Source organism: Herbaspirillum autotrophicum, assembly GCF_001189915.1.
Classification (GTDB): Bacteria; Pseudomonadota; Gammaproteobacteria; order Burkholderiales; family Burkholderiaceae_D; genus Herbaspirillum; species Herbaspirillum autotrophicum.
Map to the genome: position 1 here is coordinate 57,300 of NZ_LFLS01000009.1, position 100,797 is coordinate 158,096.

96 protein-coding genes (1 of these 96 cut by a window edge) are annotated in these 100,797 nt (G+C 58.1%); 58 read left to right on the forward strand and 38 right to left on the reverse strand.

Annotated elements, in window-relative coordinates:
• From AKL27_RS09210 to AKL27_RS09220, 3 genes are all read right to left on the reverse strand, one after another.
• On the reverse strand, nt 1–330 hold the start of the coding sequence (locus AKL27_RS09210) for a DUF3658 domain-containing protein (RefSeq protein WP_050462513.1). 423 nt of this gene lie to the left of the window's left edge; 330 of the gene's 753 nt are visible here — the first part of the coding sequence; it begins with the start codon at nt 328–330; its stop codon lies beyond the left edge, outside the window.
• Between the two features lie 180 nt (nt 331–510).
• Nucleotides 511–906, reverse strand: coding sequence for a Cu(I)-responsive transcriptional regulator (gene cueR / locus AKL27_RS09215; RefSeq protein ID WP_050462514.1), 396 nt, complete (start codon nt 904–906; stop codon nt 511–513).
• Nucleotides 903–3,326: a heavy metal translocating P-type ATPase gene (locus AKL27_RS09220; RefSeq protein WP_050462515.1), complete on the reverse strand. Its 2,424-nt coding sequence runs from the start codon at nt 3,324–3,326 to the stop codon at nt 903–905. The genes cueR and AKL27_RS09220 overlap by 4 nt, the downstream gene beginning before the upstream one ends.
• A 158-nt stretch (nt 3,327–3,484) precedes the next feature.
• Here AKL27_RS09220 and AKL27_RS09225 point away from each other — a divergent pair, with 158 nt between their 5' ends.
• A complete protein-coding gene (locus AKL27_RS09225; RefSeq protein WP_050462516.1) occupies nt 3,485–3,682 on the forward strand; it encodes a heavy-metal-associated domain-containing protein in 198 nt (65 codons plus the stop codon).
• 46 nt (nt 3,683–3,728) lie between these two features.
• Here AKL27_RS09225 and AKL27_RS09230 read toward each other — a convergent pair whose 3' ends face one another.
• From AKL27_RS09230 to AKL27_RS09240, 3 genes are read right to left on the reverse strand one after another with little or no spacing between them, the layout of a single operon-like run.
• A complete protein-coding gene (locus AKL27_RS09230; protein ID WP_050462517.1) occupies nt 3,729–4,898 on the reverse strand; it encodes a vWA domain-containing protein in 1,170 nt (389 codons plus the stop codon).
• 21 nt (nt 4,899–4,919) lie between these two features.
• Complete coding sequence (locus AKL27_RS09235) at nt 4,920–5,507, reverse strand: GNAT family N-acetyltransferase (protein WP_050462518.1); 588 nt, start codon at nt 5,505–5,507, stop codon at nt 4,920–4,922.
• 53 nt (nt 5,508–5,560) lie between these two features.
• Nucleotides 5,561–6,415, reverse strand: a complete 855-nt coding sequence (locus AKL27_RS09240; RefSeq protein WP_050462519.1) for an AAA family ATPase — start codon at nt 6,413–6,415, stop codon at nt 5,561–5,563.
• Nucleotides 6,416–6,684: 269 nt separating this feature from the next.
• On the opposite strand from AKL27_RS09240, the gene AKL27_RS09245 reads away from it, so the two are divergent.
• The 3 genes from AKL27_RS09245 to AKL27_RS09255 all read left to right on the forward strand — a co-directional run bounded on the left by AKL27_RS09245 (nt 6,685) and on the right by AKL27_RS09255 (nt 9,694).
• Nucleotides 6,685–8,796 (forward strand): site-specific recombinase, encoded by a 2,112-nt coding sequence (locus tag AKL27_RS09245; protein ID WP_050462520.1) that lies wholly within the window; start codon nt 6,685–6,687, stop codon nt 8,794–8,796.
• A gap of 211 nt (nt 8,797–9,007) precedes the next feature.
• Nucleotides 9,008–9,328 (forward strand): c-type cytochrome, encoded by a 321-nt coding sequence (locus AKL27_RS09250; protein WP_050462521.1) that lies wholly within the window; start codon nt 9,008–9,010, stop codon nt 9,326–9,328.
• Between the two features lie 12 nt (nt 9,329–9,340).
• Nucleotides 9,341–9,694, forward strand: coding sequence for a c-type cytochrome (locus AKL27_RS09255; RefSeq protein ID WP_050462522.1), 354 nt, complete (start codon nt 9,341–9,343; stop codon nt 9,692–9,694).
• An 85-nt stretch (nt 9,695–9,779) separates the two neighbouring features.
• Here the strand turns inward: AKL27_RS09255 and AKL27_RS09260 are convergent, their stop codons facing one another.
• The 4 genes from AKL27_RS09260 to AKL27_RS09275 all read right to left on the reverse strand — a co-directional run bounded on the left by AKL27_RS09260 (nt 9,780) and on the right by AKL27_RS09275 (nt 13,319).
• A complete protein-coding gene (locus AKL27_RS09260; protein WP_050462523.1) occupies nt 9,780–10,199 on the reverse strand; it encodes a DUF1841 family protein in 420 nt (139 codons plus the stop codon).
• Between the two features lie 109 nt (nt 10,200–10,308).
• Nucleotides 10,309–10,848 carry an NADPH-dependent FMN reductase gene (locus AKL27_RS09265; RefSeq protein WP_050462524.1) on the reverse strand — a complete coding sequence of 180 codons (540 nt, stop codon included), beginning with the start codon at nt 10,846–10,848 and terminating at the stop codon, nt 10,309–10,311.
• A 63-nt stretch (nt 10,849–10,911) separates the two neighbouring features.
• Entirely contained in the window at nt 10,912–12,123 is a 1,212-nt protein-coding gene (locus AKL27_RS09270) for an MFS transporter (protein WP_050462525.1), read from the reverse strand.
• Entirely contained in the window at nt 12,120–13,319 is a 1,200-nt protein-coding gene (locus tag AKL27_RS09275; protein ID WP_050462605.1) for a serine hydrolase domain-containing protein, read from the reverse strand. The genes AKL27_RS09270 and AKL27_RS09275 overlap by 4 nt, the downstream gene beginning before the upstream one ends.
• 150 nt (nt 13,320–13,469) lie before the next feature.
• On the opposite strand from AKL27_RS09275, the gene AKL27_RS09280 reads away from it, so the two are divergent.
• Both AKL27_RS09280 and AKL27_RS09285 read left to right on the forward strand, forming a co-directional pair.
• Complete coding sequence (locus AKL27_RS09280) at nt 13,470–14,372, forward strand: LysR family transcriptional regulator (RefSeq protein ID WP_050462606.1); 903 nt, start codon at nt 13,470–13,472, stop codon at nt 14,370–14,372.
• Between the two features lie 196 nt (nt 14,373–14,568).
• The gene (locus tag AKL27_RS09285) at nt 14,569–15,696 is read left to right on the forward strand and encodes a branched-chain amino acid ABC transporter substrate-binding protein (RefSeq protein ID WP_198155930.1); all 1,128 of its coding nucleotides are present in this window, start codon (nt 14,569–14,571) and stop codon (nt 15,694–15,696) included.
• Nucleotides 15,697–15,728: 32 nt separating this feature from the next.
• Here AKL27_RS09285 and nth read toward each other — a convergent pair whose 3' ends face one another.
• The 5 genes from nth to fdxA form a co-directional block, all read right to left on the reverse strand.
• Nucleotides 15,729–16,379 (reverse strand): endonuclease III, encoded by a 651-nt coding sequence (gene nth, locus AKL27_RS09290; protein WP_050462526.1) that lies wholly within the window; start codon nt 16,377–16,379, stop codon nt 15,729–15,731.
• Nucleotides 16,376–17,059, reverse strand: coding sequence for an electron transport complex subunit RsxB (gene rsxB / locus AKL27_RS09295; RefSeq protein ID WP_083438963.1), 684 nt, complete (start codon nt 17,057–17,059; stop codon nt 16,376–16,378). Before rsxB ends, nth begins: the two co-directional genes overlap by 4 nt.
• A gap of 146 nt (nt 17,060–17,205) precedes the next feature.
• Nucleotides 17,206–18,441 (reverse strand): polyhydroxyalkanoate depolymerase, encoded by a 1,236-nt coding sequence (locus AKL27_RS09300; protein WP_050462528.1) that lies wholly within the window; start codon nt 18,439–18,441, stop codon nt 17,206–17,208.
• Nucleotides 18,442–18,775: 334 nt separating this feature from the next.
• Nucleotides 18,776–19,852: an NAD(P)/FAD-dependent oxidoreductase gene (locus tag AKL27_RS09305; RefSeq protein WP_050462529.1), complete on the reverse strand. Its 1,077-nt coding sequence runs from the start codon at nt 19,850–19,852 to the stop codon at nt 18,776–18,778.
• Between the two features lie 189 nt (nt 19,853–20,041).
• Nucleotides 20,042–20,365: a ferredoxin FdxA gene (gene fdxA, locus AKL27_RS09310; protein ID WP_050462530.1), complete on the reverse strand. Its 324-nt coding sequence runs from the start codon at nt 20,363–20,365 to the stop codon at nt 20,042–20,044.
• Nucleotides 20,366–20,676: 311 nt separating this feature from the next.
• Here fdxA and AKL27_RS09315 point away from each other — a divergent pair, with 311 nt between their 5' ends.
• The 4 genes from AKL27_RS09315 to AKL27_RS09330 all read left to right on the forward strand — a co-directional run bounded on the left by AKL27_RS09315 (nt 20,677) and on the right by AKL27_RS09330 (nt 25,746).
• Nucleotides 20,677–21,894 (forward strand): ABC transporter substrate-binding protein, encoded by a 1,218-nt coding sequence (locus AKL27_RS09315; protein ID WP_332308338.1) that lies wholly within the window; start codon nt 20,677–20,679, stop codon nt 21,892–21,894.
• A 106-nt stretch (nt 21,895–22,000) separates the two neighbouring features.
• Complete coding sequence (pncB, locus tag AKL27_RS09320; protein WP_050462531.1) at nt 22,001–23,179, forward strand: nicotinate phosphoribosyltransferase; 1,179 nt, start codon at nt 22,001–22,003, stop codon at nt 23,177–23,179.
• Between the two features lie 119 nt (nt 23,180–23,298).
• Entirely contained in the window at nt 23,299–24,723 is a 1,425-nt protein-coding gene (locus AKL27_RS09325) for a sodium:proton antiporter (RefSeq protein ID WP_198155926.1), read from the forward strand.
• Nucleotides 24,724–24,762: 39 nt separating this feature from the next.
• Nucleotides 24,763–25,746 (forward strand): 2-hydroxyacid dehydrogenase, encoded by a 984-nt coding sequence (locus AKL27_RS09330; RefSeq protein WP_050462532.1) that lies wholly within the window; start codon nt 24,763–24,765, stop codon nt 25,744–25,746.
• A gap of 60 nt (nt 25,747–25,806) precedes the next feature.
• Here AKL27_RS09330 and ppsR read toward each other — a convergent pair whose 3' ends face one another.
• A complete protein-coding gene (ppsR, locus tag AKL27_RS09335) occupies nt 25,807–26,661 on the reverse strand; it encodes a posphoenolpyruvate synthetase regulatory kinase/phosphorylase PpsR (RefSeq protein ID WP_050462533.1) in 855 nt (284 codons plus the stop codon).
• A 302-nt stretch (nt 26,662–26,963) separates the two neighbouring features.
• Between ppsR and ppsA the strand changes: the two genes are divergently transcribed.
• The 3 genes from ppsA to AKL27_RS09350 all read left to right on the forward strand — a co-directional run bounded on the left by ppsA (nt 26,964) and on the right by AKL27_RS09350 (nt 30,892).
• A complete protein-coding gene (ppsA, locus tag AKL27_RS09340; RefSeq protein WP_083438955.1) occupies nt 26,964–29,372 on the forward strand; it encodes a phosphoenolpyruvate synthase in 2,409 nt (802 codons plus the stop codon).
• Nucleotides 29,373–29,531: 159 nt separating this feature from the next.
• A complete protein-coding gene (locus tag AKL27_RS09345; protein ID WP_050462535.1) occupies nt 29,532–29,966 on the forward strand; it encodes an NfeD family protein in 435 nt (144 codons plus the stop codon).
• Between the two features lie 11 nt (nt 29,967–29,977).
• Nucleotides 29,978–30,892: an SPFH domain-containing protein gene (locus AKL27_RS09350; RefSeq protein WP_050462536.1), complete on the forward strand. Its 915-nt coding sequence runs from the start codon at nt 29,978–29,980 to the stop codon at nt 30,890–30,892.
• A 21-nt stretch (nt 30,893–30,913) separates the two neighbouring features.
• Here AKL27_RS09350 and AKL27_RS09355 read toward each other — a convergent pair whose 3' ends face one another.
• The gene (locus AKL27_RS09355) at nt 30,914–31,222 is read right to left on the reverse strand and encodes an ATP-binding protein (RefSeq protein WP_083438956.1); all 309 of its coding nucleotides are present in this window, start codon (nt 31,220–31,222) and stop codon (nt 30,914–30,916) included.
• Between the two features lie 234 nt (nt 31,223–31,456).
• Here AKL27_RS09355 and AKL27_RS09360 point away from each other — a divergent pair, with 234 nt between their 5' ends.
• The 5 genes from AKL27_RS09360 (at nt 31,457) to AKL27_RS09375 (ending at nt 36,337) form a co-directional block, all read left to right on the forward strand.
• The gene (locus tag AKL27_RS09360) at nt 31,457–32,872 is read left to right on the forward strand and encodes an HlyD family secretion protein (RefSeq protein WP_157056863.1); all 1,416 of its coding nucleotides are present in this window, start codon (nt 31,457–31,459) and stop codon (nt 32,870–32,872) included.
• A gap of 495 nt (nt 32,873–33,367) precedes the next feature.
• The gene (locus tag AKL27_RS27670) at nt 33,368–33,673 is read left to right on the forward strand and encodes a hypothetical protein (RefSeq protein ID WP_157056864.1); all 306 of its coding nucleotides are present in this window, start codon (nt 33,368–33,370) and stop codon (nt 33,671–33,673) included.
• Nucleotides 33,674–33,712: 39 nt separating this feature from the next.
• Complete coding sequence (locus AKL27_RS27675) at nt 33,713–34,060, forward strand: hypothetical protein (protein WP_157056865.1); 348 nt, start codon at nt 33,713–33,715, stop codon at nt 34,058–34,060.
• Nucleotides 34,061–34,071: 11 nt separating this feature from the next.
• Entirely contained in the window at nt 34,072–34,956 is an 885-nt protein-coding gene (locus tag AKL27_RS09370; protein WP_157056866.1) for a JmjC domain-containing protein, read from the forward strand.
• On the forward strand, nt 34,859–36,337 hold the full coding sequence (locus AKL27_RS09375) for a peptidase domain-containing ABC transporter (protein WP_083438957.1): 1,479 nt from the start codon (nt 34,859–34,861) through the stop codon (nt 36,335–36,337). The genes AKL27_RS09370 and AKL27_RS09375 overlap by 98 nt, the downstream gene beginning before the upstream one ends.
• Before the next feature lie 58 nt (nt 36,338–36,395).
• Here AKL27_RS09375 and AKL27_RS09380 read toward each other — a convergent pair whose 3' ends face one another.
• Together AKL27_RS09380 and AKL27_RS09385 are read right to left on the reverse strand one after the other, a co-directional pair.
• Nucleotides 36,396–37,787: an ATP-binding protein gene (locus AKL27_RS09380; protein WP_050462542.1), complete on the reverse strand. Its 1,392-nt coding sequence runs from the start codon at nt 37,785–37,787 to the stop codon at nt 36,396–36,398.
• Nucleotides 37,788–37,789: 2 nt separating this feature from the next.
• Nucleotides 37,790–38,479, reverse strand: coding sequence for a response regulator transcription factor (locus AKL27_RS09385; protein WP_050462543.1), 690 nt, complete (start codon nt 38,477–38,479; stop codon nt 37,790–37,792).
• 588 nt (nt 38,480–39,067) lie between these two features.
• Between AKL27_RS09385 and AKL27_RS09390 the strand changes: the two genes are divergently transcribed.
• The gene (locus AKL27_RS09390; RefSeq protein WP_232310951.1) at nt 39,068–40,711 is read left to right on the forward strand and encodes a tetratricopeptide repeat protein; all 1,644 of its coding nucleotides are present in this window, start codon (nt 39,068–39,070) and stop codon (nt 40,709–40,711) included.
• On the opposite strand, the gene smpB is transcribed toward AKL27_RS09390, so the two are convergent.
• Nucleotides 40,699–41,148 (reverse strand): SsrA-binding protein SmpB, encoded by a 450-nt coding sequence (gene smpB / locus AKL27_RS09395; RefSeq protein ID WP_050462544.1) that lies wholly within the window; start codon nt 41,146–41,148, stop codon nt 40,699–40,701. The genes AKL27_RS09390 and smpB overlap by 13 nt on opposite strands.
• 68 nt (nt 41,149–41,216) lie before the next feature.
• Between smpB and AKL27_RS09400 the strand changes: the two genes are divergently transcribed.
• From AKL27_RS09400 to AKL27_RS09435, 8 genes are all read left to right on the forward strand, one after another.
• Nucleotides 41,217–41,648 (forward strand): type II toxin-antitoxin system RatA family toxin, encoded by a 432-nt coding sequence (locus AKL27_RS09400; protein WP_050462545.1) that lies wholly within the window; start codon nt 41,217–41,219, stop codon nt 41,646–41,648.
• Complete coding sequence (locus AKL27_RS09405) at nt 41,641–41,940, forward strand: RnfH family protein (protein ID WP_050462546.1); 300 nt, start codon at nt 41,641–41,643, stop codon at nt 41,938–41,940. The genes AKL27_RS09400 and AKL27_RS09405 overlap by 8 nt, the downstream gene beginning before the upstream one ends.
• A gap of 183 nt (nt 41,941–42,123) precedes the next feature.
• Nucleotides 42,124–43,584: an IMP dehydrogenase gene (gene guaB, locus AKL27_RS09410; RefSeq protein ID WP_050462547.1), complete on the forward strand. Its 1,461-nt coding sequence runs from the start codon at nt 42,124–42,126 to the stop codon at nt 43,582–43,584.
• Between the two features lie 167 nt (nt 43,585–43,751).
• Nucleotides 43,752–45,332 (forward strand): glutamine-hydrolyzing GMP synthase, encoded by a 1,581-nt coding sequence (gene guaA, locus AKL27_RS09415; protein ID WP_050462548.1) that lies wholly within the window; start codon nt 43,752–43,754, stop codon nt 45,330–45,332.
• Between the two features lie 192 nt (nt 45,333–45,524).
• Nucleotides 45,525–47,729, forward strand: a complete 2,205-nt coding sequence (locus tag AKL27_RS09420; protein WP_050462549.1) for an OsmC domain/YcaO domain-containing protein — start codon at nt 45,525–45,527, stop codon at nt 47,727–47,729.
• 286 nt (nt 47,730–48,015) lie between these two features.
• Nucleotides 48,016–48,654 carry a DUF2239 family protein gene (locus tag AKL27_RS09425; protein ID WP_050462550.1) on the forward strand — a complete coding sequence of 213 codons (639 nt, stop codon included), beginning with the start codon at nt 48,016–48,018 and terminating at the stop codon, nt 48,652–48,654.
• A 274-nt stretch (nt 48,655–48,928) separates the two neighbouring features.
• Nucleotides 48,929–50,311, forward strand: a complete 1,383-nt coding sequence (locus AKL27_RS09430; protein ID WP_050462551.1) for an MATE family efflux transporter — start codon at nt 48,929–48,931, stop codon at nt 50,309–50,311.
• Nucleotides 50,312–50,479: 168 nt separating this feature from the next.
• Nucleotides 50,480–51,370 carry an NAD(P)-dependent oxidoreductase gene (locus tag AKL27_RS09435; protein ID WP_050462552.1) on the forward strand — a complete coding sequence of 297 codons (891 nt, stop codon included), beginning with the start codon at nt 50,480–50,482 and terminating at the stop codon, nt 51,368–51,370.
• 39 nt (nt 51,371–51,409) lie between these two features.
• On the opposite strand, the gene AKL27_RS09440 is transcribed toward AKL27_RS09435, so the two are convergent.
• Both AKL27_RS09440 and AKL27_RS09445 read right to left on the reverse strand, forming a co-directional pair.
• Nucleotides 51,410–52,909: a cache domain-containing sensor histidine kinase gene (locus tag AKL27_RS09440; RefSeq protein ID WP_050462611.1), complete on the reverse strand. Its 1,500-nt coding sequence runs from the start codon at nt 52,907–52,909 to the stop codon at nt 51,410–51,412.
• Nucleotides 52,910–52,923: 14 nt separating this feature from the next.
• The gene (locus AKL27_RS09445) at nt 52,924–53,646 is read right to left on the reverse strand and encodes a response regulator transcription factor (RefSeq protein ID WP_050462553.1); all 723 of its coding nucleotides are present in this window, start codon (nt 53,644–53,646) and stop codon (nt 52,924–52,926) included.
• Nucleotides 53,647–53,796: 150 nt separating this feature from the next.
• Between AKL27_RS09445 and msrB the strand changes: the two genes are divergently transcribed.
• The 3 genes from msrB (at nt 53,797) to msrA (ending at nt 57,034) form a co-directional block, all read left to right on the forward strand.
• Nucleotides 53,797–54,306 (forward strand): peptide-methionine (R)-S-oxide reductase MsrB, encoded by a 510-nt coding sequence (gene msrB / locus AKL27_RS09450; RefSeq protein ID WP_050462554.1) that lies wholly within the window; start codon nt 53,797–53,799, stop codon nt 54,304–54,306.
• Between the two features lie 78 nt (nt 54,307–54,384).
• Nucleotides 54,385–56,232 carry a cytochrome c biogenesis protein DipZ gene (locus AKL27_RS09455; RefSeq protein WP_050462555.1) on the forward strand — a complete coding sequence of 616 codons (1,848 nt, stop codon included), beginning with the start codon at nt 54,385–54,387 and terminating at the stop codon, nt 56,230–56,232.
• A gap of 67 nt (nt 56,233–56,299) precedes the next feature.
• Nucleotides 56,300–57,034 carry a peptide-methionine (S)-S-oxide reductase MsrA gene (gene msrA / locus AKL27_RS09460; RefSeq protein ID WP_050462556.1) on the forward strand — a complete coding sequence of 245 codons (735 nt, stop codon included), beginning with the start codon at nt 56,300–56,302 and terminating at the stop codon, nt 57,032–57,034.
• 99 nt (nt 57,035–57,133) lie between these two features.
• Here msrA and ilvD read toward each other — a convergent pair whose 3' ends face one another.
• Both ilvD and AKL27_RS09470 read right to left on the reverse strand, forming a co-directional pair.
• Nucleotides 57,134–59,011: a dihydroxy-acid dehydratase gene (gene ilvD, locus AKL27_RS09465; protein WP_050462557.1), complete on the reverse strand. Its 1,878-nt coding sequence runs from the start codon at nt 59,009–59,011 to the stop codon at nt 57,134–57,136.
• 158 nt (nt 59,012–59,169) lie between these two features.
• Nucleotides 59,170–60,033 carry an alpha/beta fold hydrolase gene (locus AKL27_RS09470; RefSeq protein ID WP_157056867.1) on the reverse strand — a complete coding sequence of 288 codons (864 nt, stop codon included), beginning with the start codon at nt 60,031–60,033 and terminating at the stop codon, nt 59,170–59,172.
• 258 nt (nt 60,034–60,291) lie between these two features.
• On the opposite strand from AKL27_RS09470, the gene queE reads away from it, so the two are divergent.
• The 4 genes from queE to ldcA all read left to right on the forward strand — a co-directional run bounded on the left by queE (nt 60,292) and on the right by ldcA (nt 62,985).
• Nucleotides 60,292–60,927, forward strand: a complete 636-nt coding sequence (queE, locus tag AKL27_RS09475; RefSeq protein WP_050462612.1) for a 7-carboxy-7-deazaguanine synthase — start codon at nt 60,292–60,294, stop codon at nt 60,925–60,927.
• 97 nt (nt 60,928–61,024) lie between these two features.
• Nucleotides 61,025–61,471 (forward strand): 6-carboxytetrahydropterin synthase QueD, encoded by a 447-nt coding sequence (gene queD / locus AKL27_RS09480; protein ID WP_050462559.1) that lies wholly within the window; start codon nt 61,025–61,027, stop codon nt 61,469–61,471.
• 19 nt (nt 61,472–61,490) lie between these two features.
• Complete coding sequence (gene tadA / locus AKL27_RS09485) at nt 61,491–62,051, forward strand: tRNA adenosine(34) deaminase TadA (RefSeq protein ID WP_050462560.1); 561 nt, start codon at nt 61,491–61,493, stop codon at nt 62,049–62,051.
• Nucleotides 62,044–62,985, forward strand: coding sequence for a muramoyltetrapeptide carboxypeptidase (ldcA, locus tag AKL27_RS09490; protein WP_050462561.1), 942 nt, complete (start codon nt 62,044–62,046; stop codon nt 62,983–62,985). Before tadA ends, ldcA begins: the two co-directional genes overlap by 8 nt.
• A 20-nt stretch (nt 62,986–63,005) precedes the next feature.
• Here ldcA and AKL27_RS09495 read toward each other — a convergent pair whose 3' ends face one another.
• Complete coding sequence (locus AKL27_RS09495; protein ID WP_050462562.1) at nt 63,006–63,596, reverse strand: DUF1439 domain-containing protein; 591 nt, start codon at nt 63,594–63,596, stop codon at nt 63,006–63,008.
• A gap of 359 nt (nt 63,597–63,955) precedes the next feature.
• Here AKL27_RS09495 and AKL27_RS09500 point away from each other — a divergent pair, with 359 nt between their 5' ends.
• The 6 genes from AKL27_RS09500 to AKL27_RS09525 all read left to right on the forward strand — a co-directional run bounded on the left by AKL27_RS09500 (nt 63,956) and on the right by AKL27_RS09525 (nt 70,788).
• Nucleotides 63,956–64,357 (forward strand): RcnB family protein, encoded by a 402-nt coding sequence (locus tag AKL27_RS09500; RefSeq protein WP_050462563.1) that lies wholly within the window; start codon nt 63,956–63,958, stop codon nt 64,355–64,357.
• Nucleotides 64,358–64,889: 532 nt separating this feature from the next.
• The gene (locus AKL27_RS09505; protein ID WP_050462564.1) at nt 64,890–66,488 is read left to right on the forward strand and encodes an ABC-F family ATPase; all 1,599 of its coding nucleotides are present in this window, start codon (nt 64,890–64,892) and stop codon (nt 66,486–66,488) included.
• A 72-nt stretch (nt 66,489–66,560) separates the two neighbouring features.
• Complete coding sequence (gene nadA, locus AKL27_RS09510; protein ID WP_198155927.1) at nt 66,561–67,700, forward strand: quinolinate synthase NadA; 1,140 nt, start codon at nt 66,561–66,563, stop codon at nt 67,698–67,700.
• The gene (gene nadC / locus AKL27_RS09515) at nt 67,697–68,584 is read left to right on the forward strand and encodes a carboxylating nicotinate-nucleotide diphosphorylase (protein ID WP_050462565.1); all 888 of its coding nucleotides are present in this window, start codon (nt 67,697–67,699) and stop codon (nt 68,582–68,584) included. Before nadA ends, nadC begins: the two co-directional genes overlap by 4 nt.
• 87 nt (nt 68,585–68,671) lie before the next feature.
• Nucleotides 68,672–69,958 (forward strand): MASE1 domain-containing protein, encoded by a 1,287-nt coding sequence (locus AKL27_RS09520; RefSeq protein ID WP_050462566.1) that lies wholly within the window; start codon nt 68,672–68,674, stop codon nt 69,956–69,958.
• The gene (locus AKL27_RS09525; protein ID WP_050462567.1) at nt 69,955–70,788 is read left to right on the forward strand and encodes an alpha/beta hydrolase; all 834 of its coding nucleotides are present in this window, start codon (nt 69,955–69,957) and stop codon (nt 70,786–70,788) included. The genes AKL27_RS09520 and AKL27_RS09525 overlap by 4 nt, the downstream gene beginning before the upstream one ends.
• Nucleotides 70,789–70,811: 23 nt before the next feature.
• Here AKL27_RS09525 and AKL27_RS09530 read toward each other — a convergent pair whose 3' ends face one another.
• From AKL27_RS09530 to AKL27_RS09545, 4 genes are all read right to left on the reverse strand, one after another.
• Nucleotides 70,812–73,079: a patatin-like phospholipase family protein gene (locus AKL27_RS09530; protein WP_408609762.1), complete on the reverse strand. Its 2,268-nt coding sequence runs from the start codon at nt 73,077–73,079 to the stop codon at nt 70,812–70,814.
• A gap of 162 nt (nt 73,080–73,241) precedes the next feature.
• On the reverse strand, nt 73,242–74,837 hold the full coding sequence (gene nadB / locus AKL27_RS09535; RefSeq protein WP_050462568.1) for an L-aspartate oxidase: 1,596 nt from the start codon (nt 74,835–74,837) through the stop codon (nt 73,242–73,244).
• 163 nt (nt 74,838–75,000) lie between these two features.
• Entirely contained in the window at nt 75,001–76,212 is a 1,212-nt protein-coding gene (gene purT / locus AKL27_RS09540) for a formate-dependent phosphoribosylglycinamide formyltransferase (RefSeq protein WP_050462569.1), read from the reverse strand.
• Between the two features lie 141 nt (nt 76,213–76,353).
• Nucleotides 76,354–76,671: an AtuA-related protein gene (locus tag AKL27_RS09545; RefSeq protein WP_050462570.1), complete on the reverse strand. Its 318-nt coding sequence runs from the start codon at nt 76,669–76,671 to the stop codon at nt 76,354–76,356.
• A gap of 29 nt (nt 76,672–76,700) precedes the next feature.
• On the opposite strand from AKL27_RS09545, the gene AKL27_RS09550 reads away from it, so the two are divergent.
• A complete protein-coding gene (locus AKL27_RS09550; RefSeq protein ID WP_050462571.1) occupies nt 76,701–76,904 on the forward strand; it encodes a type 2 periplasmic-binding domain-containing protein in 204 nt (67 codons plus the stop codon).
• Nucleotides 76,905–76,992: 88 nt separating this feature from the next.
• Here AKL27_RS09550 and AKL27_RS09555 read toward each other — a convergent pair whose 3' ends face one another.
• Both AKL27_RS09555 and AKL27_RS09560 read right to left on the reverse strand, forming a co-directional pair.
• Entirely contained in the window at nt 76,993–78,660 is a 1,668-nt protein-coding gene (locus tag AKL27_RS09555; protein WP_050462572.1) for an MFS transporter, read from the reverse strand.
• 168 nt (nt 78,661–78,828) lie between these two features.
• Nucleotides 78,829–79,443 (reverse strand): 3'-5' exonuclease, encoded by a 615-nt coding sequence (locus tag AKL27_RS09560; protein ID WP_050462573.1) that lies wholly within the window; start codon nt 79,441–79,443, stop codon nt 78,829–78,831.
• A 135-nt stretch (nt 79,444–79,578) separates the two neighbouring features.
• Between AKL27_RS09560 and AKL27_RS09565 the strand changes: the two genes are divergently transcribed.
• Both AKL27_RS09565 and AKL27_RS09570 read left to right on the forward strand, forming a co-directional pair.
• Entirely contained in the window at nt 79,579–79,881 is a 303-nt protein-coding gene (locus AKL27_RS09565; RefSeq protein ID WP_050462574.1) for a Dabb family protein, read from the forward strand.
• 81 nt (nt 79,882–79,962) lie between these two features.
• Nucleotides 79,963–80,427 carry a PaaI family thioesterase gene (locus tag AKL27_RS09570; RefSeq protein WP_050462575.1) on the forward strand — a complete coding sequence of 155 codons (465 nt, stop codon included), beginning with the start codon at nt 79,963–79,965 and terminating at the stop codon, nt 80,425–80,427.
• A 39-nt stretch (nt 80,428–80,466) separates the two neighbouring features.
• Here the strand turns inward: AKL27_RS09570 and AKL27_RS09575 are convergent, their stop codons facing one another.
• Nucleotides 80,467–80,997: a cytochrome b gene (locus tag AKL27_RS09575; protein ID WP_050462576.1), complete on the reverse strand. Its 531-nt coding sequence runs from the start codon at nt 80,995–80,997 to the stop codon at nt 80,467–80,469.
• Nucleotides 80,998–81,162: 165 nt separating this feature from the next.
• Here AKL27_RS09575 and AKL27_RS09580 point away from each other — a divergent pair, with 165 nt between their 5' ends.
• Together AKL27_RS09580 and AKL27_RS09585 are read left to right on the forward strand one after the other, a co-directional pair.
• On the forward strand, nt 81,163–81,588 hold the full coding sequence (locus AKL27_RS09580) for a GNAT family N-acetyltransferase (RefSeq protein WP_050462577.1): 426 nt from the start codon (nt 81,163–81,165) through the stop codon (nt 81,586–81,588).
• Between the two features lie 353 nt (nt 81,589–81,941).
• Nucleotides 81,942–83,261: a dicarboxylate/amino acid:cation symporter gene (locus AKL27_RS09585; RefSeq protein ID WP_050462578.1), complete on the forward strand. Its 1,320-nt coding sequence runs from the start codon at nt 81,942–81,944 to the stop codon at nt 83,259–83,261.
• Between the two features lie 602 nt (nt 83,262–83,863).
• On the opposite strand, the gene AKL27_RS09590 is transcribed toward AKL27_RS09585, so the two are convergent.
• The 3 genes from AKL27_RS09590 to ygfZ are packed head-to-tail and all read right to left on the reverse strand — an operon-like array spanning nt 83,864 to nt 86,026.
• Entirely contained in the window at nt 83,864–84,670 is an 807-nt protein-coding gene (locus tag AKL27_RS09590) for an NRDE family protein (protein WP_050462579.1), read from the reverse strand.
• A complete protein-coding gene (locus tag AKL27_RS09595; RefSeq protein ID WP_050462580.1) occupies nt 84,661–84,948 on the reverse strand; it encodes a DUF4936 family protein in 288 nt (95 codons plus the stop codon). The genes AKL27_RS09590 and AKL27_RS09595 overlap by 10 nt, the downstream gene beginning before the upstream one ends.
• Before the next feature lie 7 nt (nt 84,949–84,955).
• Nucleotides 84,956–86,026: a CAF17-like 4Fe-4S cluster assembly/insertion protein YgfZ gene (ygfZ, locus tag AKL27_RS09600; protein ID WP_050462581.1), complete on the reverse strand. Its 1,071-nt coding sequence runs from the start codon at nt 86,024–86,026 to the stop codon at nt 84,956–84,958.
• Between the two features lie 97 nt (nt 86,027–86,123).
• Here ygfZ and mltG point away from each other — a divergent pair, with 97 nt between their 5' ends.
• The 11 genes from mltG to AKL27_RS09655 all read left to right on the forward strand — a co-directional run bounded on the left by mltG (nt 86,124) and on the right by AKL27_RS09655 (nt 97,259).
• Nucleotides 86,124–87,104, forward strand: coding sequence for an endolytic transglycosylase MltG (gene mltG, locus AKL27_RS09605; RefSeq protein ID WP_050462582.1), 981 nt, complete (start codon nt 86,124–86,126; stop codon nt 87,102–87,104).
• Between the two features lie 143 nt (nt 87,105–87,247).
• Nucleotides 87,248–87,856 carry a dTMP kinase gene (gene tmk / locus AKL27_RS09610; protein WP_050462583.1) on the forward strand — a complete coding sequence of 203 codons (609 nt, stop codon included), beginning with the start codon at nt 87,248–87,250 and terminating at the stop codon, nt 87,854–87,856.
• 46 nt (nt 87,857–87,902) lie between these two features.
• Nucleotides 87,903–88,931 carry a DNA polymerase III subunit delta' gene (locus tag AKL27_RS09615; RefSeq protein WP_050462584.1) on the forward strand — a complete coding sequence of 343 codons (1,029 nt, stop codon included), beginning with the start codon at nt 87,903–87,905 and terminating at the stop codon, nt 88,929–88,931.
• 44 nt (nt 88,932–88,975) lie between these two features.
• Nucleotides 88,976–89,383 carry a PilZ domain-containing protein gene (locus AKL27_RS09620; protein WP_050462585.1) on the forward strand — a complete coding sequence of 136 codons (408 nt, stop codon included), beginning with the start codon at nt 88,976–88,978 and terminating at the stop codon, nt 89,381–89,383.
• A 39-nt stretch (nt 89,384–89,422) separates the two neighbouring features.
• Nucleotides 89,423–89,926, forward strand: coding sequence for a GNAT family N-acetyltransferase (locus AKL27_RS09625; RefSeq protein WP_050462586.1), 504 nt, complete (start codon nt 89,423–89,425; stop codon nt 89,924–89,926).
• Nucleotides 89,927–90,062: 136 nt separating this feature from the next.
• Nucleotides 90,063–90,572 carry a sigma-70 family RNA polymerase sigma factor gene (locus AKL27_RS09630; protein WP_050462587.1) on the forward strand — a complete coding sequence of 170 codons (510 nt, stop codon included), beginning with the start codon at nt 90,063–90,065 and terminating at the stop codon, nt 90,570–90,572.
• Nucleotides 90,569–91,579, forward strand: a complete 1,011-nt coding sequence (locus tag AKL27_RS09635; protein ID WP_157056868.1) for a FecR family protein — start codon at nt 90,569–90,571, stop codon at nt 91,577–91,579. The genes AKL27_RS09630 and AKL27_RS09635 overlap by 4 nt, the downstream gene beginning before the upstream one ends.
• A 103-nt stretch (nt 91,580–91,682) precedes the next feature.
• On the forward strand, nt 91,683–94,112 hold the full coding sequence (locus AKL27_RS09640) for a TonB-dependent siderophore receptor (protein ID WP_083438958.1): 2,430 nt from the start codon (nt 91,683–91,685) through the stop codon (nt 94,110–94,112).
• A 38-nt stretch (nt 94,113–94,150) separates the two neighbouring features.
• Nucleotides 94,151–95,287: a PepSY-associated TM helix domain-containing protein gene (locus tag AKL27_RS09645; protein WP_050462589.1), complete on the forward strand. Its 1,137-nt coding sequence runs from the start codon at nt 94,151–94,153 to the stop codon at nt 95,285–95,287.
• Nucleotides 95,288–95,430: 143 nt separating this feature from the next.
• Entirely contained in the window at nt 95,431–96,699 is a 1,269-nt protein-coding gene (locus AKL27_RS09650; protein WP_050462590.1) for an ATP-binding protein, read from the forward strand.
• Nucleotides 96,696–97,259 (forward strand): response regulator transcription factor, encoded by a 564-nt coding sequence (locus AKL27_RS09655; RefSeq protein ID WP_050462591.1) that lies wholly within the window; start codon nt 96,696–96,698, stop codon nt 97,257–97,259. Before AKL27_RS09650 ends, AKL27_RS09655 begins: the two co-directional genes overlap by 4 nt.
• Nucleotides 97,260–97,303: 44 nt before the next feature.
• Here AKL27_RS09655 and AKL27_RS09660 read toward each other — a convergent pair whose 3' ends face one another.
• Nucleotides 97,304–97,639 carry a hypothetical protein gene (locus AKL27_RS09660; RefSeq protein WP_050462592.1) on the reverse strand — a complete coding sequence of 112 codons (336 nt, stop codon included), beginning with the start codon at nt 97,637–97,639 and terminating at the stop codon, nt 97,304–97,306.
• Nucleotides 97,640–97,844: 205 nt separating this feature from the next.
• Here AKL27_RS09660 and AKL27_RS09665 point away from each other — a divergent pair, with 205 nt between their 5' ends.
• Together AKL27_RS09665 and AKL27_RS09670 are read left to right on the forward strand one after the other, a co-directional pair.
• Nucleotides 97,845–98,624 carry a TatD family hydrolase gene (locus tag AKL27_RS09665; protein WP_050462593.1) on the forward strand — a complete coding sequence of 260 codons (780 nt, stop codon included), beginning with the start codon at nt 97,845–97,847 and terminating at the stop codon, nt 98,622–98,624.
• A 5-nt stretch (nt 98,625–98,629) separates the two neighbouring features.
• Nucleotides 98,630–99,301 (forward strand): ankyrin repeat domain-containing protein, encoded by a 672-nt coding sequence (locus AKL27_RS09670; protein WP_050462594.1) that lies wholly within the window; start codon nt 98,630–98,632, stop codon nt 99,299–99,301.
• A 117-nt stretch (nt 99,302–99,418) separates the two neighbouring features.
• On the opposite strand, the gene AKL27_RS09675 is transcribed toward AKL27_RS09670, so the two are convergent.
• Nucleotides 99,419–100,558: an alpha-hydroxy acid oxidase gene (locus tag AKL27_RS09675; protein WP_050462595.1), complete on the reverse strand. Its 1,140-nt coding sequence runs from the start codon at nt 100,556–100,558 to the stop codon at nt 99,419–99,421.
• A gap of 138 nt (nt 100,559–100,696) precedes the next feature.
• Nucleotides 100,697–100,797: FAD-dependent oxidoreductase (locus AKL27_RS27680; RefSeq protein WP_157056869.1), on the reverse strand; the 101-nt coding region annotated here is incomplete at its 5' end.

Consider the following 100,797-nt stretch of genomic DNA (forward strand, 5'->3'; position numbering starts at 1 on the left):
ATGGACAGTGTTGGCGAGCCAATGGCAGGCGACCCGCAGGAACATGTATTCGGCGCCGCTGCCGCTATGCCAGATAAACAGCTTGCAGGATTCCAGTGTAGATAACTCCGTCTGCAAGTCACGCCAGCATTGAAACGGATCCGTCGCCGGTCGTTCCTCTGGTTCAGCATAACCATGATCGATCCCGCGCCAGAATTCAGCTCTTTTATTGCCGTCGCGCAATGGTCCGAGACTGTAATCGTCATGCGCACAAAATACGCGTGCATGCGGAAACGCTACCCGCAGCGACCCGGCAGTACTGGCATTGTCGGTCAAATGAAATTCGTGCATAAGGCTCTCGTGTATTGATGCCCGGTGCCGGTATCAGGCGCGGGCAGCGCAGGGTACCGGACCGGATCCGACGGGCAAGACACTTGGAGAGCACTTGATAAATGGAGTTCTTAGAAAAAATTCTAAATTTGTGATGGTTTTTACGGGGTGCACATTCCTTGTACCGCACCGGCATGATCTTCAATGGCAACGATTACCGAGTGCATCCAGAATCGGGCAATCCGGCCGCGCATCGCCATGGCAATGCTGCGCCAGTTGTTCCAGCGTCGATTTCATGGTTTGCAGTTCGCGGATTTTTTCGTCGAGTTCGCGAATGTGCTCGGTCGCCAGTTGCTTGACCTTGCGGCTGGGGCGCGACTGATCCAGCCACAGGCCCATCAGGTCGCCGATCTGCTTCATCGAAAATCCCAGCACGCGCGCCTGTCGCACGAAGCGCAACAAATGGATGTCACGCTCCGAATACACGCGGTAACCGGCATCGGTGCGCGCCACCTTGGGGGTCAGACCGATTTCTTCGTAGTGACGGATCATCTTGGCCGATACGCCCGAGGCCTGTGCGGCTTCACCGATATTCATGATTTCTCTCCGTGGTTGTCGCGGGCTTTCCAGCGCCGCAGTAATAGCGCGTTGCTGACTACACTGACGCTGGAAAACGCCATCGCCGCACCGGCAATCATCGGATTGAGCAAGCCGGCGGCCGCCAGCGGTATGCCGACAATGTTGTAGACGAAAGCCCAGAACAGGTTTTGCCGGATCTTGCCGTAAGTGCGCCGGGAAATGTCAATGGCATCGGCCACCAGTGCCGGATCGCCACGCATCAGCGTAATCCCGGCGGCCTGCATGGCGACATCGGTGCCGGTCGACATGGCGATGCCGACATCGGCCGCGGCCAGCGCCGGCGCATCGTTGATGCCATCGCCGACCATGGCCACCACCGCGCCATCCTTGCGCATTTCGCTGACAGCGGCAGCTTTGTCGGCGGGCAGCACATTGGCGCGGAAGCCGGTCAAACCGAGACCTTGGGCAATCGCGGCGGCGCTGCCCTGATTGTCGCCGGTCAGCATGAAGCTGCCGATGTTGAGCTCACGCAGACGCGCCACCGCTTGTTGTGCACTCGGTTTGGCGCGGTCGCCGAACGCCAGCAGGGCGTGCGCGGCCACCTGTTCATCAGCCTGCCGCGAGGCCAGCCAGGAAATCGTTTTGCCTTCCGCTTCAAGTGCCGCAGCGCGGCTTTGCAACGCGTCGGTGGCGGCGCCGAGTTCTTGCATCCAGCGCGCGCTGCCGAGATACCAGCGCTGACCATCGACCAGGGCTTCGATGCCGCGTCCCGGCACTGCTTTGGCATCACCCGATTGCGGCACGCTCAATTGCGCTTGCGTGGCAGCATGCGTGACGGCGCGTGCCAGCGGATGTTCGCTGTTGCGTTGCAGTGCTGCCGCGACGGCCAGCATGGCGTTGTCGTCGCCATCGGTGGCGTGCAAGGCTGCCAGTGTCGGCTTGCCTTCAGTCAGCGTGCCGGTCTTGTCGAATGCCACCTTGCTGATGCGATGCGCGATCTCCAGCGCTTCGGCATCCTTGATCAGAATGCCGTAACGCGCCGCGACCCCGGTGCCGGCCATGATCGCAGTCGGCGTTGCCAGTCCCAGTGCACACGGGCAGGCAATCACCAGCACCGCCACGGCGTTGAGCAGAGCCTGCTCCCAATCACCGCCGATCAGGCCCCAGCCGAGCAGGGTCGCCAGCGCGATCACCAGCACTACCGGAACAAATACCGCACTGACCTGATCGACCAGACGCTGGATCGGCGCTTTCGCAGCCTGCGCATGTTCGACCATGCGGATGATGCGCGCCAAGGTGGTTTCCGCGCCGATGGCGGTCGTCGTCACCAGCATCAAGCCATCGCCATTGATGGCGCCGGCGGTGACATGGTCGCCGGCTTGTTTTTCAATCGGCAGGCTTTCACCGGTCAGCAAGGATTCATCGACATGGCTGATGCCTTCGGTGACGGTGCCGTCAACCGCTACCCGTTCCCCCGGATGGACCACGATCAGATCGCCGATGACAATCGATGCCAGCGGTATCGTGCGGTCAGCGCCGTCGCGGCGCAAGGTGGCCTGATCCGGACGCAGTGCATTGAGGGCGCGGATGGCATCGGCGGTCTGGCGCTTGGCACGGGTTTCCAGCCACTTGCCGAGCAATACCAGGGTAATCACGGCGGCGGATGCTTCAAAGTACAGATGCGGCATGCCATGGCCGTGCTCACCGGCGCGCAGCATCTGATACAGCGACAGGCCAAAGGCGGCGCTGGTGCCGAGCGCGACCAGCAAATCCATATTGCCGGTACGTGCTTTCAAGGCACGCCAGCCGGCGCGATAGAAGCGGGCACCGAGCCAGAACTGCACCGGGCTCGCCAGTGCCAGTTGCCACCAGGCCGGTAGTTCCAACGTCACGCCGAATGGCATCAGCAACATCGGCAACATCAGCGGTGCGGTCAGGATTGCCGCCACCGCCACCGGCCACCAGGTTGGTGCTGCGTTGACGGTGCTGGCGCTGGCAGTGGCGACCGGCAGCGATGCTTCATAGCCGGCTTGCTTGACGGCCGCGATCAGGCTGGCCGGTGGAATGTCGGCCAGCGTGGTGATGGTGGCTTTTTCGGTCGCCAGATTGACCGAGACCTGACTTACGCCCGGCACTTTGAACAAGGCTTTTTCGACCCGCCCGACACACGAGGCGCAGGTCATGCCGGCCACATCCAGCGTGATTTCCTGTTCCTTGGTGTCGTAGCCGGCTTTGCGTACGGCGGTGGCCAGGGCTTGCGGATCCATGGCGGCATCGCCCTGCACGGTAGCGATTTCGGTGGCAAGATTGACGCTCACGTCGCGCGTTCCGGGTACGGCGCGCAAGGCTTTTTCGACGCGGCTGACGCACGAAGCGCACGTCATGCCGCTGATCGGGAGTGCCAGTTCGCGAGTAAGGACGGCTGTTTGGTCTGACATGACAATTCCACGTAGGGTTGATAGTGATTGCATGATGGACCTTCCTGGCATGGTAAGGTCAAGGCCTATATTAATACGTTTGTGTACTTTATTTGGCTTGACCTTGTCATGGAGGGAAGGTTTAAGCTGCAACTTCGATGAATCAAAGGAGCCTGAAAATGACAACATTTACTGTCAACGACATGACCTGCGGCCACTGCGCCAGCACCATCAACAAAGCAGTACATGACGTCGATGCTGCCGCCAAGGTGGAAATCAAACTGGATCAGAAGCAGGTCGTGATCGACAGCGCGGTGGATGCGGAAGAATTCGCCGCCGCCATCAAGGACGCAGGGTATACCCCGGTCGCAGTCTGATCGCGGGGCGGGGCGGCATGGCAGATTGCCATCCGGCCCCGCAGTTTTATTTGCTGAGCAGGCGCATCGCCTGTTCCAGACCGTCGATGGTCAGGCCATACATGCGATTGCCCATCAGTTGCCGGATCAGCGCGATCGATTGCCGGTATTGCCACAAGCCTTCGGGTTCCGGATTGAGCCAGACGTGATTGGCGAAGGTCGAGGTCAGCCGTTGCAGCCAGACGGCGCCGGCTTCTTCATTGTTGTATTCAACCGAACCGCCGGGTTGCACGATTTCATAAGGACTCATGGTGGCATCGCCGACCAGAATCAGTTTGGTATCGGGCGTATATTTGCGCAACACATCCCAGGTCGGAAAACGCTCGGCGTGACGGCGACGGTTGTTCTTCCACAGAAAATCATAGACGCAATTGTGGAAGTAAAAGAATTCCATATTCTTGAATTCGGTGCGGGATGCGGAAAACAGTTCTTCCGTGCGGGCGATGTGATCGTCCATCGAGCCGCCGACATCAAACAGCATCAAGACCTTGATATTGTTCTTGCGCTCGGCGCGCATGCGGATGTCGAGGTAGCCGGCATTGTTGGCAGTGGCGCGGATGGTGTCATCCAGCGCCAATTCATCTTCCAGGCCATGACGCGCAAACTTGCGCAGTCGTCGCAACGCAATCTTGATATTGCGGGTACCGAGTTCGCGCTCGCCGTCGTAATCTTTATAAGTGCGTTCGTCCCACACCTTGACCGCGCTGCGGTTGCGGCTCTCGCCGCCGATGCGGATGCCTTCCGGATTGAAGCCGCCGTTGCCGAACGGCGAGGTGCCGCCGGTGCCAATCCATTTGCTGCCGCCTTCGTGTCGTTCCTTTTGCTCCTTGAGCAATTCGCGCATGCGGTCCATCAGCTTTTCATAGCCGAATTTTTCCAGTGCCGCCTTTTGTTCCGGCGTCAGTTCCCGCTGCATGCGCTTGAGCAGCCAGTCGAGCGGAATTTCCGGATTCTTTTCAAAGACCGTTTCGATGCCTTTGAAATAGCTGCCGAAGGCCTTGTCGAATTTGTCGAAGTTGGCTTCATCCTTGACCAGCGTCATGCGCGACAAGTAATAGAAATCGTCGAGCGACGGCGAGATGACGTTTTTTTGCATGGCTTCGAGCAAGACCAGAAACTCCTTGATCGAGACCGGAATGCGGGCATCTTTAAGCGTGAAAAAGAAATCGATTAGCATGACATGGCGCAACAGCGTTGCTTAGCGTCCCAGTTTGTATTGCAGGTGGTGTTTGATGGTGGGCCATTCGGATTCGATGATCGAAAACACGACCGTGTCACGCAGCGAACCATCGGGGCTGCGCTGATGATTGCGCAGGATGCCGTCCTGCTTGGCGCCGAGGCGGGCGATGGCGGTGCGTGACTGCTGGTTGATCCAGTGGGTGCGGAATTCGACGGCGATGCAATGCAGCGACTCGAAGGCATGCGTCAGCATCATCAGTTTGCATTCGGTATTGATGCCGGTGCGCTGGGCGCTGGCGGCAGTCCAGGTGCTGCCGATTTCCAGCCGGCGGTTGATGGCGTCGGCATTCATGTAGGTCGTCATGCCGCACAGGGCGCCGGTATCATGGCGTCGCATCACGAACGGCAACATGCTGCCCTGAGCCTGCAAGGCCAGCCGCCGTTCGATTTCGGCCGCCATGTTTTCCGGCTTGGGCACCGAGGTGTACCAGAGCTTCCACAGCTTGCCATCGGATACTGCCGCGATCAGTGCATCGTGATGATCCGGCGACAAAGGTTCCAGCGTGGCGTACTGGCCCTTGAGCGTGATCGGGTGCAAGAATTGCATGACAGCCTCCCTGATGTGCGATTACTGCTGTGAACGCATGGATGCGACTTGACTCAGCGATGGGATCTGGACATCTGCGCCAGACGTTCGAACAGATGCACATCCTGTTCATTTTTCAGCAGCGCGCCATGCAGCGGCGGCACGCCGGTCTTGCCGGTGGCGCCGAGCAGGGCATGCTGGGAAATGTCTTCGGCCAGCAACAGCTTGATCCAGTCAATCAGTTCCGAGGTCGATGGCTTCTTCTTGAGGCCGGGCACATCGCGCACTTCATAAAAAGTTTGCAGCGCCTGCGCCAGCAAATCCCGTTTCAGGTGCGGGAAGTGCACTTCGACAATCTGTTCCATGGTGTCTTTGTCGGGGAACCTGATGTAATGAAAGAAGCAGCGGCGCAGGAAGGCGTCCGGCAATTCCTTTTCATTATTGGAGGTAATGATGACCAGCGGCCGATGTATCGCGCGCACCATTTCGCGCGTTTCATAGACATAAAATTCCATGCGGTCGAGTTCGCGCAGCAAGTCGTTGGGGAACTCGATATCGGCCTTGTCGATTTCATCGATCAGCAGGACTTGCGGCTCGTCGGCAGTAAATGCCTGCCACAAGACACCCTTGACGATGTAGTTGTGGATATCCTTGACCCGTTCATCGCCCAGTTGCGAATCACGCAAACGCGATACGGCGTCGTATTCGTACAATCCCTGTTGCGCCTTGGTTGTGGATTTGACATGCCATTGCAACAGTGGCCGCTGCAAAGCCGCCGCCACTTCTTCGGCCAGCATGGTTTTGCCGGTGCCCGGTTCACCCTTGATGAGCAACGGGCGCTGCAACGTCAGGGCAGCATTGACCGCAAGTTTGAGATCGTCGGTCGTAACATAACTGGCGGAACCTTCAAATCGTGTTTCTTGTCGCATGGCGGATTGGTATCAGGATAGAAGTGATGGATATCGGCCAGTATAAGGGGAAACCAGCGGAAAATAATTGTTACATTTTTTTCCCGTGGTTTGGCCGGTGCACAGGCCGTTGAAATTGTGAATTTCATCCCCATATCCGCAGTCACGTGTGTCGATCAGTGTCGACAGTCTCGACGTCCCGGAAGCGTCTGTTTATTACCCCAGTTTCCCGGCGGCAGATGTCGGTATCCGATATCTGTCGCTGAAATGAGTTTGAATAAGAGTCACCAATGAAATTTCTTTTGCTCAAAACGCTCGTCATCTGGCGTCGTTTCCGGCGTGGTTTGCGTGTCCGTTATGCGCATCACGCCGACGATACGCCGCAGCTCGAAGCCTTGATGCGACGTGCCAATCCTGATGCCGCGTGGCATGAACGCGCCAATTGGATGATTGATATCACCGAATGGATCCGCCATCAGTCCAAAGTGTCGCTGCTGGATCAGCAAGCCTGGCGCAACGTGAAGCACAAGCGGGTGGCGATGCTGCTGGACTGGCTCGACAATCACCGCGACGTACGCCGGCTGGTGCAAAACAGTTTGCAAAAGACCTTGCGTGAAGCCAGCGGCCCGGAATTGTTTTCAGCCACCGGTTTGCCGCATGAAGCGGCATTCTTCAGCGAGTTGTCCGAGCGCGTATCGAAAATGGTGTTGCCGCGGCATCTGTCACCCACCGATATGTCGGCGTTGTTCACTGCCATGTTCCCCGATCCCGATGATGCCGAATGGTTGCTGGAGCTGGATCAGGAAATGCTGGCGCGCTTGTGGAAGCTGATGGCCGATGATGGCATTTCGCATACCTACTGGCAGCAGATCGATGAAGCCATGACGTATCTGACCACGGTGGTGATTGCCGACGGCATCAGCCCGGCCTTCCGCCAGCGGCTGGAACCCAAGATGCCATTGCAGGCGACGCCGTTCATGGCATTGCGGCGCGAGATGGAGCATTACCTGCTCGGCAGTCCGATGGATGAAGGTGCGGTACGCAGCGTGCGCATGCTGATTGCGGTATGTCAGGCACAGACCGACCGTATCTATAACCATCTCGATGAATATGGGGTCTCGGTCAGTCTGGTCTACCGGCTGGAACGGATGCGGGCCCAGCTCAATCGCATGGCGCGCCTGATCGATTTGCGCTCGGCCCTGCGCGGCGGACCGGGCGCGGGGCGGGTGCAGTTGCTGCTGGCGGACCTGATTTCGGCCCATCACAACCGTTCTTCGGTACGCGGACTGGTGCGGCGCAGTTTCGCTTTGCTGGCGCGCAAGATGGTCGAGCGCAATGCCGATCATGGCGAACACTATATTGCCCGCGACAATGCCGGTTATCGCGCCATGCTCAAGGCGGCAGCGCTGGGCGGGGTGGTGACGGCGTTTACCGTGCTGGCCAAAACCGGTTTGTCGCAACTGGGTTTGCCACATTTCTTTGAGGGCTTGTTTGCCGCCATCAATTACAGCCTGAGCTTTTTGCTGATCGCCGCAGTGGGCGGTGTGCTGGCCACCAAGCAACCGGCGGTGACGGCGCCCACGCTGGCATCCAAAATGGGCGAACTCAATACGGTCGACGGCTTGCGCGAGTTGCTGGCGGAAGTGGCCATGCTGTTACGGTCACAAGCGGCGGCGGTGTTTGGCAATCTGATCGCCGTGATACCGACCATGCTGCTGGTGGCGGCCGCGGTCTGGACCTTCTCGGATCGCTTGATCATGGACCACGCGCACGCCACCAAAATATTGCTTGATTTGCAAGTAATCGGGCCGACCCCGCTGTATGCAGCATTGACCGGTATTTTGCTGTGGTTGTCCAGCCTGGTGGCCGGTGTTGCCGACAACTGGTTTGCTCTGCGCCGTCTGCGCGAAACGCTGGCGCATCAGCGGCGCATCGTGCATGCCCTTGGCGCGGTCCGGGCCGAGCGCTGGGCGGCATGGCTGGAACGTCATGTGGCGGTGATCGCCGGGAATGTCTCGCTGGGGATTCTGCTGGGAATGACACCGGTGCTGGCGCAGTTTTTCGGTTTGCCGCTGGATGTGCGGCACGTGACGCTGGCCACCGGTACGCTGACGGCCGCCGCCGCCAGTCTGGGCTGGGATGTGTTGGCGCAGCCGGGCTTCTGGCTGGCGGTGGTGGGCGTGGCGGTGATCGGCATCCTGAACGTGGGCGTGGCATTTTCCTGCGCGCTGGGTCTGGCGCTGCGCGCCCGGGACGTGCCGGCGCGTATCCGGCGCGTGGTGTTTCGCGCCGTGTTGCGGCGCTTCAGCAGTTCACCGTATTCGTTTTTGTTCCCGGCCAAGCCGGGGGCAGGGGCCAGCAAGACGATCCCGGTACAATCCGACGGCGAAGACGTACATTGATGTTGTTATTTCGGCTGGCCTGACGCATGGACGATCGACACTACTTGGGGTAGAATCAACCGTTTTTTGGCGCCGCGGGGTGGGAGACTGGGTTGCTTAAGCCGAAGTGGTTGAGCCGAAGATAGACAGCCAAACCTGCAGGACCAGCTTTAAATGACAGCATCAACAGTTTCGAGTTTCGCCTAAGATAGATAATAACTACCCTGCTACTATGAAAAAACTATTCGTACTTCTCGCGCTTGCGGGTATTGCCAGCGCCGCATCCGCGGCGGATATCGTCGGTAATGCCAAGGCGGCTGAAAACAAGGTGTCGATGTGTATCGGTTGCCATGGCATTCCAGGCTACAAGACAACATTCCCTGAGGTGTACCAGGTGCCTATGCTGGGTGGCCAGTCCGAAAAATATCTCGAAAATGCGCTGAAGGCCTATCAAAAGGGCGACCGCAAGCATCTGACCATGCGTGGCATTGCCGCCAGCCTGTCCGATCAGGATATCGCTGATCTGGCCACTTACTACGCACAGCAAAAATAAGGGAAGTACGAGATGAAAAAAATCCTGACCTGCGCGGTTGTCGCCGTCGCTTCGACCATTTCGCTGAGCGCGGTTGCCGGTGGCAACGTTGATGCCGGCAAGGCCCTGGCTGAAAAATACAATTGCGCATCTTGCCACGGCAAAGACTACAATTCGCCGATCGATCCATCCTATCCGAAGCTGGCCGGCCAGCACGTCGATTATCTGCAGCATGCACTGATCGCCTATCGTCGCGGCGGTGACGCCATGAATGGCCGTACCAACGCCATCATGGGTGCCCAGGCCAAGGCGCTGACCGATCAGGATATCCAGAATATCGCGGCCTATCTGCACAGCCTGCCGGGCACACTGGTGTTGCGCAAGTAAGCAGCAGACAGTTCGCACAGCAAAAAGCCACGGCATGCCGTGGCTTTTTTCATGTCTGCTGCAAACGGCAAAGCAAACGCCGGCTTTAACGGCGGCGGATATTTTCGATATACGCCGCGCCATCGGGCGGCAAGCCGCTGCGCTGGGAATTCCAGATCATTTCACCAAGACATTCCATGATTTCGTGATGCGCCTCGTGCTCGCCGCGTCGTTGCGCCAGGGCCTGATAGGCAGAGCGGATGCCGGGCGGCTGATCGATGGAAATCTGCTCGCTGATCGACAGGTGCATCGACAGATGCAAGAACGGATTGGTCTGGCCTTGCTCGACCGAATAGTCGGCGGCCAGTGCCTGCTCGACGTCGGTCAGGTCATTGTCGTATTCCGGATGTTGCATGATCCAGTCACGGGCGATGGCTTCAAGCGGGGTCAGGATTTCATGTTCGCGATGTTTGCGAAAGGCTTCGCAAAAAAAACGGCGGACATCGTGCTGCGAGGGATTGAACATAGCGGTAAGTCGGTGGTCCTTGGCGGGTGCCGTGGCTGGCGCAGAATAGCTTGCGGATGAATGCGCTCATTTTACAGAACTTTGAACACCCGCGCCGGCGCGGGCCGGATCAGGGCACGACGCGACGGTTGCGAATGTGTTGCGCAAATGCCGCCAGCGCGGCGTGGATCAACGGCGCCAGTGCCGGGTCTGCCGCAATGGTACGGGCATCCAGCCCGCGTGCCAGCAATTGTGCTGAAATCGATGCGGCGTCGACAATATCGGCCGACATGGTGCTGAGCACCAGTCGCAGTGCTGCCTGTGCATCCGATGCCCGCGGTGACGCATTGAACAGGGCGACCGGCTTGCCGGGGAAGTCCAGACTGCCGACCAGCCAGTCCAGCGCATTTTTGAATGCACCGGGAATGCCGCGCGCATATTCCGGACAAGAAATCAGCAGACCATCGGCTTGCGCAATCCGCGATTGCAAATCGAGGACGCTGGCGGGCAGCGGATGTTCAATATCGGGATTGAAGTGCGGCAATTGGTCCAGACCTTGATACAGCGAGATACTGACCTGCGCCGGCGCCAGCAGCGCCGTGGCCTGCAGCAGCGAGGTATTGGAGGAGACAGCGCGGAGACTGCCGGAAAGGGCGAGCAGGTGCAGCATGCAATAGCGCCGAAAAATAGAGGAGCCGGCAGTATCGCATGCACTTGCAATTCAGGTTTGCCGTTACCGTGACCGCGTCACGGGAAAGCCGTGGCCTGAAGCGCGCCACGCGATCAGCCATGCCGGCAGCAGCAGAATCAGCAGCGCCCAGGGCAGCATGCGGGCACCGCCGATATCGAGCACGGCGCCACCCACCGCACCGCCACCGGCGATGGCCAGATTCCATACAGTGACGATCATCGATTGTCCGACATCGGCAGCGTCACCTGCAGCATTGGCAATTGCGGTCTGAAACAAGGTCGCGGCGCCGCCGAATGCCAGCCCCCAGACAGCGGTGGCAATATAAATCACGGCCGGCACGGTGCCGCCAATTGCCAGTGCCAGTGCGGCCAGCATGAACAGCGCGGTGCTCAACAACACCAGCCGGCGCAGCCAGCGATCAATGCCGGCGCCGGTGATCCAGATGCCGACAAAGGCCATGGCGCCGAAGATGAACAGGATCAGGTCGATGCGTCCCGGCATCGCAGCCAGATTCAGAAATGGTGCGATGTAGGTGTAGAGCATATTGTGCGCGAGCACGAAACCGAAGGTGACGCCCAGCACTGCGGCGACGCCGGGAATGCCGAGTACCCTGATCACGGGAATCTGGCGGGTGGCTGCCTGGCCGGCAAAATCGGGCAGCCGCCACTGTACCCATGCGATCAGCATCAGCGTCAGAATGCTCACACTGCCAAAGGTGTAGCGCCATCCGATCCAGCTTCCCAACAAAGTGCCGAACGGAATGCCAAGCGACAGCGCCAGCGGGATACCGACCATGGTCACCGCAATCGCACGGCCGCGCAGCGCGTCGGCCACCATGCGACTGGCGAAGCCGGCCAGCAAGGCCCATAGCAAACCGGCACAGACACCGGCGATGAAACGGGCTGCCAGCGTCAGCACATAATTGTCGGAAAATGCGGTGATGGTATTGACGATCACAAAGCCGCACAGCGCCGTTTGCAACAGTGGCCGGCGGCGCCAGCTGCGGGTGGCGGCCGCCAGCGGAATGGCGGCCAGCAATGAACCGAGAGCATAGATGGTGACCATTTGCCCGGCCAGTGCTTCGGAGATGGCCATGTCGCTGCTGATCTGGGCCAGCAAACCGGCCGGCAAGGCTTCCATCAGAATGGTGATGAAGCCGGCCGTGGCCAGCGCCAGCAAGCCGGCCAATGGCAAGCGCGGCGCGGCAAGCGCTGCCGGCGACGAGAATGATGCGGGAGTGCAGATCTGTTTCATGCTGCCTGCTCCGTGAGTTGTGCCGTTGTCAGTTGCTGGTAGACGGCGTCGCGCAAGTCGTTCACGAAACGGCCGGACATGCCCTCATACAAGGTATTGGTGAAGGCCACCACACTCAAGCCACGCGCCCGATCCACAAACCACGAATGTCCGTAAGCGCCACCCCAGCGCCAGGTGCCGGGGGATTCGGGCGAAGCGGCGGCGTGCGGGTCATGCAATACCGAAAAGCCGAGTCCGAAACCGACTCCGGGCGTGTCGGGCAGGATGTCGGCACCGCGCTGGACGCTGCCCATGGCATCGGTCAGTGCTGCCTGCAACAAGGTGCCACCGCCGCTGCGCAATATTTCCAGCAACCGCATGAAATCACCGGCGCTGCCAATCATGCCGGCACCGCCCGACGGGAAGGCTTGCGGATCGAAGGCGCGGGCCGGGTGATAGCGGATGCCGACGGTGTCTTCGAATGCCGGCACCACTTCTGTTTCCTGCATGCGGCGTGGCTGTGGCGTGTCATTCACATAGGGGGTGGCCAGCCGGGCACGTTCGGTGACATGAAAGCCGGTGTCGTGCATGCCGAGCGGGGAGGTTACCAGCAGCGCCGTGGCTTGCGCCAGCGGCAGTTGGCACACGCGTTCGATGAGCGCGCCGAGGACATCGGTGGCCAGCGAATAGCCCCACGCGCTGCCGGGTGCATAGCGTAACGGCACGCTGGCGATGCGGCGCAGGTTTTCAGTCAGCGTCAGGCCGCTGTGGTCCATGCCGTCAGAGACGCCGGCCAATGCATATGGGCCATGCTCATCGGCTTCAAAGAAACGGTAGCCCAGACCGGCCGTATGCGACAGCAACTGACGCACGCTGATGCTGGCGGCGGCGCCATCGGCCAGAAGCGGCTGGAATTCCGGCAGCCAGCGCGCGATGTCGTCGTCGAGTGCCAACTTGCCTTGCCCGACCAGCACCATGGCAGCAGTGGAAATGATGGGTTTGCTTACCGAAGCCAGACGAAACAGCGTGTCATGTTGCATGGCTTGTCCGGTTTCCCGGTCAGCAAAACCGGCCGCGCGCTGATAAACCGGTTGCCCATGGCGGGCCACCATCACCACAGCGCCGACCAGGCGGCGCTCGCTGAAGGCAGAGTCAATGACGGAGTCGATGGCGGAATCTGGGGCCGGATTGGCAGCGGTATTGCTGGCCGTTTTCATTTGCGTATGCATGCGGATGCTTTCTGGTAAAGGGTTGGCAAATGATAGGAGGCCATCCATTAAAGATAAACTAGGCTATAGTTCCCGTGTGAGTGGACATTAATGTCCGCAGTGGTGATCGGTGATCGCGGCAATCAATCGGGGAGGCAAATGGAAAGCCTGAGTGGCATGGCGGTATTCATACAAGTAGCGGAAACCCGCAGCTTTGTCGCGGCCGGACGGTTGCTGGGAGTATCGGCGTCGGCGGTGGGCAAGCGCGTGGCGCGACTCGAAGAACGGCTGGGCGTCAGATTGTTTCATCGCAGTACCCGCAGCATTACGCTGACATCGGAAGGCGCCCTGTTTTTGCAACGCAGCCGCCGGGTGCTGGCGGAAATCGATGCCGCCGAGCGCGAGCTGACGCTGACCGCCGGTATCCCGCATGGCCGGTTGCGTGTCAGTTTACCGTTGGTCAGCTCGCTGGTGCTGCCGATACTGGCCGATTTCATGCAGCAATATCCGGCGGTTGAACTGGACCTCGATTTTGCTGATCGCAAGGTTGATGTCGTGGAAGAGGGCTTCGACGCTGTTGTCCGTACCGGAGAGTTGTCCGACTCGCGCTTGTCGGCGCGCTTGCTGGGGACATTCCGGATTGCGCTGGCCGGTGCGCCGGATTATTTTGCGCGACATGGCATGCCGACAAAGCCGGCGGATCTGGCGCAGCATACGTGCCTGCATTATCGTTATCCGAATACCGGCAAGCTGGAAGTCTGGCCGTTGCGGCGTGATCCGGATGAGCCGGAAGTCAGACTGCCGACTTCGATGATTTGCAACAACATCGAAACCCGCCTGTGCTTTGCGCTGCGCGGCCGCGGCATTACCTGCCTGCCGGATTTCGCGATTCGCGATGCCGTGCGCGACGGGCGTCTGGTGACAATACTGGATGAGTATGTCGAACGTACGGTAGCGTTCCGGGTGCTGTGGCCGGCAAGCCGGCACATGACACCGAAGCTGCGGGTCTTCATTGATTTCCTGGTACAACGTTTTGCCGCCAGCGAGGTTGCCGGCAAATAAATGGCCGGGCTGTCTTCACGCATGCTATCGCAATGAACGGCGAGACTTGCGGGAAGATTTTCATCGCGCCGGTTCTGGCCCGGCAGCTTGCAGGGGAGCGGATACTCACCAAACTGATTTCCATGCGGTAATATGTGCCGATCGGCACGATGATGCCGGGAGGAGAATCCGATTGTTGATCACCAGTCTGTTACGAATGGCACTGGTTTTTTTGTGTGCCATTCTGCCGGTTCGCGCCGTCCTGGCCACCGACGCTACTGAAATTCTGATCGGTTATGCAGGACCGCTGAGCGGCGCTTCGGCTGCCGTCGGCAAAAGCATGTTGCATGCGGTCCATCTGGCAGTCGACGAAAGCAACAAGCGCGGCACCCACATTGGCGGCAAGCCGGTGGTATTCAAAGTCATCAGTCAGGATGATCGCGCTGACCCGCGTACCGCTGAGCTGGTGGCGCGGTATCTGGTCAAGATTGGTGTTACGGCCGTGATCGGTCACTGGAACAGCGCCGCCAGCCTGGCGGCGGCACCGGTTTATGAGAGCGCAGGCGTTATTCAGATCTCGCCCGCGACCATGAGCCGGCGCTACACCGCCGAAGGGCGGCGCACCTCGTTCCGCACCATCGGCAACAATGACGGTGCCGGCAAATTCACCGCTGATTACGCCGTCAAAACACTGGGTGCCACCCGCGTTGCCCTGATCAATGACGGTACGCCATTTGGACAAGGCATTGCCGAACAGTTCGGCAAGACCGTCAAGGAGCATGGTGCAGCGGTGCTCGGCAGTTATGCCGTCAGCGATAAAACGTCGGATTTCAATCGCATTCTGGCGGAGCTCAAGGTGCTGAAACCGGATGCCGTTTTTTTCGGCGGACTGGATGTGCAGGCGGCGGCGCTGGCGCGTGGTGTGGTGCGGATGCAGCTCGGGGCACGCTTCATTGCTGCCAGCGGTACTGTCGGTCTGCCGTTTCTGAAAGCGGCCGGCGCCGATGGCAATCATACCGTGGTGCTGGAGCCGGGTTTACCGCTGGAGCGGATGCCGGGCTGGAAGTCGTTCGAAAAAAATTACATGCAAAAATTCGATTCCAGCATCGATCTGTATGCGCCGTTTGCGTATGACGCGGCACAAGTATTGATCGCCGCAATCCGGCAGGCTGATTCGCTTGATCAGCGAAAAATCGGCAGCGTGTTGCGCGAGATCCGATTCAATGGCTTGACCGGACCGGTGTCATTCAATGCCGAAGGCGATCTCAAGCAACCGGTATTTACGATTTACGAAGTGCAAAACCAAAGCTGGGTGGTACGCAAGACCATCACCAACAATCGCTGAAGTGCCCGTACGGGTTCATGCCTTGCGCGGCGTCACACGCCCTTTTCCGGCAGCGGTGTTTTTTTCTTGAATTCACATAAGTCGGCGATGATGCAATTCCAGCATTGCGGTTTGCGCGCAATGCAGGTGTAGCGGCCGTGCAGGATCAGCCAGTGATGTGCATCGAGCTGGAATTCCGGCGCCACGAACTTCATCAGTTTGCGTTCGACTTCATCCACGTCTTTGCCCGGTGCGATGCCAGTGCGATTGGAAACGCGAAAGATATGCGTATCGACCGCAATGGTTGGTTGACCGAAGGCGGTATTGAGCACCACATTGGCGGTTTTGCGACCGACGCCCGGCAGCGCTTCCAGTGCTTCGCGGGTTTGCGGCACTTCACCGCCATGCTGCTCCAGCAGCAACTGGCAAGTGGCAATCACATTCTTGGCTTTGGTGCGGAACAGGCCGATGGTCTGGATATACGGAATCAGGCCATCGACGCCGAGCGCCAGCATGCCGGCCGGCGTATTGGCGACCGGGTACAAGCGGCGCGTGGCTTTGTTGACCGAGACATCGGTGGCTTGCGCCGACAGCAGTACCGCGATCAGCAACTCGAACGGTGTCTTGTATTCCAGTTCGGTCTTGGGATGTGGATTGGCTTGCCGCAGCCGGGTGAAAATTTCGCGGCGTTTTTCGCTGTTCATGGTTTGTTTGCGGCCTGTTTGAGGCGAGCGCGTTCGATTGCCGCCTGAATAATCGCTTTCTTGCGTTCCTGTTCGGCTTTCTGCTCGGGTGTCAGTGCGGATTCGGCACTCACTTCTTTGAGTTTGGCGGCGGCCTTGGCTGCCAGCCGGGCATCGTTTTCCTGCTTCTCGCGACGCAGACGCCAACTGCGGAAATCATGTTGCCGGCGTGCGGCATCGGCTTGCTCTTGCGACCATGCCTGCCAGCCTGTGCGTCCCGGCGTGACGTCGATCATGGCGATGCAATCGACCGGGCAGGGCGCCACACACAGGTCGCAGCCGGTGCAGGCATCGCTCAGTACGGTATGCAATTGCTTGGCGGCACCGACGATGGCGTCTACCGGACAGGCCTGTATGCACAAGGTGCAACCGATGCAGACATCTTCGTCGATGACGGCGCGGGTACGCGGCCGTTCCACGCCGTTGACCGGATTGAGGGCAATTACCGGGCGACCCAGCAACTGCGCCAGACGCGCAATACCCTCGGCGCCGCCGGGCGGGCATTGATTGTAGCTGGCGCTGCCATCGGCAATCGCTTCGGCATAGGGGCGGCAGGCAGGGTAGCCGCACTTGGTGCATTGCGTTTGCGGCAGCAGGTTTTCAATCTGGTCGACGAGCGGGATGGCTACGGAAGAAGGCACGGTTGGCTGGCTCAACGAAAAACGACATTATCCGGGGAAAACGGCGCAGGACCAAATTAAAAAACTGCGGACAAGTCCTGTCGCGGAAAGTAAAAAGCCTTTGTCACACACGGTGACAAAGGCTTTGAACGGATATCAGGCAGTGATCAGGAATTGGCTTTGATGAATTCGGTGATCTTGGGACAGATCACTTCACGCCAGCGACGGCCTGCGAAAATCCCGTAATGGCCGCACTTCGGTGCCGTGAAGTGCTGCTTTTTGGTTTTCGGAATCGACGCGCACAACTCTTGCGCCGCTTCGGTCTGGCCGGAGCCGGAAATATCGTCGAGTTCGCCTTCGATGGTGAACAGCGCCACCGTCTTGATATCTTGCGGACGTACCAGCTTGCCGCCGATTTCCCAGGTGCCGAGCGGCAGATTGAAATCCTGGAACACGATCTTGATGGTTTCCAGATAGAACTCGGATGGCATGTCCAGCACGGCATTGTATTCGTCATAGAACTTGCGATGTTCTTCGGCCGACTCGTCGTCGCCGTCACGCAAGTGCATGTAGAAATCCCAATGACTTTGCGCATGACGACGCGGGTTCATGGCGACAAAACCGGCATGCTGCAGGAAGCCCGGATACACCTTGCGGCCGAAGCCGGGATAGTTGGGCGGGACACTGTAGATGACGGTGTTTTCGAACCACGAGAACGGCTTTTCGGTAGCCAGATCGTTGACCGAAGTCGGTGACTTGCGGGCATCGATGGGGCCACCCATCATGGTCATGCTTTTCGGCAGTTTCGGATCGTTGGCGCTGGCCATCAGGGCAATCGCCGCCAGCACCGGCACGGTTGGCTGACAGACCGAAATCACGTGGACATCAGGGCCGAGCAGGCGAATGAAGTCTTGCACGTAATAGACATAATCATGCAGATGGAACGGGCCATCGCTGACCGGCACCATGCGGGCGTCGGTCCAGTCGGTGATGTAGACGTCATGTTGCGTCAGCAACTGGCGCACGGTATCGCGCAGCAGTGTTGAATGGTGACCCGACAGCGGCGCCACCAGCAACACGGTTGGTTGCTTGAGTGCGGCAATCTGCTTCTGGTCCAGATCTTTCTTGAAGTGGATCAGGCGGCAGAACGGTTTGGTTTCGGTGATCTCTTCGACGATGCCGATGGTCTTGCCATTGACGACAGTCGAATCAATCTGGAATTCGGGTTTTTCGTAGTCTTTGCCGAGCCGGTAAAGCAGTTCGTAACCGGCGGCGATGCGTTGCGCGAAAGGGGTGTGAGCAAAAGGAGAAACCGGGTCGGAAAACAATTTGGCGGAAGTTTCTGCCCACTGCATCATCGGATTCAAAAAGGCACGATTCAATTCATGGATTTGATAAAGCATAGCTGACCTTTACGCATGATGCTGGCTGACAAGTTGAAGGCAAAAAGCTGAAATAGCGCAGACATCAATCTTGATTATGTTGCAACGCAATATTTTAGCACGCTTTGTTTGGTCTTACCATTTACAAGGCAATGCTAGAACAGCAATATAACAGTAAATTTTCTGCCGTTGGATTTTTAAGCCCGGGCTTTTCCCTTGGGAAATTTAAGCGTTGTTTATCGTCATAAGGCCGAAGTTGGTTGCAGTATGGAAATTTTTATTTGCATTTTTATTTTGGCACGGGCAACAAAAAGCCCCTGTCGAAGCAGGGGCTGATTGCGGTGCAGTGTTGCATTTAATCGAAAACCGGTGTTTCCACACCGAGAATCTTGTGCAACTTCGGCGATGTCGTCGTGTACTGCATATGAATCTTCTTTTCCGGGAAGATGTAAGGCGCGGCGCCAAACGCCGCCAGTGCGGCTTCGTGGAAGCCGGACAGAATCAGCTTTTTCTTGCCGGGGTAAGTGTTGATATCGCCCACCGCGAAAATGCCGGGAACGTTGGTTTCGAACTTTTCGGTATCAACCACTTTCAGTTGCTTGCGCTCAATGTCCAGGCCCCATTCTGCAATCGGCCCCAGTTTTGGCGACAGGCCGAAGAACACCAGCAGCATATCCAGCGGCATGCGGCGGGTAACGCCGTCGGCGCCGGTAACCTTGATTTCGGACAGTTTGTCGTCCTTGGTTTCAAAGCCGGTGGCCTGACCAACCAGGAATTGCATTTCGTACTGTTCGCACAGTTCCTTCATCTTGGCCACCGATGCCGGTGCCGCACGGAATTCGTCGCGACGATGCAGCAGCACCACCGATTCCGCCTTGCCGACGAAATTCAGCGCCCAGTCGAGCGCCGAGTCGCCACCGCCGCAGATGACGATATTCTTGCCGGCAAACTGATCCGGATTCTTGACGCGGTAAAACAGTTGCGAGCCTTCAAACTGTTCGATGCCGTCGACCTTCAGCGTGCGCGGCTGGAACGAACCGACGCCGGCAGCGATGAAGATGGTCTTGGTAATGAATTTGGTGCCGGCCGATGTTTCCAGGTCGAAGCGTCCGTCTTCGCGCTTTTGCACCACGGTGACTTCCTGACCCAGATGGAAGGTCGGATCGAACGGCTCGATCTGCTTGAGCAGATTGTCGGTCAGTTCCTGGCCAGTGCAGACCGGAACCGCAGGGATGTCATAGATTGGCTTGTCCGGGTAGAGTTCGACGCACTGGCCGCCGACGGTCGCCAGCGAGTCGATCACGTGCGCCTTGATTTCCAGCAGGCCGAGTTCGAATACTTGAAAAAGTCCGACCGGACCGGCGCCGACGATGACGGCATCGGTTTCGATTGTGGTCGTGCCGGCATCGGCACTCTTGACGGTGGTATTCATAAAATTGTCAAATTCCTGTTTCAGTTGAGAGGTATTTCCACACTCAATTGGCTGTCGGCCCGGATGTTTGCGCGTAGCGATGGCTGCGGGGCTATCCTGGCTGGTTGGCTAGAAGTGAATCGGAGGCCCGGCGGCTGCTCTGCACCGATGCAGGCAGCGTCCGGCATTGCGCCAGCGGCGCAAGGTCAATCAGCGCTGCAGAAACTCCAGCTTTTTCACGACATCTTTCCATTCTTCTGCTTCGGCCAGCGGCGCCTTGGTCTTGGTAATGGATGGCCAGTTGCGTGCCAGTTGTTCATTGAGCTTGATGAATTCCTGCTGATCTGCAGGCACGTCCTCTTCCGCATAAATCGCATTGACCGGGCATTCGGCCACGCACACGGCGCAGTCGATGCATTCGTCCGGATCAATGGCGAGAAAATTCGGGCCTTCGCGGAAGCAATCAACCGGGCATACATCAACGCAGTCCGTATAACGGCAGCGGATGCAGGATTCGGTCACAACGTGGGTCATAACAGTCCTATCTGTAAATTTTCTTAAATGCAGCGATGAATTCAGCTTGAATCAATGGCAATATGACGCGGGCAAATCTGCTGTAAATTTTGCCCGTTATCGGTTTTGGTGGCACCCTGACCCGCGTCCGGCTTCGTTATTTGCCGGGCAAATACGAGGCTTGCGCAACAATTCCTGTACAAACGGCTGGAAAGCCTTGTATTTTAAGGCAATTCAACTTTTCTCACAAATGAGGCTTATACACATTACGTATAAGTAAATATGAAATATCCATGGGCTCAAGGCAGAGGCAAGGCGTGAATGAGGTACAAGTGAAGCACAGGGCGGGCTGGCATTGGCTGGCGACATTCCTGACGGCCTCGGCGATGTTGTTGGCGAGCGTGCCGGCGCTGGCAGCAAAGGAGATCCGGATCGGCCTGATCAACAGTCATGGCGCGCGCTCCTCCGGCGCATTGGCCTATCGCAACGGCGCCACGCTGGCGGCGGCCGAGATCAATGCCGAAGGCGGCGTGCTGGGACGTCAGATCGTGCTGGTGTCGCGCGACGACGATGGCAGCGCCGACGACGCCGTCCGAAATGCGCGGTCGCTGATCAATGCCGACAAGGTTGAAGTGCTGACCGGTTCCATGCTTTCCAACGTGGCATTGGCAGTCGCCAGAACCGCCGCTGCCACCAAGACCGTATTCGTGGTGGGCGATGCGCTGACCGATGCCATCACGCTCGACAAGGGCAACCGCTATACCTTCCGCTTGCGGCCATCGACCTACATGCAGGCGGCGATGCTGGCCGAGCAGGCGGCCAGGTTGCCGTTGCGGCGCTGGGCCATCATTGCCCCGAATTACGAGTACGGTCAGAGCGCGGTTGCCAATTTCAAGTTGCTGCTCAAAGAACGTCGTCCCGATGTCAGCTTTGTCGCCGAGCAATGGCCGGCGCTCGGCAAGATGAATGCTGCGGTGGCGGTCAAGGCCATCAAGCAAGCCAATCCCGATGCCATTTTGAATGTCACGTTCGGTGCCGACATGGAAGCGTTTGCGGCCGAAGGCCGGCGCGAAGACTTGTTCAGTTCGGCACGGGTGTTCTCGATGTCCTCCAGTGAGTCGCGCGATGAAGCGATCAGCAGCGCACTCAATGGCTGGACCGTGATCGGCTATCCGTCGGAGCAGCTCGCCACGCCTGAGCATCAGCGTTTTGTCGAGGCCTATGTCAAACGTTTCGGCGAGCAGCCGCATCTGGCCAGCGTATTCGGCTACAGCGCCATGCTGGCGATTACTGCAGGCATCAGGAAAGCCGGTACCGACAACAGTGAGAAACTGGTGCTGGCGATGCGTGGCCTGAGTCTGCCGACGCCGCTGGGACCGGTCATGTTCCGCGCGCTGGATCAGCAATCCAGCATGGGCGCCTTCATCGGTACGCTGACGCAGAAGGATGGCCATACCGTACTCGGCAGTTGGCGATATCTGGATGGCACCGGCTATATGCCGGCCGATACCTATGTGCGCGGACGCCGTCCGGCAGCAGCCATGCGCTAGCGTTGGGCAGGCGCAGGCCGATGGCAATCCGGGTTAAGATGGCGGCCCGGTGGCTGTTGCGCTTTTTTCATTTCGTCACTTTGGTATTTACCCTGCGACCCGAAACATGATTATTTCTTCGTTGCTTGACACGGATCTGTACAAATTCACGATGATGCAAGTAGTACTGCATCATTTTCCCGGCGCGCAGGTCGAGTATCGTTTCAAATGCCGCAATGCGGATGTCGATCTGACCCCTTACATCGATGAAATCAAGGCCGAAATAGCGGCCTTGTGCCGGTTGCGTTTTCAAGAGCAAGAGCTGGCCTACTTGCGCAGCTTCCGTTTCATCAAGAGCGATTTTGTCGATTTCCTCGGCCTGTTTCACCTGAGCGAAAAATACATCAGTGTCACGCCTTCGGCTGCGGCCAACGGCGAGATCGAAATTCAGGTCAAGGGCCCGTGGCTGCATACGATTCTGTTCGAAGTGCCGGTGCTGGCGATTGTCAACGAAGTGTATTTCCGCGCCACGCAACGCACGCCCGATTACGAACAAGGCCGGGTGCGCCTGCGCGACAAGATCGCCATGATTACCGGCAATCCGGTGCTGGCCGGTTGCAATATCGCGGAATACGGCACGCGCCGGCGCTTCTCGCGCAGCTGGCATGCGGAAGTGATGCAAACCATGAAGCAGACCATGGGCGGACACTTTGCCGGCACCTCCAATGTGCTGTTCGCGATGCAGCATGATCTGACGCCGCTGGGCACGATGGCGCATGAATACCTGCAAGCCTGTCAGGCACTGGGCCCGCGTCTGCGCGACTCGCAAATCTACGGGTTTGAAATGTGGGCGCGCGAATATCGCGGCGACCTCGGCATTGCGTTGTCCGATGTCTATGGCATGGACGCGTTCCTGCGCGATTTCGACATGTATTTCTGCAAGCTGTTTGACGGCGCCCGCCACGATTCCGGCGACCCGTTCGACTGGGGCGAGCGACTGATTCAGCACTATCGCGAGATGCGCGTCGATCCGGCCAGCAAGGTGCTGATCTTTTCGGACGGACTTGATTTCGACAAGGTGGTGGCCTTGTACCTGCGCTTCAAGGATCGCGCGCGCGTGGCCTTTGGCGTCGGCACCAATCTGACCAATGATCTCGGCTATACGCCATTGCAGGTGGTCATGAAAATGGTCCGTTGCAACGGTCAGCCGGTGGCCAAACTGTCGGATACGCCATCGAAGAATATGTGTGACGATGCGGCCTATGTCAATTACCTGCGCCAGGTGTTCGATATCAAAACCCCTTGAGGTTGCCGGGGAGGGCGGCCAGGCACGATCATGACCGGGAAGGGTTGCATTGAGGCATCACGCTGTTGTATTGTGCGACACCATTGCTGCTTGTTTCTTTGATATCGTCAGGACTGAAATTGCCTACCAAATTCTTCGTTTCTGCCAGCGCGCTGCTGGCTTGCCTGTTGTTCCCTCTGGCAGCCAGCGCTGCCGATCTTGACGGCAGTACCCTGTCGGCGCTGTGGGGGATCCCGTTCATCGGTTTGCTGTTGTCGATTGCCGTGGGTCCGTTGCTGTTTTCCCATTTCTGGCATCACCACTTCGGCAAGATTGCACTGGCATGGTCGGTGGCGTTTCTGCTGCCGTTTGCCATGGTTTTCGGCTCCCATTCGGCGGTGGCCGGGGCGGTGCATGCCATGCTGGCCGAGTACATTCCCTTCATTGCTTTATTGATGGCGCTGTTCGTGGTGGCCGGTGGCATTTGCGTGCGCGGCAACCTGCACGGCACTCCGGCGCTCAATACCGGCTTGTTGGCATTGGGCACACTGCTGGCCAGTTTCATGGGCACCACCGGCGCCTCGATGTTACTGATCCGGCCGCTGATCCGCGCCAATGACAACCGCAAGCATGCAGTGCATATCGTGGTGTTTTTCATTTTCCTGGTGGCCAATGCCGGCGGTTCGCTGACGCCGCTTGGTGATCCGCCATTGTTCCTCGGTTTCCTGAAAGGCGTCGATTTTTTCTGGACCATGCAGCACATCTTTCCGGAAACGCTGTTCGTCTGTATTTCGCTGTTGGCGATCTTTTATCTGATTGATCGTCACTACTATCACAACAAGGAAGAAGAGTTTGCGCCGGCGCTGGACCCGACCCCGGACTCCGGCATCCGCTTCGAAGGCAAACTCAATTTTGTCTTGCTGCTGATAGTGATCGGCCTGGTATTGATGAGCGGTTTGTGGAAGTCGGGCATCAGCTTCTCCGTCATGGGGACGCCGGTCGAATTGCAGAATCTGTTGCGCGATGTGGCGCTGATCGGGGTAACGCTGGTTTCCTTGTGGGTGACGCCGAAATCGGCGCGCACCGGCAATGATTTTTCGTGGGGACCGATTCAGGAAGTCGCCAAGTTGTTTGCCGGCATTTTCGTCACCATCATCCCGGTCATCGCCATGTTGCGCGCCGGTGAGTCTGGTGCTTTCGGCGCCGTGGTGCGCGCTGTTACCGGGCCGGATGGTCAGCCCAACGATGCCATGTATTTCTGGGTCACCGGTTTGCTGTCCTCATTCCTGGACAATGCACCGACCTATCTGGTGTTTTTCAATACCGCTTCGGGTGATGCGCAGACGTTGATGACGACGATGGCGACCACGCTGGCGGCCATTTCTGCCGGTGCGGTGTTCATGGGCGCCAACTCCTATATCGGTAATGCGCCCAACATGATGGTCAAGGCGATTGCCGAAGAGCGCGGCATCAAGATGCCATCGTTTTTTGGCTACATGGCATGGTCGTTCGGGATACTGATACCATTGTTCGCGATCATGACTTTCATTTTCTTTCTGAAGTGACGGCCTGAACTCCATACATTCTTATAACCAGAGACTTGCATGAAACCCAAGATATTTGTGGCCCGCGCCGTTTTTCCCGAAGTGCTGGAACGTCTGTCGCAGCACTTCGATGTCGAATCCAATCAGGATGACCGCATCTTCACTGCCGATGAACTGCTGGTGAAAGCCAAGGGCAAGGATGGCTTGTTCGCCACCCCGAGCGAGCCGGTGACGGCGGCCTTGTTTGCCGCCAATCCGCAACTGAAGGCGGTCTGCAACATGGCGGTCGGCTACAACAATATCGATCTGGCAGCGGCCACCAAGGCTGGCGTGATGGCCACCAATACGCCGGATGTCCTGAATGAAACCACGGCCGATTTTGGCTGGGCCTTGTTGATGGCGACCGCACGCCGGGTCACCGAATCGGAACACTGGCTGCGTGCCGGTCACTGGAAAAAATGGAGCTATGACAGCTTCGTCGGCCCGGATGTCCATGGTTCGACGCTGGGTATCATCGGCATGGGACGGATCGGGCAGGCGATTGCGCGGCGCTCGATGGGTTTCGACATGAACGTGTTGTACTACAACCGTTCGCGCCTGTCGCCGGAGCTGGAAGTGCGTGCCAACAATGCCAGGCATGTCGGCAAGGAAGAATTGTTGCGTACTGCCGATCACGTGATTCTGGTGCTGCCGTATTCGGCGGCGTCGCATCACACCATCGGTGCCGCAGAACTGGCATTGATGAAGCCACAGGCGACGCTGATCAATCTGGCGCGCGGCGGCATCGTCGATGACGCCGCCTTGATTGCGACATTGCGCGCTGGCGGCATCGCTGCAGCCGGGCTGGACGTGTTTGAAAATGAACCGGCTTTCAATCCGGATTTCCTCGGCCTGTCGAATGTGGTGTTGACGCCGCATATCGCCAGCGCTTCAACGCCAACGCGACTGGCGATGGCCAATTGCGCTGCCGATAATCTGATTGCAGCCTTGTCCGGCAATACGCCGCCGAACTTGCTGAATCCGGACGTCAAGGCCGCCGCCTGAACTTGCGAGGATGAAGGGCAGGGATGACATGCATGTTCATCCCTGTCAGTTGTTGCCGGTTCAGCGTATTTCCGGTTTGATTTCCTGCAGGATGGTGGCAGCGATTTCTTCAATCGATTTGGCCGTGGATGACATCCAGCGGATGCCTTCGCGGCGCATCATCTTCTCTGCTTCATTAATTTCATAGCGGCAATTTTCCAGCGCGGCATATTTGCTGCCCGGCCGCCGTTCGTTGCGTACTTCCGACAGCCGTTGCGGCGCAATCGTCAGACCAAAGATCTTTTTCTTGAACTCGACCAGTCCCGAGGGCAGCTTGTCGCGCTCGAAATCTTCCGGAATCAACGGGTAATTGGCGGCCTTGATGCCATATTGCATGGCCAGATAGAGGCTGGTCGGGGTTTTGCCCGAACGTGACACGCCCACCAGGATGACATCGGCTGCCGCCAGATTCTTGTTGGATTGACCATCATCATGCGCTAGCGAAAAATTGATCGCTTCAATGCGATTTTTGTACTCTTCCGAGTCGGCGGTGTTGTGGCTGCGGCCGATGGTATGGGTCGATTTGACACCCAGTTCCTGTTCCAGCGGCTCGACAAAGGTCTGGAACAAATCCATATGCATCGCCTTGGCGTGGCGCAGCACGGCGGACAGATCAGGCTTGACCAGCGTCGAGAACACGATCGGCAGCTTGCCTTCGAGGGCGCCCACTTCATTGATGCGGCGGGTGGCGTCGTGCGCCTTGTCCAGCGTATCGACGAATGGCAGCCGGACTTGCTTGAATCGCAACTCGAACTGGCTGAGTACCGAATGGCCCAGTGTTTCTGCGGTGATGCCGGTACCGTCGGAGACAAAGAAGACGGTGCGGTTGATCGGTCCGGGTTGGGTCGGGCTGGCAGGGGAAGCTTGATCTGGCATGGTGTTGTTCAAAATAAACGATAAAAAAAGAAGGCCGGGGTGAAAAAATCGCCGGCTAGCCTGTAAAATGCCATGCATCAAAGTAAGAAGCTAGCTCAAAATGAGTCTGAAACAGCTGCGCGGATTGACCGAACTGATATGGATGTTTGCCTTTGCAAACGTCCTCGGATCCTGCGCGCGTTTTTTGAGCCTGCCAATTATGTCGCCATCGTCGCATAAAAACAAACAACTAAAGACGAATGCCGCGCGCGTGAAGATTTCTTATCATCAAACTAGAGGTTGTTATGTCCAACGCAGTAAATATGGGTACTACCCAGGGGGCTGCTTACGTAGTCTCCTTTGAACATTTGCGCATGACGGATGTGGAGTCCGTCGGCGGCAAGAACGCATCACTCGGTGAAATGATCAGCCAGTTGGCTGGTGCCGGCGTGCGTGTGCCGGGTGGCTTTGCCACCACGGCGCAGGCGTTCCGCGATTTCCTCGAGCACAGCGTCAATGGCGGCACCACACTGGCCAAGCGCATTGCTGACCGCCTGGAGTCGCTCGATATCGAAGACGTGCGGGCGCTGGCGCAAGCCGGTGCCGAAATCCGTCAATGGATCGTCGAGACACCATTCCAGCCGCGTCTGGAACAGGAAATCAAGGCTTATTACGACCGTCTGGTCAGTGATTCGACCAGCGAAATGTCGTTCGCCGTGCGTTCGTCGGCAACCGCCGAAGATTTGCCGGACGCTTCGTTTGCCGGCCAGCAGGAAACCTTCCTCAATGTGGTCGGTATCGAGAACGTGCTGGAAGCCATGAAGCATGTGTTCGCGTCGCTGTATAACGACCGCGCCATTTCCTATCGCGTCCACAAAGGCTTTACCCACGCCGAAGTCGCGCTGTCGGCCGGTGTGCAGCGCATGGTGCGTTCCGACGTCGGCGCCGCCGGCGTGATGTTCACGATTGATACCGAATCCGGCTTCAAGGATGTGGTGTTCATCACTTCCAGCTACGGTCTCGGTGAAACCGTGGTGCAGGGTGCGGTCAATCCTGACGAATTCTATGTCCACAAGCCAATGCTGGAGCAAGGCAAGTTGCCGATCATCCGTCGCAACATCGGCTCCAAGCTGATCAAGATGGAATTCACCGGTGAAGCCAAGGCCGGCCGGTCGGTCAAAACGGTCGATGTGCCGGTCGAACTGCGCAACCGCTATTCGCTCAACGACGCCGAAATCGTCGAACTGGCGAAGTACGCTACCATCATCGAGAAGCACTATCAGCGTCCGATGGATATCGAGTGGGGCAAGGATGGCCGTGACGGCAAGCTGTACATTTTGCAGGCGCGTCCGGAAACCGTGAAGTCGCAACAAAAAGCGACTGATGCGCAGCAACGCTTCAAGCTCAAGGGTTCGAGCAATGTGCTGGCCATCGGCCGCGCTATCGGTCAAAAAATCGGTGCCGGTCCGGTGCGCGTGATTCGCGATGCGTCCGAAATGGAACGGGTACAACCGGGTGATGTGCTGGTCGCCGACATGACCGACCCGAACTGGGAACCAGTCATGAAGCGCGCCGCAGCGATTGTCACCAATCGCGGTGGCCGTACCTGCCACGCGGCGATCATCGCGCGTGAACTGGGTGTGCCGGCCGTGGTTGGTTGCGGCGATGCCACCGATATCCTGAAAGACGGCAATCTGGTCACCGTTTCCTGCGCCGAAGGCGATGAAGGCAAGATTTACGACGGCCTGCTGGAAACCGAAATCACCGAAGTCGCCCGTGGCGAACTGCCACCGATCCCGCTGAAGATCATGATGAACGTCGGCAATCCGCAACTGGCATTCGACTTCCAGTCGATTCCCAACAGCGGCGTTGGTCTGGCGCGTCTGGAATTCATCATCAACAACAATATCGGCGTTCACCCGCGCGCGATTCTGGAATACCCGAACATCGACGCCGACCTCAAGAAGGCAGTTGAATCGGTGGCGCGTGGTCATGCATCGCCGAAGGCATTCTATGTCGACAAGCTGGCTGAAGGGATTGCCACCATTGCCGCAGCATTCTGGCCGAAGCCGGTGATCGTGCGTTTGTCGGACTTCAAGTCCAACGAATACAAGAAGCTGATCGGCGGTTCGCGTTACGAACCGGACGAAGAAAATCCGATGCTGGGTTTCCGTGGCGCGGCGCGTTACCTGTCTGCCGACTTCGCCGAAGCATTCGAAATGGAATGTCTGGCAATGAAGCGCGTGCGCAACGACATGGGTTTGACCAACGTTGAAATCATGGTGCCATTCGTGCGTACCCTGGGTCAGGCTGAGAAGGTCATCGACCTGCTCGGCAAGAACGGTCTCAAGCGCGGTGAAAACGGTTTGCGCGTGATCATGATGTGCGAAGTGCCTTCCAATGCGATTCTGGCGGAGCAGTTCCTGGAATTCTTTGATGGCTTCTCGATCGGCTCCAACGACTTGACGCAGCTGACGCTGGGTCTGGATCGTGACTCCGGCATGGAATTGCTGGCAGCCGATTTCGATGAGCGCGATCCGGCCTTGCAAGCCTTGCTGAGCAAGGTCATTGCGACGTGCCTGGCGAAGGGCAAGTATGTCGGTATCTGCGGTCAGGGTCCTTCGGATCACCCGGACTTTGCCGAGTGGCTGATGAAGCAGGGCATTGAATCGATTTCGCTGAATCCTGATTCGGTGATCGATACATGGCAAAAACTGGCAACGGTAAAGTAAGGTCGTTCGGTCTGCGCGACCGGCGATTTTCTGATACCTGACCACAACGGGAACGCGGGCTTACAGCCCGCGTTTTTGTTTTTGTAGGGTACACTGTGCGCGCATTCCGGGTGTTCGCCGTTGCGGCACCATGCTGATGCCAGAAGAGAGGTAAATAACATGATGGATTGGGCAATCTGGTTTGTGCTGGCAGGTCTGGTGATTGTGGCCGAACTGTTCAGTGGCACATTTTATTTACTGATGATCGCCATCGGTCTGGTCGCCGGCGGCGCCGTCGCGCTGTTGGGCGGATCGCTGGAGTGGCAGTTGCTGGCGGCCGCTGCAGTCGGTTTCATCGCCACCGGCTTGCTGCGTCGCAGCCGTTTCGGCAAACACAAAAAAAATAGTGCTTCGCGCGACCCCAATGTATTGCTGGATATTGGTCAGAGCATCCGGGTCGATCACTGGCAGACGGAAGACGGCGTCAGCGTGGCGCGGGTACCGTATCGCGGCGCAGACTGGGACGTCGAACTGGAACCCGGCAGCACGCCGGCAGCAGGGCATTTTGTCATTCGTGAAATACGCGGCAGTCGTCTGATTGTCGCTGGTCAATAAGGAGAACGTCTATGTTCGGCAGCGTCACACTGGTTATCTTTTTCATCGCTATCGTATTCGTGGTGAAAACCATCAAAGTGGTCCCGCAGCAGCACGCCTGGGTGGTGGAACGTCTCGGTAAATATCACGCCACACTGGGCCCCGGCCTCAATATCGTGGTGCCATTCATTGATCGCGTCGCCTACAAGCACATTCTCAAGGAAATTCCGCTCGACGTGCCGCCACAGGTTTGCATCACGCGTGACAATACGCAATTGCAAGTGGATGGCATCCTGTATTTTCAGATTACCGACCCGATGCGCGCTTCCTATGGCTCATCCAACTACATTTCGGCAATCACGCAACTGGCGCAAACCACACTGCGTTCCGTGATCGGCAAGATGGAGCTGGACAAGACATTCGAAGAGCGTGACCACATCAACACCACCATCGTCAACGCCATCGATGAGTCAGCCGCCAACTGGGGTGTCAAAGTCTTGCGGTATGAAATCAAGGACTTGACGCCGCCCAAGGAAATTCTGCACGCGATGCAGGCGCAGATTACAGCTGAACGTGAAAAGCGCGCGCTGATCGCGGCCTCGGAAGGGCGCAAGCAAGAACAGATCAATATCGCGACCGGTGAACGCGAAGCCTCGATTGCCAAGTCGGAAGGTGAGAAGCAGGCCTCGATTAACCGCGCCGAAGGTCAGGCCGCCGCCATCGTGGCGATTGCCCAGGCCAGCGCCGAAGCGATTCGTCAGACCGCTGCCGCGATCCAGCAACCGGGCGGGTCCGATGCCGTCAACCTGAAAGTGGCAGAGCAATACGTCGCCGCCTTCTCGCAACTGGCCAAGACCAACAACTCCATCATCGTGCCAGCCAACCTTGGCGAGATGAGTACGCTGATTGCGAGCGCCATGCAAGTGGTGAAAGCACAGCCGAAGTAAGCGACTGGCCGGCGTTCCGCTTCAGCCACGGGAGCGGGCGCCGCCAGCCAATAATTCACAAGGCAAGGTGATATCGACGCACAAGCCGCCGTCGATGCGATTGCCGGCGCGGATATGACCGTTGTGCGCTTCGATGATACGACGGGCGATGGTCAGTCCCAGACCGTAACCATTGCTGTTTTTTCTGGTTCTGCTGCTGCGAAAAAGCGGTTCGAAAATCAAATCCAGTTCTTCTTCCGGTACGCCCGGGCCACGGTCCAGCACGGCGATGTGCAACAGGCACGATAGCCGATCTACTCTGGTGTTGATATGCACTGGGCTCTCCAGCATAGTTTACTTTCCGTGGCGCTGGTGATCCCGGTCGCCATGCATAACAGTGTCAGTAACTCGCTGACTGATTCGTTCGTCTGGCATTCGAATAATTTCAAATTTTTAATAGAAATAAATAAATTCAAAACGGTTTTCTGTTTTTGATTTGAGTAATCGCTTTTTTGAAAATTGTCGATGTGTCAATATTCGTCAAAATGTAGTCGATAGCAATCTGATTGGCGCATTGATCTGCAGGTGCGTAATCAAGTTCGTCCTCGTCTTGTCGTTGCTCCAACTTCCGCTTTTGTTCAATACCTCAACAGGATTGATAAATTGACTCTTCCAGGCCAGGTCACGGCTACATTGCCATTGTTTCGTCATGAGGCTTTGTCTGCTGGCAACAAGCATGCGCTCGGCGCGATACGTTTGGCCCAGCCGCTATCGGCCTGGCTGGTGGCCAGTTGCTCGCTCTTGTTGGCGACAGCATTGGTTGCCTTCATCGCATTTGGCGCCGTGACCCGAAAATCCCGCATCGCAGGTATCACCGTTGCACAAGCCGGCAGCATTCGCATTGCTGCACCAAATGCCGGCGTCCTCACGCATGGCCATGTTGAAGAGGGGCAGAGCGTCGTTGCGGGGCAAGTGCTGTTCGAACTGTCGACTGCTCGATATGGCGCAGACGGCGAACTCACGGCATTGGTGGCGCAACAATTAGCAATGCGTCAGCAGACGCTGGAATCTGAACAGCGCCTGCGCATCACCCAATATCGCGACCGGAAGCGGGTGGTTAAGCAACGTCTGCAGAATCTGCGGCTGGAAACAGAACATCTGGCGCATGAAATTGCACTCGCCCTTCGTCGACACCAGTTGGCTTTACACAGCCTTGCCAAATTCGACATGCTGCAACAGAGCGGCTATGTATCCGCTGCACAGACGCAGCAAAAACAGGAAGAGAGCATTGATATGGCGGCCAGGCTGGGTAGTCTCAAACGTAACCACGTTCAGCTTGAAACCACTCGGCTGGGATTGATCTCCGAACTGGCCGCAATCGACACGGAACTGGCGACCGAGTTGGCGCAACTGGAGCGTGCCAGCGCCATCCTGCAGCAGGAAGTCACGGAAAATCTGAATAGAAAATCTACCCTGATTACCGCGCCGCATGCCGGTGCAATTACCGCAATCGCTTACGAGCCGGGACAGACAGTGGCTGCCGGGCAGATGCTGGCGACGTTGATTCCGCGCCGCATAAATAGTGATGCCGCCAATCATCCCACAATGGAAGTGCATCTTTATGCACCCAGTCGTACCGCTGGCTTTGTAGCCACGGGCCAGCAGGTAGCGTTGCGGTATCAGGCTTATCCGTATCAGAAATTTGGTTTGCAATTGGGGGTTGTCATCGATGTCAGCAAAACGCCATTCGCCCCATCGGAGTTGCCGCAACATCTGGCCAGTACCATTCTCAGCAATGCGGAGCAAAACATTTCTGGTTTCAATAGTAGCGAAGCTCTGTATCGCATCAAGGTACGTCCGCAGCGCCAATCCGTCGACGCCTATGGTCGGATGCAAATGCTGAAACCCGGCATGACGCTGGAGGCAGACGTCATCCAGGATAAACGCAGGATTTGGGAATGGGTAACGGAGCCGCTGCTGGCAGCGATAGAGCGGCAATGAAAGTATGCAAGCCGTATTTTGGGGGGGGGCAGAAACGTTTTTGGTGCAATGTCGGGTGCTCGCGGGTAATTTGTGTCGCATCCAAGATGGCACCAAATAGGCGCTTGCGTTTTGAGTAGTCAAGATTATCGATATTACGATCCAAGGCGAAGCAAAATTTATTCTATTTTTTAATGATTATTTATTTTGATAAATTTACATTCTCAATTTTTTCTCGATAAGAAATTTATAAAAATGCAATATTTATACGATTATTATTTCCTAATAGCAACTGCATATTATCCACATGAAAAGAAGAAGATTTTTTTGCAGGGATATGTACAGCGATTTATTTCCTTGTTGCCGCCTTCGGGTATCAACATAGTCAGATTAACAAGAACATTCATTTTCGATACAGTCAATGTCAATATGAGTTACATAAAAAATATCGTATGCATATTGTTCCTTTTTTTGAGTTCGGCATCGGACTCGATATTGCTTGCTCACGAAAAAAAAATGACCCCGGTTGAGGTTTTCAATCAGAGATATGGTTTTCTGAAAAATCTGATTGATTTCTCAGATATACCATTCATGGAAGTATCAAAAGAAGAAGCGAATCGAATATTAAAACAACATATAGATTCTGCATTTTTGTTTGATATTCAATTGCCTTTATATCAAAACAGTAATCACTATCAGTTGTATGTGGCAAATTGCTCAGCTCAAAATACCTCCTCATTGTTATGTGACTATCTGGTAGTGCAAGGAGGATTCGGAAGTTCCGTCACGCGTGTGTACGGTCCTATTAACCTAGGCAAGTAACAGCGTAAAAAGATACCAATTTCCAACCGAGGAGTTTACATGCGCAATCTTACCGAGTCAGAATTGGATTTTGTTAGTGGTGCAATTACCATCCCAGATTTTAGACATGATGGACATGATTACACCAATGTAAATGTAAACGAAAACAATGGCAGCATGAGTATTGATGGTATTCCCTACTCCGTGGAAGGATCTATCAACAGTCATGGCGATACCGCCATCACCATCTCCATTAACAATCAATCTTTTTCTGGAAATGTAATGCAAGCAGGAGGAGGAATGCTGGATTTTCGTCTGGGTACCGATGGTGCAGGAATGTGCGCGCCACTTCCTGGTAATTGGACCAATTGGGGAAATAACGACGTTTCTGGCTCCTACTGTCGATGAGAGAACTACCGATGAAATTTCCTGCCTCATTTTTTGAAAACCACTATCGAATTTCGCCTGCTCTACTCAAAAAAGTACATGCCTATTCAAATAGTCAAGAGGCAATCGATCAGTATTTGTTCGATTGCCCCTTCACGCATCCAAGCCTTTCCATTTATATGAATGGAGAGCGCAAAGACGAGAGCGCATATTTCGAATCTTATTTCGAATCAAAAACACAGTCGAAACGTATCAATGTCGCACGCTTGAAAAATTTATTGGAAGAAGGTGCTTCACTGATATTCAATCGGATGAATGCTCATTCTCTTCCAATGGCTAAAATTTGCCATGATCTGCAATTGGACATTCAAGAAAAATTGCACGCACATGGTTATTTCTCTCAGAAAGATCAGGAGTCACTGGGTTTTCATTGGGATACGAATGATGTTTTTGCTGTTCAGCTTATTGGCAGGAAGCGTTGGATAATTAAAAAGCCCACAATAGAAATCCCATTGCCTAGCCAGATAAATGGAGCTGAAGATAAGTCCCCCGAAGATATCTATTTAGACGTTGTTACAGAACCTGGAGACGTTCTTTATCTGCCCGGTGGCTGGTGGCATACGGCACTGCCTTTACATCAGCCTACATTTCATCTCGCTATCGGTGTTCAGACAAAAAAAACCATGCATTTTCTAGATTGGATAATGAAAGCCAAGATGCCTGATTTATTGGAATGCCGCACAGACGCGGACATATTCAAAAACAACAAAGAAAAGTACACAGATCAAATTCTGCAGACCCTCCGCAGTCATTTGTTAGATGAACGACTATTTGTACAATTCAATCAATCTTTTGACTCCCCTGCACAACACTCGGGTGTTCTCGCATTTATGTCGTTTGCCCTCTGTGTATTTTGAAAAACGTCATCTGGGTGACATCGTATCTCGCTTCGGCAGCATCGGCGCGATTCAAGCTACGCTGACCAGTTTGTTCGTCGAAAGTGCGCTGGATGGTTTGATGGCATTACTGGCGCTGTGCATGATGTTGCTATATAGCCCAAAGCTTAGTCTGGTCGTAATTGTCGCCGTTGCTACTTATGTATTGTTCCGCTGGTTTTTCTATTACCCGTTCCGTGAGGCATCGCAGGAACGGCTGGTATTGGCTGCAAAGGAAAGCAGTCATTTCTTCGAAAGCATGCGTGCAGTCACCCCAGTCAAACTGTTCGGACAAGAGGCGCAACGTTGTGTCCACTGGCAAAATCTCAAGCAGGATGTTATCAATCGTGATGTGGAAACACAGAAGCTGAGCATTGTCTTCAGGATCGGCAACACCGCCATTTTCGGTGCGCAAGGATTGGCAGTGTTTTATCTTGGCGCCGGTCTGGTGATGCAAAATACGCTGACGGTCGGTATGCTGATGGCGTTCAGCAGCTACGCCGCCACCTTTTCTGGCCGTTTGTTCAGCCTGGTTGATCTGCTCGTCAATCTCAACATGTTGAGCATGCATAGCGCTCGGCTGGCCGACATTGTGCTGGAGCCGATAGAAGAAGAAAGTGAGCTGGAAACCGACATCAGTCGTCTTGATCCATGCATCAGCTTGCGCAATGTCCGATTCCGTTATGCAGACGGCGAACCGTGGCTGCTGAACGATATCAATCTGAGCATTCCTGCCGGACAGAGTATTGCTATCGTCGGTGCCAGTGGCTGCGGAAAAACAACTCTATGCAAAATCATTTTAGGTTTGCTGCAGCCGACGGCAGGTGAGGTATTGATTGATGGCATACCGCTTACCCGGCTGGGACTGAGCGCATACCGAAAATTGATCGGTACTGTCATGCAAGACGACACCTTGTTATCCGGTTCTATACTGGACAACATTAGCTTTTTCGATCCGCAAGTAGATCTTGAACACTTGTACCAATGCGCCAGACTTGCCGCCATTCATGATGAAATATCTACCATGCCGATGGGATATCAGACACTGATCGGCGACATGGGCAGCAGTTTGTCAGGAGGACAGAAGCAACGTATCTTGCTAGCACGAGCCTTATGTAAGCAACCGAAGATACTGGCACTAGACGAGGCTACCAGTCATTTGGACATCGTTAACGAACTCAAGGTAAATCAGGCGCTCGCTCATCTTGGCCTGACCAGAATTGTCGTTGCACATCGACCGGAAACGATTAAGGCATCGGAGCGCATTATCGAGCTTGAAAATGGGCTGATCGTGGAATTGAAGTCTGACATTGTCGCCGCTGAGACTGCTGATCAGTCAAACTATACTGATCGGCTAATTTGATAGACAGGTTTGGAGGTCCATCTCACCATCGGATGGTAGCCTAACGCGAAGTCTAGCTTCAGTGACCGACCGGGACGTCGCCAACGCGTGGTTCACAGGGCAGGGTGATATCGACGCACAGACCACCGTCGATGCGATTGCTAGCCCGAATCTGGCCGTTGTGCGCTTCGATGATGCGGCGCGCGATGGTCAGTCCCAGACCGTAGCCATTGCTATTTTTTCTGGTGCGGCTGCTTCGGAAAAATGGTTCAAAGATCAGTTTCAATTCTTCTTCCGGCACGCCCGGACCCCGATCCAGCACGGCGATGTGCAACAGGCCGGATATCCGGTCGACTCTGGTATTGAGCACGACCGTACTCTCCGCCGCGGTTTGCTTGACCGCATTGCGCACCACATTTTCGATGGCCCGGTACAGTAATTCGGCACCGCCGAAGATGACTGCCTGGCACGCGACTTTACCTTCCACGTGACGGCTGTTGGCTTCGGCTTCGAAACGGGCATCATCGATAATGTCGGCCAGCAATTCATCCATGCGGATTTCATCTTCCATGGCACCGGTGACACCGGCTTCCAGCCGCGACAGCGTCAGCAGTTCACCGACCAGCTTATCCATGCGAATGCTTTCGCGCTCGATACGTTCAATCGTGATGGCGGTTTTTTCAGGCTGCAGACGGGCCAGTCCGATCGAGGCTTGCAGGCGCGCAATCGGCGAACGCAGTTCATGCGAAACATCATGCAGCAGACGGCGCTGGCTTTCCATCAAGGCGCGCAATTTGTCGGTCATGGCATCAAAGTCGCGGCCGAGATCGGTCAATTCATCGCGTCGCTTACCCATTAACGGTGCCAGCCGGTCATTCAGATTGCCGGATGCCGCTTGCGCAAATGCGGCCTTGAGCTGGCGAATCGGTAATGAAAAATACCAGGCCAGCAGCATGGCAAAAATCAGGCTGGCGACGATGGCGACCAACATCGGCATCATCGGAAACAGCATCGGCGGCGGTGGTGATTGGTGATGTTCGGCATCTTGTGGCGGACGTCCGCCATAGCCACTGCCCGACGATGGCATGAATAGCAGGTAGTGGTGGCCATCGGCGCCCGCGATTTGTTCTACTGTGCGGCGGCGGCCGTTGTTCTCCAACAGTAAGCGCGCTTCCGCGATCAGGTGTGGGCTGACATCACGACCGAGCAACTCGTGGTCATGTTCATCAACGGCGTATAACTGATGCGGTTGCAGCTGCTTGATCATGCCGCGCAAGGCTGCCACGCCGCCGTAGCGCAGGGTCATGCCGGCGGCATTGATCATGGTGGTTGCGGATGGGCTGTGATCGATTTCGGCGATGCGCTGGTTGCGTTCGTGATTTTCCAGTGAAATCATGACGCCGACGCCAATGGTCGCCGTCAGTTGCGCCACCATGATGAAAAAGAAAAATTTCCAGAAGAGACGACCCACCGTCACTCCTTGATGAATTGGTAACCCAGGCGATAAACGGTCTGAATGCAAGTCTTGTCACTGCCGAGCACCGAGATTTTTTGCCGGATGCTGCTCAGGTGGACATCGATGTTGCGGTCGAAGCGCGCCAGCGGGCGGCCTAATCCTTGTTCCGACAAGTGTTGTTTGCTGACCGGTTTGCCGGCATTGCGTGCCAGCACTTCCAGCAGGTTGAATTCGCTGCTGGTCAGTTCCAGGACCTGGCCGGACCAGGTGGCGCGCCGTTGTTCCGGCCACATCGACAGCGCGCCGACCGACAGCGGCGAGTAACTGCCGGATTCCGGCTGTTCACTTTCAGTGCGACGCAGAATGGCGCGCACGCGTGCGGTCAGTTCGCGCGGCGTACATGGTTTCGGTACGTAATCGTCGGCGCCCAGTTCGAGGCCGATGATGCGGTCGGTATCGTCGCCCTTGGCGGTCAGCATCAAGATCGGCAAATTGCTTTTGGCGCGAATCCGGCGCAAGGTTTCCAGGCCATTCAGGCGCGGCATCATGACGTCGAGCACGGCAATGGCGTAGCTGCCGGACAATGCTTCGACAATGCCGGTTTCGCCGTCATGGGCGACCCGCACTTCAAATTTTTCCTGCTCCAGATATTCGCGGAGCATGTCAACGAGTTCAATATCGTCGTCTATCAGCAATACTTTTGACATCGGTACTGAGTTCACTTTCTTGGGTATGGGATGGTAACCACAGTTGCTTGCTCTGTGCATGCTGCCTGGATACAGTTATCCTGCGGCAACTCCTTTGGCAGTGCGCTGTTCAGGCACTGGACGGGAATCGCTTTACACGAACATATTATCTGTCAGCAGGCGCTAATATGCCGCAAAACCATGGCTTCCGATATGTCAATATAACGCCTTATCCCGGCTCTTTACAATTTGCATGATGGCCTGCAGGGGCGGGCTGCAGCAGGAAAACTGTGATCAGACAAAGTCGCGCAGCGTTACTGCCCAAGGGCAGCTTTACCGTAATTTACGTTTATTTACCTGGCATGGCTGAACTTTCCGGGTGGGGGTGATTGATACTTTCGCTATTCATCAATTGATATTCGCTTGGAATATCAAAAAACAATCAAGGCGCCGTGCGTCATTACATTCATCGGGCCGTGGGGGCGAAAATCATATGAACATTGGTATATCGGGCGAGGTGCCATTCCCGGATTCATGGGCGGTCAGCAGCGCGGTGTCAGAGCTGAGGGCGCAGGTGCAGGACCCTGATCGCAAGGTCACCGTCGCTTCATGCGGCAATGTCATTTGCGCGCCGGCATGATGGATATGCTGGCAGCATCCGCGCTCAATGATCTGGTCACGCTGATGGTGCAAAGCGTGGCAGCCAATACCGAGGGCCGGCATCAGGATAGTCTGCAGTATCTGGATCAGGCGCTGGCGCTGGAACCCGATTTCTTTCCTGCCCACAGCAGCCGCGGCGATCTGTTGCACGCCATGGGGCGCTACGACGAAGCCTTGGCCGCTTACGATCAATGTCTGTTGCGCAGTCCGCGACTGGAGCATGTGCTGCTGGCGCGCAACAATACCGTCAGCGCGCTGCTGGCAGATTGCGATCAGCAACTATCCCGCCGACCGCACGATGTCGCGGTACTGCTGCGACGCGGCCTGATGCTGATCCGGCAGGAACAATATGCGCTGGCGCTGGCCAATGTGGATCAACTGCTGTCGCTGGCGCCGGTCAATCTGGATGCCTTGAATCAGCGCGGCAATATCTTGCTGGAATTGAACCGGCACGAAGAAGCCTTGCTTTGCTATGACCGCATTCTGGCGCTGGAAGCGGGTCAGGCTTCGGCATGGTTCAATCGCGGCAATGTACTGCGCAAGATGAATTGCCTGAATCAGGCGCTGTGGTGTTATCAGGAAGCCCTGAGTGTGCAGCCCGATCTGGCCGCGGCACAGGTGGCACAAAGCCACAGTTTGCTGATGCTTGGCGATTTCGCTGCCGGCTGGCCGCTGCATGAGGCGCGCTGGGGAATTCCCGATGTGCAGATGCACGCCATTAAAAGTCAGGCGCCACGCTGGCTGGGACAGACGGCGCTGAGCGGAAAAACGGTGTTGCTGTGGGCCGAGCAAGGTTTGGGCGACAGTTTGCAGTTCGTGCGTTATATCCCGCTGGTGGCGGAAACCGCGGCGCGGGTCATCGTCTGCGTGCCGCCGCCGTTGGCGCAATTGCTGGAAAGCCTGCTGCCGCCGGCATTGCTGACAATCATTACCAATGACAAGGCATTGCCGCCGCATGACCTGCATTGTCCGCTGATGAGTTTGCCGCTGGCATTGAGCTGGCGGCTGGCGACGGTGCCGGCAGATGCCCCGTATCTGTTTGCCGACGCCGCACTGCAGGCGCAATGGGCGCAACGGCTTGGTCCGCGGGCCGGCAGCCGGCTGCGGGCAGGTCTGGTCTGGCGCGGGCAGCGTTACAGCGTAGCCAATCGCGGTCGCGATATGGCGCTCAGCGATCTGTTGCCGCTGGCGGGCGACGACGTTGAGATGATCAGTGTGCAACAGCAGCGTCTGGCGGCAGATGCCGAGGCTCACGCCGCCTGGCCACAGCTACGCGAATTCGGTGCCGAACTGACCGATATGGCACAGACTGCGGCGTTGATCGGGAATCTGGATGTGGTGATCAGTGTCGATACTGCCATCGTGCATCTGGCGGGTGCCTTGGGTATCCCGGCACTGCTGATGTTGCGTTACGAAGGGGAGTGGCGCTGGGGGCAGCCGGGCGAGCAGGGCGCGCCGTCGCTGTGGTATCCGACGGTGCGGGTGTTCCGGCAAGAAAAACGGGCTGACTGGCAGCCCGTGGTCAATCGTGTGCGCGCTTGCCTGGCAGACTGGCAACGCCGTCCGCCGGGACTTCAGGATCAGCGCCGGTGAGTTTTCATGGCGGCCTGAATTTCGCGCTGGCCGTCGCGCTGCCGCTCGGTTTCGCGCTTGTCATGCTGCTTCTTGCCCTTGGCCAGGCCGATTTCACATTTGACGCGGCCTTTGCTGAAATGCAGGTTGAGCGGCATCAGCGTATAGCCGGAACGTTCTACCTTGCCGATCAGTTTGCTGATTTCGGCGGCGTTGAGCAGCAGCTTTCTGGTGCGTGTGGTTTCCGGATGGACGTGGGTCGAGGTGCTGGTCAGCGCGCTGATATGGCAGCCGAACAGATAAATCTCGCCATTCCGGATGATCACGTAGGCTTCCTTGATCTGTGCACGACCGGCGCGGATCGCCTTGACTTCCCATCCTTCGAGGACGATTCCGGCCTCGAAACGGTCTTCGATGAAGTAATCGAAAAAGGCCTTTTTGTTATCAACTATGCTCATCTGGTAGGAAAACCTGTCTGGTCGGTTAAAATTTCAACTTCGTGATTTTATCAAACGGACCACCTTTCATGGCAGTCGTACAAAAAACAGTCCTGATCAACTATAGCGCACAGCAAATGTTCAACCTGGTTGATCGTGTCGAAGACTATCCTGAATTTCTGCCGTGGTGCGGCGGGGTCGAGATTATCGAGCGGCAGGAGGACAAGCTTACCGCCAAGCTCAAAATCAACTATCACGGCATCAAACAGTCGTTTACGACTGAAAACACCAATGCACCGCCGACCAGCATGACCATGCGACTGGTCGAGGGGCCGTTCAGGCATTTCGAAGCGCGCTGGAATTTCCGGCCCTTGCGCGACGACGCCTGCAAGATCGAGTTCGATATGCAGTACGAATTTTCCAGCCGCATCCTGGAATCGGTGATCGGTCCGGTATTCAGCATGATCGCCAACAGCTTCGTCGACTCATTTTGCAAACGTGCAGAACATATATATGGCTGAAAGCGCACAATTGCAAGTTGAAATTTGTTATGCCACGCCGGATGTGCAAATTCGCCGCGAGCTGATGGTGGCCGACGGCACCACGATTCAGCAAGCGATCATGCAGAGCGGGCTGTTGCGTGACTGCAGCGCCATCGATCTGACCGTATGCCGGGTCGGCATCTACGGCAAGCTCAAAACGCCCGACACCGTATTGCGCGATCAGGACCGGATTGAAATTTACCGGCCGCTGATTGCCGATCCCAAAGACTCACGCCGCCAGCGCGTGAGCGTCAAAGCCGCCCGCAGCTAGCTTGCGCTGCGGCCGCAATGGGCACGCATTGTTGGAGGCAATCGGGTGGCGGCGTGTCGATTTCGCCACGGCCGGAGTGCAATCGGCTTCAAGGCCGATGCCAAAAGCAGGAAAAATGCAAGTGCTGCGCGACTGCCATAAAAGTTTTCTGTATAATTCGGTTTTGCGCCTATAGGAAATGCTATGCGTCTTCTCCAAAAAGCACTCACATTCGATGATGTGCTGCTCGTCCCCGCTTACTCGGATATTCTTCCGAAAGATACATCCCTCGCTACTCGCCTGACCCGCAATATCGCGCTGAACATTCCTCTGGTGTCGGCTGCCATGGATACCGTGACGGAAGCACGTCTGGCTATTGCCATTGCGCAAGAAGGCGGCATCGGCATTGTGCACAAGAATCTGACTGCCCGCGAACAGGCGCGTGAAGTCTCCAAGGTCAAGCGTTTCGAATCCGGCGTGGTACGTGACCCGATCACGATTCCGCCGACCATGAAGATCCGCGACGTGATCGCGTTGTCGGAACAGCACGGCATCAGCGGTTTCCCGGTAGTGGAAGGTTCCAGCCTGGTCGGCGTGATCACCAACCGCGATTTGCGCTTCGAAGAAGAACTGGACGCCGAAGTGCGCGCCAAGATGACGCCACGCGACAAGCTGGTGTACGTCAAGGACGGCGCCGATCTGGAAGAAGCCAAGCGGCTGATGAACAAGCATCGCCTGGAACGCGTGATGGTGGTCAACGACAACTTCGAGTTGCGCGGCCTGATCACTGTCAAGGATATCCAGAAATCCACTGCTCACCCGTTTGCCAGCAAGGATGAACACGGCAAGCTGCGCGTCGGCGCGGCAGTCGGCGTCGGCCCGGACAATGATGAGCGCATCGAATTGCTGGTGGCGGCCGGTGTGGATGTGCTGGTGGTTGATACCGCCCACGGCCACTCGTCAGGCGTGCTGAATCGCGTCAAGTGGGTCAAGACCCGTTATCCGCACGTCGAAGTGATCGGCGGCAACATCGCTACTGCAGCCGCCGCCAAGGCATTGGTAGAGCATGGCGCAGATGCGGTCAAGGTCGGTATCGGTCCCGGTTCGATCTGCACCACCCGTATCGTGGCCGGTGTCGGCGTACCGCAGATTTCGGCGATTGCCAATGTGGCGCAGGCGCTCAAGGGCACCGGCGTGCCGGTGATCGCTGACGGCGGCATCCGTTTTTCGGGTGACGTTTCCAAGGCGCTGGCAGCAGGTGCTTCCAGCGTCATGATGGGCAGCATGTTTGCCGGTACCGAAGAAGCGCCGGGCGAAGTCATTCTGTTCCAGGGCCGCAGCTACAAGTCGTATCGCGGCATGGGTAGCCTGGGTGCGATGGCCGACGGTTCTGCCGACCGCTATTTCCAGGACGGCGAAAACAATGCCGACAAGCTGGTGCCGGAAGGTATCGAAGGCCGCGTTGCCTACAAGGGCAGCGTACTGGCGATTCTGTATCAGCTGGTGGGTGGTGTGCGTTCCTCGATGGGTTACTGCGGTTGCGCCACGATCGAAGAATTCCGCGACAAGGCGGAGTTCGTCGAAATCACTTCGGCCGGTATGCGTGAATCGCACGTGCATGACGTGCAGATCACCAAAGAAGCACCAAACTACCGCGCTGACTGACCGGCGTGCAAGGCAGTGCGTCGCCGGTCTGACGGCCGCGACGCAGCGCTTGATGTCTGTTGTCACTGATTTACCGCTACCGGCTGTGTTGCCTGCGTAGCGGTTTTGTATTTCCGGAGCCGGCTACCGGCTGTTTTCCTCACTGTTGCTACCAAGCGCTTTTTCTCATGCACTCAAAAATTCTGATTCTCGATTTCGGTTCCCAGGTCACACAACTGATTGCTCGTCGCGTACGCGAAGCCGGCGTGTTTTCCGAGGTCTATCCTTACGACGTCAGCGATGAGTTCGTCCGCAATTACGGTGCTGCCGGCGTGATTCTGTCGGGTGGTCCCAACAGCGTGACCGAAGGCGATACCCCGCGCGCGCCGCAAGCGGTGTTCGAACTGGGCGTGCCGGTACTGGGCATTTGCTACGGCATGCAAACCATGGCCGAGCAACTCGGCGGCAAGGTGGAAAACGGTTTGCTGCGCGAATTCGGCTACGCGGAAGTACGTGCCCACGGCCATACTGCCTTGCTCAGGGAAATCAGCGATTTCACCACGGCCGAAGGCCATGGCATGCTGAAGGTCTGGATGAGTCACGGCGACAAGGTCAATGAAATGCCGGCCGGCTTCAAGCTGATGGCGTCGACCGGCAACTGTCCGATTGCCGGCATGGCCGATGAGGCGCGTCATTTCTACGGCGTGCAATTCCATCCGGAAGTCACGCACACAGTGCAAGGCAAGGCGTTGCTGGGACGTTTCGTGGTCGATATCTGCGGCTGCCAACCGGACTGGAACATGCCTGACTACATCGCCGAAGCGGTGGCGTCGATTCGCGCACAAGTGGGCGACGACGAAGTGATTCTCGGCCTGTCCGGCGGGGTCGACAGCAGCGTTGCGGCGGCACTGATCCATCGTGCCATCGGCGACAAGCTGACCTGTGTGTTCGTCGATCACGGCCTGTTGCGCCTCGACGAAGGCAAGATGGTCATGGACATGTTCGGCAAGAATCTGGGCGTGAAAGTGATTCACGTCGATGCCACTGATCAGTTCATGGGTCATCTGGCGGGTGTTACCGATCCGGAAGCCAAGCGCAAGATCATCGGCCGCGAATTCGTCGAAGTATTCCAGGTGGAATCGGCCAAGCTCAAGAGCGCCAAGTGGCTGGCCCAGGGCACGATTTACCCGGACGTCATCGAAAGCGCCGGCAAGGGCAAGAAGGGCGCGCACACCATCAAGAGCCATCACAATGTCGGCGGTTTGCCGGATACGCTGAACCTGAAATTGCTGGAGCCATTGCGCGAACTGTTCAAGGACGAAGTCCGCGAGCTCGGCGTGGCACTCGGCCTGCCGCATGAAATGGTGTACCGTCATCCATTCCCGGGTCCGGGTCTGGGCGTACGTATTCTGGGTGAAGTCAAAAAAGAATTCGCCGATCTGCTGCGTCGTGCCGATGCCATCTTCATCGAAGAACTGCGCAACACCAAGGAAGCCGATGGTCAAAGCTGGTACGAAAAGACCAGCCAGGCGTTTGCCGTATTCCTGCCAGTCAAATCGGTTGGCGTGATGGGCGATGGCCGCACCTACGAATACGTGGTGGCCTTGCGCGCGGTACAGACGCAAGATTTCATGACGGCACACTGGGCGCATCTGCCGCACGAATTGCTGGGCAAGGTCTCGAACCGCATCATCAATGAAGTACGCGGCATCAATCGTGTGGTGTATGACATTTCGGGCAAGCCGCCGGCGACGATTGAGTGGGAATAAGGTTTCCGCAGGGAAGCGTTGTTCACTGACTGATTGACTATAAAGCCCTGTTTTGACAGGGCTTTATATTCTGGATGGTCGCTGGCAGTTCTTGCATTCTGAAGAATGCAGGGAGAATCTGAGGCGATTCAGTCCGGCGCATGGCGTTCGCCGGTCACATTGTTTTTAGCATCATTTTTAGAGTCCCCCCCCATGGAAATCAAAGTCAACTTTCTCGATAAGCTGCGTCTTGAAGCCAGGTTCGATGACTTCACCGTCATTGCCGACCAGCCTATCCGTTACAAGGGTGATGGCTCGGCGCCCGGTCCGTTCGATTATTTTCTGGCGTCATCGGCCTTGTGTGCGGCTTACTTTGTAAAGTTGTACTGCAACACGCGCAATATTCCGACCGACAATATCCGGCTGTCGCAGAACAATATTGTTGATCCGGAAAACCGTTACCAGCAGATTTTCAAGATTCAGGTGGAGTTGCCGGCAGATATTCCGGAAGCAGACCGCCGCGGCATCTTGCGCTCGATTGAGCGCTGTACCGTGAAAAAAGTGGTGCAGGCCGGCCCCGAGTTTGTGATTGAAGAAGTCGAGAATCTGGATGCCGATGCGCAGTCGCTGCTGACATTGAAGCCGGCTGCTGACGAGAGTACCTATATTGTCGGCAAGGATCTGCCGCTGGAGCAAACCATCGCCAATATGTCGGGGCTGCTGGCCAATCTCGGCATCAAGATTGAAATCGCTTCGTGGCGCAATATCATTCCCAATGTCTGGTCGCTGCATATCCGCGATGCGCATTCACCAATGTGTTTTACCAATGGCAAGGGCGCGACCAAGGAAAGCGCGCTGGCCTCGGCGTTGGGCGAGTACATCGAGCGGCTCAGCAACAACCATTTCTACGCCGGTGCGTTTTGGGGCGAAGACATTGCGGATGCGTCGTTTGTCCATTACCCGGACGAGCGCTGGTTCAAGCCGGGTCGCAAGGATGCGCTGCCGGTTGAAATTCTGGATGCGTACTGCCTGGAAATCTACAATCCCGACGGCGAGTTGCATGGTTCGCATCTGGTCGATACCAACTCCGGCAATGTCCAGCGCGGTATCTGTTCGCTGCCGTATGTGCGGCAGTCGGATGGCGCCGTGGTGTATTTCCCGACCAACCTGATCGAAAACCTGTACGTCAGCAATGGCATGAGCGCCGGTAATACGCTGGCTGAAGCGCAGGTGCAATGTCTGTCCGAAATTTTCGAGCGGGCGGTAAAGCGCGAAATTCTGGAAGGTGAAATCGCCTTGCCTGACGTGCCGCACGAGGTGCTGGCGAAATACCCCGGCATCCTGGCCGGGATTCAGGGTCTGGAAGAGCAGGGCTTCCCGGTGCTGGTCAAGGATGCGTCGCTCGGCGGCACCTATCCAGTGATGTGCGTCACCTTGATGAACCCGCGTACCGGCGGTGTCTTTGCGTCATTCGGCGCGCACCCCAGTCTGGAAGTGGCGCTGGAACGCAGTCTCACGGAATTGCTGCAAGGTCGCAGTTTTGAAGGCCTGAATGATTTGCCTCAGCCGACCTTTGAAAGCAATGCGGTGACGGAGCCAAACAACTTTGTCGAACACTTCATTGATTCCAGCGGTATCGTGTCGTGGCGCTTTTTCAGCGCCAAAGCCGATTTCGACTTTGTTGAATGGGACTTTTCCGGCCACGGCGAAAACTCGAATGCTGAAGAAGCCGCCACCTTGTTCGGCATTCTCGAAGCGATGGGCAAGGAAGCCTACATGGCGGTGTATGACCAGCTCGGTGCCGTCGCCTGCCGGATTCTGGTGCCCGGTTATTCGGAAATTTATCCGGTAGATGATTTGATCTGGGATAACACCAACAAGGCACTGTTGTTCCGTGCCGATATTCTGAATCTGCATCGTCTGGACCATGCTGCATTGGAGGCATTGCTTGAGCGTCTGGAGAATAATGAGCTGGATGAGTATTCGGATATCGCCACCTTGATCGGCATTGAATTTGACGAAAATACGGAGTGGGGGCAACTCACCGTACTGGAGTTGAAGTTGCAGATCAGTCTCGCCTTGCAGCAATTCGAGACGGCGCATGAACTGGTGGGCGCCTTCTTGCAGTACAACGACAACACGGTCGAGCGCGGATTGTTTTACCAGGCGTTGAATGTGGTGCTGGAGGTGTCGCTCGACGATGATCTGGAACTGGACGACTACGTGCTCAACTTCCGCCGCATGTTTGGCAACGCGCGCATGGATGCGGTAATGGGGACAATGGATGGCAGTGTGCGCTTCTTCGGGCTGACGCCAACCAGCATGAAACTGGAAGGGCTCGACCGCCACCATCGCCTGATCGACAGCTACAAAAAACTGCACAAGGCACGCGCCAGTGCAGCAGCGGCTGCCAGCTAGCGCGACCAGCGAATTGCAGGGGAGGAGGGGCAATTCGCTGAAGGGCCGCCAGTCGCCAGAGAGAGGTAACAAAAGACCGAGGACTTGTACCTCGGTCTTTTTTTTGTCCGGACGGGCCGGTTGCGTGTGCGGAATCCACATGCCGGGTGCAGCAGCGATGCTCGTCAAACGGTTTTTGCAACAAGTTGACTGGCGCTGGCGATCAACTTTCAATTAATACCCGGGTAATATTGATTTTTAAATTTATCCGGGTAATAATGCGTGCATTCCATTTGAAAGAATAGCCATGCGCCACCAATTTACCCCTTCTTATACCTGCTTCGACGGTCATCGGCATGTCGATACCGGATCTCTGCAATCGATCGCACTGGTTTTCAAAAAAGTGATGGCGGCAGGGTCTGACACGCCGGTACTGGTTTTTGATAACGCCAGCGGCCGCACCATCGATCTCGATATACGCGGCACGGAGGCGGAAGTACTGGCGCGTTTGCCGGTTGCGGCGGCCAGCGATGCCGCCGTCACTGAAACAGATGGTGCTGAAGCCGACGCCTCGCTACAAGCCGCGGCACGTGGACGCGGCCGCCCCAAACTGGGGGTCGTGCCCCGCGAAGTCACTTTGTTGCCACGCCACTGGGAGTGGCTGGGCGAACAGCCCGGCGGCGCTTCAGTGATGCTGCGGAAACTGGTGGAAGAAGCGCGTCGTGCCGGCAGTGACAAAGCGCAGCAGCGCAAGGCCGGTGAACGGGCCTATCACTTCATGCAAGCCATCGCCGGCGACCTTCCGGGCTTCGAAGAAGCCACCCGTGCATTGTTCGCGCGCGAGCCGGACAAATTCCGGAGATGTATTGCCGACTGGCCCGCCGATGTCCGTGATCATGCCATCCTGCTCGGATTCGACAGTGCGTCAGCCGCTGCTGATCATTGACCGCGAAAGTGCGCGATGGTGAACGCTGCCAACGCCATCGCCTGTCAGCTTGAACCAAGGCCGGCATCCTGGCGCGCACTCGCCGCGCACGAGGCGTATCCGCAGAGCGCGGGACATCGCACCGCCGGGCTTGACGATGTGCGTCTGCTGCGGCTTTCCGGGATCGGCACCCGCCTTTTGATATAGCCGCACTCCCGGCCTTTACCGATTCAACATGTATTTCCCGGCGCAGCCATGTGGCGCACCGGGCGGGACTTCCTTTACTTTTCAAAACATGAAACCAAACTCTCAACCCAATACTGCGGCTGGAATTGCACCGCGCCCGTTGTGGCGTATTTATCTGGCCATTTTGCTGCCCATGATGTTGACCAATGCATTGCAGGTCACGGCCGGCACGCTGGATGGGATCTATCTGGGAAAGATGATCGGCGTCGAGGCCATCGCCGCGGTCTCTGCGTTCTTTCCCGCCTTCTTTTTTCTGCTCGCGATCATCATCGGTTTGAGCACAGGTGCCACGGTCCTGATCGGGCAGGCATGGGGTGCGCGCAGTCCGGAAAAGGCGCGTGCGATTGCCGGCACTGCGCTGGCCGTGGTGTTGGCCGCAGGACTGGTGGTCAGCGTCGGCGGCGGTATGTTTGCCGGCGTGTTGCTCAAGATGTTGGGCACACCTGTCGACATCTTGCCGCAGGCCAGCCTGTATGCGCGCATCATGTTTATCGGGACGCCGGTCATTTTTCTGCTGTGGCTGGTGACCTCAATGAGTCGCGGCGTTGGCGATGCGGTCACGCCGATGTGGGCGTTGCTGCTGGCAACCGTGATTGCGATGGTATGCACGCCGGCGCTGATCCGTGGCTGGGGTGGTTTGCCGCAACTGGGCGTGGCCAGTGCAGCGGTGTCCACCTTGACCGGGTTTTCCGTGGCGTTGGCGTGGCTGGTTCGTCGCTGGATACGTCATGCACATCCGTTGGCGCCGGACATGCAATTGTTGCGCGGCATACGGTTTGACGTGTCGATCGTGCGACGCATGTTGCGTATCGGTATTCCGGCGTCGCTGCAAATGTTGACCATGGCACTGGCCGAGATTGTTTTGCTCGGCATGGTGAACCGCCATGGTTACCAGGCCACTGCCGCCTATGGTGCGGTCAATCAAGTCATGGGCTGGGTACAGTTGCCGGCGATGTCGCTGGGAATTACCGCCACCATCTTGTCGGCGCATGCCATCGGCGCGGGTAACAGCCAGCGGCTGGGCGCCATTGTCAAAACCGGGTTGTACCTGAACATGGCAGTGACCGGCACTATCATCGCTTTGGTTTATTGTTTGTCGCCATGGATCATGGGATGGTTCTTGCAAGATGCTTCTGTACTGGCGCTGGCGCAGACCTTGTTGCATACGGTGGCCTGGGCGGTGCTCGTGCTGGGTGCCGCCAGCGTTCTGACTGGTGTCATGCGTGCCAGCGGCACAGTCTTGCGGCCAGCTATGCTGGGCATGGTCGCGATTCTCGGTGTCGAGTTGCCGCTGGCCTGTTGGCTGCACAACGTCATGGGATTGCAGGGAATCTGGTGGGCCTACCCGGCCGGGTTCATTGCCATGTTGCTGTTGCAGGCAATTTTTATGCGATGGTTTTGGCGCCAGCAGCCTGTCCGGCGACTGTTGTAAGCAAAGAATTGTCTATCGGTGCACACTGACAGGCAGTTCAGGTGCAGCACGCGGCCAGCGGCCGGCGTGCTTGCACAATATATTTTCCTGGCGCATCTGCCTGCCATGTCAGAGACGCGGTGGTGCGCTCAACATCAAACCGGTACTAAAGAGACATAGGAGAAAGACATGCAAATCGGATTTGTCGGATTGGGGGTAATGGGTACCCCGATGGCACTCAACCTGGCGCGGGCCGGCACACCTTTGCTGGTGTGGAGCCGCTCCGATGGCAATTATCCGGCGTTGCGCGACGCCGGGGCGCAGATTGCCGCCGATCCCGGCGAGGTGTTCACCGGCTGCGACATGGTGATCCTGATGCTGGCCAACGATCAGGCGATTGATGCCGTGCTCGGCCGGAGCGCGCCGCAGTTTGCAGCGCGTGTGAATACCCGCATGGTCATCAATATGAGCACGACCTCGGCCGAATATTCACGCCAGCTTGCGGCTGATATCCGGGCGGCCGGCGGGCGCTATGTCGAAGCACCGGTGTCCGGTTCGCGCAAGCCGGCCGAAGCCGGTCAACTGGTCGTGATGCTGGCCGGTGCCGCTGCCGACGTGGCGGCTGTGCGGCCATTGCTCAAGCCGTTGTGCCGCGACAGTTTTGAATGTGGCGAAGTGCCGGCTGCGCTGACCATGAAACTGGCCGTGAATCTGTATCTCATCACCATGGTGACCGGCTTGTCGGAAGCGGTGCTGTTTGCCCGCCAGCATGGTATCGATCTGGCGACATTTGCCGCAGTGCTGAATGCCGGTCCGATGGCCAGTGAAGTGTCAAAGGGTAAATTGAGCAAGTATGTTGCCGGCGATTTTTCCGTGCAGGCAGCGATTTCCGATGTTCTCAAAAACAGCCGCCTGGTGGCGGCGGCCGCACACCAGGCCGGCGTTGCCGCGCCCTTGCTGGAAGTGTGTCGCGCACTCTATGGCGAAACTGAAGCGATGGGAGAGGGCGCGCTGGATATGGTGGCGGTCATCCATGCGCTGGAACAGCGCAATCCGGTACTGCGTGACGATGCCAGCTGAGTTGCGGTGTCGTGCGGTTGCCCCGGATGCCATTGCAGTTCATTGACGCCCTTGTGGCGCCGCCAGCGCAAAGCGGAATACCGCGCCGCGCCCGGGCAGTTGCAGCAGTTCGATGGTGCTGTCGTGTAGTTGCAGGATGCGGTGCACCACCAGCAAGCCGAGGCCGCCGCTGTCGTGTTCGCTGGACAAGCCAAACGGCCGCCGGAACAAGCGGTCCAGCAGTTGCGGCGGCAAGCCCGGTCCGCTGTCGCTGAGCGTGACCACCACCGATCCCGGCTGCAACGTCAGCGCGACCGTGATGTCGCCGCCCGGCGGCGTGTGGCGCAGAGCATTGTCGATCAGGTTGGTCAGTACCCGTTCTATCATGCCGAGGTCGGCGTTCACCAATGCCGCACCCGGTGGCAGCGTGGCCAGTAGCTGCGTGTGCCGCTCCTGCGCCTGCAATTCAAATTTCTCGAATACGTCTTGAATCAGATCGCTCAGTGAAAAATCTTCCAGCACCGGCGCCGCCATGCCATGTTCCAGGCTGGCCAGTTCGAACAGCGTTTGCGCCAGTTTGCCGACCTTGCGACTCTGTCCCAGTGCCACCCCGAGGTAGCGCTGGCGGTCCGCCGCCGTCAGCGTGGCATCCTTGCTGTACAAGGTTTCCAGATACACGTGCAGCGAAGCCAGCGGCGTGCGCAAGTCATGTGAGATGTTGGCGACCAGTTCGCGTCGCTCCTGATCGAGTTGCCTGAGTGTCTGCCATTGCTCGCCGATGCGGGTACTCATTTGCTGGAACGCTGATTCCAGTACCGCGATCTCGTCGCGCCGGCCGGCCGGGCTGGGCGCCGGCGTCGCCATCATGGTGTCTGTCAGTGCCGGCAGTGGTGCTGGCGCAGCGTCGGCGGTGGTGTCGAAGTGGCGCATGGTGTGGGTCAGGCGTCGCAGCGGTCGCGTGATCAGGCGGAATGCCATGAGCCCGGCCAGCAGTCCCAGCAAGGCGACCAGGGCCATCGACCACAAGGTGGTGCGCAGCACCGAACTGGCAGCCACGCGGGCGGCCAGCCGGTCATGTTCTTCTCCCAACAGCACTACATAGATATAGCCGACTTCACGGCCGCTGCTGCGCAATACGGCGGCACTGAATACCTTGCGGCCACTGGCGCTGCGCGGATCGTCACCGAGGATCGGCAATGGCCGGCCGGCCAGCAGGCGGCGTACCGGTTCGAGATCGATATGGTCGCGTTTCAGATGGCCTTCCGGTGCCGCGTGGCCGAGAATGCGTCCCGCCGGATCAAGCAAGTAAACCTCGACGCTGGGATTGACCACCATCAATTGATCGAACATGCGACGAATGGCGGCCGGTTCCAATCCTTCCGGACCCATCACCTGGGTGTCGAGGGCGATGCTCTTTGCCAGTTCGCGCGAGAGGCCTTGCACCACTTCTTTTTCATGCATGTCGTTAGCGCGAATCTGCAACCAGGCAGAGACGCCGCAGCACGCCAGCAACAGCGCAGAAAAGGCCAGCGACAGGCGCTGTGACAGGGGCAGATTCATGCTCATGCTCATGCTCATGCTGAAGTAGTGTTGCCGGTCGGGGCGAAGCGATAGCCGCGACCCCAGACAGTCAGGATGCGCACCGGTTGCGCCGGATCGACTTCGATCTTGGCGCGCAGCCGGTTGATGTGGGTGTTGACCGTGTGTTCGTAGCCATCGTGCTGGTAGCCCCACACCTGATTGAGCAAATCGAGGCGGGAAAATACCTTGTCCGGATGGCGCACGAAGAAATACAGCAGGTCGAATTCGCGGGGTGTCAGTTCCAGCAACTTGCCATCGGCATGGGCCTGGCGCAGCACCGGATCGATACTGATGCCGCCCAGCGTCAGCGCGCCGGCATCCTGACGTTGTTCGCGCGCCAGCGCGTCGACCCGGCGCAGCAGCGCCTTGACCCGCACCACCAATTCCAGCACCGAATACGGTTTGGCCTGATAGTCGTCGGCGCCCAGTTCGAGGCCGACGATGCGGTGGGTTTCGCTGGAACGGGCGCTGGTGATGATGATCGGGGTGTAACGCGTCATGGCGCGGGCCTGACGGCAAATCTCCAGGCCATCGACACCGGGCAGCATCAGGTCCAGAATCAGGGCGTCCCAGCTACCTGTCGCCAGTTGCGCCAGCGCGGCGTTGCCGTCGGCGCAATGCGTGACGGCGTAACCTTCATCGTTGAGGTGGATAGTGAGCAGGCCAGCCAGGTTGAGGTCGTCTTCGACGATCAATATTCGTTTCGGTTTGTCCATCGCGCGCTTTCGGGAAAAATGCTCACCAGCAGCGTCATTGTGCATGATTCCCCGGCGCGAAGTATCACAAATCGTTTAACTTTACGTGAGGACTTGGCGACTGCTTCTGCATAAGAATGCGTGCATCGACAAGTCACTTATGGAGTGCATATGCAACCGAGACGACAATTTCTGCTGGCCGGCGGCGCCGGGCTGGCAACCCTGGCACTGTTGCCGCTGCGCAGTCTGTATGCGGCGCCGGCGGCCGCATCGCGCCCGGTCACCGCCTACGAGGTGACGCATACCGAAGCTGAATGGCGCAAGCTGCTGACCCCCGATCAGTTCGAGGTGTTGCGGCACAGCGCTACCGAACGGCCGTTCACCAGTCCGTTCAACAATGAGCACCGGGCCGGCCGCTTTGCCTGTGCCGGTTGCCGTCTGGAAGTGTTCTCTTCGCGCACCAAATTCGACAGTGGCACCGGCTGGCCGAGTTTCTGGGCGCCACTGGAACGGTCTGTGACCGCCAGCAGCGACAACTCGTTCGGCATGCTGCGTTCGGCGATCAGCTGCCGCCGTTGCGGCGGTCATTTGGGTCATGTGTTTGACGATGGTCCCAAACCGACCGGTCTGCGCTATTGCATGAATGGCATCGCCATGACGTTTACTCCCGGTGCCGCCTGAAGCAGCGCCGACTGCGTCGTTGCCGCAGTTTTTTCGCAGTTTTCAGTATCCGGCGTCACCTTTTTGAAAGCGGTTCCCATGTTGTTACTCATCCTGTCTTATCTGGGTGGCGTGCTGACCATCGTCAGTCCCTGCATCCTGCCGGTGTTGCCGTTTGTCTTTGCGCGCAGCGATGCGCCATTCCGTCGCAGCGGCTTGCCGTTGTTGTGCGGCATGGCACTGATGTTTGCGGCCGTGGCCACCTTGGCTGCCGTCGGCGGCAGTTGGGTAGTGCAGGCCAACCAATATGGACGCTGGCTGGCGATGGCATTGATGGCGCTGTTTGGCGCGACGTTGCTGTTCCCGCAACTGTCTGATCGTCTGAGCAGCCCGCTGGTGGCGGCCGGCGACCGCTTGTCGCGCTCTGTCAGTGCATCCGCGGGAGCGGGCGGTCGCGGCGGCGTCGGTTCGTCGTTTGTCCTCGGACTGGCAACCGGACTGTTATGGGCGCCATGCGCCGGCCCGATCCTGGGTTTGCTGCTGACCGGTGCCGCGTTGCATGGCGCCAATGTCGGTACCACGCTGCTGTTGCTGGCTTATGCCGCCGGTGCCGCAACCTCGCTGGGCGTTGCCTTGCTGGTGGGCGGCAAGGTGTTTGCCGCCATGAAGCGCTCGCTCGGCGCCGGTGCCGGGATCCGCCGCGCTCTTGGCGTGGCGATGTTGTGCGGCGTCGCCGCCATTGCGCTCGGACTCGACACCGGCGTGTTGACCCGTATTTCCACCGTTGCCACCGCCGGACTAGAGCAAGGACTGGTGGATCGCTTGCGGCCGGCGCCACCGGTGTCGGTGGTGGATACCGCGTTGCCATCGTCGAATGTGATGCAAGCGCAAGGCGGGGCAATGATGGCCGCTGCCGGCGCCATGTCGGCGCAACCCGGCAGCATGATGGCGATGCAGGCGCAACCCGGCGCTCGTGCGCTGCCGGTGGAAGGGACGCTGCCGTCGCTGGCCGGTGCCGTCCAATGGTTCAATTCGCCGCCGCTCGATGCGGCCGCATTAAAGGGCAAAGTGGTGGTGATCGACTTCTGGACCTACTCGTGCATCAACTGCCTGCGCAGCTTGCCATACGTCAAAGCCTGGGCGCAGAAATACAAGGATCAGGGGCTGGTGGTGATCGGCGTGCATGCGCCCGAATTCGCCTTTGAACGGGACCCCGGCAACGTCGCCAAGGCGGTGCGCGATCTGGGCATCACCTATCCGGTGGCAATCGACAACGACTACGCCATCTGGCGCGCCTTCAACAACCAATACTGGCCGGCCCACTATTTCATCGATGCGCAGGGCAAGGTGCGCTATCACCATTTCGGCGAAGGCGAGTACGCCCGTTCGGAACAGGTGATCCAGCAATTGCTGGCCGAAGCAGGCAACAAGAATGTCGCTACCGATATGGTCAAGGCCGATGCCAGCGGAGTGCAACTGGCGGGCGACGACGCCGAGGTGGCGTCACCGGAGACCTATCTGGGCTATGAGCGGGCGCAGAATTTCGTTGCCACCGGCGGTGCCGTGACAGATCGCGTCAGCAATTACACGGCGCCGGCACAGCCCGCATTGAATCAATGGGGCTTGGCCGGCGACTGGAACATCGGCCGCGAACAAGCCTCGCTGGCCAAGGCCGGAGGCAAGATCGTATTTCGTTTTCATGCACGTGACTTGCACCTGGTGCTGGGGCCGGGCGCCGATGGCAAACCGGTGCGGTTTCGCGTCGCACTGGACGGTGCAGTGCCGGGCAAGGATAGCGGCGTCGATGTGGCAGCGGATGGCCGCGGCCGGGTCAGCGGCCAGCGCCTGTATCAATTGCTGCGGCAGTCGGGGCCGGTGCGCGATCACACATTCAGCATCGAATTCCTCGATCCCGGGGTACAAGCCTACGCGTTCACATTCGGTTAGCACGGCCGGGCCAGTTATACAGAGCAGACATCCAGACGATCATCCACCAGACTGAAGGAGCGAAGACATGAACAACATCAGCCGCAAGTTGAATAACACACCGTTGGCAATCAAACTGGCCACAGGCGCTGCACTGGCGCTGGCCTTGATGTGGTGGCAGTCGACGCTGCCCGGTGCATCGGCGGTTGCTGCCGAGACCGCCGTGACCATCGCCGCACCGGCCGTGGATTTGCCTGCCGCCGGTACGCGCAGCGCCACCATGGTGCTGGCCGGCGGTTGTTTCTGGGGCGTGCAGGGTGTGTTCCAGCATGTGCGCGGCGTCACCAATGTGGTGTCGGGCTATGCCGGCGGCAAGGCTGCCACGGCGCATTATGAGGAAGTTGGTTCAGGTCGCACCGGTCATGCCGAATCGGTACAAATCACCTATGACCCGACACAAATCAGCTATGGCAAATTGCTGCAGATATTCTTTTCGGTCGCGCATGATCCGACCGAATTGAACCGTCAGGGGCCGGACAGCGGTACCCAGTATCGTTCCGCGATTTTTGCCCAAAACGCCCAGCAGCATCAGGTGGCACAAGCGTATATCGCCCAGCTCGATGCAGCCCATGTGTTCAGGAAGCCGATTGCGACACGGATTGAAGACGGCCAGCAGTTTTATGCGGCCGAAGCGTATCACCAGAACTATCTGACGCTGCATCCGGACAATCCTTACATCGCCATCAACGACTTGCCGAAGATCGCCAACCTCAAGCGCAGTGCACCGCAGTTGTATCGTGAAGATCCGGTGCTGGTGCGCTGAAGCCGGCGTGTGCGGCGTCCGATGAGCAAAAACGACATGGCCCGCATCAGCGGGCCATGTCAGCTTACGCGGCGACGGCATTCACCGTCATCGCGCCATTCAGCGTTGCAATTGCTTGATGTCACGCACCGCACCGCGGTCAGCCGAGGTGGCCAGTGCGGCGTAGGCTTGCAATGCCTGCGATACCACGCGCTGGCGATTGACCGGCTTCCAGGCTTGCTTGCCCTTGGCTTCCATCGCGGCACGGCGTTGCGCCATTTCTTCATCGCTGATCGCCAGATGCACGCGACGATTCGGGATGTCGATTTCAATCGTGTCGCCATCTTCCACCAGACCAATGGCGCCGCCTTCGGCGGCTTCCGGTGAGGCATGGCCGATCACCAGACCGGACGAGCCGCCGGAGAAACGGCCATCGGTGAACAGCGCGCACGATTTGCCGAGACCCTTGGACTTGATGTACGACGTCGGGTACAGCATTTCTTGCATGCCGGGACCGCCCTTGGGGCCTTCGTAGCGGATGATGATGGTGTCGCCGGCTTGCACCACGTCGCCGAGAATGGCTTCGACGGCATCGTCCTGGCTTTCGAAGACGCGCGCCTTGCCGGTGAATTTCAGAATGCTTTCATCGACGCCGGCGGTTTTGACGATGCAACCGTTTACTGCCAGGTTGCCGTACAACACAGCCAGGCCGCCATCTTGGGAATAGGCATGGGCTTTGTCGCGGATACAACCGGTGCTGCGGTCCAGATCGAGACTGGCGAAGCGTTTCTCTTGCGAGAATGCAGTTTGGGTGGCGACACCGCCCGGTGCCGCGCTGAACATCTTGTGCACTGCCGGATCCTGGGTTTGCTTGACGTCGTTGTTGGCGATCGCTTCTTCCAGGCTCTTGCTGTGAATGGTCGGGCGGCTGGTGTCGAGCAAACCGGCGCGGGCCAGTTCACCGAGAATGCCGATGATGCCGCCGGCGCGGTGCACGTCTTCGATATGATATTTGTCGGTCATCGGCGCCACTTTGCACAGGCACGGCACGTGACGTGAAATGCGGTCGATGTCGGCCATCTTGAATTCGACTTCGGCTTCTTGCGCAGCGGCCAGCAAATGCAACACGGTATTGGTCGAGCCGCCCATCGACACGTCCAGCGTCATGGCGTTTTCGAAGGCGGCCTTGTTGGCGATGCTGCGTGGCAGGACCGAGTAGTCGTCTTGCTCGTAGTGACGCTTGGCCAGTTCCACGATCAGGCGGCCGGCGCGCAGGAACAACTCCTTGCGGTCGGCGTGCGTAGCCAGAATCGTGCCGTTGCCCGGCAACGCCAGACCTAGCGCTTCGGTCAGGCAGTTCATCGAATTGGCAGTAAACATGCCGGAACAGGAACCGCAGGTAGGACAGGCGGAGCGTTCGATTTCGGCCACATCGGCGTCGCTGATGGATGCATCACCGGCCTTGATCATGGCATCGATCAAATCGATCTTGATGATTTTCTGATTGTCGCGCGGCTGGCCCGGAATCACGGTTTCCACCACTTTGCCGGCTTCCATCGGACCGCCCGATACAAACACTACAGGGATGTTCAGGCGCATCGCGGCCATCAACATGCCGGGGGTGATCTTGTCGCAATTGGAGATACACACCATGGCATCGGCACAGTGGGCGTTGACCATGTATTCGACCGAATCGGCGATCAGTTCGCGCGAAGGCAGCGAGTACAGCATGCCGCCGTGACCCATGGCGATACCGTCATCGACCGCAATGGTATTGAATTCCTTGGCGACGCCGCCGGCCGCTTCGATTTCACGCGCGACCATCTGGCCCAGATCTTTAAGATGCACGTGGCCGGGTACGAATTGGGTAAAGGAGTTGACCACGGCCACGATCGGCTTTTCGAAATCGCCGTCTTTCATGCCGGTGGCGCGCCAAAGAGCGCGGGCGCCGGCCATGTTGCGGCCGTGAGTGGTGGTGCGGGAACGATATACGGGCATGGCTACAGTCTCCGGGAGCTTGTGTATGGAATGGAATGCGAACTGATGGCTATAAGGCAGGGCGTAGAGTGCCTTGTCCCTGTTACTGTGTAAAATATATTATTCGTTGCAGATTAAGATTTTTTAGATATTAATTGCCGGAAACCATGATGGCGGTTTCAGGGCGCGAATGCGGTAATTGCCTGTGGTGAAGCGAACATGGCGGTGGCATTGTGCCCGACGCCGGGTACTTCGATCAACCGCCAGTTGAATGGCCAGTTGTGCTGACGGGCAGTTTCCTGCGCCGCCGCAAAGGCACGCAATCCGCGGTCGTGACGATTCTTGCCCTGGGCATCGGCTTGCGGGCTGCGCGCCAGATGTTTGCTTTTGGTATCTTGCTGTCCCAGCAAGACGCTGACCGGTTGTGCCAGATAGGTGCGCAAGCGCTGTTCAGCCTCGCCGGCGTCACCCATGCCGCCAAAGCCGAAGGGCGCCGCCGTGTTCAGATCGGGCAGTACCCAGGTCGAAGGATTGGCGAGCACGATGCGGCTGGCCGACAGGGGCACGAAGGCCGCGACGCGAGCCAGAAATTGCGCACCGGCCGAATGGGCCAGCAGGGCATAAGGCATTTGCGGGCTGCCGGCGGCGCGTTGGGCCCAACTCACCAGCGCCGGAATCAGATCGACGGTGCGCGTGCCGGGCGTCGCCGGGCCTTGCTTGCCCATGATGCCGCCATACTGATAGAGATCACGCGGGAAGCGCGCTTTATCGAACAGCGGCGCGACCACGACGGCGCACAACTGATCCGCAAGCGGACGGGCATCGTCGCGATAATCGGCGGCATTGCGCTCTACGCCATGAAACACCAGCAACGCCAGGCGCGGTTCGCAGCTTGGCGGGCGATAGGTATAGACGGTCAGTGCGGTGTTACTGTCGAGCGTTACGCTCTGCTGCCCGTTGCCGTCAGGGACCGGCGCTGCGGTTGCCGCTGCTATGGCGAGGAGAAACAGCGGGGAGAGCAGCAGGCTGGTCTGACGGCGCATCGTGGAATCCTTGTTGGCCGAGCCGGTTGCCCGCGCCTTGCAGGGCAATGGTAAGGAGGAACGGGGCTTTGAGCAATGTTTCGAACGGGAAATATTGTCGCGGCAGAGGCCCGGCAGCGGCGTGCATGCCACAGAAAGATGCCGGTGAACAGGCTATAATGTCGCCTGCAACCCACCCGTGCCGTGCTTGTTGTGCTTGTTTCGGCCATTATCGACATCAATATCAGCAGCTTTCGCTCGCTCAGTTCCCAGGCCATCGTGACTTACAGCATCAAAGAAATTTTTTATACCTTGCAAGGCGAGGGCACGCATGCCGGGCGCCCGGCAGTGTTTTGCCGTTTCAGCGGCTGCAATTTGTGGACCGGCCGGGAAGAAGACCGCAGCAACGCGATCTGTCAGTTTTGCGATACCGATTTTGTCGGCACCGACGGCGAGGGCGGCGGCAAGTTCAAGAGTGGCGATGCGCTGGCGCAGACCATCAATGCCTTGTGGCCGACGACCTATCCGGCCACCAAGTATGTCGTCTTTACCGGCGGCGAACCCTTGCTGCAACTGGATCAGGAACTGATCGCCAGCATGCATGCTGCCGGTTTCGAGATTGCGATTGAAACCAATGGCACGATCCCGGTGCCCGAAGGCGTTGACTGGATTTGCGTCAGTCCGAAGATGGGCGCCGAACTGAAAGTGCATAAAGGCAGCGAGCTCAAGGTGGTGATTCCGCAGCAGAATCAATCGCTGGCCGACTATGAACAACTCGATTTTGAACACTTCCTGTTGCAACCGATGGACGGTCCCGATGCCGCCCGCAATACCAGGCTTGCAATCGAACTGGTCAAGAGCAATCCGAAGTGGAAGCTGAGCATTCAGACCCACAAGCTGTTGCAAATACCCTGAATCCGCATCACCGTCTTACCCTGTGCCGGCCGCGACCAGCGCAAGCAATTGCGGCCGCGCTCGCGTATCATCGCATTACTTTAAAAGAACATTGTCCATGCTGACCATTACCCGCAAACTTGAATTCGATGCCGGCCACCGGATTCCCGATCACAAAAGCCAGTGCCGCAATCTGCACGGCCATCGCTATACGCTTGAAATCACGCTGGTGGGGCAAGTGATCGAAGTCGAGGGCAGTTCCGACAATGGCATGATCATGGATTTTTCGGATATCAAGACGCTGGCCAAGCAACATCTGGTCGATGTCTGGGATCACGCCTTTCTGGTGTATGAAAAAGACCAGCCGGTGCGCGCTTTTCTGGCCAGCCTGCCGGACCACAAAACCGTGGTGATCGACCGCATTCCTACCGTTGAAAATCTGGCGCGCACCGCATTCGATATCCTCAATGCTGCCTATCGCGACCATTACGGTACCGGCTTGCATCTGCAAAAACTGGTGCTGCACGAAACCCCCAATTGCTGGGCCGAAATTACTGCTGACTGATGAGCGGAGAGCGCCAGCGATGAGCGATGTGATTCAGCCTGTTCAGCTTGCGCAGTCGCCGCACGATCACTTCATGCGGCTGGCACTGACCCAGGCGCAGCGCGCATGGGAACTCGGCGAAGTGCCGGTGGGTGCGGTGCTGGTCAAGGATGGGGTGGTCATCGCCAGCGGCTTCAACCGGCCGATCGCCAACCACGATCCCAGTGCCCACGCCGAAATCATGGCCTTGCGCGCCGCCGCCCAATTGCTCGGCAATTACCGTTTGCCCGGTTGTGATCTGTATGTCACGCTGGAGCCTTGCGTCATGTGCGCCGGCGCCATGATGCATGCACGCCTGGCGCGGGTCATCTATGGTGCGCGCGATCCCAAGACCGGCGCTTGCGGATCGGTGCTCGATCTGTTTGCGCAAGAACAACTCAATCATCACACTGAAGTGCAGGGCGGCGTGCTGGCCGATGAATGCAGTCGCATGCTGAAGGATTTCTTTGCCGAGCGGCGCGAACGTCTCAAGCAAGAGCGTCTGCAACGCCAGGCTGAAGCGCATGCACATGCGCACGCCATGGATGAAACCAATGACTGAAAACACGACCGCAGTATTGCCTCCTCCCGGAACTTGCGTGGCGATTGTGGCGCCTGGCGGCTATGCGCCGGATGTGGCAGCGCTGGAGCGCGGTATCGGATTGTTGCAGGCGCAGGGATGCAAGGTCAGGAATTTCTATGATCACGCCAACCGCCATCAGCGTTTTGCAGCGTCCGATGCTGACCGTATCGCGCAATTGCGCGATGCCGTCGCCGACTCCGAGGTGCAGATAGTGATGGCGCTGCGCGGTGCCTATGGCATCTCGCGCATCCTCGAACAACTGGATTTTCCGGCGCTGGCGGCGAGCGGCAAGCTGTTCGTCGGTTACAGCGATTTCACCGCCATGCATCTGGGTTTGCTGGCGCAAGCCGGGGCCGTCAGTTTTGCCGGGCCGATGTTGTGCGGCGATTTTGGCTGCGCCACGCCGAGTGCGTCGACGCTCGATCATTTCTGGCGCATGCTGACCACGCCATCCCAGACCTTTCAGGTCGCGGCCACCGGCAATCCGCAACTGACTGCCGCCGGTACCTTGTGGGGCGGTAATCTGGCGATGCTGACGCACTTGCTCGGCACACCGTATTTTCCTCAGATTGAGGGCGGGATTCTGTTTGTTGAAGACGTCAATGAACACCCGTACCGGGTGGAGCGCATGCTGTTGCAACTCGAGCATGCCGGGGTGCTGGCGCGGCAACAGGCGGTCTTGCTCGGCGATTTCTCCAATTACCGTTTGTCGGATTACGATAACGGCTACGATTTCGACGCCATGCTGGCGTATGCACGCGCGAATCTGTCGGCGCCGTTGCTGACCGGTTTGCCATTCGGCCATACCTTTGACCGGATTACCTTGCCGGTCGGCGCCCGCGCCGAACTGGTATCAACTGCCGCGGGCTTTGATCTGACGCTGAGCGGCTATCCGGTCTTGCCGCACGGCTGATCGTCAATCCGGGGGCCGGCTCACAGTGGCTTGACTTCGACCTTGATGCCATCGCGTTCGACCGTGATGGCGCCGGGTTCGAAACGCTGTCCCTTCAATTCCAGTTGTTCCGGCTGGAAAGTATAAATCGCATAATTCTTCAGGATCTGGTCTGCCGCGACGTTGCCGATGGCATTCAATTGCTGCGCATATTGCGCGGGCATGCCGGCAATGTCGACGTTGTCCACGGCCGGCGCATCGAGCCGGATGGCGCGGGCGGCGGCGTCATACTTCAAGCCGCTGCTCATCGCCAGCACGCCCTTGACCGGTGCGCCGCCAAACAATTTGTTTTCGATCAGGGCATCGACCACCGTCGTCAGGCGATTCTTGCTTTCGTCCATGCGCAGGCGCGGATTGCTGAGGGTGACCTCGAACACTTCCATGTAACGCAGCTTGCGCGGGAATTGCGGCGTCAGTGCAGTTTGCAGTTCATCTTTGCTCAAAGTGTATTCACTGGTCCAGATGTTATAGGCGGCATGGCTGGAAACGGCCGCGGCCAGTGCACCGATCAGAATCAGAAACGCCAGCAGCGGACGCAGCCAGCTCCGGTTATTGCAGAAAGACTTGCTCATGTGATTGCCAGACAGGAATGAAAACAGGTTGGAGCGGCGGCGGCATCAAATAATTCCATCTGTTGCCCCGGAGTCGCAGGGTAAAACGATGTCAAAAAGAAACTTGTTACGAGAAATAATGCTGCGTGCTTCCCCATGACGATAGTGCCATACTGAGTAACACTTGGTCCGCAATGTCCCTGGACAGCCAATCGCCCGATTGCGGATCTCCACCCGACGCAAGGTGCTGCTCAACGCTTGAGCATGACCCGGCAAGACAATACAGATAAGGCGGCGAGAAAGTTATCCACAAGGATGCACACAGAATTTGTGGGTAAGCTTGGTGCCTGTGCAGGTGTTGCAACTCAAAGGAGCTCAGCATGAAGATAAAAAAACTAGTCGCTGCAGTCATCGTCTTGTCGCTGACGACAAGCGGAATGGCTTTCGCTCAGAATTACGGCGGTCGCAATGATGACGGACGTGGTGGTCCGCAAGGGCAGCGCAATGACAGGGACCAACGTCAGGGGCCGCAGCGTGATGATCGTCGCGGGCCGCCGGAGCGGGCCCGCATGGATGAACGCGGCGCCGGACCCAACCATGATTTCCGGCGCGGTCAGCGCCTGCCGCCAGAGTACCGGGGCCACCAATACGTGGTCGATAACTGGCGCGAACACCATCTGACAGCACCGCCGCGCGGCTATCACTGGGTGCAGACCGGCGGTGACTATGTGCTGGTGGCAGTTGCCACCGGCGTCATTCTGAACATGATTTTGGGTCAGTGACCTTGAAATAAGGAGCGCAGGGCATATATGCGTAGCAAGGATGAGATTGCGCGTTACCAGTTCTTTGCATGACGACCGGTATTGAAACTGGTCAGTTATACGAATCGTGAATATGCAATATTCTGAAATAGAATTGGATGCAATTGAATCGTCGCGATATAGTGCATTTGTCTCCTCCAATTTCCTCCTAAAGAATTGGATTTAGCCCTCAGCCGCAAGGTTCGAGGGCTTTTTTTTACCGACGTTTTTTACCAGTGCAGCAATGTTGTTGTCGATGCAAAATGACAATGCAGGGGTTGAAAAGAATGTTGCGAGAAATATCACACGGGTTACCAGACAGGATCAAGCCCCGGCCATCAGCGACCGGGGCTTTTGCGTTTGTGTCGTCCGATTGCGCGCAAAGGCGTTGTGGACACGGGAATTGTCCCCATCTGCGAAGCGAGGCGCCGTACAGTGGTTTTCCGTGATTATTGTATAATGCGCGATTGGTCTCTAACAGTTTGATTTAATTAGAAAAAGATTATATTTAAGTATGCTTTCCACCGCTAACATCACCATGCAGTTTGGCCCCAAGCCGCTGTTTGAAAACATCTCCGTCAAGTTCGGCGATGGCAACCGCTATGGCTTGATCGGCGCCAACGGCTGCGGCAAGTCAACCTTCATGAAGATTCTCGGGGGCGATCTCGATCCCTCGGGCGGCAATGTCAGCCTCGATTCCAACGAACGTCTGGGCAAGTTGCGCCAGGATCAGTTCGCATTCGAAGAAATGCGCGTGCTGGACGTGGTGCTGATGGGGCATACCGAAATGTGGGCAGCGATGTCCGAGCGCGATGCGATCTATGCCAACCCGGAAGCGACCGACGACGACTACATGAAGGCCGCCGAACTGGAAGCCAGGTTCGCCGAATACGATGGCTACACCGCGGAAGCGCGCGCCGGTGAACTGTTGCTGGGCGTCGGCGTGCCGATCGAGCAGCATCAGGGACCGATGAGCAGCGTGGCGCCGGGCTGGAAATTGCGCGTGCTGCTGGCGCAGGCCCTGTTCTCGAATCCCGATATCCTCTTGCTCGACGAACCGACCAACAACCTCGACATCAATACCATCCGCTGGCTGGAAGACGTGCTCAATGAGCGCAACTCCACCATGATCATCATTTCCCATGATCGCCACTTTCTCAATCAGGTGTGCACGCACATGGCCGACATGGATTACGGTACATTGAAAGTGTATCCGGGCAATTACGACGAATACATGCTGGCGTCGTCGCAGGCGCGCGCGCAGCAATTGTCTGCCAACGCCAAGGCCAAGGACAAGGTCGCCGAACTGCAGGATTTCGTGCGCCGTTTCTCGGCCAACAAATCGAAGGCGCGTCAGGCAACTTCGCGTGCCAAGCAGATCGACAAGATCAAGGTGGAAGACGTCAAGCCATCGAGCCGCGCCAATCCTTTCGTGCGCTTCGACGGCGAAAAGAAACTGCATCGTCTGGCGGTGGAAACGCAAAGCATCGCCAAGAGCTACGACCGGCCGATCTTCAAGAATTTCAACATCATGGTGGAAGCCGGCGAAAAGATCGCCGTCATCGGTGCCAACGGTATCGGCAAGACCACATTGCTGCGCAGTATCGGCGGCGATGTCAGCGGCCTGCATCCGGACAGCGGCCTGGTCAAGTGGGCGGAAAACGCCAACGTCGGCTACATGCCGCAGGATCCGACCGAAGAATTCGCCAAGGGCGAGACCCTGACCGACTGGATGGGTTACTGGACGCAGGAAGGCGACGATGATCAGGCAGTGCGTTCGATCCTCGGCCGCTTGCTGTTCTCCGGTGATGACGTCAAGAAATCGGTGTCGGTCCTGTCAGGTGGTGAAAAAGGGCGCATGATGTATGGCAAGCTGATGCTCGGCCGTCACAATGTCATGCTGATGGATGAGCCAACCAACCACATGGATATGGAATCGATCGAGTCGCTCAATATTGCGCTTGAAAAATATGCCGGCACCCTGATTTTCGTGTCGCACGACCGTGAATTCGTGTCGTCGCTGGCAACCCGCATTTTGGAAGTCAAGGAAAACGAGATCATCGATTTCCATGGCACTTACGAAGAATATCTCGCCAGCCAGGGAATCGAATAATACTGATTCCCGAGAGGCACCCGGATCACCCTGTCGACCAGGGGATCCCACACATTTTTTGAGATGGTGGCCATGCAAGCTACAGCAATCAAGGTTGTCGAATTCGAACAGCCGCATATGGAGACAGGCAGCAGTTGTACTGCCAATGCGTGGGCGCGGGTTGCAGCGACGCCGACGGCGGCGGAGCGAACTGCGCTCAAGCAGGACATCAGACGTTTGCTCAAGGAAAAGCAGGCGGTACTGGTGGCCCATTACTACGTTGATTCCGATTTGCAGGATCTGGCTGAAGAAACCGGCGGCTGCGTTTCCGATTCGCTGGAAATGGCGCGCTTCGGACGTGATCATCCGGCACAGACGCTGGTGGTCGCAGGCGTGCGTTTCATGGGCGAAACCGCCAAGATCCTGAGTCCCGAAAAACGTATCCTGATGCCGGACCTGGACGCAACGTGCTCGCTCGATCTGGGTTGCCCGGTCGATGAATTTACCGCTTTCTGCGACGCCCATCCGGACCGCACCGTGGTGGTGTACGCCAACACCAGCGCTGCCGTCAAGGCGCGCGCCGACTGGATGGTGACATCTTCCATCGGTCTTGAGATCGTGGCGCATCTGCATGCCCAGGGCAAAAAAATCCTGTGGGCGCCGGACAAGCATCTCGGTGGCTACATCCAGCAAAAGACCGGCGCCGATATGTTGTTGTGGCAAGGCTCCTGCCTGGTGCACGACGAATTCAAGGGGGTCGAGCTGGAGCTGCTGCGCAAGGAACATCCGAACGCCAAGATTCTGGTGCATCCGGAGTCGCCGGCAGCAGTGGTGGCGCAAGCCGACATGGTCGGTTCCACATCGCAAATGATCGCCGCCGCGCAACAACTTGATGCGCGCGAATTCATTGTCGCCACCGACAACGGCATTCTGCACAAGATGCGCATGGCCGCGCCCGGCAAAGTGTTCTATGACGCCCCGACCGCCGGCAACAGCGCCACCTGCAAGAGCTGCGCGCATTGCCCGTGGATGGCCATGAACGGTTTGCAAAACCTGCATCATGTGCTGCTCACCGGCAGCAACGAAATTCACGTCGATCCGGCGCTCGGCCGCAAGGCCAGTGTCTGCATCGACCGCATGCTGGATTTCGCGGCGCAGAAAAAAGCCAATGTACGTCCGTCCGCCGATCTGGCGAATGAACAAAAACTGTTTGCAGGAATCGGTCCAGCATGAGTCTTTCCCTCAGCACCAACAGCAGTCTGAACAATCCGTTTGCACCATTCGATGCAGCGCTCGCGGCGGCATTCGACGCCAATGTCAACAATGCCATCAGCGAAGATGTCGGCAATGGCGACCTGACCGGTTTGCTGGTGCCGGAAAATGAACATGTCAAAGCCCGCGTGATCGTGCGCGAAGCGGCCGTGCTGTGCGGCGCGCCGTGGTTCGAAGCGGTCATGCAGCGCCTCGATTCACGCCTGCGCATCGAATGGCTGCATGCCGAAGGCGCGCAGATGGCGGCCGACGACATGGTCTGCACCATCGAAGGTCCGGCGCGTGCCTTGCTCACGGCCGAACGCAGCGCTCTCAATTTCCTGCAATTGCTGTCTGGCGTCGCCAGCGCCACGCGCCGTTACGTCGATGTCGTGGCCGGCACCAACGCGCGCATCCTCGATACCCGCAAGACCATGCCGGGCCTGCGCCTGGCGCAGAAGTACGCGGTCCGGGTCGGCGGTGGTCTCAATCAGCGGCTGGCCTTGTACGACGGCATCCTGATCAAGGAAAACCACATTGCCGCCGCCGGTGGCATCCGTGCTGCCATGCAGGCCGCGCACAAGCTCAATGCCGGGGTCTCGGTGCAGATCGAAGTGGAAAGCCTGCACGAACTGGGCGAGGCACTGGATGCCGGCGCCACATCGGTATTGCTGGATAATTTTTCAACCGACATGATGCGCGCAGCGGTGGTGCACACCGCCGGCCGCGCGTTGCTGGAAGCGTCCGGCGGCATCAACATGGATACCGTGCGGGCGATTGCCGAAACCGGCGTTGATCGCATTTCCATTGGCAGCCTGACCAAAGATATCCGCGCTACCGATTATTCACTGCGCATCATCGGTTAAGACGCACGACGGCAGCATCAAGGGAGATGCTGCCGTCACGGTGACTTGGCATGGTCACCTTGCGATTTCACTCAGGGGGGGAACTTCGTGAAAGAACACCGTTTGACAGCACCACTGATCTGGGGCGTGCTGTATTTCGTCGCAGGCTATCTCTCACATTTGCTCAACGGCCCGTTTGCCGCTACCGGTTATATCTGGTTGCCGGCCGGGATTACCGTGAGCGCCTTGCTGCTCACATTGCGGCGGCGCTGGTGGCCATTGCTGATAAGTCTGTTCGTGGCGCAAATGCTGTTGGGCTGGGTGGAACATCGCAACCTGTTGCGGATTGCCTTGTTTGCCCTCAATGAAATCGGTGTTGCCGCGATTGTCGTCGCGCTGGTGCGACGCGCTTCCTTTCCGATGGAAGGCCTGTTTTTCGTGCGCTGGCTGTTGCTTGTCAGTATCGTGTGCGGCGCCATCAGCGGCCTGATTGGTGCCAGCTGGTTTTATTTCGTCCAGAACGTGCCATTTTGGCCCACCGCCCGGGTCTGGGCCGCCTCCGATCTGGTCGCGATCCTGATCGTCACACCGGTGATCGTCGGCTGGTCGCGGTTCCGCGCCAGCCGCTCCGGCGGCATCGCGCGCAGTGATTTCATCCTCGGCCTGTTATCGTTTGCGGCCTTGCTGCTGACAACCTATGTCGCTTTCGACAGCAATATCGACCGCGTGCTGCTGGATATCGATATCGCCACCACTTACGTACCGCTGTTTTTTGTTGCCGCCGTGACCTTGTTATGGGGCGGGCGCGGCGGTTCGCTGGCGGTCGCTGCGCTGGCCTTGATGACGTTTGGCTACACTGCTGCCGGCAAGGGGCCGTTTGTCGATCTGGCACGCTTTCACGCCAGCCATGCTTTGCTGGAATCGCAGGTTTATCTGGCGATTGCGGCTTTGCTGTCGTTGCTGACCAGCGCACTCAAGACCACGCGCGAACAATTGCATGAGAGTGCAGTGCGCTGGAAAAGCAATGTCGAACTGGCGCTGACGGTCAGCCGTCAACTGGTGTACAGCCTTGATCCGATCACGCAGACCATGTCGTGGAGTGGCGATACGGTCGATTTGCTGGGCTTGCCGGGCAAGCAGCTGAGTACGCTGGCACAGGTGCTGGCACATGTGCATGAAGCTGATCGCGAACTGCTGCGGCGACGCTGGCTCGGCGATCCTGATGCCGATAGCCGTCCCGACTTCCAGTTTCGCCTGCGGTTGCCGGCCGGCAGTGTCAGCATTGTCACCGACATGAGCCGCAGCCTGCTGGAAGTGGACGACAGCCTGTCGCTGGTAGCCGGTGTCTGGCACCTTACCGAGACGGAGGTCGGCTTGCCGCGGAGTGTGCAATGACTGCCACTGCGGTTCGCACCGGGGCTTTGCTGATCCACGGACTGGGCGGTACCCAGTTTGATCTGGGCGTGATGCACAAGGCATTGCTGCGGGCCGGCGTTGAAATCCACAGCATTACCTTGCCCGGACATGGCGGCCAGCCGGAGGATTTGATCCCGGTGCGGGCCGAGCAATGGCTCGATGCGGTAACCGCGCTGTATCAGGAATTGCGGCCGCAGTATCAGGAGTTGCACGTGATCGGCATGTGCATGGGCGCCTTGCTGGCGACTGCCTTGTGCCAGCGGGTGCAGCACACCGCAGGCAAGCTGGTGACGCTGGCACCGCCGATCTATATCGATGGCTGGTCGACGCCGTGGTATAGCCAGCTGCGCCATCTGTTTTATCTGATTCCGGGCGTGGCCTCCCGCATGCGGGTGGAAGAGGGCGAACCGTTCGGGATCAAGAATGCGTTGGTGCGCGCGGTGGTGAAAGCCAAATTCGCCCGTGGCGATAATTTCCATTATGCGTGGGTGCCGCTGGCCTGTGTGCGGCAGGTTGATCGTCTGCGGCAATGGGTGATGGATGGTGCGACCGCGATCACCTGCCCGACACTGATTGTGCATGCGCGCGAAGATGAATTGACCAGTCTGAAGTCAGCCGAGTTTTTGCAGCAGCATATTCCCGATGCGCGCACGGTGATACTGGAAGACAGCTATCACATGATTTGCGTCGACAATGATCGCGAGCTGGTGGCCGCCAGCGTACTGACTTTTTTCGGCTTCGACGCGCCACCGCCACGGCCGCCGCGCCGGGCTCGCGGCGTGGTGCCGGCGGCAGACGCCGACGAATAAGCCGACGCCGTGCAGCCGCCGCTTTAAAACACCCGGCCCAGTTGCAGATAAATATTCCACAGGCCCTGTGGCCCCACTGCCACGCCTAGATAGACCGGCCCGATCGGGCTGCTGCCACCGACGAAGACACTGGCGCTCTTTTTGTAAGGACCGTTGCCGAAGTTGTCGCGCTGCTGCCAGATGTTGCCGAGTTCCAGGCTGGTGCCGAGCACCGGATTGCGCAACCCGGCCAGATTGAAGTCTTGCAGATCGTTGAGGTAGGTGATGCGTCCGTACAGCAGATAAGAGCCGAAGAACTGATCCGGTGCATAGGCCGACAAGCGCTGGAAGCCGCCGAGGAAGAAACCTTCGCCGCCTTCGCCGCCGAGACTGCTGGCGCTTTCCAGTGCCAGATTGATGGTGTGACGGTCGCGATTGAAGGCCCACAAGGTCTTCAGCTGCACATCGCTGTAGCGCCGTTCATCGCCGCCGAAACCGCGATTGGCTTCGGCTCGGATGTAATAACCCTTGCGCGGAAACAGCGGATCGTCGAGCTGGTCTATCGTCAATTGCGCCCGCACCCCCGGCTGTGAGGTTTGTGTCGTATCGAAGGCGTCACCGTAGGCGGTCGCGAAGTTATACGTCGGGGTGTACTTGATGCGCTGGTAATTCACCCCGAGCCGCAGTTCGCCCAGCCGCGCCAGCGGGATGCCGACATCAACTCCGGCCTGGGCGGTATCGATCCGATACTGATTGACCGGACTGGCTTTGGCATCGGCTCCATCGAGATAGATGTCGACGCGGCGGCGCGTCAGTTCGGCATACGGTGCCAGATAGACGCCGCTGTTTTCCCATAACGGTTGCCGCAGCTCGGTATGGAATTCTGCGCGTTGATTGCCGAATACCACATCGTTGCGCCATTCGAGGCCACTGGCGTTGAGCCACGGATAGCGATGGCCGAGTTGCAGGTTGAAGCCGCCGCGGCCATCGAAGTTGTTGGAGACGCCGAGTCCGAACAGCAAGTATTGTGGACCCCACGGTTTTTCCTCGGCATCAATCTTGAGAATGTTGCGGCCATCCTTGCGCACCAGCTCCTGCGTCACATTGTTGAAATCACCGTTGGTCGACAGCCGCGACAATTCCTGATTGAGGGCGCTGCCATCGTACACATCGCCGTCCTGCACGCTCAATTGCCGCCGCACATAGGAGGCCGGGATCTTGCCATGGGTATTGATTTCGATGGCATCGATGCGAGTGTCTTTGGCGAGGAAGTTGTCGCCCCGGCGTGAGGCCAGATAGTGCTCCCATTCGGCCGGCGGCAGCGCCAGTTCGGTCAGCCTTTTGCTCTGTTGCTGGGCCGCTTCCCAGCCGGCATTGATGCCATCCTTGCCGCGCGCGAAATCGGTGAAGGTCATGCTGCCGAGATCGGGCTCGATCAAGATATCGTTGCTGGTCAGCAGCGCTTTTTGGGCCTTGACGTTCTGCTGGATCAGAATGCCCACCATCTGTTGTGCCACTGCGGTCGGCGATTGCAGTGCCGACGGATCTTGCAGCGGCGTCGCAATGTTGACCGCGATGATGATGTCGGCGCCCATGTCGCGTGCCTGCTGCACTGGCAGATTGGCGACCAGGCCGCCATCGACCAGCGTGCGGCCATCTACCTGGAATGGCGCAAACAAGCCCGGCACTGCCATGCTGGCGCGCATGGCGCGGGACAGCGAACCCTGGCGCAACACCACTTCGGTACCCTTGCCGAGATCGGTAGCCACTGCTTCAAACGGGATCGGCAAATTCTTGAACTCGATATCGGCCGGCAAGCGCGCGGTCCAGTTTTGCAGCAGCGCCAGCAAGTTATTGCCTTGTACCAGCCCGGACGCAACCTTGATTTTGCCGTCGCCGAAACCGGCGGCAATCGAAATCGGATATTGAAAATCATCTTCCCGTTGCGATTGCGGCAGCTTGGCGCGTTCATTGCGGTCGAAGGCGATATCGCCGAGATTGACGCCCGACAGTTTCTGTTCCAGTTCATCAGGGGCAATGCCGCTGGCATACAGGCCGCCGATCAGTGCGCCCATGCTGGTGGCGGCAATATAGTCGATCGGGATATGCAGCTTTTCCAGATATTCGAGTACGCCGAGATGGGCGTAGCCGCGCGCGCCGCCGCCGGACAACACGAGGCCGATACGGGGACGGGACGTTGCGGCGGCGGCTGCCGGCTCGGCTGCGGCTGCCTGTGCACCGTGGCTGCTGACGCTCCAGATCAGGGCGGCAGCGAGCCAGTATTTGCAATGAAAAGGAAGAGGGCTGGGCACGGCAATCGTTATCGGGTTTGGGTGTCTCGCATGGTAAACCAGATTGTTGCCGCCAATGAAGTCAGTCGCGTCGCAGCGGTATCAGGATCGTTGATCCGTTGATAATGCAACGCCGGCTGTCGTCAATTGCAGACAGCCGGCGTTTGCGGGGAGCGCGGGGATTTACTTTTCCGGCGTCAGGATGGTCGGCGTGGTGCTGGCCAGTGTGTCCGGATAATCCAGACTGTAATGCAAACCGCGGCTTTCCTTGCGTGCCAGTGCGCTGTTGACGATCAGGGATGCCACTTCGACCAGATTGCGCAATTCCAGCAAGTCGCGCGTGATGCGGAAGTGAGCGTAGTACTCGTCGATTTCTTCCTTGAGCAAATGGATGCGGTGCAGGGCGCGTTGCAATCGTTTGTCGGTACGCACGATGCTGACGTAATTCCACATGAAGCGGCGCAGCTCATCCCAGTTATGCGAAATCACGACTTCTTCATCGGCATTGGTGACACGGCTTTCATCCCATGCCGGTAAAGTGCACGCCGGCGGTTTCGGTTGTTGCTCGATGTGCTGCGCCGCCGCCCGCCCCAGCACCAGACATTCCAGCAGCGAATTGCTGGCCAGCCGGTTGGCGCCGTGCAGGCCGGTATAGGCGGTTTCGCCGATGGCGTACAGCCCCGGCAGGTCGGTACAGCCCGACATATCGGTGACCACGCCGCCACAGGTATAGTGCGCGGCCGGTACCACCGGAATCGGCTGGCGTGTGATGTCGATGCCGAACTCCAGGCAGCGCGCCATGATGGTCGGGAAATGCTCTTCCAGAAATTCCCTGGGCTGGTGACTGATGTCCAGATCGACGTGATCGAGGCCACGTTTTTTCATTTCAAAATCGATGGCGCGGGCGACGATGTCGCGTGGCGCCAGTTCTTCGCGTTCATCATGGGCCGGCATGAAACGGGTGCCGGCAGCGGCGCCCGCGGCTTGCGGCAGCTTGAGCAGCGCGCCTTCGCCGCGCAGGGCTTCGCTGATCAGGAAGGATTTGGCAAACGGATGGTACAGGCAGGTCGGGTGGAACTGGATGAACTCCATATTGCCGACCCGGCAACCGGCGCGCCATGCCATGGCAATACCGTCGCCGGTGGCAGAGTCCGGGTTGGAGGTGTACAGATACACCTTGCCGGCGCCGCCGGTGGCCAGCACCGTCTGGTCGGCGGCAATCGTGATGACCCGGTCGTGCTTGATGTCTTGTACATACACGCCGACGCAACGCGCCGGCTGTTGCGGGTCGAGCTTGTCGGAATTGATCACGTCAATGGCGCAGTGATATTCCAGCAAGGTGATGTTCGGATGGGAACGAATTTGTTGTTCCAGCGTGACTTGCACCGCATGGCCGGTAGCGTCGGCGGCATGAATGATGCGGCGCTGGCTGTGGCCGCCTTCGCGTGTCAGGTGATAGCCGAGTTCGGCCTGATCATCGCGGGTAAATGGCACACCTTGTTCGATCAGCCATTCAATCGCTTCGCGACCGTGTTCGACGATAAAGCGGGTGGCGTCTTCATCGCACAGGCCGGCGCCGGCAATCAGCGTGTCGGAGATGTGCTGATCATGGCTGTCGCCCGAATCGAGCACGGCTGCAATGCCGCCCTGGGCCCAGTTGCTGGCGCCATCGAGCAATTCGCCCTTGGACACAATGACGACTTTTTTCTGTTGGGCAAGGTGCAACGCAAGCGACAAGCCTGCCAGGCCGCTGCCGATGATGGCGACATCAAACTTCATGGGAGTGTGTCCGAATAAATTGAGGTGGTGATCGCATTATACCGAGCGGCGCGAATTCACTGATGACGAGGCTGATTTGACGGCTGGCGCGGAGGCGGCCGGGTACTTCATCCATCAGCGCGAACGCACGCCGGCGTTCGCTGCTGTGAACCTGTTCTGCTGCTTAGCCGGGGATGACCGGCTTGACCTTGGCTGCGGCTTGCTTGGCGCGGATGCGGGCAGTATCGATATCATCGGCGGCGGCCAGTGCCACCCCCATGCGGCGACGACGGAACGATTCCGGCTTGCCGAACAGACGGATGTCGGTGCCGGGAATGCGCAGGGCATCGGCGACACCTTCGAAGGCGATGCCCTTGGCGTCGTGCTGGCCGTAGATCACGGCCGAAGCGCCCGGTGAGCGCAGCGCGACATTGACCGGCAAGCCGAGAATTGCCTTGGCGTGCAATTCGAATTCGCTCTGCACTTGCGTGACCATGGTCACCATGCCGGTGTCATGCGGACGCGGGCTGACTTCCGAGAACCAGACCATTTCACCCTTGACGAACAACTCAACGCCGAACAGGCCGAGGCCGCCGAGATTTTCGGTGACTTTGCGCGAGATGTCGCGGGCCTTGTCGAGCGCGGTCGGGTGCATCGGATGCGGCTGCCAGGATTCGACATAATCGCCTTGCACCTGCACGTGGCCGATCGGTTCGCAAAAGCTGGTGATGACATCGCCGTTTTCATTGAGCGAGCGCACGGTCAGCAAGGTGATTTCATAATCGAAGTCGATGAAGCCTTCGACGATCACGCGGCCGGCATCGACGCGGCCACCGGCGGCGGCGTAATTCCATGCGGCTTCGACTTCCGCGGCGCTGTCAATTTTCGACTGGCCTTTGCCGGACGACGACATGACCGGTTTGATCACACAAGGGAAACCGATCTGACCGGTGGCGGCTTTCAATTCTTCCAGACTGTCGGCAAAGCGGTAAGGCGAAGTCGCCAGACCCAGCGTTTCACCAGCCAGACGGCGGATGCCCTCGCGGTTCATGGTCAGCCATGCGGCACGCGCTGCCGGAATCACGGTGGCTTTGCCGGCGCGTTCCAGTTCCACCAGTGTTTCAGTGGCAATCGCTTCGATTTCCGGCACCACCAGATCCGGCTGTTCTTTGGCAATCAGCTCGGCCAGCGCGGCGCCATCGGTCATGTTGATGACGTAAGCGCGATGCGCCACTTGTTGCCCGGGGGCATTTTCATAGCGGTCAACGGCGATCACTTCCACGCCCAGACGTTGCAACGCAATGATGACTTCTTTGCCGAGCTCGCCGGAGCCAAGCAACATCACTTTGGTGGCGGAAGGGGAAAGCGGCGTACCGAGGCGAACAGGAGTCTTCATATCAATGGTGGGCAAGAGTGAATATCAAATAGTGAATGCGAGCGAAGGCGACAATTGCGCGGGCAACTGAGCGCATCAATCGCGCGAAGATACCAAATCTTCACTGATTTGGACAGCCATTCTTGCATTTGCTAAATCGTTTCAGGCAATGCGAAAGCCGTCTACCACCATGCCCAGCATGACACCGCTGAGACATTTCCCATGGGCATCGAGCGCCAGCGAGCGGGTAACGCCGCCGCCCAGCGCCTGTTGCATGACAAAATTGAAAGCGTGCAATTGTGGCAAGGCATAGCGCACGACGTCGCCGTGCACGATGCCGCTGAAGTGCTGACGCACGCGTTCGGCGGTCAGCCAGCGTTCCAGCAAGGGATAATCGTCGGGATGGTTGACGATCACCGAAATAGTCGAAATGTCGCCTTTGTCGCCGGCGCGGGAATGGGCAATATCGCGTAATAACATGGCAATTCAGCTCGAAATGCACGCCGGCCTTGACCGGTTTGCGCGCTACCAGCGCCGATAGCATTGCCACGACCTGGTTCAATCATCCGCAACTGGTGGCGATTCCGCTGGATGCGCCGGAGCTGGTGCGGCCATTGCTGATCGTGCATGTGCGCGGACGCAGTCTGTCGATTGCGGTGCAGGGCATGCTGGAGCTGATCCATGAAAAAAGCCGCTCGGGACCGGTATCCTGAGCGGCTCAATATTATTGAAGGACGGCATTCAACGATTCGCGGGTGCCGCTCTTGCCGTTGCCGGCAGAGCGGCTCGCCGCGCTTGCGCTCAGTCTTCGGCGTAGATGTTGTTGTCTTTGCTTTCCCGTACGAACAGGGTACCGATGACCACGGTGACCAGTGCGATCACGATCGGATACCACAGGCCGTAGTAGATATCGCCCTTGTATGCGACCAGTGCGAAGGCAGTGGTTGGCAACAGACCGCCGAACCAGCCGTTACCGATGTGGTAAGGCATGGACATCGATGTGTAGCGGATGCGGGTCGGGAACATTTCCACCAGCGCCGCTGCAATCGGACCGTACACCATGGTCACATACAGCACCAGGATGAACAGCAGCAGCAAGACCATCGGTTTGTTCATCTGATCCGGATCAGCCTTGGTCGGATAACCGGCAGCCTTGATGTCGTCAGCCAGCTCTTTCGAGAAGGCCTTGTCCTTGGCGGCAGCATCTTCCTTGCTCAGACCATTGGCATCATACGAATTGATGATGCGCTCGCCGATCTTGACGGTAGTCACCGAACCAGGTGCGCCCACTGCATTTTCGTAGTTCACCGAAGCCGCTGACAATTTCGCTTTGGCGATATCGCACGACGATGTGAACTTCTTGGTGCCGGTAGGATTGAACTGGAATTGGCAAGTTGCCGGATCCGCCGTGACGATCACCGGTGCGTTCTTCAGTGCGGCTTCCAGTGCCGGATTGGCATAGTGGGTCAGGCCGGCGAAGATCGGGAAGTAGGTCAGCGCCGCGATCAGGCAGCCACCGATGATGATCGGCTTGCGGCCGATACGGTCGGACAGCGAACCGAACACGATGAAGAACGGGGTAGCCAGCAGCAGTGCCAGGGCGATCAGGATGTTGGCGGTAGGGCCGTCCACCTTGAGCGACTGGGTCAGGAAGAACAGGGCATAGAACTGACCTGTGTACCAGACCACGGCTTGACCGGCTGTCAGACCGACCAGCGCCAGAATCACCAGCTTCAGGTTTTTCCATTGGCCGAATGCTTCGGTCAGCGGTGCCTTGGAGACTTTGCCTTCGGCTTTCATCTTCAGGAACGCTGGCGATTCATTCATCGACAAGCGGATCCAGACCGAGATACCGAGCAGAACGATCGATACCAGGAACGGAATGCGCCAGCCCCAGTCGGCAAATGCAGTTTCGCCGATGGCAGTACGCACGCCCAGAATCACCAGCAGCGACAGGAACAGGCCCAGCGTTGCAGTCGTCTGGATCCACGCGGTGAACGCGCCGCGACGGCCTTCCGGAGCGTGTTCGGCAACATAGGTTGCCGCGCCGCCGTATTCGCCGCCCAGTGCCAGACCTTGCAGAATGCGCAGGATGATCAAGATGATTGGTGCGGTGATGCCGATGGAGGCATAGTTCGGCAGGATGCCGACGATGAAGGTCGACGCGCCCATGATCAGGATGGTGACCAGGAACGTATATTTACGACCGATCATGTCGCCCAGACGGCCAAATACCAGTGCGCCGAACGGACGCACGATAAAGCCCGCAGCAAACGCCAGCAGCGCAAAGATGAAACCGGTATTGGGATCGGTGCCGGCGAAGAACTGCTTGGCGATGATTGCCGCCAGCGAGCCGTACAGATAAAAGTCGTACCATTCAAAAACGGTACCGAGCGAAGAAGCGAAAATGACTTTCCGCTCTTCCGGTGTAATGGTGTGCGCGGTCGATTTGACCGAAGCTGTCGCCATGCTTGTCTCCTTGATTATTGATGTAATGGATGTACAAACTGGCCGCCAAATTACGCTGGCGCCATTTGTGCACGTACGGAGTGTGCGACGCCAAACTTACATCATGCTTGCTTGAAACTTACACAAGCTTACAGCGGATTTTTGCTGCAATGCACCCGGAGACTGCCGTCATGCCGCCTGTTGTTGCAGAAAGCCGGGCACCTTGGCCGCCGGCAAACGGTTGATCGCGGCCAGCATTGCTGGCTCGACTTGCCGGCCATGGCGGCGCTGCAATTGCGCGCACAAATGCAGCAAGACCTGCGCTGAGACTTCGGCATCGGCTTCGGCTCTGTGGGCCTGACCGGAAAAGCGGATGCCGAGACTGGCGGCCAGCCGCGACAGGCTGTAGCTGCCGAGGCCGGGCGCCAGACGCCGTGACAACAGCAAGGAACAAATCAATTCCGAATACGCCGCTTGCAATGCCAGCCGCTCACTTTCGGCCGCCAGAAACTTGGCGTCGAAACTGGCATTGTGTGCCGCCAGCGCATCGTTGCCGATGAAGCGCAACAATTCAGGCAGCACTTTGGCTACCGGCGGTGCGCTGTCGACCATAGCCTGGGTAATGCCGGTCAGCGCCGTGATGTCGGACGGGATATAGACCTCGCAATTGATGAGCGACACAAAGCGTTCCACGATGCGACCGTCGATGATGCGCAGTGCCGCGACTTCAGTAATGCGCGCCCCTTGCGCCGGGCTCAGTCCGGTAGTTTCAAAGTCCAGCATGACGACAGGTTTGGCAATCACGACAACATACTTTCAGGCAGAAGAAGAACCGGCATTTTAATACGGCACCGGGTATCGCTCGCAAAACCGGCAGTGACAGCGCCGGCGGCGGGGCTTTCGCTTATCATTACGGTTTTGCAGAAATCGGAGAAAGACATGCTCAAGCACATCGTCATGTGGAAACTGAAGGAACACGCCGAAGGCGCTGACAAGGCAACCAATGCGCGCAAAATGAAGGCCTTGCTGGATGGCTGTATCGGCCTCGTGCCGGGCATGGGGAAATTCGAAGCGGCACTGGCGCAGCCGGGACTGGAAGCCAGCTACGACGTGGTGTTGTATTCCGAGTTTGCGTCACAGGAAGTGCTGGACGCATATCAGAATCATCCTGAGCACGTTGCCATCAAACCGTTCATCGCGGCCATTCGCGAAGCACGGCAATGCATGGATTACGAAGTCTGAAGCGAATCCGAATTTTCACGCTGTTTTTTTTGAGGTCGTTGCAAGGATGAGGTCGACGACGTTATCCGGATGCATTCAATTATGAATATTTCTTTATCTGACGCTTTCGCCGGCGGTAATCCCTATCTGGAAAACCTCGGAGTGGAAGTGTTGAGTTTCGGTGATGGCAACGCCAGCATGGCGCTGTATCTGCGGCCCGAGTTCATGAACAGCTGGCAGGTGGCGCAAGGCGGCATTTCGATGACGCTGATGGATGTCGCCATGGGACTGGCTGCGCGCACGCTGGTGCCGGAAGCCAAATCGTCGGCCACCGTCGATATGACCAGCAGTTTTCTGCGGCCGGCCGGCAAGCCGGGCGACACCATCGTGGCCAAGGGCCGCGCCTATTACCGTTCCACCACCATGTGTTTCTGCGAAGCGGAATTGTGGAACCAGGACCAACTGGTAGCCAAGGCCATGGGCACGTTCAAATTCATCAAACGGATTGACGTTGGCGACCGCGTCGGTCACGGTGCCGGCAACGGTGTGCAGTTGCCGGGCAACTGAACGCAATCGGCCAAGGCAGCCTGCGCTGCCATGGTTACGCTAGCGGGCCGACAACATCCGGCGCAGCGTCCCATCCTTGAGTATCAGGTGATGCCACAACGCGCCCAGTACATGCAGTCCGACCAGATAGTAGACGGCATTGCCAATGAATTCATGCACCGCCTTGATGCTGGTTTTCAAGTCCGGCGAGGCGGCAATCAGATGCGGCAGCGTCAGTCCGAAAAAGCTGACGTCCTTGCCGCCGGCCTGGGTGAACAGCACGCCGGTTACCGGTAACGCCAGCATCGTCAGGTACAGCAAACCATGTACTACGCCGGCGCTCCAGGTTTGCCAGCGCGGACCGGCAACTTCCGGCGGTACCCCGAACCGGAAACGGGCTGCCACCCGCAACAGCAGTGCCAGAAACACCAGTTGGCCGGCCAGCATGTGTACGGTTTTCAGCGTGTCCCGGAGCGGATCGCCCTTGGGTACCTCACCGCGATATTCGATGGTCGCCAGTGCGATGACGAACAGCAGGAAAATGAACCAGTGCAAAAAAATCGAGGCGGGGTGGTAATGGGTGCGGGTCATGGTCTCGGTTGGCTAAAAACAAGGCTGGCTGAGAACGGATCAGAAAGCGGATCCGCGCGTATTTCATGTTGCTTCGCCTATACTGCCAAACTGACTGTCGATGTCAATGCAGATTTGCATCGCAGTTATTCTTGATCAATTTTTCTTCAAACAGGTATTCGTATCATGACTTTTCGTATCAGCGTCGGCCCTTGGGAAACTCTGCAACCGGATGCACAGGCCATCCGGCAAGAAGTATTCGTCATCGAGCAGCAAGTGCCGCCGGAAATTGAACTGGACGACATGGACGCGGTGTGCGTGCATGCCGTGGCCTACGATGCCGGCAATGCCGCCATCGCTACCGGACGGTTGCTGCCGGATGGTCATATCGGCCGCATGGCAGTGCGCAAGGCCGGGCGCGGGCAGGGCATCGGCAGCGCGGTATTGAAAGCCTTGATGGCAGCGGCCCGGGAACGCGGCGACAGTGAAGTGGTATTGAATGCCCAGACCCATGCCGAACCGTTTTATGTGGCGCACGGTTTTGTCCGTGAAGGCGAACAGTTCATGGATGCGGGGATTCCCCATATCCATATGCGGGCGGCATTGAAATAAGGTGCTCCACGGCGTCTGACTCCAGACGCGACATCAGCATCGTGGCCTCGCCGCTTCAGCCGGCGGCTGCCACCGATGTGTTTCTGTCATTGATCTTTGTGCATTGTTTTCTGGAAATGTTTCCTGAAAGGTTCTTGTGGTTTCCCACAATATCAAGGACTACAGGGCGGGAGCATACTTGCGCCCGCAGCACGGATAGTGCTATCCGGAAAGCGCGGGAGTTGACTGAATCAGCCCCGCAGATGGCTCGCCGACATGGAAATTTGACTTGAGTCGGCATGTCATCCGAGTAATATGGATAGCACAAAATCTGGTGAATCAGCTGTTTCCTGTTACAACAAACGGAGATTCAAATGGCCAAGAAGCCGCTTTATCAATCGCTTTATTTCCAGGTTTTGGTAGCCATCGCCATTGGCGTGCTGCTGGGCCATTTCTATCCGCAAACCGGCGAGGCCATGAAGCCGCTTGGGGAAGGCTTCATCAAGCTGATCAAGATGATCATCGCGCCGGTGATTTTCTGTACCGTGGTGCTCGGTATCGCCGGCATGGAAGACATGAAGAAAGTCGGCAAGACCGGCGGTCTGGCGCTGCTGTACTTTGAAGTGGTCAGCACGCTGGCATTGATTGTCGGTCTGGTGCTGGTCAATGTATTGCAGCCGGGCGTCGGCATGAACATCGATCCGACCACGCTCGATACCAAGAGCATCGCGGCCTATACCGCACCGGGCAAGATGACCAGCACCACCGACTTCGTGATGAACATCATCCCGCTCAGCATGGTTGATGCGTTTGCCAAGGGCGACGTGTTGCAGGTGTTGCTGATTTCGGTCCTGTTCGGTTTCGCGCTGCACAAGTTCGGCGGCCGCGGCACACTGGTATTCGACCTCATCGAAAAAATCTCGCACGTCCTGTTCTCGATTGTCGGCACCATCATGAAAGTGGCGCCGGTCGGTGCTTTCGGCGCCATGGCCTTCACCATCGGCAAATACGGTGTGGGGTCGTTGCTGTCACTTGGCAAGCTGATGGGAACCTTCTATCTGACCTGCCTGATCTTCATTTTTGTGGTGCTGGGGACGATCTCCAAACTGCATGGCTTCAGCATCTGGAAATTCATCAAGTACATCAAGGAAGAATTGCTGATCGTGCTCGGTACTTCGTCGTCGGAATCGGTATTGCCGCGCATGCTGGCCAAGATGGAAAATCTGGGCGCCAAGAAGACGGTGGTTGGTCTGGTGATCCCGACCGGTTATTCCTTCAATCTGGATGGCACGGCAATTTACCTGACCATGGCGGCGGTATTCATTGCGCAAGCGACCAATACGCCTATGACGCTGACCCAGGAACTGACCTTGCTGGCGGTATTGCTGCTGACCTCCAAGGGCGCAGCGGGCATCACCGGCAGCGGCTTCATCGTGCTGGCGGCAACCTTGTCGGCAGTGGGGCATGTACCGGTAGCCGGACTGGCGCTGATTCTCGGTATCGACCGTTTCATGTCGGAAGCGCGGGCGCTGACGAATACCATTGGTAACGGCGTGGCGACACTGGTGGTTGCCAAGTGGAGCAACGAGCTCGATGAAAAACGCCTGCATGCGCATCTCAACGGCGAAACCGCTGAAGAAGCCGATGCGCCGGAACAGGTGCTCGACCACACCAATGCCAAGATGCCGCACTGAGCATTCAGCGGTAGTGCACTGCGTGCCGTGATCGGTACCGCAGCGGCAACGGCAATAAAAAACGGCAGCATGACGATAAAGTCATGCTGCCGTTTTTTTTCATGTCGCGCCGGGGCGGCGAGCAGTGCAGGAAATGCTCGGGCAATCCCGGCATCAAACCGCTGTGCACATGCCGGACCGACAAATGAAAAGGCCCGTAACGACAAGACGTTACAGGCCTTTAGTCTCCTCGCAGCCGCCGCAGGACTGGATTTATTTGATGCGATTGTGGACCTAAATCATCAATTAGTCATTTTGCAGTGCACCATGATAACAAGACGCCAACACGGGCTGGAAAAACATCAGGGGAGACAGGGGCGAGGAAGTTGCCGGTCAGATACCGGTCATGTCAAAAAGACATGTTCTGCCTGCCGTTCCGACGCAGGAAAATACGGGCAAAAAAAAGCCCTCGAACCTTGCGGCTGAGGGCTAAATCCAATTCTTTAGGAGGAAATTGGAGGAGACAGGTGCAACTTTAATGCTCTGCACCATATCCGGCTACTTTATTTCTCGTATATCAGTTATACGATTTCATTATTTCTGCCGGCTGTCGCCTCGGGTTCTTACGCTTCGCGGCTACGCTTGAGACGACACGGCGAGGTTTTATCCTGCGTTTCGGTCGACGGTGCATCGCGCACGATACTCAGATCGACCACATGCTCGCTCAATGCCGGTTCGCCCAGGATCGGCACCCGGACGATGGTTGAGGCGCGGGTGCCGTAGCCTTCGGAGCAGATAAAGATGGAGGACAGTACACGTTCCAGTTCCAGGCTGATACCGGTGCTGGGCAGGCGGCAATCATTGGCCCGGGTGCTGTCGGTCAGCATTTCGAAAAAGGTTTCTTCGGGGGCTCCCTGACACAGCAGGCTGGCGAACTGGGCTTTGGCCCGGGTCAGTTTCGGCCAGGGTGTGTCGAGCAGGCCGTTGGATACGCCGTAGATGCCATAACCGAGCGGTTGCCCGTTGCGCGGATCATCGCGGCCACGGTTGGAAAACCAGAGCATGGTGTCGCGATCACCGATCAGCAGATTGAAGCCGTTGTAGCGGTCGGCATCGGCATCAATGCTGGCAATGTAGTCGGTCGGACTGAGGTTGCCGGCCAGATAGTCGGATACCAGCGCGCCACGCGAGGGCGCGTCGGGGTTGCGTTCACCGGGCGCGCGGACGTTGGTGATGGCACCGAAGCGACCGTCGCGGGTGACGCCGAGCCAGGTGCCGCCGGCCTTGAGGTCGCGGCCGGCGTAAATATTCGGGTGATCCGGCCACCATGCGGCGGGACTGGCCGGGCGGTCGTGAAATTCATCGCGATTGGCGGCGGCAATCAGCGGCATGCCGGGGATCACCTTCCAGGCAAAAATGATCAGGCACATGGCGATACATCCAGAAAACGTTCAATGTGACGCGGACCATCGATCAGCGCTGCCAGATCGGCCGCCAGCACATGTTGCTGCAAGGCGATTTCAAATTGTTCCGGGGTATCGAGATAGACTTCCATCCAGGTGTGGCAGCCGTCTTTTTCTTCCGGTCGGCGCTTCAGTCCGGTGGCCACTTTGTATGCTTGCGACAGCGTCGCCTGCATGCGCCCGACTTGCTGTTGCAGGGCATCGGCCTGGGCGCCGCACACGCGGTAATAAATATAGAGATCCATGATCGGCTTACTGCGGATCAGCCAATTCGTAGGGCAGCGGCTGCAATTGCAGCGCCGGGCCGCTGACGCTGCCGAGATGGATACTGCCATTGTCGATGGCGGCCAGTTTGATTTCCACCAGACACAGGGAGCTGCCGACAGCATCGGGTTCGGCATTGACCACCATGCCACACGGCTGGTCCGGGTCGGCGCTGGAAAATACTTCGTTGCCGGCCTTGACGCCGGTCGTGGCAATCGTTGCCAATACTGCGCGTCGCTTGAGTTTTCCGAGATACTGGCTGCGCGCGACGATTTCCTGCCCGGGGTAGCAGCCTTTCTTGAAGTTGACGCCGCCGATCAGTTCGAAGTTGATCATTTGCGGCACGAACTGTTCCTGGGTGGCGGCGGTGATCTGCGGCACACCGGCCTGAATCTCGCCCAGACGCCATGCCGAGGCGCCGCGTGCAGTCAGTTTGCTGCTCAACAGCGGCCACGCGGCGATGGCGCTGGCGGTGTCGGTAATCCATTGATAGCGCGCATTGCTGTCGCCGTCGGCGACGCGAATCAGGGTGCCGTGGGCGTTATCGATTTTTTGATAAGGCTGTGCCGGCAAGCTTGGAAACCAAGTCTGCAACACGCTCTCGGCGGCAGCGCCGGACAGGCCCAGCGCCACATGTCGGGCGCCGCCATCGCTCAGCTTGGCTTTGGAACGCATGACAAACATTTGCAAGCGCTTTTGAATCGCTGGCTGCAATGCCAGCGGCAACTGCAAAAAGATGGCGTCGGCGGTTTTCCACAGCAGAAAACTTGCCAGCAGGCGACCCTTGGGGGTGCAATAGCCGGCCAGACGCGCGGTATTCAGGTCGAGCTTTTCAACATCATTGGTGATCTGGTTATGCAAGAAGCTGGCGGCATCGTCGCCGGCGATGGCAATCAATCCGAGGTCGGTCAGCGGCGCCACAAAATCGGTTGGTGCTGTCCAGTCCGTCTGTGCCGCCCCAAAATAGCGAACTTCGATGGCATTTTGCTCGTCGAAACGCGCTCCTTGTTGCTGCAAAAATGCGAGCCAGTCGGGATTCGGATGATTCAATTCAGTCATAAATTAGGTTGCCGGGGGCTTCAGCGATTATCATTGATGCCTCGATTATAGTGGCGTCAGGAAATCGCGTCAGATTGCGCCGAATTTTGTTTTTACGATGAAAAAACTGTTTACTACTTGCATATTGCTGGCACTCGTATTCGCGAGCCTGGCCGCTTACTGGGTCAGCCAGCCAATTCTGGCCGGCGGCAGCGCGCCAGTCGCATTCACGATTGAGCCGGGCAGCGGCATGACCGGCGCGGCGCAGGAAATTGCCGACGCCGGGGCGCCGCTCAATCCCTTGCTGTTTGCCTTGCTGGCGCGCGCCAGCGGCAAAGGCAACCGGATCAAGGCCGGCAGCTACGAACTGAAAGCCGGCACCACGCCGCTCAAGTTACTGGACCAACTGGTACGCGGCGAATTTGCGCAAGAGTCGCTGACCATCATCGAGGGCTGGTCGTTCCGCCAGATGCGCCTGGCGATTGCCGCCCATCCCGGCCTCAAGCATGACTCCAAAGACCTGACCGATGCCGAACTGCTGGCCCGGATCAGCGGTGAATATGCCGTGGCGGAAGGGTTGTTCTTTCCCGACACCTATCTGTTTGCCAAGGGCGCCAGCGATTTTCAGATTTACCGCCAGGCCTATTCCCTGATGAGCAAGCGTCTGGACGAAGCCTGGTCGCGTCGCGATTTGTCGCTGCCGTACCGCACGCCGTATGAGGCATTGGTGATGGCCTCGATCGTGGAAAAGGAAACCGGACAGAAATCGGAGCGCGGCATGGTGGCCGGCGTGTTCGTCAATCGCTTGCGCACCGGCATGTTGCTGCAAACCGACCCGACCGTGATTTACGGCATGGGCGAACGTTATCGCGGCGTCATTCGCAAGAGCGACCTGACCACGGATACGCCTTACAACACCTACACCCGAAAAGGCTTGCCGCCGACACCGATTGCCTTGCCCGGGGCGGCTTCGCTGGCAGCGGCCATGAATCCTGATAAAACCGAGGCGCTTTATTTCGTCGCCCGCGGTGACGGTACCAGCCATTTTTCAGGTAGCCTTGGTGAACACAATCAGGCGGTCAATAAATATCTGCGCTGATTTTTTTTGCAATCGGCATCATTTCCCTATTTCAGTGATGGCCGTTGTCAGCCGTGTTGCCCTGGCGGCACGTTGACAGCAACGGTCATCGGTTTCACAGCATATCTGCCGGTCGTTGCATGACCGGCTTCCTCGGGACTAGCATGGCATCAGGCAAATTCATTACATTCGAAGGTATCGACGGCGCCGGCAAGTCGACCCATATTGCCTTCGTCGCGGACGTGTTGCGCGCGCAGGGGCATACGGTGGTGACCACGCGCGAACCGGGCGGCACCGAACTCGGCGAGACCCTGCGCAATCTGTTGCTGCACCACAAAATGCATCTGGAAACCGAAGCCTTGCTGATGTTCGCGGCGCGCCGTGAACATGTGGCGCAAGTGATTGCCCCGGCGCTGGAACGTGGCGACTGGGTCATTTCGGATCGCTTCACCGATGCCAGCTTTGCCTATCAGGGCGGCGGTCGCAAGCTGGCGCTGGAAAAGCTCAACATTCTGGAGCAATGGGTGCATCCCGATTTGCAACCTGATCTGACGCTGCTGTTTGACGTGCCGCTGGAAGTGGCGCGGGCGCGTCTCGATGCGGAACGGGCGCTGGACAAGTTCGAGCAAGAGAAGGCCGACTTCTTTGCCGCCACGCGCGCCGAGTACCTGCGTCGTGCCGCCGAATTTCCGCAGCGCTTCCGGGTGATCGATTCGACCCGGCCGATTGCCGGGATTCAGGTGTTGCTGCAACAAATTCTGGCACAGCTCTGATGGCAGGCTGGCCGACACCACACAAGACGGAACACGACCAACACGCATGAGCAATACATTACTTCCCTGGCAAAACGACAGTTGGCAGCAATTGCAGCAGTTGCGTGAACGCTTGCCGCACGCGATTCTGTTTTACGGCACCGAAGGCATCGGCAAGACCGCCTTTGCCGAAGCATTCGCGCAATCGCTGTTGTGCGAAGCGCCGCTGGCCGAAGGGCATGCCTGCGGCACCTGCGCGTCGTGCGGCTGGTTCTCGCAATACAATCATCCGGATTACCGCCGCGTGCGGCCGGAAATTCTGGATGGCGAAGATGGCGATGCCGAGGGCGACGCCGAAGAAAAGAAAAGCGCCAAGGCCAGCAAGGCGCCGTCCAAGGAAATCAAGATCGATCAGATCCGGGCGCTGGCGGATTTCATGAATGTCTCGACGCACCGCTCGGGTATGCGCGTGGTGGTGCTCTATCCGGCCGAAGCCCTCAACACGGCCGCTGCCAACTCGTTGCTCAAGACCCTGGAAGAACCGCCGCCGGGCACCATGTTCTTGCTGGTCGCCAATCGGCTGGATCGGTTGCTGCCGACCATCTTGTCGCGCTGTCGCAAATTTGCGCTGGGGTTGCCGACCCATGCCCAGGGCTTGCAATGGCTGCAGGAGCAAGGGGTCAAGAATCCCGAAGTCTGGTTGTCGGAGCAGGGCGGGGCACCGCTGGCGGCGTTTCAGGCGGCGCAAGGCGATAGTCGCGAGGTGATGGATGAGTTGCTGCGCATGCTGGCGCAACCCGGCATCGATGGCGCGCTCAAGAATGCCGAACGCTTGCAGAAAACACCGTTGTCGGAAGTGGTTGGCTGGGTGCAGCGCTGGTTATATGACTTGTTCTGTCTGAAGTCCGGTACCGCAATCCGCTATTACCCGCGCTATGGCAAGGAACTGGCGGCACTGGCAGCACGCGTGGATACGCTGGCAGTGGCAAGTGCACTGAAATCCGTGGGCGACCGCCGCCGGATTGCCGATCATCCGTTGTCCGCGCGCTTGTTTCTGGAAGAGATGTTGCTGGAATACAGCGCGCTGTTTGCCTGAATCTGTTGTGACCTGCATCTTTGCATTGACTACAAGGAGTCCGGATGAGCGAATCGAATCTGCCCGGGTCTGCTGCCCCGGTTGCCAATGGCAGCAATCACGCCAACGGTGCGGCACGCCCCGTCGTGCTGTCTTTGCACATCAAGGAGCGCAGCAGTCTGCAGGCGGCTTACATGCCGTTTCTCCATAACGGCGGATTGTTCCTCGCCGGCGCCAAGGGCTATCAGATGGGCGATGATATTTATCTGCAGCTGACACTGCCGGAGGATACCCAAAAGTATCCCATCGCCGGTAAAGTGGCGTGGCTGACGCCGGCCGGCGCCGTCAACAACCGGGCGCAGGGAATCGGCATTCATTTTCCGGCGGAAGGCAAAGGCGTGGAAGCCCGGGTCAGGATTGAAGCATTGCTGGCCGGAGCACAACAGGCAATCCATCCCGGTCATACCTTGTAGTTTCTGTTTTCTTTTTTTTGTATTTTTCATTGACTTCGCATGCAACCGACTTACACCCACCGCATCGCGCGCCAGCAAGATCTGGCCGCCATCGTTGACATCTATAACAGCACGGTGGCGTCGCGCCAGGTTACCGCCGATACCGAGCCGGTGACGCTGGCATCGCGTCAGGTCTGGTTTGACGACCATGTACCGGACCGCCGGCCGTTGTGGGTGGCCGAGCAGGATGGGGTGATCATCGGCTGGCTGTCGTTCTCCAATTTCTATGGCCGTCCGGCCTATTCAGGGACCGCCGAGCTGTCGATCTATATTCACGAAAGTGCGCGCGGGCAGGGGTTGGGACGCTACTTTCTGGAGCGGGCAATTGCCATGGCGCCGGCGGTGGCGGTGCATACCTTGCTGGGGTTTGTATTCGGTCACAATACGCCGAGCCTGAAACTGTTTGAAGCCTTCGGCTTTGAACGCTGGGCCGACATGCCGCGGGTGGCGACACTCGATGGTATCGAACGCGATCTGGTGATTCTCGGAAAACGCGTGGCCTGAAGCCGGGCACATCACGAGAATAGTTTCTCATTGGAAACTATTCGTTGCTTTTCGGCTCAAAGGCCGCCGTTGCGCTTGCAGAGATGGATGTAAATAGTAATAATTCTCATTTTGAATTATTCGCTGATTCCATCTCATGTCTTCCGGCGCCCACAATGTTCTCCTGACGCAGTTGTATGACGCACATCACGACTGGCTGCTAGGCTGGTTGCGGCACCGTCTCGGCTGCCGCCATGATGCCGCCGATCTGACGCAAGATACCTTCATTCAAGTGGTGGCCGCGCGCAATGTGGAAGAGATCATCGCGCCGCGCGCTTTTCTGGCAACGCTGGCCAAACGCGTGTTGTACAACTTCTGGCGGCGGCGCGACATCGAACGTGCTTATCTGGAAGAGCTGGCACGCTTTCCGGAAGCCTTTGCGCCATCGCAGGAAGATCGCGCACTGGTGCTGGAAGCCTTGCAACAGATCGATCTGGCGCTCAGCAGCCTGACCCCGAAGGTGCGTCAGGTGTTCTTGCTGAGCCAGTTGCAGGAACTCACCTACAGCGAAATCAGCGCCCAACTGGCGATGCCGGTGATTACCGTGCGTCGTTACATGACGCAGGCCATGCGTGCCTGCTGGCTGGCCGCGGACTTGCAGGCGTGAGCGCCGGCATGAGCGGGCGGCTCAACCGCAACAGCAATGAAGCGCTGGATAATCCGCATGCGGAACAGGCCATCGAATGGATGGTGCTGTTCCGTTCCGGCGATGCTACCCCTGAAGACTATCAACGCTTTTCTGCCTGGAGCGCGGCCGATCCGCGCAATGCCCAGATCTGGGAACGCATGCAGGGTGTATTGCAACGCTCGTTTGCGCCGGTGCGTGAAGTCAACCAGCGCACACCGGGCCAAGCCGAGGCGGTCGAACGCATTGTGCTGCGACCTGCAAGCTCACCCGTCCGGCGCAAGGTTTTGCGCGGGGCGCTGGTGTTTGCCGCCACCGGTATCGCGACCGGCATGCTGGTCAATCGCTCGCTGCCACTGGCAGCCTTGCGCGCCGACTTGCGCACCGGCACCGGCCAGCGCAAAAGCTTTACGCTGCCGGATGGCAGCACGCTGGTGCTCAATGCGCGCTCGGCGGCCGATATCGATTTCAGTCATGGCATGCGTCGGGTGCGGCTGCATCAGGGCGAGCTGATCGCCACCGTGGTGGCCGATGCCAGCCGGCCCTTCGTGATCGAAACCGAACACGGCACGGCGCAGGCACTCGGCACCAAATTTCTGGTGCGGCGTGAAACTGAACAGACGCTGGCGCTGGTGCTGGAGCACAGCATCCGGATCAGCAACGGCGCGCAGGAACAAGTGCTGCGCACCGGCGAGTTGGCATGGTTCAACGCTGACGGCATCACGCGCGTGGCCGGCGATAGCAGCGCCAGGGCGGCCTGGGCCGATGGCATGCTGGTGGCCAATGACGAAACGCTGGCGGCGGTGATTGATGCCTTGCGCGCCTATCGCAAAGGCTTCATCCGCGTGTCACCGGCGGCGGCGCGCCTGCGCGTGCTGGGCGCGTTCCCGCTTGACGATACCGATAATGTCTTGCGTTCGCTGGAGCAAACCATGCCGATCAGCGTGCGCAACTTCGGCAATGTGCTGGTGATGATCGACGTGCGATAAATCGCATGAAAAAAATAATCGATTTTTTTGCTGGCGGATGATCACTTTTTGCAACCTCACGTTACCCCCTCTGTAGACATCCATATTTGAGGGAGTAACCGACATGCATCAGCGTTTCTCATTGCAACCCCGCGTTCTGGTGGTTGCGGTCTCGGCGGCGTGCGCCGTTTTCTGTGCACAGCCGGTGTTGGCGCAGACCACATCAGCGACATCTGCCAGCAGCGCCGCAGCGGCGCGCCAGTATCAACTGGCGGCCGGGCCCCTCGGTGTGACGCTGACGCAGATCGCGCAGCAAAGCGAGCAGGCCATTGCCGTCGATCCGGAACTGGTGCGGGGTCGTCAGGCACCTGCCATCACTGGCACTTTCACCGCCGAGCAAGCGGTGCGACAAGCCATCGGCAACAGCGACCTGCAATTGTTGCAAACGGCCAATGGCACGCTGACCCTCAGGCGCAGTGAGGCCGGCAGCGGCGCAGCGGCGGGGGCCAGCCTGCCATTGATCAGTGTCACCGGCGTGCGCGAAACCGAGCGCGCGACCGGTCCGGTCGGTGGCTATGTGGCGCGCCGCAGTGCTTCCAGCACCAAGACCGATACGCCGATTCTGGAAACGCCGCAATCGATCAGCGTCGTCACCCGTGAAGAAATCCGCGACCGCGGTGCGAATGGGATTGATGAGGCATTGGCCTATACCGCCGGCGTGATGGCTGCCGGTTATGGCAATGATCCGCGTTCGGACTGGCTGCTGGTGCGCGGTTTCGTACCGACCCGTTTCCTCGACGGCCTGGCGCTGCCGGTCGGTTCTTACGTCACCGAGAGCCGTTTTGAACCGTATGGCCTGGAACGGCTGGAAGTGTTGAAAGGCCCATCCTCCGGCTTGTATGGACAGGTGCCGCCGGGCGGCATGGTCAGCATGATCAGCAAACGTCCGACCGATGAACCCTTGCATGAAATTGAAGTGCAGGTCGGCACTTACGGCCAGAAACAAGTCGCTGTTGATCTGTCTGGTCCGGTCAATGACGACAAGACCGTGCTGTATCGCCTGACCGCGCTGGTACGTGACAGCGATGCGCAGGTCGATCAGGTCAAGGACAAGCGTTACTTCATTGCCCCCAGCGTCACCTTGCGCCCGAATGCCGATACCGATATCACGTTCCTGGCGCGCTTCCAGAAAGCCGACACCAACGGCATCGGCAGCGCCAGTTTCTTGCCCGGAGCCGGCACCCGTGATTACAATCCTTACGGCCAGATTTCGCGCCATCTGAACACCGGCGAGCCGGGCTATGACTACTATCGCAAGGATATGGCGTCGCTCGGTTATGCGTTCGAACATCGCTTCAACGACACGCTGACTTTCCGCCAAAATCTGCGTTACAGCGAAACCAGTCTGGATCACAGCGCAGTCTATGGTTGCGGCTTGAGCGCAGATTTCCGTACCCTTAAACGCTGTCTGTTCCCGGTCAGTGAAAAAGCCAACAGTCTGACCCTCGATAATCAGTTGGAAGCCAGGCTGACTACCGGCCCGGTGCGACATACCTTGCTGGCAGGTGCGGATTACAGTGCGCTGAAGGATGACTATTCTTCCGCATATAGTTCGACCATGCCGACATTGGATATCTTCAACCCGGTGTATGGCGCAAAAATTGTCACGCCGGCATTCACCAATCATACGATTACGAAACAAAAGCAATTCGGGCTGTATCTGCAAGACCAGATCAAGCTCGATCAGTGGATTCTGACCGCCAGTACCCGCCATGACTGGGTGCGCAGCAAGACCGATGACGTTATTACACCGTCAAAAAGCACGTCGCAAAACGATCAGGCATTTTCGGGGCGGCTCGGCTTGAATTATGTATTTGATTCCGGCATCAGCCCCTACATTGCCTATTCGCGTTCGTTTCAGGCTAACGGCGGCATCGATTTTTCCGGCACCGCACTGAAACCGACCACTGCCAATCAGACCGAAGCCGGCATCAAGTATCAGCCGCCGGGCACCACCAATCTGGTGACATTGGCGTTGTATGACCTGACCCAAAACAATAGCGTGACGATGGACCCGGCTACGTTTCAGAATGTCCAGATTGGCCAGACCCGGGTCCGTGGCGTGGAATTGGAAGGCAAGACGTCACCGTTGCCAGGACTGCGTTTGATGGCTTCGTATGCGTACACCAATTCACGCATTCTGGTCAGTGCCAATCCGGCCGAAGTCAACCGGCCAATACCGCTGGTGCCGAAACAGCAGGCAACCGCAGGTGCGGATTATGTGATCCAGTCGGGACCGTTGGCGCGTTTGGGCTTCGGCGGTGCAGTACGTTATGTCGGCAACCATGTCGGTTACAACAAAGTGGATAGCTCGGAAACCGCTGGTTACCTGCTGTTCGATGCGTCGCTGCGTTACACCATCGAACGTTGGACTCTGCAACTCAACGCCATGAACTTGCTGGACAAGCGTTACGTGTCCGCTTGCGACAATGCAAATTCTTGTTATTACGGAAACGCACGTACCGTCAATCTGACCGCACGTTATGAATGGTAGTGCGCAGTGGCGGGAATAATCAGCATGAGGCATAAGGCATGAACAATGCTGTATTCAAGCGCTGGCATGTAGTGCACACCTGGACCAGTCTGATTTGCACGGCATTTCTGTTGTTGCTGTGCGTGACCGGTTTGCCGTTGATTTTTCATCATGAAATCGATCACGCGCTCGGCAATGCGGTCGAAGCGCCGCCGATGCCGGCGGCGACGCCGCATGTCGCGCTCGACGAACTGGCGCGGCAAGCCCGTGCACGCCGTGCCGGCGAGGTGATTCAGTATCTGATCTGGGAGCGTGACGAGCCGGACAGCGCCATGCTGGTCATGGCGCCACGGCCGGATACGCATCCCGACGCCACGCAAACGCTGGTGTCGGATGTGCGTACCGGTCAGGTGCTGGGACAGCCGCCATCGCGCACGCTGACCTTTGTCTTGCTCAAGCTGCACACCGACATGTTCGCCGGTTTGCCGGGCAAGCTGTTTCTTGGCTTCATGGGCCTGCTGTTTCTGGCGTCGGTCATCTCCGGCGTGGTGGTGTACGGGCCGCTGATGCGCAAGCTTGATTTCGGCGAGGTGCGCGCCGATCGCGGTCGCCGTATTCGCTGGCTCGATCTGCATAATCTGCTCGGTATTGCGACCTTGGTCTGGGTGCTGGTGGTCGGCTTTACCGGTGTGATCAGCACGCTGGCCGATGTCGTGTTGCAAGCCTGGCGCAATGACCAGTTGGCGGAAATGGTGGCGGCCTACAAAGACAGTCCGGTGGTATTGCCGCAAGCCTCGCTGGATCTGGCGGCGCGCAATGCCAAAGCTGCGGCGCCGGGTATGGAGCCTTCGTTCATCGCCTTTCCCGGCACCAATTTTTCCAGTGCGCATCATTACGCCTTCTTCATGCGCGGCGATACGCCATTGACTGCCAATCTGCTCAAACCGGTGCTGGTCGATGCGGTGACCGGCGTGGTGACCGACAGTCGCGATTTGCCGTGGTACGTGAGTGCGATCCTGATCGCCAAGCCGTTGCACTTTGGCGATTACGCCGGATTGCCGCTCAAGCTGCTGTGGGCAGTGCTGGATGTGCTGGCCATCATCGTGCTCGGCAGCGGCTTGTATCTGTGGCTGGCGCGCCGCAAGGGACGCCGCGAGCGGCTGCGTCATCTGGCCGACAGCGCGATGGTGAAATGACATTGCACCAATCTGGTTCGGCCGCATCGCCGCCAGCTTGCAATACGGACAAGTCCGGCGCCGTGGCGGGCAGATAGTAACTGTACGCATTTTATCCATGGCGCACGCGCGGCTATGCATGAAATGAGTTCTATAATCTGTACATGTTCATTCCAAGCTTTTCTTCCCGGTTGCGCGTGCTGCCCCAGCATCAATTGCTGGCGCGGCTGTTCTGGATGCGCTGTCTGGCGCTGACAGTGCAATTGCTGCTGATTGTCGCCGCCGTCTTCTGGATCGGGCTGGATCTGCCGTTGCCGGCGCTGCTGTCGGTGGTCGGCGTGCAATGCCTGATCAATGCATTTACCTGGTGGCGCATGCGCAATGTGCGCCCGGCGCCGGACTTCGAACTATGGCTGCAATTGCTGGCCGATGTCACTGCGCTGACGGCGTTACTGTATTTCGCCGGCGGCGCTACCAATCCCTTCGTTTCCTTTTACCTGCCGGCACTGGCGGTGGCGGCGGCGATTCTGCCGGGGCGTTATGCCTTTGCGCTGGCGCTGTATTCGCTGGCCGGGTATTCGGCGCTGACCTACTTTTATCAACCCTTGCATATCCACGATCACGATCAGGCCATGGCTTACCATCTGGCCGGCATGTGGCTCAATTTCGTGGTATCGGCGGCGCTGATTACCTGGTTCGTCACGCGCATGTCGGCCACGGTGCGGGAACACAGTGCGCAACTGGCGCTGGCGCGCGAACAGCAATTGCAAGGTGAGCGGATCGTCGCGCTCGGCACGCAGGCTGCCAGTGCCGCGCATGAAATGAGTACGCCGCTGTCGACGGTGGCGGTGATTGCCGGTGAGTTGCGCGTGGAAGCCAGTCGCAATGCGGCGCTGGCCATGCATCGGGAAGATCTGGCGATTGTCGAAGAACAGATCGCCGCCTGCAAGACGGCGCTGGATCGCATGAGCATGCATATCCAGCCGGCCGCCAGTACTGCGCGTATCGCACTGGCGGCATGGCTCAAGAGTCTGGTCGATGGCTGGCGCCTGCGCCATCCGGCGACTGTGGTCAAAACCATCTTGTCAGCCGATACTGCCTGGATTGCCGAACAGCAAATCGTCAGCCAGATATTGCTGACCTTGCTCGATAATGCCGCGCAAACAGGCGGCCGGGTTGAAGTCCGGCTCAGCGTGACGGCCCAGCAAGCGGTGATTGAAGTCAATGACAACGGCGCCGGCATCGATGCCGGCTTGCTCAAGCGCCTTGGTTACGAACCGGTGCGCAGCCATACCGGCGGCAAGGGTATCGGCCTGATGCTGGCCTTCGCCAGCGCGCGCCAGATCGGCGCCAGGATCGTCCTGAGTTCGACGCCGCCGAACGGCACGCGAGTGCAATTGACACTGCCATTGACGCCGGGAGCACGCCCATGAGCGCCGCGATTCTGATTCTTGATGACAATGAAGTGTTCGCCGGCACGCTGGCGCGTTCCCTGACGCGGCGCGGCTTCACCGCGACCGTGGCACTGAACGGCGATGATGCGCTGGCGGCGGCACGCAGTACCGCTTTCGATTACGCCACGATTGATTTGCAGTTGGCGCAGGATTCCGGTCTGCAATGGATCAGTCCCTTGCGTCAGGCCTTGCCGCGTGCGCGCTTGCTGGTGCTGACCGGCTACGCCAGCATCGCCACCACGGTACAGGCCATCAAGGCCGGTGCCGATAATTATCTGGCCAAGCCGGCCAATGTCGATTCGATCCTGTCGGCGCTGCAACACGGGGCCGAGGCCGAAGAGGGCGCCGCAGTCGCCGGCGCGGCAATGGCCAGCAGCGCCAGTCATACCGAACCGCTGTCAGTCGAACGTCTGGAGTGGGAACACATCCAGCGCGTGCTGGCCGAACATGACGGTAATGTATCGTCGACGGCGCGCGCGCTCAACATGCACCGCCGTACCCTGCAACGCAAACTGGGCAAGCGGCCGGTGGCGCGCTAGTTCGCCGCCCATTCTCGTCCTTTGCCGCCCGTCTGCGGTATGCTTCAATGATGATGTCCGGCAAGGGCCTTGAGCAATTCAGCCTTGTTCATGCCGGAGCGGCCGGCAATCTTTTTGGTGCGGGCTTCCTGATACAGTTGGGCATAAGTGCGGCCCTGCGCACCGCTGTGCGAGTGCAGACCGCCGCGTCGCGACGGCGACATGTCGTTGAGGGAGGTGGCGCTGGCAGTGTTGGCTTCGCCTTGTTGAGCGCGCACCTTGTTGACGGTACGGCCGGCAATCTCGGCGGCGCGCCGGGGCGGTACGCCGCGTTGCTCTTCGCTTTTCCGGATATGCTCGAATTGACGCCGGCGTTTGGCGCTGGTGGCAGACTGTCGCATGACGTTTCCTTTCGTGGCAGAGTAGCAACAGGTACATTTGTTTGTGCACTTGCTGGAGTGAACTTGCACGTTCTCATGATGGCTTGCCGGCAAGAAAAAAGGTAGCCGGCATTTTCCGATAATCCTGTAGGAAATGCTGCCGGCAGCATGACAGGCAGGGGTGCCGGGTGTGGGCGGGCGTTTTCTCCCGTACAATATCGGTCCTATGTATATCGATTCTCACTGTCACATCAATTTCCCCGACCTGGCTGCGCGCTTGCCCGAGATTTTCGGCAAGATGACTGAAAACAAAGTCAGTCATGCGCTGTGCGTATCGGTGGATTTGCCTGATTTTCCGCAAGTGCTGGCGCTGGCGGAGCAATATCCCAATGTCTATGCTTCGGTCGGCGTGCATCCCGATTATGAAGACACGCCGGAACCGACGGTTGAGCAGTTGGTGGCGCTGGCGGATCATCCGCGCATCGTCGCCATCGGTGAAACCGGCCTTGATTATTTTCGTCTGCAAGGTGATCTCGCATGGCAGCGCGAACGCTTTCGCGTGCATATCCGCGCCTCGCGTGCGACCGGTAAACCACTGATCATTCATACCCGCTCGGCCTCGGAAGATACCTTGCGCATCATGCTGGAAGAGGGCGCGAATCCGGAAGCCGGTGGCGTCGGCGGCGTCATGCACTGCTTTACGGAATCGCAGGAAGTGGCCGATGCGGCCATCGCCCTCGGTTTCTACATTTCCTTTTCCGGCATCGTGACTTTCAAAAGCGCCAAGGACATCCAGGCCGTGGCGCGCACCATTCCGCTGGAACGCATGCTGATCGAAACCGACTCGCCCTATCTGGCGCCGGTACCGTTTCGCGGCAAAACCAACGAACCCGGGCTGGTACGTCATGTAGCGGAATACATCGCCGATCTGCGCGGGATTCCGGTGGCGGAAGTGGCGCGGGTCACCACTGACAATTTCTTCCGACTGTTCAAGATCGCGCGGTGATATCGATGAACGCCATTCTGTCCCGCCGGCTGGTCGCTGCCGGCCGTCGTACCCGGCGCTGGCTCGGGCTGCTGTTGCTGCTGCCGGCATTGGCGCTGGCCGGTTCTTACGATGACTATTTCGAAGCCATCCACATGGATGATGCCCGCGTATTGCGGCAACTGTTGCAACGCGGACTGAGTCCCAACATGGTGGAGGCGCAGCGCGGTTATAACGGCATGATGCTGGCCCTGCGCGAAGATTCGATGAGCGTGTTTACGGTGCTGTTCAATACCCCCGGCGTGGATCTTGAAGCGCATGCCAAAAATGGCGATACGGTATTGATGCTGGCCGCTTTCCATGGCTATCCGGCAGTCGTCAGGGAGTTGCTGGCGCGCGAAGTGGAAGTCAATGGTCCCGGCTGGACCGCCTTGCATTACGCGGCAATCAACGGCAATCCGCAAAGCATCAAAGCCTTGCTGGATGCCTCGGCCTATATCGATGCCGAATCGCCGGAAGGCAAGATGACGCCGATCATGCTGGCGGCAGTACGCGGTCGTGTCGGCGCGGTCAAATTGTTGCGCGAAGAGGGGGCTGACATCAGTCTCAAAAACAGCGATGGCCTGACGGCACTGGATCTGGCCAGGCGAGCGCATCAGGATGAAGTGATCGAGATATTGAGCGCACCGGCGCCATAGTGCGCAGCGGCGGCAATGCAGGCAAAAAAAATCCCGTAACGTGCACTGACGTTACGGGATTTTTTATTGTGCGCTGCGGGCCGGGCCTGCCCGGGATTGGCGAAAACGCAATGACGATCAGCGACGAATCAGAATCTGCGGGCCGACATCCTTGATATCCTTGGTGCCGGTCAACGCCATGCTGACATCGAGTTCTTTTTGCAGGATCTGCAGCATCTTGGTCACGCCTTGTTCGCCCATGGCGCCCAGACTGTACAGGAAGGCGCGGCCGATCATGCTGCCCTTGGCGCCGAGCGCGGTGGCTTTCAGAATATCCTGACCGGTGCGGATGCCGCCATCGAACCAGACTTCAATCTTGTCGCCGACGGCTTCGGCAATCGCCGGCAACGCTTCAATCGACGACATTGCTCCGTCCAGCTGACGGCCGCCGTGATTGCTGACCACCAGTGCATCGGCCCCGGTGGTGGCGGCGATCTTGGCGTCCTCGACATCCAGAATACCCTTCAGGATCAGCTTGCCGCCCCATTGCTCTTTGATCCATGCGACGTCATCCCAGTTCAGGGTCGGGTCGAACTGGCTGGCGGTCCATTGGCTCAGGGTTTGAATGCCGCTGCCGCCACCGGTGATGTGGCCGGCCAGATTGCCGAAGGTTTTGCGGCCGGTGAGGGCGCGCAAGGCCCAGCCCGGTTTGCTGGCCAGATCGAGCAGGGTGTCGAGCGTCAGCTTGGGCGGCACTGACATGCCGTTCTTCAGATCCTTGTGGCGCTGGCCGAGGATTTGCAAGTCGAGCGTCAGCACCAGCGCCGAGCACTTGGCAGCCTTGGCGCGATCAATCATCGATTTGACGAAGCCGCGGTCGCGCATCACATATAACTGAAACCAGAATGGCTTGGTGGTGACGCTGGCGACATCTTCGATCGAGCAGATGCTCATGGTCGACAGCGTGAACGGGATACCGAATTTTTCTGCCGCCATCGCGCCCAGCATTTCGCCGTTGGCCCATTGCATGCCGGTCAGGCCGGTCGGCGCAATCGCTACCGGCATGGTGACATCGTGGCCGATCATGGTGGTGCGGGTGCTGCGCTCGTCAACATTGATCGCTACGCGCTGGCGCAGCTTGATGGCGGCCAGGTCATCGGTATTGGCGCGATACGTGCTCTCGGTATAGGAGCCGCTGTCGGCATAGTCGTAAAACGCTTTCGGGACCCGTTTCTTGGCCAGAATACGTAAATCTTCGACACAGGTGATGACAGGCATGTAAATTCTCCAGGAAAAGCCGATAAAAGATGCCGTATCGTAGGACAAAAGGGCAAATCCGTGGGGGAATTCGTTTCAGGCGTCGGTGAATTTTTTTAATTCGGCAGCCGCAGCGTCAGCCGGATGGCAGCGCCGCTTTTACAGCAACGCCGCTGCTGCCACGCCACTGCGTATGGCGGCTTCCAGCGTGGCCGGATAGTCGCCGGCGGTATAGTCGCCGGCCAGCAGCACGTCGGGCA

Excerpts from the sequence above, each read along its gene's own strand:
- cueR (WP_050462514.1), bottom strand. The coding sequence starts at position 906 with ATGAATATCGGTGAAGCCGCACAGGCCTCGGGCGTATCGGCCAAGATG.
- AKL27_RS09220 (WP_050462515.1), bottom strand. The coding sequence starts at position 3,326 with ATGTCAGACCAAACAGCCGTCCTTACTCGCGAACTGGCACTCCCGATC.
- AKL27_RS09225 (WP_050462516.1), top strand. The coding sequence starts at position 3,485 with ATGACAACATTTACTGTCAACGACATGACCTGCGGCCACTGCGCCAGC.
- AKL27_RS09230 (WP_050462517.1), bottom strand. The coding sequence starts at position 4,898 with ATGCTAATCGATTTCTTTTTCACGCTTAAAGATGCCCGCATTCCGGTC.
- AKL27_RS09235 (WP_050462518.1), bottom strand. The coding sequence starts at position 5,507 with ATGCAATTCTTGCACCCGATCACGCTCAAGGGCCAGTACGCCACGCTG.
- AKL27_RS09240 (WP_050462519.1), bottom strand. The coding sequence starts at position 6,415 with ATGCGACAAGAAACACGATTTGAAGGTTCCGCCAGTTATGTTACGACC.
- AKL27_RS09245 (WP_050462520.1), top strand. The coding sequence starts at position 6,685 with ATGAAATTTCTTTTGCTCAAAACGCTCGTCATCTGGCGTCGTTTCCGG.
- AKL27_RS09250 (WP_050462521.1), top strand. The coding sequence starts at position 9,008 with ATGAAAAAACTATTCGTACTTCTCGCGCTTGCGGGTATTGCCAGCGCC.
- AKL27_RS09255 (WP_050462522.1), top strand. The coding sequence starts at position 9,341 with ATGAAAAAAATCCTGACCTGCGCGGTTGTCGCCGTCGCTTCGACCATT.
- AKL27_RS09260 (WP_050462523.1), bottom strand. The coding sequence starts at position 10,199 with ATGTTCAATCCCTCGCAGCACGATGTCCGCCGTTTTTTTTGCGAAGCC.
- AKL27_RS09265 (WP_050462524.1), bottom strand. The coding sequence starts at position 10,848 with ATGCTGCACCTGCTCGCCCTTTCCGGCAGTCTCCGCGCTGTCTCCTCC.
- AKL27_RS09270 (WP_050462525.1), bottom strand. The coding sequence starts at position 12,123 with ATGAAACAGATCTGCACTCCCGCATCATTCTCGTCGCCGGCAGCGCTT.
- AKL27_RS09275 (WP_050462605.1), bottom strand. The coding sequence starts at position 13,319 with ATGAAAACGGCCAGCAATACCGCTGCCAATCCGGCCCCAGATTCCGCC.
- AKL27_RS09280 (WP_050462606.1), top strand. The coding sequence starts at position 13,470 with ATGGAAAGCCTGAGTGGCATGGCGGTATTCATACAAGTAGCGGAAACC.
- AKL27_RS09285 (WP_198155930.1), top strand. The coding sequence starts at position 14,569 with ATGGCACTGGTTTTTTTGTGTGCCATTCTGCCGGTTCGCGCCGTCCTG.
- nth (WP_050462526.1), bottom strand. The coding sequence starts at position 16,379 with ATGAACAGCGAAAAACGCCGCGAAATTTTCACCCGGCTGCGGCAAGCC.
- AKL27_RS09300 (WP_050462528.1), bottom strand. The coding sequence starts at position 18,441 with ATGCTTTATCAAATCCATGAATTGAATCGTGCCTTTTTGAATCCGATG.
- AKL27_RS09305 (WP_050462529.1), bottom strand. The coding sequence starts at position 19,852 with ATGAATACCACCGTCAAGAGTGCCGATGCCGGCACGACCACAATCGAA.
- fdxA (WP_050462530.1), bottom strand. The coding sequence starts at position 20,365 with ATGACCCACGTTGTGACCGAATCCTGCATCCGCTGCCGTTATACGGAC.
- pncB (WP_050462531.1), top strand. The coding sequence starts at position 22,001 with ATGATTATTTCTTCGTTGCTTGACACGGATCTGTACAAATTCACGATG.
- AKL27_RS09330 (WP_050462532.1), top strand. The coding sequence starts at position 24,763 with ATGAAACCCAAGATATTTGTGGCCCGCGCCGTTTTTCCCGAAGTGCTG.
- ppsR (WP_050462533.1), bottom strand. The coding sequence starts at position 26,661 with ATGCCAGATCAAGCTTCCCCTGCCAGCCCGACCCAACCCGGACCGATC.
- ppsA (WP_083438955.1), top strand. The coding sequence starts at position 26,964 with ATGGGTACTACCCAGGGGGCTGCTTACGTAGTCTCCTTTGAACATTTG.
- AKL27_RS09345 (WP_050462535.1), top strand. The coding sequence starts at position 29,532 with ATGATGGATTGGGCAATCTGGTTTGTGCTGGCAGGTCTGGTGATTGTG.
- AKL27_RS09350 (WP_050462536.1), top strand. The coding sequence starts at position 29,978 with ATGTTCGGCAGCGTCACACTGGTTATCTTTTTCATCGCTATCGTATTC.
- AKL27_RS09355 (WP_083438956.1), bottom strand. The coding sequence starts at position 31,222 with ATGCTGGAGAGCCCAGTGCATATCAACACCAGAGTAGATCGGCTATCG.
- AKL27_RS27670 (WP_157056864.1), top strand. The coding sequence starts at position 33,368 with ATGACCCCGGTTGAGGTTTTCAATCAGAGATATGGTTTTCTGAAAAAT.
- AKL27_RS27675 (WP_157056865.1), top strand. The coding sequence starts at position 33,713 with ATGCGCAATCTTACCGAGTCAGAATTGGATTTTGTTAGTGGTGCAATT.
- AKL27_RS09370 (WP_157056866.1), top strand. The coding sequence starts at position 34,072 with ATGAAATTTCCTGCCTCATTTTTTGAAAACCACTATCGAATTTCGCCT.
- AKL27_RS09375 (WP_083438957.1), top strand. The coding sequence starts at position 34,859 with ATGAACGACTATTTGTACAATTCAATCAATCTTTTGACTCCCCTGCAC.
- AKL27_RS09385 (WP_050462543.1), bottom strand. The coding sequence starts at position 38,479 with ATGTCAAAAGTATTGCTGATAGACGACGATATTGAACTCGTTGACATG.
- AKL27_RS09390 (WP_232310951.1), top strand. The coding sequence starts at position 39,068 with ATGCGGCAATGTCATTTGCGCGCCGGCATGATGGATATGCTGGCAGCA.
- smpB (WP_050462544.1), bottom strand. The coding sequence starts at position 41,148 with ATGAGCATAGTTGATAACAAAAAGGCCTTTTTCGATTACTTCATCGAA.
- AKL27_RS09400 (WP_050462545.1), top strand. The coding sequence starts at position 41,217 with ATGGCAGTCGTACAAAAAACAGTCCTGATCAACTATAGCGCACAGCAA.
- AKL27_RS09405 (WP_050462546.1), top strand. The coding sequence starts at position 41,641 with ATGGCTGAAAGCGCACAATTGCAAGTTGAAATTTGTTATGCCACGCCG.
- guaB (WP_050462547.1), top strand. The coding sequence starts at position 42,124 with ATGCGTCTTCTCCAAAAAGCACTCACATTCGATGATGTGCTGCTCGTC.
- guaA (WP_050462548.1), top strand. The coding sequence starts at position 43,752 with ATGCACTCAAAAATTCTGATTCTCGATTTCGGTTCCCAGGTCACACAA.
- AKL27_RS09420 (WP_050462549.1), top strand. The coding sequence starts at position 45,525 with ATGGAAATCAAAGTCAACTTTCTCGATAAGCTGCGTCTTGAAGCCAGG.
- AKL27_RS09425 (WP_050462550.1), top strand. The coding sequence starts at position 48,016 with ATGCGCCACCAATTTACCCCTTCTTATACCTGCTTCGACGGTCATCGG.
- AKL27_RS09430 (WP_050462551.1), top strand. The coding sequence starts at position 48,929 with ATGAAACCAAACTCTCAACCCAATACTGCGGCTGGAATTGCACCGCGC.
- AKL27_RS09435 (WP_050462552.1), top strand. The coding sequence starts at position 50,480 with ATGCAAATCGGATTTGTCGGATTGGGGGTAATGGGTACCCCGATGGCA.
- AKL27_RS09440 (WP_050462611.1), bottom strand. The coding sequence starts at position 52,909 with ATGAATCTGCCCCTGTCACAGCGCCTGTCGCTGGCCTTTTCTGCGCTG.
- AKL27_RS09445 (WP_050462553.1), bottom strand. The coding sequence starts at position 53,646 with ATGGACAAACCGAAACGAATATTGATCGTCGAAGACGACCTCAACCTG.
- msrB (WP_050462554.1), top strand. The coding sequence starts at position 53,797 with ATGCAACCGAGACGACAATTTCTGCTGGCCGGCGGCGCCGGGCTGGCA.
- AKL27_RS09455 (WP_050462555.1), top strand. The coding sequence starts at position 54,385 with ATGTTGTTACTCATCCTGTCTTATCTGGGTGGCGTGCTGACCATCGTC.
- msrA (WP_050462556.1), top strand. The coding sequence starts at position 56,300 with ATGAACAACATCAGCCGCAAGTTGAATAACACACCGTTGGCAATCAAA.
- ilvD (WP_050462557.1), bottom strand. The coding sequence starts at position 59,011 with ATGCCCGTATATCGTTCCCGCACCACCACTCACGGCCGCAACATGGCC.
- AKL27_RS09470 (WP_157056867.1), bottom strand. The coding sequence starts at position 60,033 with ATGCGCCGTCAGACCAGCCTGCTGCTCTCCCCGCTGTTTCTCCTCGCC.
- queD (WP_050462559.1), top strand. The coding sequence starts at position 61,025 with ATGCTGACCATTACCCGCAAACTTGAATTCGATGCCGGCCACCGGATT.
- tadA (WP_050462560.1), top strand. The coding sequence starts at position 61,491 with ATGAGCGATGTGATTCAGCCTGTTCAGCTTGCGCAGTCGCCGCACGAT.
- ldcA (WP_050462561.1), top strand. The coding sequence starts at position 62,044 with ATGACTGAAAACACGACCGCAGTATTGCCTCCTCCCGGAACTTGCGTG.
- AKL27_RS09495 (WP_050462562.1), bottom strand. The coding sequence starts at position 63,596 with ATGAGCAAGTCTTTCTGCAATAACCGGAGCTGGCTGCGTCCGCTGCTG.
- AKL27_RS09500 (WP_050462563.1), top strand. The coding sequence starts at position 63,956 with ATGAAGATAAAAAAACTAGTCGCTGCAGTCATCGTCTTGTCGCTGACG.
- AKL27_RS09505 (WP_050462564.1), top strand. The coding sequence starts at position 64,890 with ATGCTTTCCACCGCTAACATCACCATGCAGTTTGGCCCCAAGCCGCTG.
- nadA (WP_198155927.1), top strand. The coding sequence starts at position 66,561 with ATGCAAGCTACAGCAATCAAGGTTGTCGAATTCGAACAGCCGCATATG.
- nadC (WP_050462565.1), top strand. The coding sequence starts at position 67,697 with ATGAGTCTTTCCCTCAGCACCAACAGCAGTCTGAACAATCCGTTTGCA.
- AKL27_RS09525 (WP_050462567.1), top strand. The coding sequence starts at position 69,955 with ATGACTGCCACTGCGGTTCGCACCGGGGCTTTGCTGATCCACGGACTG.
- nadB (WP_050462568.1), bottom strand. The coding sequence starts at position 74,837 with ATGAAGTTTGATGTCGCCATCATCGGCAGCGGCCTGGCAGGCTTGTCG.
- purT (WP_050462569.1), bottom strand. The coding sequence starts at position 76,212 with ATGAAGACTCCTGTTCGCCTCGGTACGCCGCTTTCCCCTTCCGCCACC.
- AKL27_RS09545 (WP_050462570.1), bottom strand. The coding sequence starts at position 76,671 with ATGTTATTACGCGATATTGCCCATTCCCGCGCCGGCGACAAAGGCGAC.
- AKL27_RS09555 (WP_050462572.1), bottom strand. The coding sequence starts at position 78,660 with ATGGCGACAGCTTCGGTCAAATCGACCGCGCACACCATTACACCGGAA.
- AKL27_RS09565 (WP_050462574.1), top strand. The coding sequence starts at position 79,579 with ATGCTCAAGCACATCGTCATGTGGAAACTGAAGGAACACGCCGAAGGC.
- AKL27_RS09570 (WP_050462575.1), top strand. The coding sequence starts at position 79,963 with ATGAATATTTCTTTATCTGACGCTTTCGCCGGCGGTAATCCCTATCTG.
- AKL27_RS09575 (WP_050462576.1), bottom strand. The coding sequence starts at position 80,997 with ATGACCCGCACCCATTACCACCCCGCCTCGATTTTTTTGCACTGGTTC.
- AKL27_RS09580 (WP_050462577.1), top strand. The coding sequence starts at position 81,163 with ATGACTTTTCGTATCAGCGTCGGCCCTTGGGAAACTCTGCAACCGGAT.
- AKL27_RS09585 (WP_050462578.1), top strand. The coding sequence starts at position 81,942 with ATGGCCAAGAAGCCGCTTTATCAATCGCTTTATTTCCAGGTTTTGGTA.
- AKL27_RS09590 (WP_050462579.1), bottom strand. The coding sequence starts at position 84,670 with ATGTGCCTGATCATTTTTGCCTGGAAGGTGATCCCCGGCATGCCGCTG.
- AKL27_RS09595 (WP_050462580.1), bottom strand. The coding sequence starts at position 84,948 with ATGGATCTCTATATTTATTACCGCGTGTGCGGCGCCCAGGCCGATGCC.
- ygfZ (WP_050462581.1), bottom strand. The coding sequence starts at position 86,026 with ATGACTGAATTGAATCATCCGAATCCCGACTGGCTCGCATTTTTGCAG.
- mltG (WP_050462582.1), top strand. The coding sequence starts at position 86,124 with ATGAAAAAACTGTTTACTACTTGCATATTGCTGGCACTCGTATTCGCG.
- tmk (WP_050462583.1), top strand. The coding sequence starts at position 87,248 with ATGGCATCAGGCAAATTCATTACATTCGAAGGTATCGACGGCGCCGGC.
- AKL27_RS09615 (WP_050462584.1), top strand. The coding sequence starts at position 87,903 with ATGAGCAATACATTACTTCCCTGGCAAAACGACAGTTGGCAGCAATTG.
- AKL27_RS09620 (WP_050462585.1), top strand. The coding sequence starts at position 88,976 with ATGAGCGAATCGAATCTGCCCGGGTCTGCTGCCCCGGTTGCCAATGGC.
- AKL27_RS09625 (WP_050462586.1), top strand. The coding sequence starts at position 89,423 with ATGCAACCGACTTACACCCACCGCATCGCGCGCCAGCAAGATCTGGCC.
- AKL27_RS09630 (WP_050462587.1), top strand. The coding sequence starts at position 90,063 with ATGTCTTCCGGCGCCCACAATGTTCTCCTGACGCAGTTGTATGACGCA.
- AKL27_RS09640 (WP_083438958.1), top strand. The coding sequence starts at position 91,683 with ATGCATCAGCGTTTCTCATTGCAACCCCGCGTTCTGGTGGTTGCGGTC.
- AKL27_RS09645 (WP_050462589.1), top strand. The coding sequence starts at position 94,151 with ATGAACAATGCTGTATTCAAGCGCTGGCATGTAGTGCACACCTGGACC.
- AKL27_RS09650 (WP_050462590.1), top strand. The coding sequence starts at position 95,431 with ATGTTCATTCCAAGCTTTTCTTCCCGGTTGCGCGTGCTGCCCCAGCAT.
- AKL27_RS09655 (WP_050462591.1), top strand. The coding sequence starts at position 96,696 with ATGAGCGCCGCGATTCTGATTCTTGATGACAATGAAGTGTTCGCCGGC.
- AKL27_RS09660 (WP_050462592.1), bottom strand. The coding sequence starts at position 97,639 with ATGCGACAGTCTGCCACCAGCGCCAAACGCCGGCGTCAATTCGAGCAT.
- AKL27_RS09665 (WP_050462593.1), top strand. The coding sequence starts at position 97,845 with ATGTATATCGATTCTCACTGTCACATCAATTTCCCCGACCTGGCTGCG.
- AKL27_RS09670 (WP_050462594.1), top strand. The coding sequence starts at position 98,630 with ATGAACGCCATTCTGTCCCGCCGGCTGGTCGCTGCCGGCCGTCGTACC.
- AKL27_RS09675 (WP_050462595.1), bottom strand. The coding sequence starts at position 100,558 with ATGCCTGTCATCACCTGTGTCGAAGATTTACGTATTCTGGCCAAGAAA.